The 112,122-nt window shown below is 60.6% G+C and carries 113 protein-coding genes and 1 pseudogene (1 of these 114 only partly in view); 62 read left to right on the top strand and 52 right to left on the bottom strand.

The features are described from left to right. The 3 genes from QRN10_RS19680 to QRN10_RS19690 form a co-directional block, all read right to left on the bottom strand. On the bottom strand, window positions 1-1,468 hold a 1,468-nt coding region (locus QRN10_RS19680; protein WP_285428952.1), incomplete at its 3' end, for a DUF6531 domain-containing protein. Between the two features lie 198 nt (window positions 1,469-1,666). Further along, the gene (locus QRN10_RS19685) at window positions 1,667-3,148 is read right to left on the bottom strand and encodes a methyl-accepting chemotaxis protein (RefSeq protein WP_253511460.1); all 1,482 of its coding nucleotides are present in this window, start codon (window positions 3,146-3,148) and stop codon (window positions 1,667-1,669) included. A gap of 96 nt (window positions 3,149-3,244) precedes the next feature. Then, window positions 3,245-4,051: a TatD family hydrolase gene (locus tag QRN10_RS19690; protein ID WP_181081840.1), complete on the bottom strand. Its 807-nt coding sequence runs from the start codon at window positions 4,049-4,051 to the stop codon at window positions 3,245-3,247. A 234-nt stretch (window positions 4,052-4,285) separates the two neighbouring features. On the opposite strand from QRN10_RS19690, the gene QRN10_RS19695 reads away from it, so the two are divergent. The 3 genes from QRN10_RS19695 (at window position 4,286) to QRN10_RS19705 (ending at window position 6,813) form a co-directional block, all read left to right on the top strand. After that, the gene (locus QRN10_RS19695; protein ID WP_181081841.1) at window positions 4,286-5,707 is read left to right on the top strand and encodes an MltF family protein; all 1,422 of its coding nucleotides are present in this window, start codon (window positions 4,286-4,288) and stop codon (window positions 5,705-5,707) included. Between the two features lie 102 nt (window positions 5,708-5,809). Next, a complete protein-coding gene (locus tag QRN10_RS19700) occupies window positions 5,810-6,244 on the top strand; it encodes a DoxX family protein (protein ID WP_181081842.1) in 435 nt (144 codons plus the stop codon). Window positions 6,245-6,504: 260 nt separating this feature from the next. After that, complete coding sequence (locus tag QRN10_RS19705; RefSeq protein WP_181081843.1) at window positions 6,505-6,813, top strand: class I SAM-dependent methyltransferase; 309 nt, start codon at window positions 6,505-6,507, stop codon at window positions 6,811-6,813. Between the two features lie 4 nt (window positions 6,814-6,817). On the opposite strand, the gene QRN10_RS19710 is transcribed toward QRN10_RS19705, so the two are convergent. From QRN10_RS19710 to QRN10_RS19720, 3 genes are read right to left on the bottom strand one after another with little or no spacing between them, the layout of a single operon-like run. Then, window positions 6,818-8,545, bottom strand: coding sequence for a Gldg family protein (locus QRN10_RS19710; protein WP_285428954.1), 1,728 nt, complete (start codon window positions 8,543-8,545; stop codon window positions 6,818-6,820). 14 nt (window positions 8,546-8,559) lie between these two features. After that, window positions 8,560-9,285: an ABC-2 transporter permease gene (locus tag QRN10_RS19715; protein WP_253511467.1), complete on the bottom strand. Its 726-nt coding sequence runs from the start codon at window positions 9,283-9,285 to the stop codon at window positions 8,560-8,562. Further along, window positions 9,282-10,208 (bottom strand): ATP-binding cassette domain-containing protein, encoded by a 927-nt coding sequence (locus QRN10_RS19720; RefSeq protein ID WP_285428955.1) that lies wholly within the window; start codon window positions 10,206-10,208, stop codon window positions 9,282-9,284. Before QRN10_RS19720 ends, QRN10_RS19715 begins: the two co-directional genes overlap by 4 nt. Window positions 10,209-10,419: 211 nt before the next feature. Here QRN10_RS19720 and QRN10_RS19725 point away from each other — a divergent pair, with 211 nt between their 5' ends. Together QRN10_RS19725 and greB are read left to right on the top strand one after the other, a co-directional pair. Next, window positions 10,420-11,421, top strand: a complete 1,002-nt coding sequence (locus tag QRN10_RS19725) for a hypothetical protein (protein ID WP_253511473.1) — start codon at window positions 10,420-10,422, stop codon at window positions 11,419-11,421. Window positions 11,422-11,538: 117 nt separating this feature from the next. Beyond that, on the top strand, window positions 11,539-12,012 hold the full coding sequence (greB, locus tag QRN10_RS19730) for a transcription elongation factor GreB (RefSeq protein ID WP_181081848.1): 474 nt from the start codon (window positions 11,539-11,541) through the stop codon (window positions 12,010-12,012). A gap of 45 nt (window positions 12,013-12,057) precedes the next feature. Here the strand turns inward: greB and QRN10_RS19735 are convergent, their stop codons facing one another. Beyond that, complete coding sequence (locus QRN10_RS19735) at window positions 12,058-14,568, bottom strand: ABC transporter permease (RefSeq protein ID WP_285428956.1); 2,511 nt, start codon at window positions 14,566-14,568, stop codon at window positions 12,058-12,060. Next, a complete protein-coding gene (locus QRN10_RS19740; RefSeq protein ID WP_285428957.1) occupies window positions 14,568-15,251 on the bottom strand; it encodes an ABC transporter ATP-binding protein in 684 nt (227 codons plus the stop codon). The genes QRN10_RS19735 and QRN10_RS19740 overlap by 1 nt, the downstream gene beginning before the upstream one ends. A gap of 10 nt (window positions 15,252-15,261) precedes the next feature. On the opposite strand from QRN10_RS19740, the gene QRN10_RS19745 reads away from it, so the two are divergent. The 3 genes from QRN10_RS19745 to QRN10_RS19755 all read left to right on the top strand — a co-directional run bounded on the left by QRN10_RS19745 (window position 15,262) and on the right by QRN10_RS19755 (window position 17,271). Continuing rightward, window positions 15,262-15,867, top strand: coding sequence for an arylesterase (locus tag QRN10_RS19745; RefSeq protein WP_181081851.1), 606 nt, complete (start codon window positions 15,262-15,264; stop codon window positions 15,865-15,867). A 58-nt stretch (window positions 15,868-15,925) separates the two neighbouring features. Then, window positions 15,926-16,219, top strand: coding sequence for a hypothetical protein (locus QRN10_RS19750; protein ID WP_003172705.1), 294 nt, complete (start codon window positions 15,926-15,928; stop codon window positions 16,217-16,219). A gap of 83 nt (window positions 16,220-16,302) precedes the next feature. Further along, complete coding sequence (locus QRN10_RS19755; RefSeq protein ID WP_181081852.1) at window positions 16,303-17,271, top strand: L,D-transpeptidase family protein; 969 nt, start codon at window positions 16,303-16,305, stop codon at window positions 17,269-17,271. 132 nt (window positions 17,272-17,403) lie between these two features. Here QRN10_RS19755 and oprI read toward each other — a convergent pair whose 3' ends face one another. Next, window positions 17,404-17,655, bottom strand: coding sequence for an outer membrane lipoprotei OprI (oprI, locus tag QRN10_RS19760; RefSeq protein ID WP_003172710.1), 252 nt, complete (start codon window positions 17,653-17,655; stop codon window positions 17,404-17,406). Between the two features lie 610 nt (window positions 17,656-18,265). On the opposite strand from oprI, the gene QRN10_RS19765 reads away from it, so the two are divergent. Continuing rightward, the gene (locus tag QRN10_RS19765; RefSeq protein WP_253511481.1) at window positions 18,266-18,547 is read left to right on the top strand and encodes a GNAT family N-acetyltransferase; all 282 of its coding nucleotides are present in this window, start codon (window positions 18,266-18,268) and stop codon (window positions 18,545-18,547) included. A gap of 70 nt (window positions 18,548-18,617) precedes the next feature. On the opposite strand, the gene QRN10_RS19770 is transcribed toward QRN10_RS19765, so the two are convergent. Then, complete coding sequence (locus QRN10_RS19770; RefSeq protein WP_181081854.1) at window positions 18,618-19,694, bottom strand: 3-deoxy-7-phosphoheptulonate synthase; 1,077 nt, start codon at window positions 19,692-19,694, stop codon at window positions 18,618-18,620. Window positions 19,695-19,824: 130 nt separating this feature from the next. Beyond that, window positions 19,825-20,259 carry a PilZ domain-containing protein gene (locus QRN10_RS19775; RefSeq protein WP_181081855.1) on the bottom strand — a complete coding sequence of 145 codons (435 nt, stop codon included), beginning with the start codon at window positions 20,257-20,259 and terminating at the stop codon, window positions 19,825-19,827. Between QRN10_RS19775 and QRN10_RS19780 the strand changes: the two genes are divergently transcribed. From QRN10_RS19780 to cysB, 5 genes are all read left to right on the top strand, one after another. After that, window positions 20,258-20,644, top strand: coding sequence for a YbbN family protein (locus QRN10_RS19780; RefSeq protein ID WP_285428958.1), 387 nt, complete (start codon window positions 20,258-20,260; stop codon window positions 20,642-20,644). The two genes, QRN10_RS19775 and QRN10_RS19780, sit on opposite strands and share 2 nt — an antisense overlap. Then, window positions 20,641-21,603 carry a putative 2-dehydropantoate 2-reductase gene (locus QRN10_RS19785; protein ID WP_181081857.1) on the top strand — a complete coding sequence of 321 codons (963 nt, stop codon included), beginning with the start codon at window positions 20,641-20,643 and terminating at the stop codon, window positions 21,601-21,603. Before QRN10_RS19780 ends, QRN10_RS19785 begins: the two co-directional genes overlap by 4 nt. Window positions 21,604-21,618: 15 nt before the next feature. After that, on the top strand, window positions 21,619-22,530 hold the full coding sequence (locus QRN10_RS19790) for a 5'-nucleotidase (RefSeq protein WP_181081858.1): 912 nt from the start codon (window positions 21,619-21,621) through the stop codon (window positions 22,528-22,530). A 71-nt stretch (window positions 22,531-22,601) separates the two neighbouring features. Next, a complete protein-coding gene (locus tag QRN10_RS19795) occupies window positions 22,602-23,102 on the top strand; it encodes a universal stress protein (RefSeq protein WP_181081859.1) in 501 nt (166 codons plus the stop codon). Window positions 23,103-23,205: 103 nt separating this feature from the next. Further along, window positions 23,206-24,180, top strand: coding sequence for an HTH-type transcriptional regulator CysB (gene cysB / locus QRN10_RS19800; protein ID WP_017849520.1), 975 nt, complete (start codon window positions 23,206-23,208; stop codon window positions 24,178-24,180). Window positions 24,181-24,266: 86 nt separating this feature from the next. On the opposite strand, the gene QRN10_RS19805 is transcribed toward cysB, so the two are convergent. Both QRN10_RS19805 and QRN10_RS19810 read right to left on the bottom strand, forming a co-directional pair. After that, window positions 24,267-24,749, bottom strand: a complete 483-nt coding sequence (locus QRN10_RS19805; RefSeq protein ID WP_181081860.1) for a GreA/GreB family elongation factor — start codon at window positions 24,747-24,749, stop codon at window positions 24,267-24,269. Window positions 24,750-24,754: 5 nt separating this feature from the next. Beyond that, window positions 24,755-25,123 (bottom strand): hypothetical protein, encoded by a 369-nt coding sequence (locus QRN10_RS19810; protein ID WP_285428959.1) that lies wholly within the window; start codon window positions 25,121-25,123, stop codon window positions 24,755-24,757. 132 nt (window positions 25,124-25,255) lie between these two features. On the opposite strand from QRN10_RS19810, the gene earP reads away from it, so the two are divergent. After that, complete coding sequence (earP, locus tag QRN10_RS19815) at window positions 25,256-26,389, top strand: elongation factor P maturation arginine rhamnosyltransferase EarP (RefSeq protein WP_285428960.1); 1,134 nt, start codon at window positions 25,256-25,258, stop codon at window positions 26,387-26,389. Window positions 26,390-26,438: 49 nt separating this feature from the next. After that, on the top strand, window positions 26,439-27,011 hold the full coding sequence (locus tag QRN10_RS19820; RefSeq protein WP_003172723.1) for an elongation factor P: 573 nt from the start codon (window positions 26,439-26,441) through the stop codon (window positions 27,009-27,011). A gap of 66 nt (window positions 27,012-27,077) precedes the next feature. Here the strand turns inward: QRN10_RS19820 and QRN10_RS19825 are convergent, their stop codons facing one another. From QRN10_RS19825 to QRN10_RS19840, 4 genes are all read right to left on the bottom strand, one after another. Beyond that, on the bottom strand, window positions 27,078-28,094 hold the full coding sequence (locus QRN10_RS19825; protein ID WP_285428961.1) for an alpha/beta hydrolase: 1,017 nt from the start codon (window positions 28,092-28,094) through the stop codon (window positions 27,078-27,080). Window positions 28,095-28,121: 27 nt separating this feature from the next. Continuing rightward, on the bottom strand, window positions 28,122-28,541 hold the full coding sequence (locus QRN10_RS19830; protein WP_181081564.1) for an organic hydroperoxide resistance protein: 420 nt from the start codon (window positions 28,539-28,541) through the stop codon (window positions 28,122-28,124). Window positions 28,542-28,776: 235 nt separating this feature from the next. After that, window positions 28,777-29,229, bottom strand: a complete 453-nt coding sequence (locus QRN10_RS19835; protein ID WP_253511496.1) for a MarR family winged helix-turn-helix transcriptional regulator — start codon at window positions 29,227-29,229, stop codon at window positions 28,777-28,779. 80 nt (window positions 29,230-29,309) lie between these two features. Further along, a complete protein-coding gene (locus QRN10_RS19840; protein ID WP_181081566.1) occupies window positions 29,310-30,260 on the bottom strand; it encodes a LysR family transcriptional regulator in 951 nt (316 codons plus the stop codon). Between the two features lie 109 nt (window positions 30,261-30,369). Between QRN10_RS19840 and QRN10_RS19845 the strand changes: the two genes are divergently transcribed. Beyond that, window positions 30,370-31,119 (top strand): sulfite exporter TauE/SafE family protein, encoded by a 750-nt coding sequence (locus QRN10_RS19845; RefSeq protein ID WP_285428963.1) that lies wholly within the window; start codon window positions 30,370-30,372, stop codon window positions 31,117-31,119. Here QRN10_RS19845 and QRN10_RS19850 read toward each other — a convergent pair. Continuing rightward, complete coding sequence (locus QRN10_RS19850) at window positions 31,109-31,990, bottom strand: LysR family transcriptional regulator (RefSeq protein WP_285428964.1); 882 nt, start codon at window positions 31,988-31,990, stop codon at window positions 31,109-31,111. The two genes, QRN10_RS19845 and QRN10_RS19850, sit on opposite strands and share 11 nt — an antisense overlap. Before the next feature lie 70 nt (window positions 31,991-32,060). Between QRN10_RS19850 and QRN10_RS19855 the strand changes: the two genes are divergently transcribed. Both QRN10_RS19855 and QRN10_RS19860 read left to right on the top strand, forming a co-directional pair. Then, the gene (locus tag QRN10_RS19855; protein ID WP_181081569.1) at window positions 32,061-32,267 is read left to right on the top strand and encodes a DUF1127 domain-containing protein; all 207 of its coding nucleotides are present in this window, start codon (window positions 32,061-32,063) and stop codon (window positions 32,265-32,267) included. 45 nt (window positions 32,268-32,312) lie between these two features. After that, the gene (locus QRN10_RS19860; protein ID WP_285428965.1) at window positions 32,313-33,542 is read left to right on the top strand and encodes a winged helix-turn-helix domain-containing protein; all 1,230 of its coding nucleotides are present in this window, start codon (window positions 32,313-32,315) and stop codon (window positions 33,540-33,542) included. Between the two features lie 101 nt (window positions 33,543-33,643). Here QRN10_RS19860 and QRN10_RS19865 read toward each other — a convergent pair whose 3' ends face one another. Beyond that, a complete protein-coding gene (locus QRN10_RS19865) occupies window positions 33,644-34,990 on the bottom strand; it encodes a class II 3-deoxy-7-phosphoheptulonate synthase (protein WP_253511505.1) in 1,347 nt (448 codons plus the stop codon). A gap of 124 nt (window positions 34,991-35,114) precedes the next feature. Between QRN10_RS19865 and QRN10_RS19870 the strand changes: the two genes are divergently transcribed. Continuing rightward, complete coding sequence (locus QRN10_RS19870; RefSeq protein ID WP_181081572.1) at window positions 35,115-35,870, top strand: spermidine synthase; 756 nt, start codon at window positions 35,115-35,117, stop codon at window positions 35,868-35,870. Window positions 35,871-36,319: 449 nt separating this feature from the next. After that, on the top strand, window positions 36,320-37,993 hold the full coding sequence (locus QRN10_RS19875) for a DEAD/DEAH box helicase (RefSeq protein WP_181081573.1): 1,674 nt from the start codon (window positions 36,320-36,322) through the stop codon (window positions 37,991-37,993). Between the two features lie 77 nt (window positions 37,994-38,070). Here QRN10_RS19875 and QRN10_RS19880 read toward each other — a convergent pair whose 3' ends face one another. After that, window positions 38,071-38,838 carry a DODA-type extradiol aromatic ring-opening family dioxygenase gene (locus tag QRN10_RS19880; protein ID WP_253511508.1) on the bottom strand — a complete coding sequence of 256 codons (768 nt, stop codon included), beginning with the start codon at window positions 38,836-38,838 and terminating at the stop codon, window positions 38,071-38,073. Window positions 38,839-38,941: 103 nt separating this feature from the next. On the opposite strand from QRN10_RS19880, the gene QRN10_RS19885 reads away from it, so the two are divergent. After that, a complete protein-coding gene (locus tag QRN10_RS19885; RefSeq protein ID WP_285428966.1) occupies window positions 38,942-39,598 on the top strand; it encodes a thiopurine S-methyltransferase in 657 nt (218 codons plus the stop codon). A gap of 58 nt (window positions 39,599-39,656) precedes the next feature. Here QRN10_RS19885 and htpX read toward each other — a convergent pair whose 3' ends face one another. Next, complete coding sequence (gene htpX, locus QRN10_RS19890) at window positions 39,657-40,544, bottom strand: protease HtpX (protein WP_181081576.1); 888 nt, start codon at window positions 40,542-40,544, stop codon at window positions 39,657-39,659. Between the two features lie 304 nt (window positions 40,545-40,848). Next, window positions 40,849-42,060, bottom strand: coding sequence for a pyridoxal phosphate-dependent aminotransferase (locus QRN10_RS19895; protein ID WP_253511514.1), 1,212 nt, complete (start codon window positions 42,058-42,060; stop codon window positions 40,849-40,851). A gap of 202 nt (window positions 42,061-42,262) precedes the next feature. On the opposite strand from QRN10_RS19895, the gene msrB reads away from it, so the two are divergent. From msrB to QRN10_RS19910, 3 genes are all read left to right on the top strand, one after another. Next, window positions 42,263-42,655 carry a peptide-methionine (R)-S-oxide reductase MsrB gene (gene msrB, locus QRN10_RS19900; protein ID WP_181081578.1) on the top strand — a complete coding sequence of 131 codons (393 nt, stop codon included), beginning with the start codon at window positions 42,263-42,265 and terminating at the stop codon, window positions 42,653-42,655. A gap of 132 nt (window positions 42,656-42,787) precedes the next feature. Then, on the top strand, window positions 42,788-43,273 hold the full coding sequence (locus tag QRN10_RS19905; protein WP_285428967.1) for a glutathione peroxidase: 486 nt from the start codon (window positions 42,788-42,790) through the stop codon (window positions 43,271-43,273). After that, on the top strand, window positions 43,270-43,761 hold the full coding sequence (locus QRN10_RS19910) for a MarR family winged helix-turn-helix transcriptional regulator (protein WP_285428968.1): 492 nt from the start codon (window positions 43,270-43,272) through the stop codon (window positions 43,759-43,761). Before QRN10_RS19905 ends, QRN10_RS19910 begins: the two co-directional genes overlap by 4 nt. Here the strand turns inward: QRN10_RS19910 and QRN10_RS19915 are convergent. Next, on the bottom strand, window positions 43,715-46,024 hold the full coding sequence (locus tag QRN10_RS19915) for a hybrid sensor histidine kinase/response regulator (RefSeq protein WP_285428969.1): 2,310 nt from the start codon (window positions 46,022-46,024) through the stop codon (window positions 43,715-43,717). The genes QRN10_RS19910 and QRN10_RS19915 overlap by 47 nt on opposite strands. A gap of 163 nt (window positions 46,025-46,187) precedes the next feature. Between QRN10_RS19915 and QRN10_RS19920 the strand changes: the two genes are divergently transcribed. Next, entirely contained in the window at window positions 46,188-47,078 is an 891-nt protein-coding gene (locus QRN10_RS19920) for an ATP-binding protein (RefSeq protein ID WP_181081582.1), read from the top strand. Then, entirely contained in the window at window positions 47,075-47,557 is a 483-nt protein-coding gene (msrC, locus tag QRN10_RS19925) for a free L-methionine (R)-S-oxide reductase MsrC (protein WP_181081583.1), read from the top strand. Before QRN10_RS19920 ends, msrC begins: the two co-directional genes overlap by 4 nt. Before the next feature lie 21 nt (window positions 47,558-47,578). Here msrC and QRN10_RS19930 read toward each other — a convergent pair whose 3' ends face one another. From QRN10_RS19930 to QRN10_RS19965, 8 genes are all read right to left on the bottom strand, one after another. Continuing rightward, window positions 47,579-51,214, bottom strand: coding sequence for a transporter substrate-binding domain-containing protein (locus QRN10_RS19930; RefSeq protein ID WP_285428970.1), 3,636 nt, complete (start codon window positions 51,212-51,214; stop codon window positions 47,579-47,581). 8 nt (window positions 51,215-51,222) lie between these two features. After that, window positions 51,223-51,849 carry a response regulator transcription factor gene (locus QRN10_RS19935; RefSeq protein WP_181081585.1) on the bottom strand — a complete coding sequence of 209 codons (627 nt, stop codon included), beginning with the start codon at window positions 51,847-51,849 and terminating at the stop codon, window positions 51,223-51,225. Between the two features lie 257 nt (window positions 51,850-52,106). Further along, entirely contained in the window at window positions 52,107-52,502 is a 396-nt protein-coding gene (locus QRN10_RS19940) for a response regulator (protein WP_285428971.1), read from the bottom strand. A gap of 173 nt (window positions 52,503-52,675) precedes the next feature. Continuing rightward, complete coding sequence (locus tag QRN10_RS19945; protein WP_181081587.1) at window positions 52,676-54,007, bottom strand: deoxyguanosinetriphosphate triphosphohydrolase; 1,332 nt, start codon at window positions 54,005-54,007, stop codon at window positions 52,676-52,678. Between the two features lie 71 nt (window positions 54,008-54,078). After that, entirely contained in the window at window positions 54,079-55,242 is a 1,164-nt protein-coding gene (locus QRN10_RS19950; protein WP_181081588.1) for an EAL domain-containing protein, read from the bottom strand. 102 nt (window positions 55,243-55,344) lie between these two features. Continuing rightward, window positions 55,345-55,686 carry a hypothetical protein gene (locus QRN10_RS19955; RefSeq protein ID WP_181081589.1) on the bottom strand — a complete coding sequence of 114 codons (342 nt, stop codon included), beginning with the start codon at window positions 55,684-55,686 and terminating at the stop codon, window positions 55,345-55,347. Continuing rightward, window positions 55,683-56,072: a phage holin family protein gene (locus QRN10_RS19960; RefSeq protein ID WP_181081590.1), complete on the bottom strand. Its 390-nt coding sequence runs from the start codon at window positions 56,070-56,072 to the stop codon at window positions 55,683-55,685. The genes QRN10_RS19955 and QRN10_RS19960 overlap by 4 nt, the downstream gene beginning before the upstream one ends. A 3-nt stretch (window positions 56,073-56,075) precedes the next feature. Further along, on the bottom strand, window positions 56,076-56,390 hold the full coding sequence (locus tag QRN10_RS19965; RefSeq protein WP_034096616.1) for an ElaB/YgaM/YqjD family protein: 315 nt from the start codon (window positions 56,388-56,390) through the stop codon (window positions 56,076-56,078). 345 nt (window positions 56,391-56,735) lie between these two features. On the opposite strand from QRN10_RS19965, the gene QRN10_RS19970 reads away from it, so the two are divergent. Then, window positions 56,736-57,944, top strand: a complete 1,209-nt coding sequence (locus QRN10_RS19970) for an ammonium transporter (protein WP_181081591.1) — start codon at window positions 56,736-56,738, stop codon at window positions 57,942-57,944. Here QRN10_RS19970 and QRN10_RS19975 read toward each other — a convergent pair. After that, the gene (locus QRN10_RS19975; protein WP_285428973.1) at window positions 57,931-59,661 is read right to left on the bottom strand and encodes a cation:proton antiporter; all 1,731 of its coding nucleotides are present in this window, start codon (window positions 59,659-59,661) and stop codon (window positions 57,931-57,933) included. The genes QRN10_RS19970 and QRN10_RS19975 overlap by 14 nt on opposite strands. A gap of 219 nt (window positions 59,662-59,880) precedes the next feature. Here QRN10_RS19975 and QRN10_RS19980 point away from each other — a divergent pair, with 219 nt between their 5' ends. The 3 genes from QRN10_RS19980 to QRN10_RS19990 all read left to right on the top strand — a co-directional run bounded on the left by QRN10_RS19980 (window position 59,881) and on the right by QRN10_RS19990 (window position 61,490). Then, the gene (locus tag QRN10_RS19980) at window positions 59,881-60,117 is read left to right on the top strand and encodes a glutaredoxin family protein (protein WP_253512096.1); all 237 of its coding nucleotides are present in this window, start codon (window positions 59,881-59,883) and stop codon (window positions 60,115-60,117) included. 74 nt (window positions 60,118-60,191) lie between these two features. Further along, entirely contained in the window at window positions 60,192-60,527 is a 336-nt protein-coding gene (locus QRN10_RS19985; RefSeq protein WP_034096620.1) for a hypothetical protein, read from the top strand. 72 nt (window positions 60,528-60,599) lie between these two features. Next, window positions 60,600-61,490, top strand: coding sequence for a pseudouridine synthase (locus QRN10_RS19990; RefSeq protein WP_253511537.1), 891 nt, complete (start codon window positions 60,600-60,602; stop codon window positions 61,488-61,490). A gap of 56 nt (window positions 61,491-61,546) precedes the next feature. Here QRN10_RS19990 and QRN10_RS19995 read toward each other — a convergent pair whose 3' ends face one another. Beyond that, on the bottom strand, window positions 61,547-61,768 hold the full coding sequence (locus QRN10_RS19995; RefSeq protein WP_034096622.1) for a YgdI/YgdR family lipoprotein: 222 nt from the start codon (window positions 61,766-61,768) through the stop codon (window positions 61,547-61,549). Window positions 61,769-61,848: 80 nt separating this feature from the next. Next, complete coding sequence (mobA, locus tag QRN10_RS20000) at window positions 61,849-62,451, bottom strand: molybdenum cofactor guanylyltransferase MobA (protein WP_266248626.1); 603 nt, start codon at window positions 62,449-62,451, stop codon at window positions 61,849-61,851. Window positions 62,452-62,527: 76 nt separating this feature from the next. Between mobA and moaB the strand changes: the two genes are divergently transcribed. Continuing rightward, window positions 62,528-63,067 carry a molybdenum cofactor biosynthesis protein B gene (gene moaB, locus QRN10_RS20005; protein ID WP_181081595.1) on the top strand — a complete coding sequence of 180 codons (540 nt, stop codon included), beginning with the start codon at window positions 62,528-62,530 and terminating at the stop codon, window positions 63,065-63,067. Beyond that, the gene (locus QRN10_RS20010) at window positions 63,051-64,277 is read left to right on the top strand and encodes a molybdopterin molybdotransferase MoeA (RefSeq protein WP_253511544.1); all 1,227 of its coding nucleotides are present in this window, start codon (window positions 63,051-63,053) and stop codon (window positions 64,275-64,277) included. The genes moaB and QRN10_RS20010 overlap by 17 nt, the downstream gene beginning before the upstream one ends. A 105-nt stretch (window positions 64,278-64,382) precedes the next feature. Here QRN10_RS20010 and QRN10_RS20015 read toward each other — a convergent pair whose 3' ends face one another. Together QRN10_RS20015 and fliK are read right to left on the bottom strand one after the other, a co-directional pair. Further along, entirely contained in the window at window positions 64,383-64,712 is a 330-nt protein-coding gene (locus tag QRN10_RS20015) for an EscU/YscU/HrcU family type III secretion system export apparatus switch protein (RefSeq protein WP_253511547.1), read from the bottom strand. Continuing rightward, window positions 64,709-66,286, bottom strand: coding sequence for a flagellar hook-length control protein FliK (gene fliK, locus QRN10_RS20020; protein ID WP_285428976.1), 1,578 nt, complete (start codon window positions 66,284-66,286; stop codon window positions 64,709-64,711). Before fliK ends, QRN10_RS20015 begins: the two co-directional genes overlap by 4 nt. Before the next feature lie 201 nt (window positions 66,287-66,487). On the opposite strand from fliK, the gene ccmA reads away from it, so the two are divergent. From ccmA to QRN10_RS20070, 10 genes are all read left to right on the top strand, one after another. Next, a complete protein-coding gene (gene ccmA / locus QRN10_RS20025) occupies window positions 66,488-67,123 on the top strand; it encodes a cytochrome c biogenesis heme-transporting ATPase CcmA (RefSeq protein ID WP_181081600.1) in 636 nt (211 codons plus the stop codon). Next, window positions 67,120-67,788, top strand: a complete 669-nt coding sequence (gene ccmB, locus QRN10_RS20030) for a heme exporter protein CcmB (protein ID WP_253511556.1) — start codon at window positions 67,120-67,122, stop codon at window positions 67,786-67,788. Before ccmA ends, ccmB begins: the two co-directional genes overlap by 4 nt. A gap of 70 nt (window positions 67,789-67,858) precedes the next feature. Continuing rightward, a complete protein-coding gene (locus QRN10_RS20035; protein WP_181081601.1) occupies window positions 67,859-68,614 on the top strand; it encodes a heme ABC transporter permease in 756 nt (251 codons plus the stop codon). After that, the gene (ccmD, locus tag QRN10_RS20040; RefSeq protein ID WP_181081602.1) at window positions 68,611-68,787 is read left to right on the top strand and encodes a heme exporter protein CcmD; all 177 of its coding nucleotides are present in this window, start codon (window positions 68,611-68,613) and stop codon (window positions 68,785-68,787) included. Before QRN10_RS20035 ends, ccmD begins: the two co-directional genes overlap by 4 nt. Next, window positions 68,784-69,239, top strand: coding sequence for a cytochrome c maturation protein CcmE (gene ccmE / locus QRN10_RS20045; RefSeq protein ID WP_034096632.1), 456 nt, complete (start codon window positions 68,784-68,786; stop codon window positions 69,237-69,239). Before ccmD ends, ccmE begins: the two co-directional genes overlap by 4 nt. 3 nt (window positions 69,240-69,242) lie before the next feature. Continuing rightward, window positions 69,243-71,231, top strand: a complete 1,989-nt coding sequence (locus QRN10_RS20050; protein WP_181081603.1) for a heme lyase CcmF/NrfE family subunit — start codon at window positions 69,243-69,245, stop codon at window positions 71,229-71,231. Continuing rightward, window positions 71,228-71,764 (top strand): DsbE family thiol:disulfide interchange protein, encoded by a 537-nt coding sequence (locus tag QRN10_RS20055; RefSeq protein WP_253511565.1) that lies wholly within the window; start codon window positions 71,228-71,230, stop codon window positions 71,762-71,764. Before QRN10_RS20050 ends, QRN10_RS20055 begins: the two co-directional genes overlap by 4 nt. Next, the gene (locus tag QRN10_RS20060) at window positions 71,761-72,234 is read left to right on the top strand and encodes a cytochrome c-type biogenesis protein (RefSeq protein WP_253511569.1); all 474 of its coding nucleotides are present in this window, start codon (window positions 71,761-71,763) and stop codon (window positions 72,232-72,234) included. Before QRN10_RS20055 ends, QRN10_RS20060 begins: the two co-directional genes overlap by 4 nt. Further along, window positions 72,227-73,438, top strand: coding sequence for a c-type cytochrome biogenesis protein CcmI (ccmI, locus tag QRN10_RS20065; RefSeq protein WP_253511572.1), 1,212 nt, complete (start codon window positions 72,227-72,229; stop codon window positions 73,436-73,438). Before QRN10_RS20060 ends, ccmI begins: the two co-directional genes overlap by 8 nt. Next, window positions 73,435-73,830, top strand: a complete 396-nt coding sequence (locus QRN10_RS20070) for a hypothetical protein (RefSeq protein ID WP_253511575.1) — start codon at window positions 73,435-73,437, stop codon at window positions 73,828-73,830. Before ccmI ends, QRN10_RS20070 begins: the two co-directional genes overlap by 4 nt. 114 nt (window positions 73,831-73,944) lie before the next feature. Here the strand turns inward: QRN10_RS20070 and QRN10_RS20075 are convergent. Continuing rightward, a pseudogene (locus QRN10_RS20075) lies at window positions 73,945-74,163 on the bottom strand (transposase); the annotation flags it as partial. Between the two features lie 210 nt (window positions 74,164-74,373). Then, a complete protein-coding gene (locus QRN10_RS25380; protein WP_502941454.1) occupies window positions 74,374-74,526 on the bottom strand; it encodes a DUF6124 family protein in 153 nt (50 codons plus the stop codon). Between the two features lie 572 nt (window positions 74,527-75,098). Here QRN10_RS25380 and QRN10_RS20080 point away from each other — a divergent pair. The 5 genes from QRN10_RS20080 to phnN all read left to right on the top strand — a co-directional run bounded on the left by QRN10_RS20080 (window position 75,099) and on the right by phnN (window position 79,492). After that, window positions 75,099-76,049, top strand: a complete 951-nt coding sequence (locus QRN10_RS20080; protein WP_285428978.1) for a cysteine synthase family protein — start codon at window positions 75,099-75,101, stop codon at window positions 76,047-76,049. Beyond that, the gene (locus QRN10_RS20085; protein ID WP_285428979.1) at window positions 76,049-76,621 is read left to right on the top strand and encodes a phosphoribosyltransferase family protein; all 573 of its coding nucleotides are present in this window, start codon (window positions 76,049-76,051) and stop codon (window positions 76,619-76,621) included. The genes QRN10_RS20080 and QRN10_RS20085 overlap by 1 nt, the downstream gene beginning before the upstream one ends. 20 nt (window positions 76,622-76,641) lie before the next feature. Beyond that, window positions 76,642-77,553 (top strand): EamA family transporter, encoded by a 912-nt coding sequence (locus QRN10_RS20090; protein ID WP_285428980.1) that lies wholly within the window; start codon window positions 76,642-76,644, stop codon window positions 77,551-77,553. Continuing rightward, entirely contained in the window at window positions 77,550-78,800 is a 1,251-nt protein-coding gene (locus QRN10_RS20095) for an ATP-grasp domain-containing protein (RefSeq protein WP_285428981.1), read from the top strand. The genes QRN10_RS20090 and QRN10_RS20095 overlap by 4 nt, the downstream gene beginning before the upstream one ends. Window positions 78,801-78,904: 104 nt before the next feature. After that, on the top strand, window positions 78,905-79,492 hold the full coding sequence (gene phnN, locus QRN10_RS20100; protein WP_285428982.1) for a phosphonate metabolism protein/1,5-bisphosphokinase (PRPP-forming) PhnN: 588 nt from the start codon (window positions 78,905-78,907) through the stop codon (window positions 79,490-79,492). On the opposite strand, the gene QRN10_RS20105 is transcribed toward phnN, so the two are convergent. The 9 genes from QRN10_RS20105 to gcl form a co-directional block, all read right to left on the bottom strand. After that, a complete protein-coding gene (locus QRN10_RS20105) occupies window positions 79,463-80,659 on the bottom strand; it encodes an MFS transporter (protein WP_253511588.1) in 1,197 nt (398 codons plus the stop codon). The two genes, phnN and QRN10_RS20105, sit on opposite strands and share 30 nt — an antisense overlap. 252 nt (window positions 80,660-80,911) lie before the next feature. Next, complete coding sequence (locus tag QRN10_RS20110) at window positions 80,912-81,916, bottom strand: sulfate ABC transporter substrate-binding protein (protein ID WP_285428983.1); 1,005 nt, start codon at window positions 81,914-81,916, stop codon at window positions 80,912-80,914. A 96-nt stretch (window positions 81,917-82,012) separates the two neighbouring features. Beyond that, complete coding sequence (locus QRN10_RS20115; RefSeq protein WP_181081898.1) at window positions 82,013-82,837, bottom strand: ion transporter; 825 nt, start codon at window positions 82,835-82,837, stop codon at window positions 82,013-82,015. Between the two features lie 31 nt (window positions 82,838-82,868). Beyond that, complete coding sequence (locus QRN10_RS20120) at window positions 82,869-83,744, bottom strand: urea transporter (protein WP_181081897.1); 876 nt, start codon at window positions 83,742-83,744, stop codon at window positions 82,869-82,871. A 138-nt stretch (window positions 83,745-83,882) separates the two neighbouring features. Then, a complete protein-coding gene (pyk, locus tag QRN10_RS20125; protein WP_253511594.1) occupies window positions 83,883-85,298 on the bottom strand; it encodes a pyruvate kinase in 1,416 nt (471 codons plus the stop codon). Next, complete coding sequence (locus QRN10_RS20130) at window positions 85,288-86,568, bottom strand: glycerate kinase type-2 family protein (RefSeq protein WP_266248648.1); 1,281 nt, start codon at window positions 86,566-86,568, stop codon at window positions 85,288-85,290. Before QRN10_RS20130 ends, pyk begins: the two co-directional genes overlap by 11 nt. Before the next feature lie 111 nt (window positions 86,569-86,679). Further along, on the bottom strand, window positions 86,680-87,570 hold the full coding sequence (locus QRN10_RS20135; RefSeq protein WP_181081894.1) for a 2-hydroxy-3-oxopropionate reductase: 891 nt from the start codon (window positions 87,568-87,570) through the stop codon (window positions 86,680-86,682). Between the two features lie 41 nt (window positions 87,571-87,611). After that, window positions 87,612-88,385 carry a hydroxypyruvate isomerase gene (hyi, locus tag QRN10_RS20140; protein ID WP_181081893.1) on the bottom strand — a complete coding sequence of 258 codons (774 nt, stop codon included), beginning with the start codon at window positions 88,383-88,385 and terminating at the stop codon, window positions 87,612-87,614. A gap of 10 nt (window positions 88,386-88,395) precedes the next feature. Further along, entirely contained in the window at window positions 88,396-90,171 is a 1,776-nt protein-coding gene (gcl, locus tag QRN10_RS20145; protein WP_253511601.1) for a glyoxylate carboligase, read from the bottom strand. Window positions 90,172-90,427: 256 nt separating this feature from the next. On the opposite strand from gcl, the gene QRN10_RS20150 reads away from it, so the two are divergent. After that, on the top strand, window positions 90,428-90,868 hold the full coding sequence (locus QRN10_RS20150) for a GlcG/HbpS family heme-binding protein (protein WP_181081891.1): 441 nt from the start codon (window positions 90,428-90,430) through the stop codon (window positions 90,866-90,868). 100 nt (window positions 90,869-90,968) lie between these two features. Here QRN10_RS20150 and QRN10_RS20155 read toward each other — a convergent pair whose 3' ends face one another. Next, the gene (locus tag QRN10_RS20155) at window positions 90,969-91,574 is read right to left on the bottom strand and encodes a TetR/AcrR family transcriptional regulator (protein WP_181081890.1); all 606 of its coding nucleotides are present in this window, start codon (window positions 91,572-91,574) and stop codon (window positions 90,969-90,971) included. 135 nt (window positions 91,575-91,709) lie between these two features. Between QRN10_RS20155 and QRN10_RS20160 the strand changes: the two genes are divergently transcribed. Then, window positions 91,710-92,624: a DUF808 domain-containing protein gene (locus QRN10_RS20160; protein WP_285428985.1), complete on the top strand. Its 915-nt coding sequence runs from the start codon at window positions 91,710-91,712 to the stop codon at window positions 92,622-92,624. Between the two features lie 52 nt (window positions 92,625-92,676). Here QRN10_RS20160 and QRN10_RS20165 read toward each other — a convergent pair whose 3' ends face one another. Continuing rightward, window positions 92,677-93,465 carry an MlaA family lipoprotein gene (locus tag QRN10_RS20165; protein ID WP_181079981.1) on the bottom strand — a complete coding sequence of 263 codons (789 nt, stop codon included), beginning with the start codon at window positions 93,463-93,465 and terminating at the stop codon, window positions 92,677-92,679. Next, complete coding sequence (gene mlaY, locus QRN10_RS20170) at window positions 93,458-94,756, bottom strand: lipid asymmetry maintenance lipase MlaY (protein ID WP_181079980.1); 1,299 nt, start codon at window positions 94,754-94,756, stop codon at window positions 93,458-93,460. The genes QRN10_RS20165 and mlaY overlap by 8 nt, the downstream gene beginning before the upstream one ends. 236 nt (window positions 94,757-94,992) lie before the next feature. On the opposite strand from mlaY, the gene QRN10_RS20175 reads away from it, so the two are divergent. After that, window positions 94,993-95,361 carry a hypothetical protein gene (locus QRN10_RS20175; protein ID WP_034096657.1) on the top strand — a complete coding sequence of 123 codons (369 nt, stop codon included), beginning with the start codon at window positions 94,993-94,995 and terminating at the stop codon, window positions 95,359-95,361. A 101-nt stretch (window positions 95,362-95,462) separates the two neighbouring features. Here QRN10_RS20175 and QRN10_RS20180 read toward each other — a convergent pair whose 3' ends face one another. Further along, window positions 95,463-97,016, bottom strand: a complete 1,554-nt coding sequence (locus QRN10_RS20180) for a glycoside hydrolase family 17 protein (protein ID WP_285428986.1) — start codon at window positions 97,014-97,016, stop codon at window positions 95,463-95,465. Between the two features lie 331 nt (window positions 97,017-97,347). Between QRN10_RS20180 and QRN10_RS20185 the strand changes: the two genes are divergently transcribed. From QRN10_RS20185 to QRN10_RS20195, 3 genes are all read left to right on the top strand, one after another. After that, window positions 97,348-98,199: a glycine betaine ABC transporter substrate-binding protein gene (locus QRN10_RS20185; protein WP_181079977.1), complete on the top strand. Its 852-nt coding sequence runs from the start codon at window positions 97,348-97,350 to the stop codon at window positions 98,197-98,199. Window positions 98,200-98,462: 263 nt separating this feature from the next. Continuing rightward, a complete protein-coding gene (locus QRN10_RS20190) occupies window positions 98,463-98,774 on the top strand; it encodes a DUF485 domain-containing protein (RefSeq protein WP_181079976.1) in 312 nt (103 codons plus the stop codon). Beyond that, window positions 98,771-100,429, top strand: coding sequence for a cation acetate symporter (locus tag QRN10_RS20195; protein ID WP_181079975.1), 1,659 nt, complete (start codon window positions 98,771-98,773; stop codon window positions 100,427-100,429). The genes QRN10_RS20190 and QRN10_RS20195 overlap by 4 nt, the downstream gene beginning before the upstream one ends. Window positions 100,430-100,608: 179 nt before the next feature. Here the strand turns inward: QRN10_RS20195 and gltA are convergent, their stop codons facing one another. Beyond that, window positions 100,609-101,898, bottom strand: coding sequence for a citrate synthase (gltA, locus tag QRN10_RS20200; RefSeq protein ID WP_034137560.1), 1,290 nt, complete (start codon window positions 101,896-101,898; stop codon window positions 100,609-100,611). Window positions 101,899-102,262: 364 nt separating this feature from the next. Here gltA and sdhC point away from each other — a divergent pair, with 364 nt between their 5' ends. The 8 genes from sdhC to sucC all read left to right on the top strand — a co-directional run. Next, on the top strand, window positions 102,263-102,640 hold the full coding sequence (gene sdhC / locus QRN10_RS20205) for a succinate dehydrogenase, cytochrome b556 subunit (RefSeq protein WP_181079974.1): 378 nt from the start codon (window positions 102,263-102,265) through the stop codon (window positions 102,638-102,640). Continuing rightward, complete coding sequence (gene sdhD / locus QRN10_RS20210; RefSeq protein WP_003233245.1) at window positions 102,634-103,002, top strand: succinate dehydrogenase, hydrophobic membrane anchor protein; 369 nt, start codon at window positions 102,634-102,636, stop codon at window positions 103,000-103,002. Before sdhC ends, sdhD begins: the two co-directional genes overlap by 7 nt. A 3-nt stretch (window positions 103,003-103,005) precedes the next feature. Beyond that, window positions 103,006-104,778: a succinate dehydrogenase flavoprotein subunit gene (gene sdhA, locus QRN10_RS20215; protein ID WP_181079973.1), complete on the top strand. Its 1,773-nt coding sequence runs from the start codon at window positions 103,006-103,008 to the stop codon at window positions 104,776-104,778. Between the two features lie 11 nt (window positions 104,779-104,789). After that, entirely contained in the window at window positions 104,790-105,494 is a 705-nt protein-coding gene (locus QRN10_RS20220) for a succinate dehydrogenase iron-sulfur subunit (RefSeq protein WP_034096664.1), read from the top strand. A gap of 262 nt (window positions 105,495-105,756) precedes the next feature. After that, window positions 105,757-108,588, top strand: a complete 2,832-nt coding sequence (locus QRN10_RS20225; RefSeq protein WP_181079972.1) for a 2-oxoglutarate dehydrogenase E1 component — start codon at window positions 105,757-105,759, stop codon at window positions 108,586-108,588. 44 nt (window positions 108,589-108,632) lie between these two features. Next, window positions 108,633-109,856, top strand: a complete 1,224-nt coding sequence (gene odhB, locus QRN10_RS20230) for a 2-oxoglutarate dehydrogenase complex dihydrolipoyllysine-residue succinyltransferase (RefSeq protein ID WP_181079971.1) — start codon at window positions 108,633-108,635, stop codon at window positions 109,854-109,856. A 103-nt stretch (window positions 109,857-109,959) separates the two neighbouring features. Continuing rightward, window positions 109,960-111,396 (top strand): dihydrolipoyl dehydrogenase, encoded by a 1,437-nt coding sequence (lpdA, locus tag QRN10_RS20235; RefSeq protein ID WP_181079970.1) that lies wholly within the window; start codon window positions 109,960-109,962, stop codon window positions 111,394-111,396. Between the two features lie 204 nt (window positions 111,397-111,600). Then, on the top strand, window positions 111,601-112,122 hold the 5' end (the start) of the coding sequence (sucC, locus tag QRN10_RS20240; protein WP_060754516.1) for an ADP-forming succinate--CoA ligase subunit beta. 645 nt of this gene lie beyond the right edge of the window; the window shows 522 of its 1,167 coding nt (coding positions 1-522); it begins with the start codon at window positions 111,601-111,603; the stop codon falls past the right edge of the window.

Consider the following 112,122-nt stretch of genomic DNA (forward strand, 5'->3'; position numbering starts at 1 on the left):
AGTCGCCGTCGACCACCAGCCGCTGCGCCAGCGAATGACTCCACCCAACCCCCAACCCAACATCCACTTCCACCGCACTGGTGCGATACAGCCGTGTCCATTCAAACGGCAAAATCCCGTCCAACGTGCCATCGGTCAGGGTCAGCAGTTCCTCCCCGGTGACCATCGACACCGGGCAGCCGTTGGTGACGGTTTTACCCGCAGAAGCCGCCGCATCGCCCTTAGGATTGGTCGCCACGAGCGGCGTGTCGTCTACAGGCTCCTGCCGCACCAACACCGTCCTCTGCGTCTTGTCGCGCGCCGCTATCACCGGGTTGGAAACCCATTGGTCCCCAACCTTCAGCGGCCCCACCGGTGGCGTGTTGATCGCTGTGGCCTGACTGCCGAGCAACACCGGCCTGGCCACCTCGGCGTGCCCCTCGACGCGCACCTTGCCAAACTGCTCGGCCAAATGTTCCAACCACTCGCGCGCGCGTCGCGACTTGATCCCACCCAGCACCTGCGCGCCCAGGCGAACCACCACGCCCATACCCGCCGTGGCCCAGATCAGCAGCAGGTTGATCAGCACCTCGCCGGTGATTTCACCGAGCAGCTCGTTCATATACGGCGGTGGCAGCAGGCGCATCCAACTGACCATCGCCGCCAGGTAAATGAACAACAACGGCTCATCGCTGAGCATCAGCAAGCCCGTCGCAATAGCGTCGGCACCGAGCGCCAGCAACTGGTCAAACTCGGCCTGGGACAGATACCGCAGCCATTGCTCGGCATGGGCCACCGGGTCCGACAGCCACTGGAACAGTTGCTTGAGGTTGTCCCACAGCGAGTACAGCGCTTCGCCGAATCCGCGCGCGTAGGCGGCGTGGAGCGAGAGGTAGCGCTTAAGGAAGTTCGCCTCGGAGTAGCCCTGCCACAGCGGTTCGAAAGTGTCGGACCATTCGCTGCGCAGCCACGCCTCCAGCGGCGTGATGACCGCCTGATAAGAGGCGTACAGCGCCTTGAAATGCGCGGCGGATACATTCGGGTAGAAGTGGATGCGGTAGCGCTGGTTGCGTTCGCATTCCTTGACTTCAAGAATGCCGCTGGACCCGATGGTTTTATGAATCGGCTCGCCCAGCAGCGTGCCGTCTGCATCGACGCGCTGGAGGATCACCGGTGTATTGCCGATGGGTACGAACCGTGAACTCTGGAACCGATGCACCAAGGTCAAGGTGCCGTCGGCCCGGCATGCTGCAACGGTGCTGCTGGGGAACAGCGAGCGGTTGATCGGCGCGACCCGCTCCGCTTCATCTCCGGCCTTGAACACCTGCTCGATATTCAGCGCCGAAAAGCTGAGGACAGTCTCGGCCCAGGCGTCGTAACTATTGAGGCATCCGCGAAAATCCCTGAGCACGGACTCGACGTCGCGGGTCTTTACATCCAGGGCGGCGAGTACCAGAAAGCCAATGGTCTGGCTGGTCGCGCCCATCATGAGGCGGCCCCGTCGACCGGAGCTTTTATCGGAAGAACCATCTGCAATCCCTCGCACTGTGTGATCAGGCGAGAGACTTTGGAGGGATTGTCAGAGCAAGAAAGTCGGCGTTATTCGCCGGAAGAGCGAGGATATTTCGCCAAAAATGCGGGCAAATTGTGGTGTTGTTGTAGGTAGAGGATTACAGCTTGAATACTCCTACAGCTTCAGTTGCCCAATCGCCTTGCTCAACTCCCCAGCGAGGGTGGCCAGGTCATTGCTGGTGGTGGCGGAGTCCACGGTCTGTTGCACGGTGTTTTCGGTCACATCGCGGATGCTCACCACGGCGCGGTTCATCTCTTCGGCGACATGACTTTGCTGTTCGGCCGCGACGGCGATCTGGGTGTTGCTCTCGCGCATCTGCGCCACGGCGTCGGTGATGTCGGCGAGGGCGGCACCGGCGTCCTGGGCCTGTTGCACGCAGTCGTCGGCCTTGAATGAGCTTTCCTGCATAAAGTCCACCGCGTCGCGGGTGCCGGCTTGCAGGGCCGAGACCATGCGGGTGATTTCGTCGGTAGAGCTTTGCACGCGTTTGGCCAGATTGCGCACTTCGTCGGCGACCACGGCGAAACCGCGGCCCATTTCGCCGGCGCGTGCGGCTTCGATGGCGGCGTTGAGGGCCAGCAGGTTGGTCTGTTCGGCAATGCTGTGAATCACGCTGACCACGCCGTTGATTTTTTGACTGTCTTCGGCGAGTTTCTGGATCATTTCGGCGGTCTGCTGCACACCGGTGGACAGCCCGGCAATCGAGCGTTGCACACGGGTCACTACCTCGCGGCCGCTGCCCGCCAGGGTGTCGGCGGTTTTAGACAGGTCGCGGGTAGCGCCGGCATGCTGGGCGATATGGTGCACGGTGGCGGTCATTTCATTGATTGCAGTGGCGGCCTGGTCGGTTTCGCTTTGCTGGCCGAGCATGCCGTGCTGCACGTCGTTCATGCTGCTGGCCAGGCGCGCGGCACCCTCGTCGAGCTGCCGGGCGGTGCGCGCCACGGTGTTGACCACGCGTTGGTAGCCGGCCTGCATGGCGTTGAATGCGCTGGCCATCTGGCCGACTTCATCCTTGCCGACCAATGGCACGCGGGCCGAGAGATCGCCGGTTTTCTCCACATGCAGCATGACGTCCTTGAGGGTGTTGAGCTGGCTGAGCAGGAAGCGGATCAACAACTGGGAGGCGCAGAGCATCGCCAGCATCAGGATCAATACCGCCACGGCGTAATGGGTGAAGCGTTCGCTGAACACCTGGCTCAGGCTGGGCGCATAGGCGAGCGCGGCGAGTTGTTGGCCGTCCGCGCGGGCCACGACTTGCGCGCCGATCAGAACATTTTCACCGAACAACGGCAGGTGGTTGAGCTCGACCCAGCCGCTGGCGTCGTTCAGGGCTGACAGATCCTGATCAGCCAGCTGTGGGGCTTTGCCGCGCGGGAACGTCAGCCATAGTTCACCTTTCGGCACCGCCTTATCGGCCGGCCAGGCGCTGAGCAATTGCGCCTGGGCTTGCGCGGACGCGTAGGATTGCGCGCTACGGGCCTGCTGTTCGAGGTGCACGGCATATAGCACCAGCAGCAGAGTGGTGACAAAAGCGACCGCGTTGACGGCCCAGAATTTGTATTTCAACGAGATATTGCTAAGCCAGGCACCCATGGAAGGTTTTCTCTGATAGCGAAAGCAGCATTGGCAAGGTGCCAGTATTGTGCCGCTATTCAGGAAACCGGTTTTGACATGGGTCAATGCGCCGCATCAATCCAGCGTAGGCAACCCGAAAAACCTACGGGCGCTGGCGGTGCTGTGTTGGGCCAGGTCTTCCACGCTTTCCTGGCGGTGCAGGGCGACTTCGCGCAGCACTTCCCCTAGATACGCGGGCTCGTTGCGGCCGTTTTTCGGTTTGGGTCGCAGCGTGCGTGGCAACAGGTAAGGCGCGTCGCTCTCCAGCATCAGACGGCCTCGGGGGATTTCTCTGACAAGCGGATGCAAATGGGTCCCACGGCGTTCATCGCAGATCCAGCCGGTGATACCAATGTGCAAATCCAGATCGAGATAGCTGAACAGCGCCTGCCGTTCGCCGGTGAAGCAATGCACCACGGCGGCGGTAAGGTGGTCGCGGTAGTCCTTGAGGATCTCCAGCAGGCGCTGGTTGGCGTCACGCTCGTGCAGGAACACTGGCAATTTCAGTTCGACGGCCAGGGCCAGGTGCGCCTCCAGGACCTTTTCCTGTTGCGGGCGTGGGGAGAAATCCCGATTGAAATCCAAGCCGCACTCACCCACCGCACGCACTCGCGGCTCGCTGAGCAGACCGCGTAGACGCTGAGCGCTGTCGCCGTTCCAATCGCTGGCAGAGTGAGGGTGTATGCCGGCCGTGCTGAACAGGCGTTGGCCGTCTGGATCGAGTTTTACGCACAGTTCCAGGGCTTGCTCGCTGCCGTCGACGCTGGTGCCGGTGAGGATCAATTGCTGCACGCCGGCGGCATAGGCACGGTCGAGAACCGCCTGGTGTTTATCGTCGAAACTGGCGTTGGTCAGGTTGACGCCGATATCAATGAGTTGCATGGTGCTATCTCCGCCTGCGGCCGGAAAGCATATCAGAGCTGTAGATTTATAAGAAAAACCAAGAACTACAACGGTTTAAAGCTGTCTTTGAACGTTGCGACCGACATGGTTGATGGCTAAGTGCCTTGCCCGTGCTCGCGTTGCACGCGAAGCCTGCGCTGAAAGCGCTCTGTTTCTGACCCCCAGCCCCTCGTTTTCCCAAGTGCGCTGGGCAGTATTCTTTCCGGAGAGCGGATGATCCGACCCTCAGCATTGTTGATGTTATGCCTCGCGCTGCTGCTGCCCATGGCGGCGGTCGCGCGTCTGGACGGCCCGCTGGAGGTGACTAAACCCGGCAAAGTCCGCGATCTGGCCGAGATCCGCTCAAGCCGTACTTTGCGCGTGCTGGTCAACCAGAGTCGCAACAGCTCCGGCGAAGTACAGGGCCAGGCGATCGGCGTGGAATATCACCGCCTGCGCGCGTTCGAGCAGTACCTCAATGGCCATGCCCGCGATGGTCAGGCAATCAACCTCAAAATCATTCCCAAGGCCAAGGACCAGTTGCTCGGCGCGCTGGCCCGTGGTGAAGGCGACCTGGTCGCGCCCGGTGAGCTGCTGGATATAAAGGCGGCGCATAAGATCAGCCCCAGCGACCCGATCGCCAGCGATGTGCCGCTGTGGCTGGTGGGGGTCAAAGGTGAGCGGCGCTTTACCAAGCTGGAGCAATTGTCCGGTCGGACGTTGGCATTGACCACCGGCAGCGCAGCGGCGGATGCCATCAGCCAGGTCAACCAGAAACTGGCGCTGCATAAGCAGCCCCCTATCAAAGTGGAGTGGGTTGACCCGACCCTCGCTGTGGAAGACGTGCTGGAGATGGTGCAGGCTGGGATCTTCCACCTGACCATTGTCGAAAAACCGATTGCCGAGCGTTGGTCGAAGATCCTGCCCAAGTTGCGTTTCGACAAGCAGGTGGCCATCAGTGAGTCCGGCGACGAGTACTGGTTTGTGCGCCAGGACGCGTCAATGCTGCGGGCCAGTATCGATCGATTCCTTAAGACGTATCGCACGCCGGCTGACCAGGACGTGGCGTTTCAGCGCATTTACCGGCGTCTCTACCAGGTGCGCAACCCTTTGGCCCGCGTCGACCGACAGCGCCTGGAAAAACTGCGCCCGATCCTGCAAAAGCATGCAGGTGAGCAGGGCATGGACTGGCTGAACCTGGCGGCGTTGGCGTTCAAGGAGTCCGCTCTGGACCCCAGCGCGCGCAACAGCGGCGGCCCTACCGGGCTGATGCAAATCACGCCTTCGGCGGCGCAGCGGGTGGGCGTCAATAATATCGAGAACCTTGATGGTAACGTGCAGGCCGGCGCGCGTTACCTGGCGATGATCCGCCGAAAATTCTTTGCCAGCCCCAAGCTTAACGAGCGCGAGCGCATGGCATTTGTGCTGGCGGCCTACAACATGGGGCCGGAGCGCGTTCAAGGGATGCGCACCGAGGCCAGGCGCCGTGGGCTCAACCCCAACCAGTGGTTCTTCCAGGTCGAGCGCATCGCCATGGAGCAGGTCGGCATGGGGGCTGTCAGCTATGTCAACAGCGTCAATAAGTACTACCTGGCGTTTGATCGGGAGCGGGAGTCCCTGGAGCCGACCGCAACGAAAGTCGCCTCACGCAAATAATCGATTTTATCGATATCAATGGCGCACTTTTTCGGCTTTTATCATTGCCTAAACTGATTAATATGGCGGCCAACCAACCCTACTTTCCGAAGGATGCGTACCATGAGCCCACTGATTAAAAGCCTGTTGTCCACCCGCGCCGGTTATGGCCTGACTGTCCTGCGTATTGTTGTCGGCATCATTTTCGCGGCCCATGGTTCGCAAAAACTCTTTGGCTGGTTTGGCGGCTACGGCCTGGCAGGCACCGCCCAGTGGATGGAAAGCATCGGCCTGGCGCCGGGCACCCTGATGGCATTGCTCTCGGGTGGCACCGAGTTCTTCGCCGGCCTGGCCTTGATCATCGGCCTGCTGGTGCGCCCGGCGGCGCTGGGCTTGACCATCCTGACGCTGGTGGCGATCTTCTCGGTGCATATTCATAACGGCCTGTTTATGGCCAACAACGGTTATGAGTTTGCACTGGCCTTGCTGGGCGGCACGCTGGCGGTATTGCTGGAAGGTGCCGGCAGGCTCTCCGCCGACCGCGCCATCGCCCACTGACCTACCTGCAAGTCTCTGAAAAGGCCCACGCTCGCGTGGGCCTTTTCGTTGCTCGGGATTCTTGACACTGCCCCTCCGGCTTCTCTAGGATGCCGTTCATGCGCCGATTTAAACAGCTAATTGCGGGGCGCCACCGGGACTCAATGCAGCCCGACAGAAGTGTGTTCTCCCTCGTGAGGTACCTTCGAAATACCGCTAAAGCGCTGGTTCGGTGTTGCCTCTCACCTGCCCGCAGACTTTTGAGGCAGAGACACGACACGATGAATGCACTACGCCCCCTTATACGCCTGGCCCCGATCACCGCGGACCTCACTCAACGTAATCCGAAAATTCTCCTTGGCGGCAAGCACCAGCCGACGCTCCTGCGTTATCTGGATGGCTGGCCGCGTCGCAGCGGGCGCCCGTCTGCGTTCCTGATCCAGTTTGTCGAAGATGGCGACTCGCTGGCTCGGTTTGCCAGTGACAGCTTCGACCTTGCAGTCATCCAGGCGCCCAACGCCGACGACGCCGAAGAAGTGATCCGCCAACTGACTCGCATTGCCCGGCAGGGCCTGATCGCACGGCGCTGAGCCCTCAGCGGACCTGGTTGTCAAACGCCACGCGACGGCGACGCTGCACGCCGTGGAGCAGCCAGGCCACCAGGCACAGCATCAAGGGCACAGCGAGTATCACTACCAGCTTGATCGTTCGTTCCAGGTGGCGCACCTGCGCATAGGCGTCGGCTCTCAAGGCGTGCAGCTCTATCGGCAGGCGCAGCCGTTCCTTGTTGAGGGCTTGCAGTTGGGTGCTGGTGTCCACGGCCTGGGAGCCAAGCGTGAGCGTCGCCGGGTTCAGTCGCCGCCATTGCTGTTCCGTTTCCTGCAGGCGGCGCTCCCGTTCAATCGCTTTGGCGCGATAGGCGTGTTCGGCGTCTTCGCGCATCTTGCCGAGCAGGTTCGCCGATGGGGGCGCACGTGGACGCAGGCTTGCAAGCGGCTCCAGGGCGGACAGGTTATCCAACGTGTTCAAGATAAACAGTGCGTTGTCAGTTGGCGCCGCGCCGGCGTCCTGGTCCATCAGCAGATCAGTGTCGGCGACTACTACGACCTGTATCTGCGCGGCTTTCTGCACACCCGGCGGCTGGCCCTTGAGGCCATCGGGAAATATCGAATACGCCGGCCCTTCGATGCGGGCGGCGATCACAGGGGAGGCCACTCTGTCCGTTGATGAAGCCATCGGGGTGATGGGCTCCAAGAGCGCAACCTCCGGCAACACGGCCTGCCAGGAGCCTTGCAATAACGGCGTGAAGGTTGCAGCGCTGCCGTTGAGCGGCGAGAGGACGCCGCTGCTGGAAACCGCAACGGTGTTCAATCGCCAGGTGCTGACGTCGTTTTTGTTCATGGCCTGGCGTGGCAAGTTGAGTCGCGCCAGCGCAGGTATGCCGGGCTTCATGAGCCCAGGTGCCGGCGTGGACCCGTAAAGACTGTCGATCAGCACCTTTCTTTCGGGCATGTGCAGGCCCCAGGCAGCCAGCAACTCACCGACCTTGGGATTATCGGGTGCTGCTTGCGTACGCTGTTCGCTCAACGGGTCGATGAACATCAGCAATTTCCCGCCTTTCAACACAAACTGTTCGATCTCATACAAGGCGCGTTCCGGCAGCAGGCTTGGCTGCACGACCATCAGTGCCTTGAGCTGTTCGGGCACGCGTTGGCCGGTCGGTTGCAGGTCGATAAACGTGAGATGACGCCGCAGCTCACCCATCAATCGACCCGCGGGTTCGCCCAGCGGTATCCCGGACAGCAGCCCCACGCTGGGGCGTTCTGGATGCTGCAACTTATAGATCAGGTGGCTGATTTCGTAGTCAAGCAACGGTTCGTGGTCGAGGCGCAATGATTCGATACGCTGTACGCCCACTCCCGCGCGCGTACCGATCAGGCCGAGAAAACCCATATCTTCGCTCAGGCCGTACAGACTGGCCTTATAGGCATCTTCCGAAAAAGGCAGTGGATCAATCACGTGCAGATTGATCATACCCTTGGCCCGTTTTTCATAGTCTTTGAGCCGCTGTTCAATGCGCTTGCCGTGTCGGTTCAGCGCCTGAGTTCGATTTGGGGCGTTGTGCGCGTTGAAGTAGTACAGGTCCACTGGATGTTCCAACGTATTCAACCAGCGTTTTATCGGGGCCGGTGGGGAATGAATGCCCTGTTGGGAAAAGTCCCACTGGGGATTGGGAAGTTTTCCAAGCCAGACCAGGTTGAACGCCAGGAACGTCAGTGCGATGACAATCAGTGTCATGCCGGTGCGCAGCAGGGATCCCATGTTGAGCTTCCTTCTCAGCGGTACTTCGAATTGAGAGTGACTGTGGTAGCAGTCAGGAAGGCGAAAATCACGCTGATGAAATACAGGCTGTCATGGAGCAGATACTGACCATTGTCGATCAGCGCGAATCTTGAAAATGGGCTAAGCGCACTCAAACTTTCCAGCACTTGAATAGGCAATTGATGTTCCAACGCATCTACGACATAAGAAAGCCCACTGGCAATCAGTAATAAGCCCAGTGTGAGTACGAAAATAACTATGCGGTGACGTGTTAACGTGCAAATAAAACCGCCGATCGAAAGATAACTGCCTGCCAGCAGCCAGCTTGCGGTCAGTTGCGAGGCGATAACACCGTTGTCTGCGTTGCCGAGGTAGTTGATGGCGATAACCACCGGAAACATAAGGCTCAAGGCCATGCCTGCCACGCACCAGGCTGCGAGGAACTTGCCGATGGAAAGTTCGGCCGTGGTGATGGGAAGTGTGGGTAGAAGTTCGATAAAGCCGGCGTTGGACTCGTCCGACCATAGTTGCGTGGCCAAGGCGGGTATCAGCAATAAGTGCAACCACGGATGTAACTGAACGAATGCCCCCAGATCGACAATCTCCTGTCCGGGCCACTGGTTGATGTGGACGCCTCCGGCCATGGACAGTGCTAGAAACAGGGCGACACTCAAGTAGGTGGCGGGTGTCGAGAGGTAGCAGCCCAACTGTCGTTTGAAAATCACCGGGATCAACTTCACAGGGACCCCAACTGGCTCGGGTTTTGCCGTGGATCGCTCAGGCGGCCGGGTTCCAGGCGCCATGTGTTTATTTTCCAGCGACGGTTGGCGATCAGCGTATTGATATGCGGGTAGATCGCGTGCCCAGGCATGGCCAGTACGGTCACTGTACCGGGAGCATGACGGTGTTCTTCGATGCCGGCGACACCGGGCAATACGGCCAGGGACAATAAATCCAGTGGTGTGTCGGCGCTGAGCGTCACCGCCTGGCAGTGCCGGGAGTTGCGCTGCAGGTCGAGCAAAGGGGCGTCAGCCACCAGTTGCCCATCGGTAATGATGAGCGCGCGCGTGCACAGTTCACTCAGGTGCTCGGCATTGCGCGACGCGATGATGACCGTCATCTCTTGCGTCAACGCCTGCACGGTCTCTTTGAACGCGTATATCTGGTCGGGGGCCAGCCCTTGCGTGGGTTGATCGAGCAGCAACACGGTGGGGGTATGCAGGACGGCCTGCGCAATTGCGACTTTGCGTTTCAGGTCTATGGGCAATGCGTCGAGCGGCGTATTCAGCACCGCCAGCAATTCCAGGCGCGCAACGGCTTCGGCTACCCGCCAGCGTTTTTCATTGCCGCTGAAGCCGCGAATGGCGGCCATGTAATGAAGCACTTTATTAACGGTTATGGTGGGGTGGCTCAGCCCTTGTTCGACTTGATAGCCGATTAGCTTTCTAGCCTTGATGGAATGGGTACGTGTATCCAGCGTGTCGATTTTAATATGTCCGCTGCACGGTGGGATCGCCCCTGCTATCAATTTCAATAGCGTGGTCTTGGCGCTGTCGTCATCTCCGAATAAACCCAGGCATTCCTTTTGAATGGAACTGAATGACAAGTCATTAATTATCTTTCTGTTGCCTAGGGTTTTATTGAGCTTGCTTATTTCAATCATTTTTATTGTCGAATAAGTGTGGCGGAGAGTGAGGGGGCAAGGCGAAAAAAGGTTACGGTGATTATCTGGTTTTGGGAACGGTGCTCAGGACTAATAAGACAAGTCCTACGTTCCTTCTTGGGGCTTCGCTGAAACAATTGATGTGTATCTAGATATCCATGTGTCAGATGTTTATATAAACCTTCGTCCTTTGAAATCAGGCCTGATTACTATGATGCTTCTACGTACTCTTGTTCTTGAGCGTAACGGCCAGGATGCTCCGGTCAACGGTGCCTTGCTCTGTGGGTTTGCGGTGACTCAGATCGCTTCCAATTTTCTTGTCTACAGCCTGGACGAAGAAGTCGAGCCCGGCAGCTCCAGGGTCTACATCGCGGCGTTGCACAAAAAGACCGAACGGTATTTTCTGGATCGCATCGAGTCCAGGGAGCACCTGCAAATCGCGATGCAAGCGTTCAAGCAGATCCTGATGCTGGCCGCTGCATCGAACAATAAGCTGGAGGAGGGGACCGAACCCCAGGTGCCCTACCATTTTGTCGACCTCAAAGGTTGTAAGTTGCCGCCTGCCAGGCCTGAAGATCATCACTCGGTAATCATCAAAAAAGCGCTGGTGATGAAAGTGATTACCCTGGGGATATCGGCCCCTGCGCTGGCGGCGATTGAAAGCGCGTCGCTGATTGTTCCATCCATTCGTTTTTCATCGCAGATGGTCTCGCCGCCCCGGGTCGCGAGCCCGCCGGATCGTGCGCGGCAACCGGTTGTGCAGGATCCGGTTGAGGCGGGACCTGCGGCGCCGGATGGCCCGCCGGCGGCGGTTGAGGCGCAGGCCGAGCTTTGCAGCCCGCAGCTGCTGGAGGCGCCCGACGCGGTGCCCCAGGCGGCTCCCTCCGTTCCCATGGAGCGCCATACCTTGGCGCAAGTGGACAGTACGCTGACAAACCTGGCTCGGGTGGCCCAGGATTTGACCCAGCAAAAGCTCGCTGTCGTCGAGCGGGAGGCGGAACTCGAGCGCTGGCAGGCGCGGTTGCAGCAGGAGCAGCAGCAAATGGATGAGAAGAGGCGGGAGTTGGAGCTGGTCGAGACGCAGCAGCAGGTGCAGGCGCATGCCATGGAACAGAAGGCTGAGGCGCTGAACCTGACTAAATCCCACCTATCGATTTTGCGTCAAAATCTGCAAAGAGCACTGCAGGAGATGGACCAGGGGCTGGCGGGTTGAGGATTGGCGACGCTGGCTACTTTGCGCGGTTCATTTATCATCCACCTCAGTCAGTCGACACCAGGGCCGAGACTCTGGAGCATCGGCGTTCATGGACATTGCCGGGGATGCAAGCGTTTGAGTACCAAGCTGATTACCAAAGAAGGTCATGAGGCGCTGAAGAAAGAGCTGGATTACCTGTGGCGCGAAAAGCGCCCGGACACCACGCGTAAAGTCACCTGGGCGGCCTCGCTGGGAGACCGCAGCGAGAACGCCGATTACCAGTACAACAAGAAACTGCTGCGCGAGATCGACCGCCGGGTGCGTTACCTGCGCAAACGCCTGGAAGACATGCGTGTGGTGGAGTACTCCCCTGAGCAGGAAGGCAAGGTGTTCTTTGGCGCGTGGGTCGACATTGAAAACGAGCAGGGAGAAACCAAACGGTTTCGCATCGTCGGCTATGACGAGATTTACGACCGTATGGATTACATCTCCATCGATTCACCGATGGCCCGCGCACTGCTGCGCAAGGAAGTGGACGACGAGGCGATTGTGCAGACGCCAACCGGCGAGGTGTGCTGGTGGATTACCGCTATTGAGTATCAAAAGTGAACGCTGCAGGCCCGCCGCCCTTGAACGGGGCGGGCCTGTGGCGAATCAACCTTCGCGCAGCACGGTAAGCGGGCTGGCATTGAGCGCACGGCGCGTGCCGAATACGCCGGCCCCTCCGATCAACACAGCACCTATCACCGGCAGCAGCAATAGCCACGGGTGAGGGTGCCAGGCCAGGTCGAACGCATAGCGGTACAGCACCCAGGTCACCAGCTCGGTGCCCAGCGCCGCCAGCAACCCGCTGACGGCACCCAGCAGGCCGAACTCGATGCGCCTGGCCGTCACCAGCAATGTGCGCTCGGCACCCAGCGCCCGCAACAGCGCGCCCTGGCGGATGCGTTCATCCAGTGTCGCTTGCAGGCCGGAAAACAGCACCGCCATGCCTGCGGCCAATACGAACAACAGCACGTATTCCACGGCCAGGGTCACCTGGGCAAGGATGCTGCGCAACTGCTCCAGCAGCGCCTCCACCTGCAGGATGGTCACGGCTGGAAACGCGCGGGACAGGTCCACGATCTGCTGATCATGACCCGGTGCCAGGTAAAAACTGGTCAGGTACGTGGTGGGCAGGTTCTTCAAGGTGCCGGGTTGGAAAATCATGAAGAAGTTGGGCTGGAAGTTGTCCCAGTTGATGGTGCGTAGGCTGGTGACCCGCGCCTCGCGATTTTCCCCGCCTATAGTGAAGATCAGATGGTCGCCGAGCTTGAGTTTGAGGCTTTGCGCTACCTTGGCCTCGACCGAAACGCCGGGAATATCGTCTGAAGGTTGCGGCGGCCACCATGTGCCTTCCGTCAGGGCATTGCCCGGTGGCAGGTCGGCGGCCCAGGTCAGGCTGAGATCGCGCTGCACGGCGCGATCACCGCTGGAGTCCTTGCTGACGATTTCCTGCACCGGTTCACCATTGATGCTGATCAGCCGTCCGGGCACTACCGGGTACAGGGGAGCCGATTGCGCCTGGACTTCCAGCAGGCGTGCGCCGAAAGCCTCCTTGTCGGCCGGCAGGATGTTCAGGGCGAAATAATTGGGCGCGTCCTTGGGCAACTGGTTCTGCCAGGTGTCGAGCAGTTCGCCGCGCAACAGAGCGATCAAGCCCATGGACAGCAGGATCAGGCCGAACGCCAACGCTTGGCCAGCCGCAGCCAAGGGGTGGCGCAGCAGTTGGCCCAGGCCCAGGCGCCAGGGCAGGGTTGCACCGGCCAGCAGTCGACGCAGGCTTTGCAACAGCAGCAGAAGCAGGCCACCCAGCACCAAAGCGGCCACCACGCCACCGCCGAGCAGGGCGAAGGTCAGCACCAGGTCGAGGCTCAGACGCCACATGATCAGGCCCAGGGCGAATAATGCGGCGCCGTAGACCACCCAGGTGCTGGACGGGATCGGCAGCAGGTCGCGGCGCAACACCCGCAGCGGCGGTACGCGACCGAGTGCAGCCAAGGGTGGCAAGGCAAAGCCGGCAAGGGCGACCAGGCCGGTGCCGATCCCCGCCACGGCCGGTAACAGACCGCCCGGCGGCACATCCGCCGGCAACAGATCATGCAGAAAATAGAACAGGCCAAACTGCGCCAGCCAGCCGAGCAGGGCCCCGGTGAGGCTGGCCAGCAGGCCCAGTACGCTCAGTTGCAGACTGAACAGCAGCATGGCCTCGCTGCGTGACAACCCCAGGCAGCGCAACAGCGCACTCGCGTCAAAACGGCGCGTGGCGAAGCGGTTGGCCGACAGGGCGACCGCCACCCCCGCCAACAGCACGGCCACCAGGCTGGCCATGTTCAGGTAACGCTCGGCCTTGCCCAGGGCTCCGCCGATCTGTTGGTTGCCGTCCCGTGAGTCCTGCAGTCGCTGGTTGGCGGCAAGGCCGGGTTTGATCAGGTCGCGATAGGTTTGCAGCGCGGTGCTGCCCTGCGGTCCGCGCCACAGTTCGCGGTAGCTGACACGGCTGCCAGGCTGTACCACGCCGGTGGCCTCCAGGTCGGCGAGGTTGATCATCACCCTGGGCGTGAGGCTGTAGAAATTACCGGCGCGGTCCGGCTCATAAGTGAGCACGCGCGCCAGGCGCAGGGTTTTCATACCCACATCGATGCTGTCGCCGACGTTGAGGTCAAGCGCCGTCAACAGGCGCGCCTCCACCCAGGCTTCACCGGGTTTCGGACCGCCGCCCGGCGTTTCTTCGGCAAAGGGCGCGGCTGCGCTTTTGAGCGCACCGCGCAGCGGGTACTGTTCGTTGACGGCCTTGATGCTGGACAGCTGGATGCCATTGTCGGTGGCAATCACGCTGGAGAATTCCACCACGCGCGCATGATCCAGGCCCAGTTCGGTGCCGGACCGGACCTGTTCGGGTCGCGCCGGGGAGCTGCCTTCGAGAACCAGGTCGGCGCCGAGAAACTCGGTGGCACGCAGCAGCATGGCGCCGTTAAGGCGCGCGCCGAAGTAACCGATGGCGGTGCTGGCCGCCACGGCCACCAGCAGGGCGAAGAACAATACGCGCAATTCACCGGCACGGGCATCGCGCAATAGTTGGCGCATGGCAAGGCTTAACAGACGCAACAGCGGCAAACGTGCCATCAAGGCTCCAGGGGCGCGACCATCAGGCCGGCTTCAAGGCGGATCAGGCGTCGGCAACGGTGGGCCAGGCGCTCGTCGTGGGTGACCAGCACCAGGGTCGTGCCGCTCTCTTTATTGAGTTCGAACAGCAGGTCGCTGATGCGCTCGCCGGTGTGGCTGTCGAGGTTGCCGGTGGGTTCATCGGCGAACAGCACGTCCGGCTCGGCGGCGAACGCGCGGGCAATCGCCACGCGTTGCTGCTCGCCACCGGATAACTGACGTGGCGAGTGGGTCAGGCGCTGGCCCAGGCCCACGCGCTCCAGCAGGTGCCTGGCGCGTTCGCGGGCGTCTTTACGGCCGTCCAGTTCCAGCGGCAGCATGACGTTTTCGAGGGCGTTGAGGCTGTCGAGCAGTTGAAAGGATTGGAAAACGAAGCCCACATGCTCGGCGCGGATGCGCGCCCTTTGGTCTTCGTCGAGGCTGCTTAAGGCACGCCCGGCGAGGGTGACTTCGCCACCGCTGGGCAGGTCGAGGCCGGCCAGCAGGCCCAGGAGCGTGGATTTGCCGGAACCTGAACTGCCGACGATAGCCAGGCTGTCGCCCTTGTTCAGTTCCAGGCTCAGTTCGTGCAGGATAGTCAGTTCACCTTCCGCGCTGGGAACCACTTGGCTAAGGTTCCGCGCGGTGAGAATGCTTGCGCCCATGGAGAATCCGATGCGAATGTGGTTTTTGAGTGCTGGCCTGGCCTTGATGTGCATGGCGCAGAACGCAGCGGCGGGTACAGTCCTGATCGTTGGCGATAGTATCAGTGCCGGTTTCGGCCTGGATACCCGCAAAGGGTGGGTGGCATTGCTGGAGCAACGCCTCAAGAAGGAAGGTTTCGACGATAAAGTCGTCAACGCTTCCATCAGCGGCGACACCAGTGCCGGCGGCCTCGCGCGGCTGCCGGCGGCGCTTGCGGCGCATAAGCCGCAGGTGGTGGTTATCGAGTTGGGCGGCAATGACGGCCTGCGCGGCCAGCCACCTGCGCAATTGCAACAAAATCTTGCTTCGATGATTCAGCAGTCTCAGGACAGCGGAGCGAAGGTGCTCCTGCTGGGCATGCAGATTCCACCCAATTATGGAAAGCGCTACGTCGAGGCTTTCAACAAAGTCTTCGGCGATGTGGCGCAGCAAAAAAAGGTGCCGCTGGTGCCGTTTTTCCTGGAGGGGGTCGGCGGTCATCCCGAGCTGATGCAGGCCGATGGCCTGCACCCGGCGGTGGGTGCCCAGGACAAGTTGCTGGAAAATGTCTGGCCATCGCTCAAACCGCTGTTATGACGCTTTTCTACCGGCAGGCTTTCGGCTAAGGTGGCGCCCCCCTGATTTGGAGCCCTCGATGTCGCGTCCTGCCTGGTCCCTGTTTAATTACCAACTGATCGAGCCGGACGAGCAGCTGGATCTGTTCGCCTGCCAGGAAGTGCGGGTGCATCTGGTGACGCGTCAATTGGAACTGGGCGGCTCCATCGACCGTACGCTGTGCGGCACTTTATTGCCGGCCCAGCCACGCTGGTCGCTGGTGGATCGTTCGATCTTCCAGGATCAGCGCCTGTGCCCCCTGTGCCGGGCTATCCTTGAATCCCAAAAGCGCGGCACCCCGCCGATCTGGCCGGAACTGCGGTTTGAGCTTTAGAAGCAGCTGCAGGCGTGGGGCTATAAGTTGTAAGCTAGCGATTCGTCTTTAACCTACCCGTCGTTCTGCGAAGGATTTTTCGGATGTTCTCGCGCCTTTCCGTCGTTACCTGCTGCCTGTCTCTTGCTGCCCTGTGTGCGGCCGGCCCGGCGGCGGCCCTGCAGTTGCCCTTGCCCCCTCCGGGCGAAGACATCGTCGGCCAGGTCCAAGTGATCAAGGCCAAGTACGAAGACACCTTTGCCGACCTGGGCACCACCTATGATCTGGGCTATTCGGAGATGGTTGCCGCCAACCCTGGCGTGGATGCCTGGTTGCCGGGCGCGGGTACGGAGATTGTGCTGCCGACGCGCTTCATCCTGCCGCCGGGGCCGCGCGAGGGTATTGTGATCAACCTCGCGGAATACCGGCTTTATTACTACCCCAAGGGGCAGGACGTGGTGTACACGTTCCCGCTGGGGATCGGTCGTGAAGGATGGGGCTCGCCGATTGCCCACACCAGTATCATCGCCAAGACGCCGAACCCGACCTGGACGCCGCCGGCCTCGATCAAGGCCGAGCATGCCGCCAATGGCGACCCGCTGCCCAACGTGGTGCCCGCCGGGCCGGACAACCCGTTGGGCCCGTTCAAATTCACCCTGGGCACGCCGGGTTACCTGATCCACGGCTCCAACATGAAGTTCGGTATCGGCACGCGTACCAGCCATGGCTGCTTCCGTATGTTCAACAACAACGTGCTGGAGATGGCCGGCATGGTGCCGGTGGGCACATCGGTGCGCATCATCAACGATGCCTACAAGTTCGGCAGCAGTGGCGGCAAGGTGTACCTGGAGGCGCACACGCCCTTGAACGATGACGGTACGCCGTCGGTGGTCGACAAGCACACCGCTGTGATCAACGCCCTGCTCAAGCGTGAAGACCTGGCCAATAACCTGCGGGTGAACTGGGATCAGGTGCGTGATGTAGTGGCGGCGGAAGACGGCTTGCCCACCGAAATCGGCGTGCCTGGCGCGGCGCCCATGGTTTCCAGTGCGCCGATCGATCTGCAGCAGTAAGCCTGCGTCCTTCTGAACCCGCCACGGCCTCGCGCCGCGGCGGGTTTTTTATTGGCCGGGTTCATGGGGAACTCCAGGCAATAAAAAGCCGATCCAAAAATGGATCGGCTTGGTAACAACCCCGAGGGACTATTACTTGCGGCTAGCTTTTTCAAGCATGCGCAGAGCGCGCTCGTTAGCTTCGTCAGCAGTCTGTTGTGCTTTTTGAGCAGCAGCCAGAGCTTCATCAGCTTTACGGTAGGCTTCGTCTGCACGAGCCTGGGAGCGAGCTGCTGCGTCTTCAGTTGCAGTCAGACGAGCTTCGGTTTCTTTGGAGACGCTGCTGCAACCGGTAGCCAGAACTGCGGCCAGAGCCAGAGCAGAGAATTTCAGAACGTTGTTCATCGTGTTCCCCTTCAAGGACTTTCTGTTAAATGGCTACTTCTCAGATTGAGCTTATAGCCGGCGTACATACTACCCATTACTTGTAGTAAGTAAACTGACGTTGCGCAAGAAGCAAAAAAAATTCTCGCAGCGAATCTGTTTTGGCTAACCTTTCGTAGGGTTGTATAAAAACTGTTCAATTTTTTGCCCGTGCACACCGCTGAAGGTCAGCTGAGAGGGCCGGCCGGCATGCGTTGCGCCTTGTACACAGATGAAAAATTATATAACTACCCAGGCACTTTCGTTGCGCCTGATGGCGTCTGGACAGGCATCTTTTTAAGCATGTAGAGGTGACTTTAAGAGCGCCTGTTCGTCTCAAGGTTCAACTGCCGGCAATGTTCAGGCTTTCGATCTTCCAGAGGTCGAAGCCCTTTCTATATCCGCCAGCGGCGGGGGATGGTGCATGCGCCTTGAGCAATTGCAGGATTGGTGCCTACTATTCCCTACGGGCTGGTTGTGAGCGCTATAGGTTTCTCGTTGTCGAAACCGGCACGGGTTGGCGTAGATGTTCCTTCGCCGGAAAAACATCGGTAAGGTAAGGGGCACACACCAAGACCCGCGAGGAGTAGTGATGAGCGAGGCGTTGTCCATCCACCATGACCAGACAGGTCATCAGTTCGAGACCACTGTGGACGGTCATCGTGCCTACCTGACCTACATGGATCTCGGCAAGCAGACCCTGGATATCTATCGCACCTTCGTGCCCAACGCGCTAAGAGGCCGTGGCATTGCGGCGGCGTTGACCGAGGAGGCGTTGCAGTTCGCAGAAAAGGCGGGCTATACGGTGATCCCGTCCTGCTCCTACGTGGAGCGCTACATGGAGCGCCATCAGCGCCATGCTGCAAAGCTGTAAGTTTTAGACAACTGCACACAAAAACGCCGGGTTCAGCCCGGCGTTTTTGTGTGCGCGATACGAGGCGGGTTCAGCCGCGTGTGCGCTTGGGCAATACGTCCCTGAGCTTGGCGTGCATGCTGCGCAAGGTGTTTTCGGTGGCGGCCCAATCGATGCAGGCATCGGTGATCGATACACCGTACTGCAAATCGGCCAAGTCCTTTGGAATGGCCTGGCAGCCCCAGTTCAAGTGGCTCTCGACCATCAGGCCGATGATCGACTGGTTACCTTCCAGGATCTGATTGGCGACGTTTTCCATTACCAGCGGCTGCAGGGCCGGGTCCTTGTTGGAGTTGGCGTGGCTGCAGTCAACCATGATGTTCGGCTTGATCTTGGCTTTGTTAAGCGCCTGTTCGCACAGCGCGACACTGACCGAGTCGTAGTTGGGCTTACCGTTGCCGCCCCGCAGCACCACATGACCGTAGGCGTTGCCCTTGGTGGTGACGATGGAGACGCCGCCTTCCTGGTTGATACCCAGGAAACGGTGAGGGCTGGACACCGACTGCAGCGCGTTGATCGCCACGGTCAGGCCGCCGTCGGTGCCATTCTTGAAGCCCACGGCCGACGACAGGCCGGACGCCATTTCGCGGTGGGTCTGGGATTCGGTGGTGCGCGCACCGATGGCCGACCAACTGATCAGGTCCTGCAGGTACTGCGGGGAAATCGGGTCCAGCGCTTCGGTGGCGGTGGGCAGGCCCATTTCTGCCAGGTCCAGCAGCAATTGACGGCCGATGTGCAGACCGTCCTGGATCTTGAACGAGTCGTCCAGGTACGGGTCGTTGATCAAACCCTTCCAGCCAACGGTGGTGCGCGGTTTCTCGAAGTAGACGCGCATGACCAGGTACAAGGTGTCGGACACTTCCGCTGCCAGCACTTTGAGACGTTCGGCGTATTCGTGGGCGGCCTTGAGGTCGTGGATCGAGCAAGGGCCGATTACCACAAACAGGCGGTGGTCGGTGCCGTCAAGAATGTTTCGAATGACTTCGCGGCCCTTGGTGACGGTCTGCAGGGCAGACTCGCTCAACGGGATTTCGCGCTTGAGCTGATCTGGGGTGATCAGGGTCTCGTTGGATTCGACGTTTAGGTCATTGATCGGTAAATCAGCCATCGTGTTACTCGTCAGGGTCACGGGTGCTGGCCGCCAGCCATTCCCGTGCGGCGGTGCACAGCATGATTTGGATGCAGGGGGGAGGAACCTTAGCGCGTAATACGGGCCCGCGACAATGGGCTGGGCGGGTTTAATCCCGCGCCGGCTGCACAAACGCTTCGTGGGAGAACTCCAGAGCATGACGCGCCACCCACTCTCGGGCCAGGGCCTCGAACTGCAGCGGTGTCGGCTGTGCATCATCGTGCTGGCGGCAGTAGCGTTCTATCCGGCATGCTTGTTCCCCCATTCGCGCGCCGAACAAGGCATGTTCGTCGGTAAACGAAATGCCCACGCGATAGCCGCTTTCCACCTTGCGGCACCAGGCCACGTACCCTGGATAGCGCGCACTGGCGCCCAGTGAGGGAATATGCAAGTCAACTGCGCTGCCCTGGCGCCAGGCGCGGGGCGACTGGCAGGCGACACCGCCCAGGCCGACGGCGTGCAGGCGTTGGCGGGGAATGGCAGGGGAGGGACGTTGGATTAACTCGACAGCGACATCATCAGGGTGAGGTAAAAAACGACCCATGTACACGGACTCCGAGCACCGTCCCGTTGACGGCGGTGGCAGCAGTATAGTGAAGGAACTGGAATTGACCGACCTGGATATTGACCAGCAATTGCTGGGATTGCCAGGGGTTTCGCTGCTGGTATTCGTCAGCGCCGGTTGTGCCAGTTGCCGCTGGGCACGCCAGCAATTGCCGGGCTGGCGCTTGGCGGTGGACCGTGTGTGCTGGGTGGATGCGGGGAATAATGGCGGCGCGGTGGAGCGATACCAGATCTTTCATTTGCCGGCGCTGTTTGTGGTGTGCGAGGGTCGATTCCTTGGGCAATTGCAGACACGTCTTACACCCGCGGCCATTACCGAGGCCGTAAATGAAGCGCTAACCCGTCTACCTGAGGAATTGCCATGACAGCAGTTGCACCCCACTCGCCGCGTATCGGCATCATCGGCACCGGCGCCATCGGTGGCTTCTACGGCTTGATGCTGGCGCGCGCCGGGTTCGATGTGCACTTCCTGCTGCGCAGTGAATATGCCGCAGTGAGCGCCCATGGCCTGCGGGTGAACAGTAAGGTGCATGGCACTTTGCACCTGCAGCCGGTGCAGGCCTATGCCCGTGCGGCCGATATGCCACCCTGCGATTGGTTGCTGGTGGGCACCAAGTCGACCGGGAATCTGGAGCTGGCTCCGACCCTGGCCCAGGTGGCGGCCCCGGACGCCAAGGTGGTGTTGCTGCAAAACGGCCTCGACGTCGAAGACAGCCTGCGCGAACACCTGCCCCCGTCGCTGCACTTGCTGGGTGGCTTGTGCTACATCGGCGTACACCGCTCCGGCCCCGGCGTTGTCGAGCATGAGGCGTTGGGGCGGGTTAATCTGGGCTACCACAGCGGCGCGGCAGCCAATGATGAGGGGCGTCGGACAGCAATAGTCGAAGCCGGTGCCGCGTTGTTTCACCAGGCCGGGATCGAATCCCAGGCCATGGCCAATGTGCATCAGGCGCGCTGGCATAAGTTAGTGTGGAACGTGCCGTTCAACGGGCTCTCTGTGCTCTTGAAAACCGGCACCACCGCCATGATGGCCGACGAATCGAGCCGCGAGCTGATCCAGGCGCTGATGGCCGAAGTGGTGCAGGCTGCCCACGCCTGCGGCCATGACATCCCGGCAAGCTACGCGGGGCAGATGTTCGCCATGACCGAAACCATGGACGATTACCTGCCCAGCATGTATCACGACTATATGCACAAACGCCCGTTGGAACTGGCGGCGATCTATGCGCGCCCGCTATCGGCCGCCAGGGCCGCCGGGTGCGAGTTGCCGCGCATGCGGGCGCTCTATCAGGCCTTGAGCTTTATTGATCGGCACAACCGCTGATTCGGGGGGACGCACATGGCAAAGGGATTGGGCGACAAGCTGGTGCTGGCGATTTCATCGCGGGCGCTGTTCGACCTCGGCGAAAGCCACAGGATTTACCTGGCCGAAGGTGTGGAGACCTACCGTAAATATCAGATCGACCACGAAGAAGAGATTCTCGAGCCCGGCGATGCCTTCCCGCTGGTCAGGAAACTGCTGAACCTCAACGCCAGCCTGGGCCGCGCCCGGGTCGAGGTGGTGCTGGTGTCGCGCAACAGTGCCGACACCGGACTGCGGGTATTCAACTCGATCCAGCATTACGGCCTGGATATTTCCCGCGCCGCTTTCGCCGGAGGGCGTAGTCCATATCCTTATTTGGCAGCGTTCGGTTGTCATCTGTTTCTTTCCACCCATGCTGAAGATGTGCGCAGTGCCCTGGATGCCGGCTTCGCGGCGGCGACGATTTTGTCGGGCGGCCCACGGCGGGCGTGCAGCGAGGAGCTGCGGATCGCCTTTGACGGTGACGCGGTGCTGTTCTCCGATGAGTCCGAGCGCGTGTACCAGGCCGGTGGGCTGGCGGCGTTCCAGGCCAGCGAGCGCGAGTCGGCGCGCCAGCCGTTGCACGGCGGGCCGTTCAAGGGATTCCTCGCGGCGTTGAATTTGCTGCAGCGTGAGTTTCCCGATGAGGCGTGCCCGATCCGTACGGCCCTGGTTACCGCGCGTTCGGCGCCTTCCCATGAGCGGGTGATTCGCACCTTGCGGGAATGGGACATCCGGCTGGACGAATCGCTGTTTCTCGGTGGCCTGGAGAAGGCCGCGTTCCTTGAGGCGTTTGCCGCCGATGTGTTTTTCGATGACCAGGCCGGTCATTGTGAGAAAGCCAGGGAGGTGGTAGCCACCGGGCATGTGCCCCATGGCATCAGCAACGAAGTCGGAACCCAGGTCTGAAGCAGTCGAAATCAATGCGGCGCTGCTAAGCTGATTTGATCTGCGCCATCCTGGCCGTCCAGGAGGTTTTTATGATTGGTTCGATGCTGTACGCCACGGACCTTGGTCTGTACGCGCCGTACGTGATGCAACATGCATTGGCGCTTGCGCGAACGTTCAAGGCGGATCTGTATGTGATTCACGTGGTGGAGCCGATCGGGCTGTTTGCCGAATCGGTGCTGCACAGTTATCTCGATGAACAGAGCCTGAATGAGTGGCGCAGTGAGGGCCTGCGCACAATGATTGCCACCATCGAACAGCGGGTACTGGACAGTTTTCGTGAGGAGTTGGGGGAGGGGGGGCAGGATTTGCAATTGATCCGCTCGGTGCGCGTGATCCAGGGCGATCCTTGCGAGGTGATACTCGACCAACTGCGTAAACTTTCCGTGGACCTGTTGATCGTAGGAAGTCACAGCTGCGCCAGCGCGGCGGCCACGCCACTGGGGCGCACGGCTTCGCGGGTGGTGCAGCTGTCCACGGTACCGGTTTATCTGGTGCCGTCGCTGCAACGTCGACGAAGTGATGACGTGTGAGTGGAGTAAAGGATAAAAAGTTCTAGATTTATCCTCCAAACCTTTAATATAGTTATATACCGTCGCTGATACCCGTGGCGTCTATCTGCTTTGAGGGATTGATATGAAGCTTCAACAACTGCGCTACATCTGGGAAGTGGCGCACCACGACCTCAACGTTTCCGCTACTGCTCAAAGCCTTTACACCTCGCAACCCGGTATCAGCAAGCAGATCCGCCTGCTCGAAGACGAGTTGGGCGTCGAAGTGTTCGCGCGCAGCGGCAAGCATCTCACCCGCGTTACGCCGGCCGGTGAGCGCATTATCACCACCGCCGGCGAAATCCTGCGAAAAGTCGAAAGCATCAAGCAGATCGCCCAGGAATTTTCCAACGAGAAAAAGGGCACCCTGTCGATCGCCACCACCCACACCCAGGCGCGCTATGCGCTGCCTCCGGTGATCCGCGATTTCATCAAACAGTACCCGGACGTGGCGCTGCACATGCATCAAGGCTCGCCGATGCAGATCGCCGAGATGGCCGCTGACGGCACCGTCGATTTCGCCATCGCCACCGAGGCGCTGGAGCTGTTCGGCGATCTGGTCATGATGCCCTGCTACCGCTGGAACCGTTGCGTGGTGGTGCCTCAGGGCCACCCGTTGGCCAAGCTGCCGAAGCTGACCCTCGAAGCCCTCGCGGAATACCCGATCGTGACCTATGTGTTCGGGTTCACGGGGCGTTCCAAGCTCGATGAGGCCTTCAGCCATCGCGGCCTCACGCCCAAAGTGGTGTTTACCGCCGCCGATGCCGACGTGATCAAGACTTACGTGCGCCTGGGCCTGGGCGTGGGCATCGTCGCCAAGATGGCGGTGGACACCCAGCTCGATAAAGACCTGGTGGTGCTGGATGCCAGTGAGTTGTTCGAGTCCAGCGTGACCAAGATCGGCTTCCGTCGCGGAACCTTCCTGCGCGGGTTCATGTGCGATTTCATCGAAAAATTCGCCCCGCACCTCACCCGCGAAGTCATGGCCAAGGCTATCCAGTGCCACAACAAGCAGGAACTGGAAGAGCTGTTCGACGGTGTGGAGCTGCCGGTTCACTGATTGGCCCGGCTCGTGGCGGCCGTTTTGCGATAGCGCGCCGTTCGAATCACCTTTGCGTCCTTAGGTGATTCGAGCGCGCGCTCAAGTTATTTGGCCTCGGTAACCGTGAAGTGTTGCCGAGCGCCTGCCACCAGAATCTCCACGTCATCGCCTTCGAATTTGCCCAGCAGGTTTTTGCCCAGAGGCGAGCGCGGGGTAATGACGGTGACCGGCTGGCCCACCACGTCCACTTTCAACCCCGCCCCATCGGGTGCCAGGAACAGCCACTGCTGGCGCCCGTTGTCATCTTCCAGGCCCAATAGCGCGCCGACTTCTATGCCGCGCTGGTCATCGTATGCCCGCAGTTGCAGGTTCTGGCACAGCGTCAGCGCCTGTTTGATTTCCTCAACCCGTTTAGCCTGCCCGGCTGCCAGGTAAGAGGCCTCCAGCCCCAGCGTGTCGTATTTGTTCTCGGCGATGTTTTCTTCGTGGGTCGCGGTTTCGTACGCGGTCTGCGCGGCCCGTTGGGCGATGTCGAGATCATCGCCGAGCTTTTCCAGAATGAGTGTGTGGACAGCGTGTTTATTCATGGTCATCAATCGCAGAATTGCAGGACATTGGCCCGGGACTTCTCGTTCGGTGCGTTCTGGTCCTGTTGCAGCCAGAACTGGCATTTGGGGTTGGACAGATTGCGCGCGTTATTACGCGCCTGATCGAGCGCCTGCTGTTGTTCCTGTTTCTGCAGGTTCTGCTGATACTGCTCGAACATTGGGTTGGGCGGCTGCGGCGCGGCGGCGGCGGGCTTGCCCACCTCTTGCACCGCCTGGGCGATGGGCGCCAACGCTTGAGGGAACAGGTAGCGTGAAGCCAGCCAGGTGGTCAGCGCAATGGCGACGAACCCCAGCCAAAGGCCGAGGGCAATGGCGAGTATCAGCTTGAACGGCGATAACGGACGGTCAGACATGGCGGCCTCCTGGCAGGCATTGACGGCGTGACGGCGATTGTCGCACAGCCACTGTGCAGAATAATCGCGATCAAGCCTTCTGCATCCGCGCATTTATGCGGACAATCGAGCCTTTGATCGATGGAGCCCGGAATGAAAGCCCGCTGGGATATTTTTTGCAGCGTTGTCGATAACTACGGCGACATCGGCGTGACCTGGCGCCTGGCCCGGCAATTGGTGGTTGAGCACCGTTGTGACGTGCGCTTGTGGGTCGATGACCTGCGCGCCTTCGAGCGCATGTGCCCGGACATTGATGTGCGGCAAGGCATGCAATGGCAGGAAGGCGTCGAAGTGCGTCATTGGCCGGCCGAGTGGGTGGACGCGCCTGCGGCGGATGTGGTGATCGCCGCGTTCGCGTGCCAGTTGCCGCCTGACTACATGGAAGGTATGGCCGCACGTGAACGCACGCCATTGTGGATGAACCTGGATTACCTCAGTGCCGAAGAGTGGGTGGTAGGGTGTCACAAGCTGCCGTCGGTGAAGTTCAAGGGCGTGCAGAAGTACTTCTTCTTTCCCGGGTTCCGGCCCGGCACGGGCGGTCTGTTGCGTGAGGCGGGATTGCTGGAGCGACGTACGGCGTTTCAGCAGGATGTCAGTGCGCAGCAATATTTCCTACAGTCCCTCGGCGTGTATCCCGCAGTCGGTGCGCGGCTGATCTCTCTGTTTGCCTACGAAAACGCCGGACTGGCCAGTTGGCTGGAAGTGTTATCGACGGACGGGCGTGCTACTCATCTGTTGGTTCCCGAGGGGCGCATTCTTGGCGATGTGCAGCGCTGGCTGGGCCTGGACCGTCTGACAGCGGGCGACATCCAGCAGCGCGGATCACTGACCGTGCAGGTCATTGCGTTCGTGCGCCAGGAGCAATATGACCGCCTGTTGTGGTGCTGCGACTTCAACGCCGTACGCGGCGAAGACTCGTTCGTGCGCGCCCAATGGGCCGGGCGCCCGCTGCTGTGGCACATCTACCGTCAGGACGAAGACATTCACCTCGATAAGCTCGATGCCTTCCTTGAGCTGTACACCGCCGCCTTATCGGCGGCGGCAAGGGCGGCGTTGATCGGGCTTTGGCAAGCCTGGAACACGGAGGCCGATATGGCTCAAGCGTGGAAAATGCTGCTGGAACATTGGCCGGAGGTGAGCCAACACGCCCAAACATGGTGTCTGGAACAGGGGTTGCAGACCGATCTTGCGACGGCGCTGGTACAGTTTTATGAAAGTTGGATATGATACGCGACCTTGATTTTTGTAAATCCCATCCAAATTTCGGATATACGTAATGAAAACTGGTAAAGAACTGAAACCCGGTACAGTGATCCGTCTCGAAAACGACCCTTGGCTGGTTCAGAAAGCTGAGTTCACCAAGTCTGGTCGTAACAGCGCAATCATGAAGACCAAGCTGAAGAACCTGCTGACCGGTTACAAGACCGAGATCGTCTACAGCGCCGACGACAAACTGGACGACGTGATCCTCGACCGCAAAGAAGCGACCCTGTCCTTCATCAGCGGCGACACCTACACGTTCATGGACACCACCGACTACACCATGTACGAGCTGAACGCTGAAGATATCGAAGCCGTTCTGCCGTTCATCGAAGAAGGCATGGAAGACGTCTGCGAAGCGATTTTCTTCGAAGAGCGCCTGGTTTCCGTAGAGCTGCCGACCACTATCGTGCGTAAGGTTGCCTACACCGAAGGTTCCGCCCGTGGCGACACTTCCGGCAAGGTGATGAAGCCTGCCAAACTGAGCAACGGCACCGAACTGCAAGTGGCCGATTTCATCGAAATCGACGACCTGATCGAAATCGACACCCGCGAAGGTGGTTCGTACAAAGGTCGCGCCAAGAAGTAATTCTGGCTGTGCCGATACGAAAAAAAGCCCGACCTAGCGTCGGGCTTTTTCGTGGGCGCTGCTTGATTACTTCAGGTGTTGCTTAAGCTCATCCGACGCCTGCAGCAGTGCCGAACGCACCGCCGGCACCTGGCTGACTACGTTGAGCAACCCGTAATCGTGGATCATGCCGTTGTAGCGCACAGCCGTCACCGGTACGCCGGCTTCATCCAACTTACGGGCATAGGCCTCGCCCTCGTCGCGCAGCACGTCGGCGCTGGCGGTCTGCACCATGGCCGGCGGCAGGCCTTTAAGTTGTGCGGTGGTGGCGCGCAGCGGTGAGGCGTAGATCTCGGCGCGCTGTTTAGGGTCGGTGGTGTAGTTGTCCCAGAACCACTTCATCATGTTCCTGGTGAGAAAGTACCCTTCGGCGTATTGGTTGTACGAAGCCGTCTCGAAGTTGGCATCCGTCACCGGCCACAACAGCAGTTGGAACTTGATCGCCGGCGTGCCCTTGTCTTTGGCCATCAGGCTGACCACTGCAGCCATGTTGCCGCCGACACTGTTGCCCGCCACTGCCAGGCGCTTGCCGTCGACATTAATTTCCTTGCCGTGCTCGGCCACCCACTTCGTGGCCCCGTAGGCCTGATTGATCGCCACCGGGTAATGCGCTTCGGGTGACGGTGTGTAGTTGACGAACACCGCCGCGGCTCCCGAACCTGCCACCAGGTCGCGTACCAGGCGCTCATGGGTCGGATAATCCCCCAGCACCCAGCCGCCACCGTGGAAGAACATAAACACCGGCAATGTGCCCTTGACCCCGGCCGGACGCACGATGGTCAGGTCCAGCGGCTGGCCGTCGACCTGGATGGTTTTGTGGCTCACGTCCGCCTCGGGCAGCGTCAGCTTAACCCCGGCCTGAGCTCCGGTCAGCACCGCGCGGGCTTCCTTGGGCGTCAGTTGTTCGATCGGCTTGCCGGTGCCGCTGTTCAACGCATCCAGAAAGGCCTGGGTGCTGTGTTCCACATCGCCGGTTGCGGCAAATGCGTTGCCGATGGACAGGGCGAGCAGGGTGCCGGTGAGCGCTTTACCAATGTTGTTCATGTGCTTCTCCTTGGGCGGCAGAGGTGATCAGACGGTTACGTGCAGACGTACATCAACGTTGCCACGGGTGGCGTTGGAGTACGGGCAGACCTGGTGAGCCGCGTCGACCAGGCTTTGCGCGTCATCCTGGGCCAGGCCGGGCAGGCTGATATGCAGATCGATGTCCAGGCCGAAACCGCCGGGGATCTGGCCGATGCCCACGTGGGCAGTGATTGCCGCGTTGTCCGGGACCTTGCGCTTGGTCTGGCCGGCGACGAACTTCAACGCGCCGATGAAGCAAGCCGAATAACCGGCGGCAAACAATTGTTCAGGGTTAGTGGCCTGGCCACCGGCACCGCCCAATTCTTTGGGGGTAGAAAGTTTGACATCGAGAATGTTGTCGCTGGAAACAGCACGACCATCACGGCCGCCGGTGGCGGTGGCTACTGCGGTATAGAGTGTTTGCATGGTAAAGCCCTTGATTTGTTTAGCGCTAAAAGTTTGTGCGCTAAGTAGTTGGTGTGAGCAAATGTATAGCGCTAATGTTTAGTGCGCAAGATAAATTCACAACTATTTTTTGAGGCACTGCAAACCGGGGGTAGGAGAGGGCTTATGCCCGATGACGGTGTGTCAGTGACAGGCGGGCTGGCGGACCCCAGGCTAACGGGGTCGCAAGCCCACGCTCACCTGGGTGTGGCGGTGTTCAGATCGCGTTCTGCAGGTTGCCGCGTAATGCCAGCAAGTCAGCCTGTAGCTTGCGCAATTGCTCAAGCTCCAGACCACTGGCGCCAAGAATGCACTGAGGAATGCCCATGGCCTTATCCTGCAAGGCGCGGCCGGCGTCGGTAAGCTCCACCACCACTACGCGTTCATCTTCACGACTGCGGGTACGGCTGAGCAGGCCTTCTACTTCCAGGCGTTTGAGCAGGGGGGTCAGAGACCCCGGATCGGTCAGCAGACGGCTGCTGATTTCGCCGACGGTCAACCCATCTTCTTCCCACAACACCATCATGGCCAGGTACTGCGGATAGGTCAGGCCAAGCGCTTGCAGCAACGGTTTGTAGACCTTGGTCATCAGCAGCGAGGTGGAGTGCAGCGCGAAGCACAACTGGTTGTCCAGCATCAAGGATTCGCAGGGTGCGGGATTTTTGCTCATGGGTGGTGCCTTAAAAAATAGGTCTGATTTTGAATCTAGCGGGCAAATCTTTAATGCGCCAGGTAATTCTGACCCGCCGTTCAGATCAGCCCGCTTTGCAGCGCCAGGTCCCAGGGCGGCACCGGGCTGAAACGTGACTTGAGGTATTCAAGCAACAAACGACTGCGCGCATTGGGCTGCTGTTCCAGGCGCAGCGCGTAGATCCCGGTGGTTTCCGGGTTGGGCAGGCCTTCCTGGCAGAACAAGGGCAACAGTTCGCCGCGCACCAGATATTCACTGGCCAGCCAGGTCGGCAGGTGAGCGATACCTAATCCGGCCAACGCGCCGCAAAGCAGAGCCTCTGCGTTGTTGGCACTCATGCGGATACGCTGCGGGCGGTAAGTGGCACGGCGCCCGTCGAGTTCGAAGCGCCAGGCGAACATCGGTGCCAGGCCATCCCAGTCCAGGCCGTCGTGGTCGCTCAATTCACGAGGGTGGGTCGGCGTGCCGCGACTTTTCAGGTACGCCGGGCTGGCGCAGGCGATGCGCACGATACTGGCCAAAGGAGTGGCGATCAGCCGCGTATCGACGATATGGCCGGCGCGCAGCACCAGGTCGACTTTGCCCAGATGTGCGCCCTGCATGTCCACGAAGCTGTCGATCAGATGCAGGTGCACATCCAGTCCGGGGTACACGTTGAGAAAGTCGGCGATCACCGGCGCCAGGTGACGTCGACCGAAGGCTGCCGGCGCGTCCACCCGAATCAGGCCTTCCGGCGCGTGACTCAGGGACACCGCTTCGGCTCTCGCCAGTTGCAGCTCGCTGACAATCCGCCGCGCGCGCTCGGCAAACGCCATGCCCGCCGGGGTCGGCACCACCGCGTGGGTGCTGCGTTGGAACAGGCGACTGCCAACCGAATTTTCCAGGCTGTCGATACGTCGGGCCACTGCCGACGGCGTGATCGGATGGCGACGCGCGGCGGCGGAAAAACTGCCGGTCTCCAGCACATCCAGGAAAAGACTCAGTTGATCGGTCAGGGTATTGGGATTCATGGCGGCTGCTTGTGCGAGATCGGCATAGCCATTGTGCGTTGCTGTGCGTTTCCGCGCCAGGCACGACTGCGTAGCATGCAAGGTCTTGGGGTATGCGGAGTCACACACGGTGTTGGATGTAGCGATTTACCTGGTATTGGGCGCGGCCCTCGGCACGGTCGGCGGGCTGTTTGGCATTGGTGGTGGGCTGATTGCTATCCCGGTGCTGGGCGTGCTGTTCGGCCTGGATCAACAGATTGCCCAGGGCACGGCGCTGGTCATGGTGGTGCCCAACGTGATGCTGGCGCTGTGGCGCTATCATCAACGCAACCGTATCGAATTGCGCCACGCCTTACCGTTGGGCGTGATGGGGTTTATCTTCGCCTGGCTGGGATCGATCTGGGCGGTTGGTCTGGATGCCGGGGCGATGCGCATTGGCTTTATCGCGTTTTTGCTGGTGCTGTCGGCTTACAACGTGCTGCGCATGTTCACACGCAACGCGCCGCCTACGGCGCACATGCGCTACAGCTGGCCGTGGCTGGGCGTGTTGGGTGCGGCGTCCGGTTCCATGGGTGGTTTGTTCGGGGTCGGCGGCGCGGTCGTCGCCACACCCGTATTGACCAGCGTGTTCGGCACGACCCAGGTAGTCGCGCAAGGCTTGTCGCTCGCGCTCGCGCTGCCCAGCACCAGCGTGACCCTGGTGACCTATGCCTGGCATCACGAAGTGGATTGGATGATCGGTATGCCGCTGGCCATCGGCGGGTTGCTCAGCATCAGCTGGGGCGTGAAAGTCGCCCATGCGATGCCGGAACGGCTGCTGCGCGGCTTGTTCTGCGGCTTTCTGGTGGCGTGTGCGGTGATGTTGATGTTCAAAGTCTGAAGCCTTCACGGATGTAATCGGCCAGGCACTCGGTGATCGGCGAGGTCATCGTTGCGTTGCGCAACAAATGCAGGTTCATCGACGGCAGCGGCGGGAAGCCTTCGTCGCTGCCGAGCACGCGCAACTCCTCGGTCACCAGGCTTTCCATGCAGATCATCACCGCCAGCCCGGCGTTGACCACCGCCTGGATCGCCGCGACGTTGGTGCTGTGATAGGCCAGGCGATAGTCCCGTCCGGCCGCCTCCAGCGCGGTGCGGGTCCATTGGGTATAGACGCAATCGTTGCCGGACACCGCCAGTGGCAGCGCGTCGTGTTCGTCCGCGCAAAAGCACGGGGACGCGGCCCACACCATGCGCTCGGTACGCAGCAGCTCGCCGAGTTCGTTGCCCGGCTCGCGGCTGACCACGGTTAACGCCAGATCCCGTCGCTGCATCAGCACCGCTGACGACTCACAATGCATCTCGATCTGGATCAACGGATACGCCTTGGAAAATGGCTTGAGAATACCCGGCAGGAAGCGCATCACGTAGTCGTCAGGCGTGCCGATGCGCACCAGCCCGACCATATGCGGCTCACGCAAGGTGTTGAACACTTCGCTGTGCAGCTTGAGGATACGCCGCGCATACCCCAGCAACACCTGGCCCTCCGGCGTCAATCGCACCTGGCGACCCTCGCGCTCAAACAGCTTGCGCTGCAGCACATCTTCCTCCAGGCGCTTCATCTGCATGCTTACCGCCGACTGAGTGCGGTTGACCGACTCACCGGCGCGGGTAAAACCGCCATGATCGGCAATGGCCACGAAGGTGCGCAGTACGTCTGTATCGATACTTGGGTAGCCGGACAATTGATCAATCTCGGAGATGTGTTGCATAAGAAACATTCGTTGGATTGATCATAGCCCCGCGCACACACTGGCGTCATCCCCAAGGGAGGGTGACAGGATGAAAGGTCAGAAAGGTTTTGTGCTGTTGGCGAAGCGCCCGTTTGCCGGGCTGTTTCAGGTCGTGAGCCGGTGGCAGGCATTGCATCAGGAGCGTCAGTTGCTGGCCACTTTGAGCGACGACGCATTGAAGGACCTTGGTCTCAACCGCGCTGACGTTGAGCGCGAGCGTCATCAGCATTTTTGGCAGGACCCGCTGCGAAAATAGCCATGGATGCAGTAGGGTAGGCGGCGAGGCCCGATGGAGACTGACATGCCCGCCGACCCGTGTTTTTCACTCAAGCAAGCGCGCCGCCTGGTGTTGGCGGCCCAAGGCTTCGCCGGGCGGCAGCCGCCGGCGCTGATCAAGGCCGCTCATGTAAACCGCTTGATCGAGCGTCTGGGGGTACTGCAGATCGACTCGGTCAACGCGTTGGTGCGTGCCCATTACCTGCCGCTGTTTTCGCGCCTGGGCAGCTATTCCCCGTCGATTCTCGAACAAGCGGCCTGGAGTCAGGGGCGGCGGCGTTCGTTGTTCGAGTACTGGGGGCATGAAGCCTCGTTGCTGCCGATGGCGCTGTACCCATTGATGCGCTGGCGCATGGCGCGGGCGCAGCAGGGGCAGGGCATTTATGCGCAGATGGCGCGTTTCGGTCGTGAACAACAGGCGGTGATCCAGCGCGTGCTGAAGACCGTGGAGCAACAGGGCGCGCTTGGCGCGGGCAGCCTGTCGACCCGAGCAGAGCGCGCCGGGCCGTGGTGGGACTGGAGTGACGAGAAGCACGCGCTGGAATGGCTGTTCGCGGCAGGCCTGGTCACTGTGGCCGGTCGACGTGGCTTCGAGCGTCTGTACGATTTGCCGGAGCGGGTCATCCCCAGCGATATCCTGCGCATCCGCGTAAGCGAAGCCGAGGCTCAGCGCGCGCTGTTGTTGCACAGCGCCACCGCTTTGGGCGTGGGCACCGAAAAAGACCTGCGCGATTACTTTCGACTGGATCCCGCCGACAGCCGCACTCGCCTCGCCGAGCTGGTGGAGGCGGGCCAGTTGCTCAGTTGTCGGGTGCATGGCTGGAAGCAACCGGCGTACTGCCTGCCAACCCCAACCGTGCCGCGCAAAGTGCTGGCCAGTGCCTTGCTGTCGCCGTTCGATTCACTGATCTGGGAGCGCAGCCGCACTGAGCGTCTATTTGATTTCCGCTACCGGCTGGAGATCTACACCCCGGAACACAAGCGGGTGTACGGCTATTACGTGCTGCCGTTCCTGCACAATGAACGCATCGCCGCGCGGGTTGACCTGCGCGCCGAACGCACCCACTCGCGCCTGGCGGTGCATGCGGTGCATGAAGAAGAGCCGGGCCTGGACGAGGAAGGGATGCAAGCGTTGGCCGTGAATTTGCGCCAGATGGCCGACTGGCTGGGGTTGCAGCAGATACAGCTCAATTGCCAAAGGCCCAGTGCCGATCGATTGCGCGGCGCGATGATCGGCTTGGATGTTGGCCGTTAGGGCCTTATCGCGGGCAAGCCCGGCTCCCACAGGGAATGCTTTGCATCGAACCCTGCATTCCCTGTGGGAGTGGGCTTGCCCACGAGGGCGTCGGCCCAGTCTCAGCGTTTGACCTGCTTCAACGTCTCGGCAATCAGGAACGCCAGTTCCAGCGATTGATCGGCATTCATCCGTGGGTCGCAGTGGGTGTGGTAGCGGTCTGACAAGCCATCCTCGGTGATCGGCCGGGCGCCGCCGATGCATTCGGTGACGTTCTGCCCGGTCATCTCGATATGGATCCCGCCGGCATAGGTGCCCTCGGCCTGATGCACCTGGAAGAACGCTTTCACCTCCGCCAGGATCTGCGCAAAATCCCGAGTCTTGTAGCCGCTGCTGGCCTTGATCGTATTGCCGTGCATCGGGTCGGAACTCCACAGCACCTGCTTGCCCTCGCGCTGCACGGCGCGGATCAGGTTGGGGAGGTGGTCGCCGACCTTGCCGGCGCCCATGCGGGCGATGAGGTTGAGGCGGCCGGGGTCGTTGTCCGGGTTGAGGATGTCGATCAGGCGGATCAGATCGTCCGGGTCCATGCTTGGGCCGACCTTGACCCCGATCGGGTTGTTCACCCCGCGCAGGAATTCGACATGGGCGCCGTCCAATTGGCGGGTGCGGTCGCCGATCCACAGCATATGGGCCGAGCAGTCGTAATAGTCGTTGGTCAGGCTGTCCCGGCGTACGAAGGCCTGTTCATAATTGAGCAGCAACGCTTCGTGGGCGGTGAAGAAGCTGGTTTCGCGCAGTTGCGGCGAACTGTCCATGCCGCAGGCACGCATGAAAGCCAGGGTTTCGTCGATGCGGTCGGCCAGTTGGCTGTATTTGTCGGCCAGCGCCGAGTTGGCAATGAAGTCCAGGTTCCATTTATGCACCTGGTGCAAATCGGCAAAGCCGCCCTGGGCGAACGCGCGCAGCAGGTTGAGGGTGGCGGTGGACTGGTGGTAGGACTGCAGCAGGCGGTCCGGATCGGGCACGCGGCTTTTTTCGTCGAAGCCGATGCCGTTGACGATGTCGCCGCGGTAGGCGGGCAGGGTGATGCCGTCGATGGTTTCATCATTGGCGGAGCGTGGCTTGGCGAATTGGCCGGCCATGCGTCCGACTTTCACCACCGGGCACCCGGCGGCAAAGGTCATCACGATGGCCATCTGCAGCAGCACCTTGAAGGTGTCGCGGATTTTTGCGGCGGAGAACTCGGCGAAACTTTCGGCGCAGTCGCCACCCTGCAGCAGAAAAGCCCGGCCCTGGGTCACTTCGGCAAACTGGCGGCGCAACTCGCGGGCTTCCCCGGCAAACACCAGCGGCGGGTAGCTGGCCAGGCTCTGCTCCACCTGCAACAGGTGCGCGGCGTCCGGGTAGTGGGGTTGTTGCTGGATCGGCAGGGCGCGCCAGCTCTCGGGGCTCCACGGTTGGCTCATCTTGAACTCGATTGGCTGATTGACGGTCGGGCGCCAATGTTATCAGCAATTAGTGCGTGACCTGCTGCCGCCGGTTGGCCGACAATCGCGCCTTTGCCTTACGGTAAACCCTTTAGGAGCAGTGATGACAGAGGAGCGTGTCGAGCGCGTGCTGGCCGAGGTCCATGATGACTTCGGCATGATCCGTGTGCTCGAAGTGGCCGATTACCGGTTTCTCGAATTCGGCGAGGCCATTGAGCAGAGCTGTGTGTTCACTGCCGACCCAAGCTGGCTGGAATACGACTACACCCGCGCCATGCTGATTGGCGCTTTGTGCCACGAGCAGCCGGAGAGCGCGCTGTTCCTCGGCCTGGGTGCCGGTACGCTGACCCAGGCGTGCCTCAAGTTCCTGCCGCTGGAAGACGTGGAGGCCATCGAACTGCGCCCGGATGTACCACGGCTGGCCATCGAGTACATGGGGCTGGACGACGATCCGCGTCTGTATATTCGCATCGGCGATGCCCTGCAGTTGCTGGAAAGCGCGGAAACGGCCGATCTGATTTTCGTCGACCTGTACACGGATGTCGGCCCCGGCGTTGGGCACTTGGCCTGGGCGTTCCTGGAAAACTGCCAGAAGAAGCTCAACCCCGGCGGCTGGCTGGTCATCAACCAATGGGCCACCGACGATGGCAAGCCATTGGGCGCGGCGTTGCTGCGCGGCTTGTACCACCGCCACTACTGGGAATTGCCGGTGAAGGAGGGCAACGTGATCCTGTTGGTGCCATCGGATCTGGATCAAACGTTGGACATGCAGGCGCTCGCGGGCCGCGCCGAAGCGCTGGCGCCGCGACTGGGTTACTCGTTGCAGCCGTTGATCAAGGCGATTCGCCCGGCCACCTGAGCGTGCCTTAAAGCCGACAGGCCCGATGACTTAACGGTGCGGTGCGCGAGCAGGTTTCGGACCTAACGAACGTGCAGGATAGGTGAACCGTTTAAGCGCCTTGACCAGCGGGGCCGGGCCTTTGAAAAACCAAGCCCCTGGCCTGGCGTTGAAAAAGCTCTGGCGCAACGCGCTTTATCGGCGCCCGGCGATAAAAAAAGCTCCCTTTTTCAGGTATTTCCGGTATAGTGCGCGCCGGCCTTTAAGCAGGCCGCGTTTAGGTAGCGCAATTCCCCGAAGTCAGCTTCGGCTGCACGTCCGCACAGCGGACTCTTCCTTGACGAATCTTTTTCATTCATTCGTTTTCGCAAATCCCCGCCGACAAAGCAGCCAGGGCGACTCTTGAGTCTCAACACGGCATGCGCAGCTTTGGAGCATGGGTCTTTGCGGATGCACTCAGAGGCAGACCCATGACCCAGGAAACCGGCGGCTTCGCCGCTTTTAATCTTAACCCGAACATTCTTGCAGCCGTCGCAGCGACCGGCTACGAAGAACCTTCGGCTATCCAGCAGCAATCGATCCCGATCATCATGGCCGGCAAGGACATGATCGGCCAGGCGCAAACCGGTACCGGTAAAACCGCCGCGTTCGCCCTGCCTATCCTGCACTGCATCGATCCTGCCAAGCGCGAACCGCAAGCCCTGATCCTGGCGCCAACCCGCGAGTTGGCGCTGCAAGTAGCAACCGCTTTTGAAACCTACGCCAAGCAAATGCCGGGCGTTACTGTCGTGGCCGTCTACGGCGGTGCGCCGATGGGCCCGCAGCTCAAGGCCATCCGCAACGGCGCGCAGATTGTTGTCGCCACTCCAGGCCGTCTGTGCGACCACCTGCGTCGCGACGAGAAAGTCCTGTCGACCGTAAACCACCTGGTGCTCGACGAAGCTGACGAAATGTTGAAGCTGGGCTTCATGGATGACCTGGAAGTCATCTTCAAGTCCTTGCCGGCGACCCGTCAGACCGTACTGTTCTCGGCCACCCTGCCACAGTCGATCCGTGCCATTGCCGAACGCCACCTGCGCGATCCGGAGCACGTGAAGATCCAGACCAAGACTCAGACCGTGACCGCGATCGAACAGGCTCACCTGTTGGTTCACGCTGACCAGAAGACCTCGGCGGTATTGAGCCTGCTGGAAGTCGAAGACTTCGATGCCCTGATCATGTTCGTGCGCACCAAGCAAGCGACCCTGGACCTGGCCAGCGCCCTGGAAGCCAAAGGCTACAAGGCCGCTGCGCTGAACGGCGACATTGCCCAGAACCAGCGTGAGCGCGTGATCGACTCCCTCAAGGATGGCCGTCTGGACATCGTTGTGGCGACTGACGTTGCCGCCCGTGGCCTCGACGTTCCACGTATCACCCACGTGTTCAACGTTGACATGCCTTACGACCCCGAGTCCTACGTTCACCGTATCGGCCGTACCGGCCGCGCCGGTCGCGAAGGTCGCGCACTGCTGCTGGTGACGCCACGTGAGCGCCGCATGCTGCAGGTGATCGAACGCGTCACCGGTCAGAAAGTTGCAGAAGTCCGCCTGCCGGATGCCCAGGCCGTTCTCGATGCCCGCATCAAGAAACTGACCAACAGCCTGGCCCCCCTGGTGGCTGACGCTGAATCGACCCACGGCGACCTGCTGGATCGCCTGACCGCCGATATCGGTTGCACTCCACGTGCCCTGGCCGCTGCGCTGCTGCGCAAAGCGACCAACGGTCAGGCCCTGACCCTGGCAGCCATCGAGAAAGAACGTCCACTGGTACCGAACAGCGCGCCACGCGGTGATCGTCCAGAGCGTTCCGGCGACCGTCCAGACCGTGGTGATCGTGAGCGTCGCGCTCCGGTTCCATTGGCTGAAGGTCGTGCCCGTTGCCGTACCGCCCTGGGCGCGCGCGATGGTATCGCTGCCAAGAACCTGCTGGGCGCTATCCTCAACGAGGGTGGTCTGGCACGTGAAGCCATCGGTCGTATCCAGGTCCGCGACAGCTTCTCCCTGGTGGAGCTGCCGGAAGACGGTCTGGAAAAACTGCTGACCAAGCTCAAAGACACACGCGTTGCCGGTAAGCAGCTGAAGCTGCGTCGCTACCGCGAAGATTGATCCGCCCCCTGGGTTGATTGATCGCACAAAAAAAATCCCCGACCGGTTCGGGGATTTTTTTTGCCTGGGTTTTGCGCTCAGTCGAAGCGGTAGATGTCCATGCCCAGCGCGCCCATCGTAAAGCCCTGGTGGGCCACACTGAACGCGCCGCCGGCCCCGCGTGCGAAGTACAAGGGCAGCAGGTGCTCATCGCTGGGATGGTTGCGTACGGCGTGCGGTGCCCGCAGGCGATAATCGTGCAGCGCGGCTTCGTCATCTGCCACGAGCTTTTCCACGATCCAGTCGCGGAACGCGCGAGCCCAGGGCTCTATGCTTTCCGGCCCGGCGTGCCAGTCCAGCTCACCCAGGTTGTGGGTGATGCTGCCGGAGCCGATCAGCAGCACGTGCTGTTTTCGCAGGTCGGCAAGGGCACGGCCCACGCGGGTTTGCAGGGCGGGGCCCATGCGACTGGGCAGCGACACCTGCACCACCGGAATATCCGCCGCCGGGTACATCAGCGACAGCGGCACCCAGGTACCGTGGTCGAACGGGCGCTGGTTGTCGATGCGCGCGCTCAGGCCGTCGGCCTGGAGCAAGTCGACGATGGCGTGGGCCAACTCCGGGGCGCCGGGGGCGGGATACTGCACGGCGAACAGTTCGCGAGGGAAGCCGCCGAAATCGTGCCAGGTTTCGGGAGCTGCATTGCCACTGACCAGCAATTCCTGGCTTTCCCAATGCGCCGACACCACCACAATCGCTGTTGGCCTTGGCAGGTGCGCCGCCAATTGCCGCAGCGCCGGCCCGGAGGCGCCGGGCTGCAGGGCCAGCATGGGCGAACCGTGGGAGATAAACAGGCTGGGGAGCATAAAAGGGGTCCTGAGCGTTAACATGGGCCCATCTTTAATCAGATCATTGATCTAAATCTAATATAAGTTTTAGCTCCATTTGATCGACTTTTCGGGGGGAGTCATGGAACCTGAATTCTGGCTTGACCGTTGGGCGCGCAATCAGATCGGCTTTCACCTGGCCGAGGTCAACCCTTACTTGCAGCGGCACTGGCCCTCACTGGGTCTGGCTCACGGTGCGCAGGTGTTGGTGCCGCTGTGCGGCAAAAGCCTGGACCTGATATGGCTGGCCAGCCTGGGTCATCGTGTGCTTGGGGTGGAGCTGTCGGAGCAGGCCGTGCAGGCCTTCTTCGGTGAGCAGGGCCTGCAGCCGCGAATGGCACGGCACGGTGAGTTCACGGTTTATCGGGCCAGCTCGATCGAGGTGTGGTGCGGGGATTTCTTTGCGTTGGACGCCGAGGCATTGGCCGATTGCACAGCGCTGTACGACCGTGCCGCGTTGATCGCTTTACCGCCGTTGCTACGGGCGCGCTATACCGAGCACTTGAACCAGGTGCTGCGCCCTGGCTGTGAGGGCCTGTTGATCACCCTGGATTACGATCAGGCACTCAAGGCCGGGCCGCCGTTTGCCGTGGCCCATGACGAGGTGCAGGTGTTGCTGGGCTCGCATTGGACGGTGGATGTGCTGGAAGAGCGCGACATCCTCGACGAGAGCTGGAAGTTCGTGCAGGACGGTGTCACGCGCCTGGACGAACGTGCCTACCGGCTGACCAGGATATAAATCGCGCCCGCAAAAAAGGGGCGATCAGATCGCCCCTTGTACGTGTCGCCCGTTGACCTCAGCCGCGACGGCGCAGTGCGTCGATACGCTCCTCCAACGGTGGGTGGCTCATGAACATGCGAGCCAGGCCCTGCTTGATGCCGCCATTGATACCAAAGGCGGTCAGGCTGTCCGGCATATGCACCGGCAGGCCCTGCTCGGAGCGCAGGTGTTGCAGCGCCGCGATCATCGCCCCCGTACCGGCAAGGCGCGCACCGGCTTCGTCCGCGCGGAACTCGCGTTTGCGCGAGAACCACATCACGATCGCGCTGGCCAGGAAGCCCAGCACCACTTCAGCGAAAATGGTCGCCACGAAGTAGGCGATGCCGCGGCCCTCTTCGTTTTTGAAGATCACCTTGTCGACAAAGTTGCCGATGATCCGCGCAAAGAACATCACGAAGGTGTTCACCACGCCCTGTACCAGCGCCAGGGTGACCATGTCGCCGTTGGCCACGTGGCCAATCTCATGCGCCAGCACGGCCTTCACTTCATCGTACGAGAAGCGTTCGAGCATGCCCTGGCTGACGGCCACGAGCGCGTCGTTCTTGTTCCAGCCGGTCGCAAAGGCATTGGCCTCATACGCCGGGAAAATCCCGACTTCGGGCATCTTGATGCCCGCCTCGCGGGACAACTGCTCGACGGTCTGCAGCAACCATTGCTCGTGCCGGGTGCGGGGCTGGGTGATGATCTGGGTGCTGGTGCTCATCTTCGCCATCCATTTGGAGATGAACAGCGAGAACAGCGAGCCGGCAAAACCAAAGACCGCACAGAAAACCAGCAGCTGATTGAGGTTCAGGTCAACCCCATTGGCCGCCATGAACCCGTTGAAGCCGAAAAGGCTCAGGGTGACGCTGGCAATCAGTACGACCGCCAGGTTAGTGGCCAAGAACAGCAGGATGCGCATCATGGTTGTAGAGTTCTCCTCATGCTTAATATGTTGCGTACTGCGGGGTATATAAGGTGCGGCATAGGGTGATTCAACCGAGCGACTATTTCAAACTGTGTCCTACAGCCTGAATGTAGACCCTTGAAGGGAATTTCCCACATGGAACATCGCCCGATATCGACCTTCTTTTGCCTTGCGGCCCTGTAATTGTAGGGGGATAGCGGCAAGCGCGAGGCTGGGGCAGTGCGCAGCAGGGCAATCGATATAGAAGTGTTGCCAGATGCTCGCCGTACGACTGAATGGAAGTCGCACGGCGGCATATTCGTTACTGGCGATAGGACTTCAGGAAGCTGCCGATACGACCAATGGCCATTTCCAGGTCATCCACGCGCGGCAAGGTCACCACGCGAAAGTGATCCGGCCACGGCCAGTTGAACGCCGTGCCCTGCACCACCAGCAGCTTTTCCGACAGCAACAGGTCGAGCACGAACTTCTCGTCGTTAAGGATCGGGCAGACCTTTGGATCGATACGAGGGAAGGCGTACAACGCGCCCATCGGCTTGACGCAGCTCACGCCCGGAATGTCGTTGAGCAACTCCCAGGTACGGTTGCGTTGCTCCAGCAGACGGCCTTGCGGCAACACCAGGTCGTTGATGCTCTGGTAGCCCCCCAGGGCGGTCTGGATCGCATGCTGGCTTGGCACGTTGGCACACAGACGCATATTGGCCAGCATGTCGATGCCTTCGATATAGCTCTGGGCGTTGTGCTTGGGGCCGGAAATGGCAATCCACCCGGAACGGAAACCCGCCACGCGGTAGGACTTGGACAGGCCGTTGAAGGTCAGGCACAGCAGGTCCGGCGCCAGGGACGCGGTGCACACATGCACGGCGTCGTCGTACAGGATCTTGTCGTAGATTTCGTCGGAGAACACCACCAGGTTGTGCTGGCGCGCCAGTTCGAGCATGCCCAGCAGCACTTCCTTCGAATACACGGCGCCGGTGGGGTTGTTCGGGTTGATGATCACCAGCGCCTTGGTGTTCGGCGTGATCCTGGCCTTGATGTCCGCCAGGTCAGGAAACCAATCGGCGCCTTCGTCGCACAGGTAATGCACCGGGTTGCCGCCGGCCAGGGTTACTGCGGCGGTCCACAGCGGGTAGTCAGGCGCCGGCACCAGTACTTCGTCGCCATTGTTGAGCAGGGCCTGCATGGACATCACGATCAGTTCGGACACACCGTTGCCCAGGTAGATGTCTTCGATGCCGACGCCTTCCACCTGCTTTTGCTGGTAGTACTGCATCACCGCCTTGCGTGCGCTGAACAGGCCCTTGGAGTCGCTGTAGCCTTGGGCGGTGGGCAGGTTGCGGATCACGTCCTGGAGGATTTCGTCCGGCGCTTCGAAACCAAACGGCGCCGGGTTGCCGATGTTCAGCTTGAGGATGCGATGACCTTCCTCTTCCAGGCGCTTGGCGTGCTTGAGCACTGGGCCGCGAATGTCATAGCAGACGTTGGCGAGCTTGTTCGATTTGCTGACCTGCATGGCGATGTGATCCTGAAAATGAACGATCCAGACGGCGCGGGCACTACCGTACTGTGAAGGCTGCGAGGTCCGCACCCGGAAATACGTTTGAATGCCGGTAGCGCGGGTGCCAGACTGGCGTTTTGAAGAGGCGCAATCATACGTGCCGCCTGATCCACGGAAAAGACACAGATCAGGGTTTTTCAGTTACCGAGGTGTACCGATGGAAAAGTTGCAGAAAACCGTTGAAGAATGGAAAGCGATGCTGGATCCGGAGCAGTACAACGTATGCCGGCTCAAGGGTACCGAGCGACCTTTCAGCGGCAAGTACAACGGCACCAAAACGGACGGCGTGTACCACTGCATTTGCTGCAATGCACCGCTGTTCGATTCCAAGGCCAAGTTTGACTCCGGCTGTGGCTGGCCCAGCTTCTATGAGCCGATCGCCGACAGCGCGATGGTCGAGATCCGTGACGTCAGCCACGGCATGATCCGCACCGAAGTCACCTGCGCCAAGTGCGACGCGCACCTGGGCCATGTGTTCCCGGACGGCCCGCCGCCGACAGGCTTGCGTTATTGCATCAACTCGGTGTGCCTGGACCTGGTGCCCCGTTGAAGTGAGCGGGCGCGTTGTTCGCGCCCCATGATCCGGCCTGATGGGACATGATCAGTGCGCTCAATTAAATTGTGTGCAATTGAATTGCTCGCTACTTTAAAACCTTCAACTTTAATAATCCGAGGCACTGCCATGAGCGACAACCTGCTGAGCATCCCCTGCACGACTATCAAGGGTGAGCAAAAGACCTTGGCCGATTTCGCCGGCAAGGCCGTGCTGGTGGTCAATACCGCCAGCAAATGCGGCTTCACGCCTCAGTACAAGGGGCTTGAGCAACTGTGGCAGCAGTACAAGGACCAGGGGCTGGTGGTGCTGGGCTTCCCTTGCAACCAGTTCGGCAAGCAGGAGCCGGGCGATGAAGGCGCGATTTCCGAATTCTGCGAGTTGAATTACGGCGTCAGCTTCCCGCTGTTCAAAAAAATCGATGTCAACGGTAGCGATGCCCACCCGTTATTCGTGCAGTTGAAAAACCAGGCGCCGGGACTGCTCGGTTCCAAGGGCATCAAGTGGAATTTCACCAAGTTCCTGATCGGTCGCGAGGGTCAGGTCGTCAAGCGCTTCGGCCCGACGACCAAGCCGCAGGACCTGGCCCCGGAGATCGAAGCCTTGCTCAAATGACCGAGCTGCCGGCCGTATCACTGGCCCTGGACAACCAGCTGTGTTTCAAACTGTATGCCGCCTCGCGGGCGGTGACCCGTGCCTATAAACCGATGCTCGATTCATTGGGCCTCACCTACCCGCAGTACCTGGTGATGCTGGTGTTGTGGGAGTGGCACGCCCTCCCGCCGGCGCATCCCACGGTCAAGAGCCTGGGCGAACGCCTGATGCTCGACTCCGGCACGCTCACGCCCTTGCTCAAGCGCCTTGAACAACGGGCCTGGGTGCAGCGTCGGCGCAGCGTCGGGGATGAGCGCGAAGTGCACCTGAGTTTGAGCGAAGCCGGCGTGCAACTGCGCGACCATACGCACCGCCTCAAAGCACGCCTGTTGTGTGACAGCGGCATCGACCTGAACCAGGCGGATGCCCTGCGCGATGGCCTGGACCAGTTGATTGGGCAGCTCAGAGAGGGTTCGTCATCGGCACCCATAGGTCCAGCAGCGCGTTGAGCTCTTCGCGACGGAACGGCTTTGCCAGGTAGTCGCTCATCCCGGCGGCCCGACAACGCTCACGCTCTTCGGACATGGCATTGGCCGTCAGGGCAACAATCGGCAGGTCCGGCCAGCGCCCGCTGCTACGAATCTGTCGGCTGGCTTCGTAGCCATTCATCACCGGCATATTGCAGTCCATCAACACCATGTCGAAGGTCTGCTGCTCCAGGCATTTAAGCGCTTCGCCCCCATGGGCGGCCACGATCACCTCGCATCCCAGTTTGCTGAGCATCCCCTTGGCCACCAATTGGTTGACCGGGTTGTCCTCCACCAACAGGATGCGCGCCCGGTGGGCCAGCGGGGGTGACTCCAGTTGGACCGGATCAAGGATCAACTGGCCATCGCTGCGCAAAGTACGTTGCAGGATCTGATACAGCGCGTTGCGGCTCAACGGGCGCGCCTGTTGCTGCAGGGGGGCGAGGGCTGCCACTTCTTCGCCGGGCATGAAATTGCCGTAGGCCGTCACCACCAGGATCGGCGCGGTAATCCCCGGCCGCAGACGGAACAGGCACTCCGGGCAGTCGGTGATCAGCAGGTCGGGGGTTTGCCCGGTCAGATCCTGGTCCTGAGGGTAGCAGCGCGGGGTCAGGCCCCAGTGGGGCAACAGGGTGTTCAGTAACTCTGTCAGGCCACTGCTGGCGTTAGTGATGGCGATGACTTCGCCGCTCAATGGCGGTGGCTGCACGGCGGGCGAATGGGGCGGCAGAGGCAGTTCGGCGCAGAATTGGCTGCCAAAGCCGACTTCCGAACTGATGCTCAAGCGGCCGTGCATGGCTTCGCACAGGTTGCGCGTGAGGGCCAGGCCCAGGCCCGTGCCACCGAACTGACGGGTAATGCCGGCGCCGGCCTGGGTGAACGGTTGGAAAATTTTTACCTGCGCTTCCTGTGCGATACCGATACCGGTGTCGCAGACTTCGATGCGCACCTTGGCGTCGCAGCTGCTCAGCCGCACATCCACGCGACCAAAGCGCGTGAACTTGAGCGCGTTGGACAGCAGGTTGCTGACGATTTGCCGCACACGCGTCGGGTCGCCCAGCACTTGGGACGGAAACAGAGGGTCGATCAGGCAGGTCAGCTCCACGCTCGGCGCGGCGTTCTGCGATAACAGGTTGGCGGTGTCCTCCACCAGCGCGCCCAGGTCGAACGGGATGCGCTCCAATTCCAGCTGGCCGGCATCGAACTTGGACAGGTCGAGGATATCGTTGAGCAACTCCACCAGCACTTTGCCCGAGTCATGGGCGATGGAGAGCTGCTGGCGCTGCTCGGCGTTCAGGGTGCTGTCCAGAGACAGCGCGATCATCCCCAGCAGACCGTTGAGCGGGGTACGGATTTCATGGCTCATGTTCGCCAGGAAGGCCGCACGGGCCTGGGCCATGCCCAGTGCATTCATCTTGGCCGCCTCCAACTCGTCGTTGGACTGGCTCAAGCGCTGGTTACTGGCTTTGAGCTCAAGGGTGCGGGCGGAAACGATGTCTTCCAACTGACCCAGATATTCCGTCAGGCGGTCTTCGGCGTGGCGGCGCTGCTGGATCTCGGTCTGCATGGTTTCAAATTGTTGGTTGGCCACGCTGACCAGAACGCCGATCTCGTCGTTTTCGTGCCCGGGCGGGCAGTCCACGCGGGTATGCCTGCGCTCGCTCAACTCGCGAATGATCCGAACCAACGGCTGGGTCAGCATCACGTAGAACAGGCCCAGCAGGATCCCGGTCAGCAGCAGGCTGCGTACAAAGCCGTTGAGCAGGGTGATCTCGGCCCGTCGCAGGAAACGGCTGCCGAAGGCGTAGGTGTCCACGTCCAGGCGCAGCACCCCCAGGGCATCGTTGGGCATGTGGCTTAAGTACAGGCGGTCTTCGAACTGGCGGTTGGCGCCAAACAGCAGGTCGCTCACGGTGCGGTACGTGCTTTCGCTGCGTGGCCGGCCGACGTCCGCCAGCACCAGGCCATTGTTGTCGATCAACTGCGCACGGATGATGGCGGGGGAGTGCAGCAGGCCCAGGGTCAATTCCTGCGCCAGCTCGGCGTCAATGTTGTAGGCAATGCGTGAGGCCGGGTTATGGCTGATTTCGATCAGCGAACGTATTTCACGGTTGATGGATGCGTCTTCACTGGCATAATCAATGCCGATTTGGATCAGACTGAGCAAGGTTCCCAAGACGAAACCGACCAGCACAGTCAATCGGGCTTGTTTATAAGACAAGCGGTGGGCGAACTTGATATCCATCGAGTGTTGAACCACTTCACGTTTCCCTTCGCCCGGCAAGCATAGCTGAACATCCACAGGCTCTGGCCTGCCCGGCATGAATCGTTTTATACGCAGCCTTTTGCGGACCGTCGCAGGGTTGCCAATACGCCATCTTTTGCAAAAACTTGCCAGAGGAATAATCGTGGATTCTCGATTGAACGCCTTTCTTGAGCGGGCCGACGCCGTACTTGCCCGCCTCGAACCCCTGTTGCCAGCGCCTCGCCAGCCTATCGACTGGACGCACTGCCTGGCCGCGCGCTGGCAGCGCGAAGGCCGCGCGGGGTTCCTGTTGCCGCTGGAGGTCAGCCTGGACATGCGTTTGTCCGACCTGATCGGCGTCGACAAGCAACGTGAGCAACTGGCCCGCAACACTCAGCAGTTTCTCGATGGCCTGCCCGCCAACCATGCGCTGTTGTGGGGTTCGCGCGGCACCGGCAAGTCGTCCATGGTGCGCGCCTTGCTGGCCCAGCATGCCGCGGCCGGTTTGCGCCTGATCGAAATCGAACGTGACCACCTGGCCGACCTGCCCCGCGTGGTCGAGCAACTGCTCAAGCTGCCGCAGCGCTTTATCCTGTTTTGTGATGATCTGTCGTTCGAGGCCGGTGAAAGCGACTACCGCGTGCTCAAGAGTGTGCTGGATGGCTCCCTGGAACAGGCGCCGGAAAATGTGCTGCTGTATGCCACCTCCAACCGCCGCCACCTGGTGCCGGAGAACCAGAGCGACAACGACAATTGGGCGCGGGTCGACGGCGAACTGCACCCCAGCGAAGCCGTGGAAGACAAGATTGCCTTGTCCGACCGGTTTGGCTTGTGGCTGTCGTTCTATCCGTTCACCCAGGAACACTTCCTGGACGTGGTGGAACACTGGATCGGCGAGCTGGCGGGCAAGGCCGGGTTGCAATGGCAGCGGGATGAAGCACTCGATATTCTCGCCGTGCGCTGGGCTACCGGGCGCGGCAACCGCAACGGACGTTGCGCGTATCAATTCGCCCGTTATTGGGTGGGCCTCAAATTGCTGGAGCGTCAATCATGATCGATTTGCAAAATGCCGGAACCGGCCTCGATGGCTACGCCATGCTCTGCGCGCAGCTGGAGTCGCTGTTGGCCGATGAACGCGACTTCATCGCCAACAGCGCTCAGTTCTCTGCGTTCCTGTTTCACCAACTGGACGACTTGAACTGGGCCGGCTTTTACCTGAACCGTGATGAAGAACTGGTGCTGGGCCCCTTCCAGGGGCAGATCGCCTGTGTGCGTATCCCGTTTGGCCGGGGGGTGTGCGGTGCGGCCGCCGCGTCGCGGCAAACCCAGCGCGTCGACGATGTGCATGCCTTCCCTGGGCATATTGCCTGTGACAGTGCTTCCAATAGCGAGCTGGTGGTGCCGCTGGTCAAGAACGGCCAGTTGATCGGCGTCCTCGACCTCGACAGCCCCAGGCTGGCCCGCTTTACCGAGCAGGACCAGCAGGGCATCGAGCAACTGGCGGCGATCTTTCTGCGCTTGACCGACTGCTGATTCGTTGGGAGCGTCCGCCCGTTAAGGGTTGTCCAACTCGTGGAGCTGCACCTGCAGCATTCTTTCCAGCTCCAGCATCAGCTTTTCCAGGGCTTTTGCGCCCGCGTCAACCAACGGCCGGTCATCGCCCCGGCCGCAGGCCTGTTCGAGGGCTTCGCACTGTGCCGCCAAGGCGCGGGCTTGGACAATGCGCGCGGCGCCCTTGATTTTGTGGGCCTGTTCGATGATGTCTTTGTAGGGGGCCTGCGCGCTCGTCAGGGCAAGCAGTTCCTGGCGATCCTGACGACTGCTGTTGAGCAGCTCTTCCAGCAGGCGGCGGCTCAGGAGCGGGTCGCCGCCGGTCAGGGCGTCGAAATTGCCCAAGTCGATGAGCTGCTCGGCATGACGGGGGCGGATCTTCGCCAGTTGCCGTTCCAGCGCCGTCAGGCTGATGGGCTTGAACAGGCAGTCGTTCATGCCGGCCTGGGTGCAGCGTTGCTTCTCTTCGGGCTGGGCGTTGGCGGTAAAGCCCAGTACCACGCAGGGAGGCAGTTGTTCGCGCTGCTCGTATTCGCGGATGGAACGACTGAGTTCATAACCATTCATGATCGGCATGTTGCAGTCGGCGATCACCAGGTCGAAATGCTCCTGGCGCCAGGCCTGGAAGCCGGCTGCGCCGTTCTGCGCAGCGCTGAACTGATGCCCCAGGTAGCCCAGTTGCTGGCACATCAACAGGCGGTTCGCCGGGTGATCGTCCACTACCAGCACATTGAGTACCGGCGCGGTCGAGGGCCTCTGTGGCTTGTGCTCTTCCACCGCCAGTTCCGGCTGCAGGCGCGTCATCTTCAGGTTTATATGCACCTGGGTGCCCACCATCGGCACACTGCTCAGGCTCAGTTGCCCACCCATCATGGCGCACAGGCTGCGGCAGATCACCAGCCCCAGGCCTGCGCCGCTCCTGGCCAGTTGCCCGGAGTTGTCCGCCTGGGCAAAGGGCTCGAAGAGGCGCAACTGATCTTCGCGACTGATTCCGATGCCGGTGTCTTCCACCACCAGTTTCATCTCGACCTGCTGTGCCAGGTCGGTCGGCAGTACCTCCACCTTGATCTTGACCTGGCCACGCTCGGTGAACTTGATTGCGTTGCTGATCAGGTTCGACAGCACCTGCTTGAAGCGCAGCGGGTCGATCAGCACTTCGGTGTTATCCAGGTCAGGCTTGAATTCCAGCAGCAGACTCAGGGTTTTCTGACGCGCCAGGCCATCGAAGACGCGCACCACCGACTCGATGACGTCCCGCAGGTTCACGCGCTCCGGGGCCAGGCTCAGGCGACCGGATTCAATTCGTGCAATGTCGAGAATATCGCCGATCAGTTCCAGCAGGTCCTTGGCCGAGTTGTAGGCCACTTCGATGGCCGGGCGATCCAGGTGGCCCTGGTCCGCGCGCTTGAGTGTGAGCTCGAGCATACCGATCACGGCGTTCATCGGGGTGCGGATTTCATGGCTCATGGTGGCCAGGAATGTGCTCTTGGCGCGGTTGGCTTCATCGGCGCGCTCCTTGGCGGCGCGCAGCTCATCGAATAATTGGCGTCGCTCGCTGATGTCGATCCAGCCGCCGATGATGCCCTGGACTTCGCCGTCGGAGTCGCGATAGGGCAGGATCCAGTGATAAATCGTGAGTTTTTTACCGCGGATGTGCAGGGTGCGATCCAGGATCAGCGGGTTGCCTTCGGCCACGACGCGCTGGTAGTCGGCATGGTATTGCGCCGCTTCCTGCGCTAGAGCGGTACTGATCTGCACCGCGCTCTTGCCGATCACGTCCTCGCGCTTGACGTCGAATACCTGCAGGTAGCTGTCGTTGCATGTCTGCAACAAGCCCTTGCGGTCACGTACGTAGATCGGATGCGGCGTTTCGTTAACCAGCGCGCGCATGAATTCGAACTGGTCATTAAGCGCACGCTCGGCCATTTTGCGATGCCTGATCTGGCGCCGCATGTAGGCGTTCCAGGTCAGCGAAATCAACAGCAGCAGGCCGGTGCCGATAATGATGCGGGCGATCAGTTCATGGTAGTTGCGCCAGTAGCTGTCGGACGCGGCGGTATAGCCTCGCCAGCGGCTGTTGATCACGCCCAGCTCATCAGGAGCGATGCTCAGCAGGGCCTTGTCGAGAATCGAACTGAGTTCGGTGGCGCCGCGTGAGGTCGCCAGGGCAAACGCTGCGGGCGTCGTGCCTATGCTGAAGCTGGTTTGAACCTTGTCCTGGAACATGGACGAGGAGAGGGAATAGTTGGCGACCACCAGCGTATTCACGGCGCCATCGACGTGTCCTTGAACCAGCAACTCAGTGGCCTTGAAGGTATCCCCGGTTTCAACCAATCGAATCTGCGGAAAGTGCTCGCGCAGGAATTTTATCGGCGGGCTGCCTTGGGTCACCGCCACCCGCTTGCCCGACATTTCCTCCAGTCCCATAGGGGCGTTCTCCTCCTTGCGCGTCAACATAACGTAGGAGTTTTCCAGATAGGGGCGGCTGAAGTTCAGTTGGTCCTCGCGTTCGGCGCTGGGGGCGATAGCGCCGATGATGTCGGCGTTACCGGATTCGACCTGCTCGATCATCTCGTTAACGTCACGCCCGCGCTGGACCTCGAAGCGCAGCCCGGTGCGCAGGCGAATCAGTTCCAGCAGGTCGGCGGTGATACCGCGAAAATTACCCTCGGCATCGAAGAATGTCAGGGGCGCGAAGGTTTCGTTCACGATCACCTTGACCACCGGGTTTTCCTGCAGCCAGCGTTCTTCGCGCGAGGTCAGTTGCAACTTCTTGTCGGTCAGCAGGATATCGCTGCCGGCGCTCCAGCGCTTGGCGATGGTTTCTCGTTCGCTGGTGGGCACCGCCATCAGCGCAGCGTCGACGATGCTCAGCAGAATGTGCTGGTGCTGGGCAATGGCAAAGCTGAAACCGTAGGCTTCGTGTTTGCCGAAATTGGCCATGTGGACGTTTTTCAGGTAGCCCTTGTTGATCATGTAATGGGTGGAGATAGTGTCGCCGAGGAACACGTCGGCCTGTTCGAATGCCACGGCATTCAAGGCGTTCTGGTAGGACGGGTAGGCGCGGATGATTGCGTTGGGGTACAGCTTCTCGACTTCGCCCAGGGGCAGGTAGTGATACACCAGGGCCAGGCGCATTCCCGCCAGGCCGTCGCTGAGGCTGCGGGTTTCGCCCTCGCGGGTCACCAGTACGGGCTGATCCACGGCGTAGGGTTCCGACAGACTGAGATTGGGATTTGCAGCTTCGAAACCGTTGGAAGAGCCCAGGAGGTCGACGTCGCCGGTTTCAAGGGCGCGGATGGCCGCCTCTCGAGTGGGGTAGCGCACCACTTTGATCGGCAGGCCCAGTGCCTTGGCCAGCAGCCCGGCGTAATCGGCGGTGAGGCCTTCATAGTCGCGTCCGCTGGAGGTGAGATCAAAGGGCGGGTAGTCAGGGGCCGATGTGCCCAGCACCAGTTCGCGTTTGTTCTGCAGCCACTGGCGCTGGGCCTTGTCCAGGTGGGTTTCCAGTTGTACCGAGCCTGCACGACTCAGTAAGTTGAAGTATTCCGGGCCGGTTGGAGGGGCAGCAGGCACGGCAATGCTGAAGCACAGACCGGCACTCAATATAATCAGATAGTCCTTTATACGCCTGGGCATCCGTCTTCTCACACTAACGCGTTTCGTTTTGCCATCTCGATAAGTTCTACCAAGGACTTGGCTTGAAGTTTCTGCATCAGCCTTTTCTTATAAGTGCTTACTGTTTTATTGCTGAGGAACATGCCTTTGGCAATTTCCTTGTTGGTGCGGCCTTGTGCAAAAAGTTGCAATACCATCAGCTCCCGATCATTTACCGCTTTGAACAGTTCAAGTTCCTTGGATACTTCGGCATCCGCGCCATTGCCGTTCAAGGCTTGACTGGGGAAGTAGTTGTAGCCCGACAATACGGCGCGGATGGCACTGAGCAATTCGCTCAGGTCGCCTTCCTTGCAGACATACCCATCGGCGCCGGAGCGCATGCAGCGGGTAGCGAACAGTGTGGGCGACTGGGCCGTGAGTACCAGGGTCTTCATCGAGGTATTCATGGCGTTGAAACGGCACAGCACTTCAAGGCCATCGAGCTTCGGAATGCTGATATCCAGGATGATAAGGTCCGGCAAGCATTCGCGGACCATTTGTATGGCATCGCATCCGTTGTCCGTTTCGCCCACTACTTTGTAGCCCTCATGTTCCAACAACATTCGGATGGCAAGCCTTATAACCGGATGGTCATCAATAATAAAAACTGTGTTCATGATTACATTTCCATGCAGGTGCAAATAAAGCGGGCACATTAGCTCAGAAGCGGAGCGAGGAGCATGAAGCCTGGGGTGGCTAGATATAAAACAGGAAAATTCCTACATTAAAAAAGGTAAAGGCCTACCGGTTGCTCAGGCTTGGTGAAGGGAGATAAGCGGATTTCGTAGATCGCCAGGCGAAATCTTGGCGCCAGGTGTTTCAAGGCTGCGCTGCGGAAAATTTTCCACGGGTTTATATGTTTTTAGTCCTACATTTATAACTTTGGCAGGGCCTTGATTAAATGTGTAAGTTCGTCCTTGTTCAACGGTTTTGGCAAGTAGCCCAGTAACGGCAGGCCGCGCTGTCGAGCCTGGTCGTACAACGTTGCCAGTTCTGTTGCGGGCAGTCCGCTGAGCAGGATCGCGGCGCTGATCAGGCGCTGCTGGCTGGCGATTTCAATCAGCTCGAGGCCCGGCAGGTCAGGCAGGCATTGGTCGCACAGCAAAATATCGAAGGGCTTTTCGGCCAGCGTCATCAAATGGATCGCCTGGGCGGCGTTTTCGGCCGGGGTCAGCCGTTCGAAGCCGAAACTGCGCAGCAAACACTGGGCGGCGATCAATTGAAAGGGATGGTCCTCCACCAACAGGATGCTAAGAGAGTGACTGGGCATAAAAAGTACACGATGAGTCGAGCGTCGAAGGGGGGCATGTAGGAACAGTTGGTAACAATATGCCCGAAGCGTGAGCGATTATTCTTCGAGGGGCTGTGCGAATTCGATCAGGCCGCTCTGTTCCCGTCGTAGGCAGATTCTGGTCGGGGAGCAGGCGGCTTGGTGGGGCATGATTATTGAGGGCTCGAACGCCCGGTCATTTCTCGCGCCATCTCGGTGGCATAGCTGTCGGTCATGCCGGCAATAAAGTCGATCATGCGCAGGAACGAAGTGTGCAGCGACCACGCCGGATTCGGGGCGTTATTGCCCAGCAGGTCGAGAATGCGCCGGTTCTTGAACGACGGCGTGCGCCCGCCATGTTGCTCGAGTGCCGCGCCGCAGAACGCATTCAGGAGAATTTCCAGAGTGGTGTAGGCGCCGATCTCGTGCAATGTCTTGCGCTTGTCCTGGAAGATCTTCTTGCGCGCCATGTCTTTGGCATCCAGCACGCAGCGTTTGGCCGGACCGTGCATATGTTCGACCAGATCGCCGGGCAGGGTGCCGGCCAGCAACGCATCCTGCTGTTCGACAAATGCTCGCGCCGCGGCGTTGGTCAGGTGCTCAATGGCCTTGCCGCGCAGGATCGCCAGTTTGCGCCGGCGAGAGTCCAGCGGCCCCAATTGACGATAAGTCTGAGGCAGGTCGTCGCCCACCAGATCGAGCAGCAGCGACTCGACTTCGGCGTACTCCAGCAAATCCATTTCCAGGCCGTCTTCAAGGTCGATCAAGGCGTAGCAGATGTCGTCCGCAGCCTCCATCAGATAGACCAGCGGGTGACGCGCCCACCGTTGCTCTTCCAATTGCGGCAGGCCAAGTTTGTGGGCGATTTGCTCCAGAATCGGCAGTTCGCTCTGGTAGCAGCCGAACTTGTGTTTCTTGTAGCCCAGGGAATCGGCGTGGCGGGCGGTCCAGGGGTATTTGAGGTAAGTGCCCAAGGTGGCATATGTCAGGCGCGTGCCGCCGTCGAACTGGTGATATTCCAATTGAGTGAGCACGCGAAAGCCTTGGGCGTTGCCTTCAAAATTGAGGAAGTCATTGCGCTCGGCGCTGCTCATGTCATCCAGCCAGCCGCGTCCGGCGGCCTGCTGGAACCAGTGGCGAATCGCATCTTCGCCGGAATGCCCGAACGGCGGGTTGCCGATGTCATGGGCCAGGCAGGCCGACTGCACCACCATGCCCAGATCGCTGGGGTCGCACCAGTCGGGCAGGGCGCTGCGCAAGGTTTCGCCGACGCGCATGCCCAGGGAGCGGCCGACGCAGCTGACTTCCAGTGAGTGCGTCAGCCGGGTGTGGATGTGATCGTTGCTCGATACGGGGTGTACTTGGGTCTTGCGGCCCAGGCGGCGAAACGCGCCGGAGAAAATAATGCGGTCGTGGTCTTTGTGAAACGGGCTGCGGCCCAACTCTTCCGGGCTGTGCAGTGGTTTTCCAAGACGTTCGCGGGTCAGCAGGGTAGGCCAATCCAAGGCGGGTACTCTCCGTGCGGTGAATGACCCCCCCAGCTTCCCGGTTCCTCTGTGGCGGGGCAAGCGAAAATCTACAGGCCGGCGGCGTCGATATCGATTAACAGCAAGCGCTGACCGTTATCGAAGAATTGTCCGGCGGTGAGGCAGTACTGGTTGGTGGTGGCATCGCGGTAGGTCGAAGACAGCGTCAGGCGGCGCTCCTCCCAGCCCTCGGCGAGCAAATGGTAAAAGTACGGGCGCCACGACCAGTTGTGGCCCAGGTAGCGGCTGTCGGCCTGCCAGGCGTCCTGGCGCCACTCGAAGTTGGGCGTCAGCTGGGTGCCATGAGGATCGCACTGATAAAAGCGCAGCAACCACGGGAACGCCGGCAATTGCGGTAATTGACTCAGCGGCGCCTCGGCCAGGGCCCAGTGCTGCAGAATATTCATCAACTCGGCCATTTGCTGGCGCAACTGCATGATGCGCGCGCGCTCCGCCAGTTTCTGCTTGACGTAGGCGCCGCGCAGTTGCGCAAAACGTGGCACGAAAGCGTCGGCGGCAAACCAGTCCAGCTGCGCCTGGGCGAACAGGTAACCCTGTACGTAACGGGCACCGCACTCCAGGGCAAAGCTCAACTGCGCTTCGGTCTCCACACCTTCGGCGATGATCCAGCAACCGGTCTTTTCCGCCATTTGCGCCAGTGCCCGTACCACCTCGCTGCTCGGTCCGCCGCGTGCGGCTTCCTGGAACAGGCGCATGTCCAGCTTGAGAATGTCCGGCTGCAACGCCAGTACCCGGTCGAGCTGGGAATAGCCGGCGCCGAAGTCATCGATGGCAATGCGCGCGCCCGCCTCGCGATAACGCGCCACCACCTCCGTCAGGCGCTGAATGTCGCCACCCAGTTCGGTGATCTCGAACACGATGCGTTGTGGGTCGACGCCGTGGCTGTGGATCTGTTTCAAGCTCGGCAGCGGCTGGCCGGCACGCAGGCGATTGATCCAGCGCGGCGAGATATTCAGGCTCAGGAACCAGTCCTCAGGCGCTTCATGCAGGCGGCTCAGGGCGTTGTCGCGCAGTTGTCGGTCAAGGCGCCGCAAGGCCACACCCGGCGTGCGCGGATCGGCGAACAGCGGGCCCACCGACTGCAGGCGACCATCCGCCAGGCGCAGGCGGCCGAGGGCTTCCACGCCGGCGATGCGGCCGGTGGCGGTGTCGATGAAAGGCTGGAAACAGGCGAGCGGTTGCCCGTCGATCACGGGGCCTCCTTAGAAGCGTCGGCGAAAAAAGGCCCGGCCCTCTAAAACGAGGGCCGGGCCGATTCTGTTAGCAAGAATGCAGCCAGCACGGGCGGGTGCGGCTCAGGGTTTGCGCGAGCGGCCCTGCATGGCCAATTTGATCAGAGGGATTAACCCGGCCCCCAATCGCACCAGGCGTGTCACGCTGCTGATACTGCCGCCCTTGGCGCCCTTGCCGGTGAAGAAACCCATCAGCGTCACCGCCGCCATGCCCCACAGCGGCGCGTGCTTGATGCCCAGGTTGTCCTGCCAGTTATGCCGCATGTCGCGCATCTTGTGCAGCGGCGCCAGGAGTTGATGGGACTCGTGGCGGATTTCCTGGCGGTGCATCTCCATGCGCAGGCGAATCAACGCCTTGCGCATTTCCCGCCGTGTGGTGGATTGCGGAACTTCAGTCAGGCTCATGGCAGCAGGCGCTCCCGGTCATTGGCCAACTCTTCGAGGGTGGCATGGAACGGCGTGGACTCATCGAACACCGCCGCTTTCAGGCGCACGCCACAGAAGGCTGCGGCCAGGCTGTAGAACACGCAGAGGCAGATGATACCGGTCAGACGATAGCCGGTGTCCCACACCAGAATCATCACAAGGGTCGACAACCCCACCAGCAGCAACAGCGCAAACACCAGGGCCAGGCCCGCAAACAACAGCAGGCTGACGGTGCGGGCTTTCTGCTCCTGCAACTCGATGCCGAACAGTTCGACGTGGCTGTGCAGCAAGCCCAGAACGGCCGCGCCCAGGCGTCGTGAGGTAGAACTTGCGCCCGTAGACGAGCCGTTTTCGCCGATAGACATAATTTAGCGCCTTGTAGCCAGCAGGCCGATCAGAAAGCCTACACCTGCAGCGATGCCGATCGACTGCCAGGGGTTGGCCTGTACGTAATCTTCAGTCGCCGTCACCGCCGCCTGGCCGCGCTCGCGTAGGGAGTCTTCGGTCAGTTGCAGGGTTTCGCGGGCCTTGAGCAGGCTCTCATGAATCTTGCTGCGCAGTTCATCGGCCTGGTCGCCGGCGAGGATTGCGGTGTCGTCCAGCAACTTCTCGGTGTCGCTGACCAGGGTTTGAAAATCCGCCATCAGTATTTCTTGAGCAGTCTTTGCAGTGGTTCTGGCCATGGGTATCTCCGTGATTGGCTGAGCGGTGCGTGTGGTTTCGAGTCACCGGCGTCGGTGAAGGTTCAGTGCAATTGTCTGGTACAGCTTTTGCTTTGCCTTGGTGCGCAGGCTCCGGGCCCGCACTGAAGACGGGCGGGCGAGGCGCAAACCTCGAAAAACCTTACCCTAAAACACTCTAACTCGCGGAAAAACCCTGTCGGCAATGGCCTGCTGTGCTGTTCGCTGCGCTAAAGCGGTTCACGCTCCCTTCAGAGGGGTGGTGCCGGTGGTGCCAATTTAGTGCGCGAACCTCTGGCTTGAACCGCTTTGGTGCTTTTTGCCCTGACTACAGGCCTGCCAATTTCCATGGACAATCTGCAACGTGCGGTGGACACCCTGGTCCATAGCTCCAACACCCTGTTTATCCTGATCGGCGCGGTCATGGTCCTGGCCATGCACGCCGGCTTCGCCTTCCTGGAAGTCGGTACGGTGCGGCAGAAAAACCAGGTCAACGCGCTGTCGAAAATCCTCAGCGATTTCGCCATCTCGACCCTGGCGTATTTCTTTATAGGCTATTGGATCTCCTACGGTGTGAGCTTCCTGCAACCGGCGGCGGTGATCAGTGCCGATCATGGCTACGGCCTGGTGAAGTTCTTTTTTCTGCTGACGTTTGCCGCGGCGATTCCGGCGATCATCTCCGGGGGCATTGCCGAGCGGGCCAGGTTCGCGCCGCAGTTGTGCGCCACCGCGTTGATCGTGGCTTTTATCTATCCGTTTTTCGAGGGGCTTGTCTGGAACGGCAATTTCGGCCTGCAGGCCTGGTTGCTGGCCTCTTTCGGTGCCAGTTTCCACGACTTCGCCGGCTCGGTGGTGGTGCACGCCACGGGCGGCTGGCTGGCGCTTGCGGCGGTGTTGCTGCTGGGGCCGCGCAACGGTCGCTACCGCGAGGGGCGGCTGGTGGCGTTCGCGCCGTCGAGCATTCCGTTCCTGGCATTGGGTTCGTGGATCCTGATCGTCGGCTGGTTCGGCTTCAACGTGATGAGCGCCCAGACCCTGGACGGCGTCAGCGGCCTGGTGGCGGTCAACTCGCTGATGGCTATGGTGGGCGGCACCGTCGCCGCGCTGGTGATCGGTCGCAACGACCCCGGTTTTTTGCATAACGGGCCACTGGCCGGTTTGGTGGCGATCTGCGCCGGTTCCGACCTGATGCACCCGGTAGGCGCATTGGTCACCGGCGTGGTGGCCGGTGGTTTGTTCGTGTGGTGCTTTATCGCCGCCCAGGATCGCTGGAAGATCGACGATGTGCTGGGCGTGTGGCCGCTGCACGGCCTGTGCGGCGTATGGGGCGGCATTGCCTGCGGGCTCTTTGGTCAGACGGTTCTTGGCGGATTGGGCGGCGTGAGCCTGATCAGCCAGTTGATCGGCACCGCCCTCGGTGTGGCCGTGGCGTTCGGCGGCGGGCTGGTGGTGTATGGCACGATCAAGCGCGTGCACGGGTTGCGGCTGAGCCAGGAGCAGGAGTACTACGGCGCGGACTTGTCGATCCACAAGATCGGCGCGGTCAGTCAGGATTGATCGGCGCCTCATCGTTGTCGCTGGGCGGCGCGTGAAAACCGTGCAGCAGGCGATAGCGGTTCTGTCGGACTTCGTCGACCCGCGCCTGCACTTGTTGGTCCGGCAGGCCCAGCAGGAGCAAGGCGTGGGCGGCCAGCATCAGGCTCGACTCCAATAGCTCGGGCACCACTTCAGTGGCGCCCGCGGCCTTCAGTTCGGCCCACTGGCTATCGTCGCGGGTGCGCACCAGGATCGGCACCTGGGCGTTGATGCGGCGCGCCTCTTTGAGTACTACCAGCGCGACATCACTGTTATCCACGGCTATCACCACCAATCGCGCGCGCTCCACGCCCACGGCGCTGAGCAGGGCACCGCGCCGGCAGTCGCCGTAGTGCACGCTGCTGTCTTCGGTCGCCACTTCCTGCACCCGTTCCGGGTCGTCATCCAGCGCGATGAATGCCTGTTGCTCGCGCCGCAGAAAGCGCCCGATGGATTGGCCGACACGGCCGTAACCGCAGATCACGGCATGGTTGCGCAGCTGCGCATTGAGCGCGGTGATGGTCTCCAGTTGCACCTGTTGATTGGGTTTGCGGTGCAGGCGCAGGGCTATCGCCGGGGCGGCGCGCAGCAGCAAAGGGGTCAGGAGCATCGAGCAGAATGTCGCGGCGAGCAGCAGGCCGTTGAATTGCTGCGGGATCAATTGGCTCTGTTGCATCTGCGCCATCAGGGCGAAGCAGAATTCACCGCCCTGGGCCAGGGCCAGGCCGCTGCGCCAGGCGGTTTCCACATCGCTGCCGCGCAGTTTGACCAGCACGGCCACCACACAGCCCTTGATCAGCATCAGCGTAAGGGTCATGCCGAGGATCAGCAGGCTGTGGCTGACGAACAGCTGCAGGTCGATGAGCATGCCGATGCTGACAAAAAACAAGCCCAGCAGGATGTCGCGAAACGGTCGAATATCCGCTTCGATCTGATGGCGGTAATGGCTTTCGCCCAACAGCATCCCGGCCAGGAACGCACCGAGGGCAGGGGAGAGGCCGAGCAGGTGAGTCAGCCAGGCGGTCAGCAGCACGATCACCAAGGCCAGCAATACGAACAGCTCCGCCGAGTGCGACGCGGCCACTTCATGGAACAGACGCGGCAGCAGCCAACGGCTGGCGAGCAGCAGGCCGAAGAACAACACCACGGTCTTGCCCAGGGTCAACGGCAACGCCACGTACCAGGCCTGGTCACTGCTGCCGGCGAACACCGGCACCAGGGTCAGCAGCAGTACCGCGACCACGTCCTGAAACAGCAGCACACCAATCGCATTCTGGCCATGACTGCTGAAAATTTCGCCAAGACTGCTCAGCTCCTTACTGACAATGGCCGTGGACGACAGCGCCAGCCCCGCGCCGAGCAACAGCGCAATGCCCGGCGCTACCCCCAGCGCCATCAAGGTCGCCCCCAGCAGCACGCCGCAACCCAGTACCTGCAGGCTGCCCAGGCCGAACACTACATGGCGAAGGGCAAGCATTTTGGTCAGGGAAAATTCCAGGCCCAGGGAAAACAGCAGAAACACCACGCCCAGCTCAGCGAGGTCCGGCAGCTCTTCGCTGTCGTTGACCCAATCGAGCGCGGTGGGCCCCACGGCCAGGCCCACGCACAGATAGCCCAGCACGGGCGGCAGCCGCAGCCGGCGAAACAGGGCAATCACCACCAGGGATGACGCCAGAATGATCAGCAGGTTGGCGAACACAAACCTCTCCGTTGCAGGGTAAGCGGACAAAAAGCCGCGAGAATGGCTGAATCAGTTATAGGCCATGGTGACGTGGGTCAGCTTTTTAATGATATGCAGCGTTTTTTTGTGGTGAGCGGGCTCATCACAAACGCTCGCTCACCGCCAACAATGCGCAACTCGCCACCGTCGGCAGGCGGGCTTAGAATGACCCACCTTATTCTGATCAGGCCTTCCGTCATGCGTCCTGAATGCCAGCTGTTCGGCACCCTGGGTTGCCACCTGTGTGAGATTGCCGAAGCCGAAATCATGCCGCTCGTCGAACATGGGTTGCAGGTTGAATTAGTGGATATCACCGATCCCGATGACCTCACCGAGGTCTACGGCCCGCGGATTCCGGTGCTTCGAAGGGTGGATACGGGGGCGGAGCTGGACTGGCCCTTCGACACCGGACAGGTGGTCGCCTTCCTTCTCTGACGTTCAGGCGATGGCGAGTTTCCAAATATTAAGTTACTGTATGTTTGTACAGCGATTGAATAGAGGGAACGCCCGTGGTGAATGTTGAACAACTGAAAAGCAGCGTCAATCGCATGTCCGCCGACATCGTGCGTGATGCGGTGAACGAGCTGCGCCTGGACGGCCTGGTCACGGAAGGCAAGACGCCGTTCAACAAAGTGCATTTCAATACCTGCTTTGCCGAAATCGAAGCGTTGTTCCAGCGCGCCGGCTATCACAAGCAGTTGGATGTGGTGGGTTATCAGGGCCTGCTCTACGCACTCTACGATCCGGGGCGCTGGGAGGCGGTGGACGTCCTGCGTTGGCTCAAGGAATTCACCGAGGCCGCCAGCGCCTCGCCGATCCTGCGCGCCGAATTGGCCAAGGCCTGAGATCCGCCCTAGGCTCGATCCCGCTCCATGCGGGATAATGCCCGCCGGTTTTCCCAGGCTTCGAGCGTCGTCATGTCCACTTCCGGTTTTTCCGCGTCCCAGCACCAGGCCAGCACCTTGTATCTGCCACCCGGCCCTTGGGCCACGGTGCTTGACTGCCTGTGCGCGCACTTCCCCGCGATCAGCCGCGACCACTGGCTGGACCGCATCGCTCGCGGTCGCGTGCTGGACATCGATGGCAGCCCCATCGACCAGGGCCTGCCCTACAAGGAAGGCTTGTGCATCTACTACTTCCGCGAGGTGCCGAATGAAAAGGTCATCCCTGTGGAGGAAACCATTCTGTATGCCGACGAACACTTGGTGGTGGCCGACAAACCGCATTTCCTGCCCGTGACTCCGGCCGGTGAATACGTCGAACAAACGCTGCTGCGCCGTCTGATTCGTCGCCTGGATAACCCGTCGCTGGTGCCCCTGCACCGCATCGACCGGCACACGGCGGGGCTGGTGCTGTTTTCGGCCAATCCCCACAGCCGCGCGGCGTATCAGCAGCTGTTTCCTACGCGCAGGATCGATAAGTTTTACGAAGCCATCGCGCCCGCGCTGCCGGATCTCACCTTTCCCTTGGTGCACAAAAGTCGTTTGGTGGACGGTGAACCGTTCTTTCGCATGCAGGAAGGTCCCGGTGTCAGCAACACCGAAACCGCGGTGGAGGTTCGTGAAAAAAACGGCGAGCTATGGCGTTACGGCCTGTTCCCGGTCACCGGCAAGAAGCACCAGTTGCGCGTGCACATGACCGCGCTGGGGGCGAGTATCTGCAATGACCCGTTCTACCCCGACGTACTCAAGGACGCCGTGGACGACTACGCCAACCCGCTCAAATTGCTGGCCCAGGGCGTGCGGTTTGCCGATCCGGTCACCGGCCAGACGCGTGATTTTCGCAGCCGCATCACCCTCGATTGGTAAACGGCGAAAACGACAAGGCCCGCGCGAGGCGGGCCTTGTAGGCAAACGTTTAAGACTTACAGGTCTTTAACGGTGCGAACCTGATCTTTGTTGATCCGGGTGTGCTTGCCGTCCAGCTGTTCGAATTCGTAGAAGCCCGAGTCTTCATCGTATTTCGGGGTGTCGACGGCCTGGATTTCACGACCGTCATTCAGGGTGATCACGGTAGGCGAGGCGCAACCGGCGAGGGTAGCGAGGCCCAGTGCGAGCATGAAAGCGGCGATGGTCCGTTGAGTCATGGGTGTGTCTCCGAGAGAATTCTTTGAAATTGCTGACCTTGTGACGCGTAAGGCGTCGCCAAAGTTCCTTGTACGAAAGTTCATTCTGACACGTCAGACTTCTGGTGCAACAGTTCGGGTGTGTTCAAGTTGGCCAGGCGTGGATCATTGGCCGGGCATTCCAGGCCCACGCCGCCCAGCTGCAGCAGAATTTTGCGCGGGCTGCGCTCGCCGGCCTGCCAGGCCTGTTCTACCGCGTTCTTGAGGTGAGTCGGGATGATGCAGATCAACGGCTCCCAGAATTCCCCATGGCGCACCATCACCGGCGACTGCGGGGTGCGTCGTGCCGTGTCACGCAGATCGGTCAGCAGGCGCGCGTCGAGGTGCGGCACATCGCAGGGCAACACCAGCAGGTGCCCGTGGCGCGCAGCGGCGAGCCCGGCGCGGATACCGGCGAGCGGGCCGGGGAAGTCCGCGCTGTCGTCGTTCACCAGTCGATCGGCATAGGCCGCATAACGGTCCTGGTTGCGATTGCAGGAGATGATCAAGTCATCGGTCAGCCCGCGCACCAGCCCGTGCACATGCGCGATCAGCGGCTGGCCGCGCCAGGTCAGCAGGCCTTTGTCCTGGCCGCCCATGCGCTGGCCGCGGCCACCGGCCAACAACAGAATCGAACAGGGCAATGGGCAGCAATCAAGGGACATGGTGGTTCCACAGCGGCAGGCAAAGGAGGGCCTGTGATATAACACTGGGCTGTTTCTTCGACAACCGGACCGTGCCATGAAAGCCAAGGTTGATGCGCCTTTTGTACCCCTGAATATCGCTGTATTGACCGTCAGCGACACCCGCACCCTGGACACCGATACCTCGGGCCAGGTCTTCGTCGACCGCCTGACCGCCGCCGGCCATCGCCTGGCCGAGCGTGTGCTGCTCAAGGACGACCTTTACAAGATCCGCGCCCAGGTTGCCCACTGGATCGCCGAAGACGTGGTGCAAGTGGTGTTGATCACCGGCGGCACCGGCTTTACCGGCCGCGACAGCACGCCAGAAGCGGTGAGCTGCCTGCTGGACAAGCAGGTCGACGGGTTCGGTGAACTGTTCCGCCAGATATCCGTGGCCGATATCGGTACTTCTACCGTGCAGTCCCGCGCCCTGGCTGGCCTGGCCAACGGCACCCTGGTGTGCTGCCTGCCGGGCTCCACCAACGCGGTGCGCACCGGGTGGGACGGCATCCTCGGCGAGCAGTTGGACAACCGTCATCGCCCGTGCAATTTCGTTGCGCATCTCAAGCAGGCTGAACCTTGTGAATCCCGTGGGTAAGCCCGGCAAGACCGGCGCCCTGATGCCGGTAGAGCAGGCCCTGCAACAGTTGCTGGACATGGCCGACGCCACGCCGATCCGCGCGCAGGAGACGTTGCCCCTGGGCGAATGCGACGCCCGCGTGCTCGCGCAGCCGCTGATCTCCACCCTCGACCTGCCGCCCTGGCCCAACAGTGCCATGGACGGCTATGCCGTGCGCCTGTCGGACTGGACCGGCGAGCCGCTGGTGGTGAGCCAGCGCATCTTCGCCGGTCAGGCGCCGCAGCCGCTGGCGGCCGGCACCTGCGCGCGGATTTTCACCGGTGCGCCAGTGCCGGCCGGCGCCGACTGTGTGGAGATGCAGGAAAATGCGTTGGTCCACGCCGATGAGCGCGTGAGTTTCAGCGAGCCCTTGCACCTGGGCCAGAACATCCGCCCTCAAGGCCAGGAAACCACGGTCGGCGAAACCGTGCTCGACGCGGGTACGCGCCTGGGCCCGATCGAGCTGGGCCTGGCCGCGTCCCTGGGCTGCGACCGTCTGGCCGTGGTGCGGCGTCCACGGGTGGCGGTGCTGTCCACCGGCGACGAACTGATCGAGCCGGGCCTGCCCCTGGGACCGGGGCAGATCTACAACAGCAACCGCCGCGTGCTCTGCAGTTGGCTGGCGCGGATGGGCTGTGAAGTGATCGATGCCGGGATTCTTCCCGACGATCTGGAGCAGACCCGAGGACGCCTCGCCGGGCTGGGCAGCGTAGACCTGATCCTGTCTACCGGCGGCGTGTCGGTGGGGGAGGCTGACTTCCTGGGCATCGCCCTGCGTGAAGAGGGCGAACTGGCGCTGTGGAAGCTGGCGATCAAGCCAGGCAAGCCGCTGACGTTCGGGCATTTTCGCGGCGTTCCGGTGATTGGGTTGCCAGGCAATCCAGCCTCGACCCTGGTGACGTTTGCACTCCTGGCGCGACCGTACATCCTGCGGCGTCAAGGCGTGGTCGACGTGGAGCCGTTGCGCGTCGAAGTGCCGGTGGGTTTCGAATGGCCCAAGCCGGGCAACCGCCGCGAGTACCTGCGCGGGCGCATTGAGCAGGGCCGCGCGGTCATCTATCGCAACCAGAGTTCCGGTGTGCTGCGCAGCGCGGCGTGGGCCGAGGGATTTGTGGAGGTAGTGGAAGGTACGACGCTTAACGTGGGGGATCGAGTCAACTTCATCCCCCTGAGCGAAGTCCTCAACTGAATAAAAAGGCAGATGTGGGAAGGGGGCCTCAGATAGAGGAGCATCAGTGACTTATGGGTGGCTGAATCATTGCCATCGGGCAAGCCCCCGATGACGGCTTGCTATTCAGTAATCGTCGCCACGCTCGGTCACATCCCGCTCCACCGGCCCCGCATGCGGGTCAAATCCCACCGGGAACTTGCCTTTCAATGTCCAGGCAAACGCAATGATCTCGGCAATCGTGCGGTACAACTCCTCGGGGATGCTGTCGCCCAGTTCCATGCGCGCCAGCAGTTTTACCAGCTCGGCGTTTTCATAGATCGGCACTTCGTTTTCCCGCGCCAGCTTGAGGATGGCTTCGGCCAGCGCATCGTCGCCTTTGGCGGTGAGCGTTGGCGCCTGCTGGCCATCGTACTTGAGGGCAATCGCCTGGCGTGATGATTCGGTGTTTTTCATGCGGTTTCATCCACCCAGCGTTGCTCCAGTCCGGTTTTCGGCCCCCGTGGTGGCGTGCCCAGGTGGCAATCGAGGTCGCCGACGTTAAGACCCGAGCTCACCAGACGCTCGCGCAAACTGCCCAAATGGCTTTCGATCAAACTCGCCGTGAATGGCCGTGTTGCCCAGAGTTGGCTGGACAGCTTGCCCTGGGTCAGTTGCGCCTGCACCTGCAACGGTCCCAGTGGTTCCATATCGAAGGCCAGCTCGACGCGCCAGAGCATCTGCTTGGCATCTTTAGTCGTCTTGCGTTCCGGTTGGTCCTTGTCCGGCGCCGGTTCCTCGCGCTGGAACTTGACCTGCAACGGCACGATGTCCTGCAGAGTGCGCATGGGGATCTCCAACTGCCAGGTGGTTTGCAGGCGGCCATCGGCGGTGGTGCCGGTTTGCTCCAGGCTCGACAGCTGGTGGCTCTGCAAGCGGGAAATGGCCCCGGCGGCCAAGCGCAGCAGGTTTTCCAGGTCGCCTTCGCCTTCCAGTTTGCCCATCAGACGCTCGGGCAGCGGGAAGCTCACCGGTGCCTGCCGTGCGCTGAGCTGACCCAGCGTGTTCAGCGGGCTGCGCACAAAGTTCGGCAGCACCTGGGCCAGGGTGTTGGCTGCCAGGATGGCATTCAGGTTGGTGCTGGCGGGCAGGGCGGGGACCAGGTCGGCGACCAACCGCAGCAGCGCACCTTTCATATCCAGAGGCGGTACCTGCGGGTTCTGCCCGGCCAGCAGTTTGGCCTCCAGGAAGGCGCCGCTGTTCTGAATCACCTGGGCCAGCACCTTGGGATTGCTCACCTGCGCCAGGTCCGGCAGGGCGGCCAACAGGCGGTCGGCGGCGGCGCGCAGGTCGGCGGAGGTGCTGTCGCCGCGCGGCAGGCTCTGCAATGCCGTGAACAGCACATCCAGCGAGCCTTGGCGATTTTGCTGGACCGACAGCTGCTGCGTGACGGCCAGTTGATCCTTGAACTCGCTCAAGGGCACGAAGTTAAGGGTTTGCGCGTTCTGCACCACCGCGCTGAGCAGGCTGCCCACTCGCAATGGTTGTGGACTTTCCACCGTCAGCGTCGCACCGGCCATGGCGCTGCTGAGCACCGTGACCAGCGAGCGGTAGATCGCAGGCTGCGTGGTGCCCTGCGGCAACGCCTGGGTGGTCAGTACTTTGGCCTGCAGCAGGGTGCCTTCGGGAATTTTGCTGGTATCGATGCGCGTCAGCGCCGCAACGTTGGCGCTCAACGCTTGCTGCAGACTCAAGGCCAGGTTGCCGGCAGAGGTCTGGCTGACCGCCACATTGCTGCCCAGCGGCAACGGTTGCGGACTGCTGGCCTGTACCAGGGTCTGGCGACCGCCGTCGAGGGTCAGCTTGAGCAGCAATTGAAAAGCCTCGCCGCCTTGCTTGAGGGCGATCACCTCGGCGTTCGCGGTCTTGCCCGGATCGATCAAGCCGATCTGCGGCTCCAGCAGTTTCAGCAATGCCCCGGCGGCCGGCGGCGATGCCGGGCCGGTCGCCGTGGCAGGAGGTAGCGTAGGAAGGTTGATCTCGCCGGTCATTGCACGCATCGTCTCTAAGGGTAATTGCCCTCTTTAGCCTAGGGCATCGCATGTATAATGCCGCCCGTCTTCAAAGAGAGCGGTAAAAACCTCACAACTATTTGATCCAGCTCTCTAAAATCGGTCGCCAAAGCCGCTATTGTGCATTCCTCTTTAACGGCCGCAGCACCGCCGACTTGAACCGTAAAGGCCCGCGATCTCTTGACCAGCCCTCTTCTTGAAACCGTAGCGCTTGCCTGTGAGCGCGACCTGCGCCTGCTGTTTGAACGCCTCGAGCTGCGGCTGGCGGCCGGCGATATGGTGCAGGTCAGTGGCCCCAACGGCAGTGGCAAGACCAGCCTGCTGCGCCTGCTGGCCGGGTTGATGCAACCCACGGCCGGTGAAGTGCGCCTCAACGGCAAGCCTCTTAACGCGCAGCGCGGCGAATTGGCGCGCAATCTGATCTGGATCGGCCATGCCGCCGGTATCAAAGATGTGCTCACCCCTGAAGAAAACCTCAGTTGGCTCAGCGCGCTGCATCACCCCGCGTCCCGCGAGGCCATCTGGCAAGCGTTGGCCGCCGTCGGCCTCAAGGGTTTCGAAGACGTGCCATGTCACACCTTGTCCGCCGGCCAGCAGCGCCGTGTCGCGTTGGCGCGCCTGTTTTTGCCGGGCCCGCCGCTGTGGATTCTCGATGAGCCCTTCACTGCCCTGGATAAACAAGGCGTGGCCCAGTTGGAAGAACACCTGGCCCGGCATTGCGAGCAGGGCGGCCTGGTGCTGCTGACCACGCACCACAGCTTGACGCGGGTGCCTGCCGGTTACCGCGAGCTGGACCTCGGGCGGTGGTCGCTATGAGCGTGTTCGCCCTGCTGGTCGCGCGCGAAGCGCGTCTGTTATGCCGTCGCCCGGCCGAACTGGCCAACCCGCTGGTGTTCTTTGCCATCGTGATTGCGTTATTCCCTTTGGCGGTCGGTCCGGAGACTAAACTGTTGCAAACCTTGTCTCCGGGACTGGTGTGGGTAGCGGCGCTGTTGTCCGTCCTGCTCTCGCTGGACGGGCTGTTTCGCAGTGATTTCGAAGACGGCTCGCTGGAGCAGTGGGTCCTTTCGTCGCACCCGTTGCCACTTCTGGTGCTGGCCAAGGTACTGGCACACTGGGCTTTTTCCGGCTTGGCGCTAGTCTTGCTCTCGCCGCTGCTGGCGATGATGCTGGGCTTGCCCGTCGAATGCCTGCCGATCCTGCTGCTGAGCCTGTTGCTCGGTACACCGGTCCTCAGCCTGCTGGGGGCGGTGGGCGCGGCGCTGACGGTGGGATTGAAGCGCGGCGGGCTGTTACTGGCGCTGCTGATTCTGCCGTTGTACATCCCGGTATTGATCCTCGGCAGCGGCTCCTTGCAAGCCGCGCTGATGGGCATGCCGGCGACCGGTTACCTGCTGTGGCTTGGCAGCCTGACCGCCCTGGCGGTAACCCTGACACCTTTTGCGATAGCCGCCGGCCTGAAGATCAGCGTCGGTGAATAATGAGGTCTGGCTCAGCCAGTAAAGACCCTACGCTTCTTGCAACGACAAGAAGCAACCGTGAGAAACAGCAATGAACTGGACCTGGTTTCACAAGCTCGGCTCGCCCAAATGGTTTTACGGCATCAGCGGCAAGCTGCTGCCGTGGTTGAGCCTCTTCGCCGCCGTGCTGATCGGCATCGGCCTGGTCTGGGGCCTGGCCTTCGCGCCGCCGGATTATCAGCAGGGCAACAGTTTTCGCATCATCTATATCCACGTACCTGCCGCGATGCTGGCCCAATCCTGCTACGTGATGCTGGCGGTGTGCGGCATCGTCGGGCTGGTGTGGAAAATGAAACTGGCCGACGTGGCCCTGCAATGCGCCGCGCCCATCGGTGCGTGGATGACCGCCGTGGCGCTGGTCACCGGGGCGATCTGGGGCAAACCCACCTGGGGTTCGTGGTGGGTGTGGGATGCACGCCTGACGTCTATGTTGATCCTGCTGTTCCTGTACTTCGGTCTGATTGCACTGGGCAACGCGATCAGCAATCGTGACAGCGCTGCCAAGGCCTGCGCGGTGCTGGCAATCGTCGGCGTGATCAATATCCCGATCATCAAATACTCGGTGGAGTGGTGGAACACCCTGCACCAGGGCGCCACTTTCACCCTCACTGAAAAACCGGCGATGCCGGTGGAAATGTGGGCGCCGCTGCTGTTGATGGTGCTGGGGTTCTACTGTTTCTTCGGCGCGGTGTTGCTGATGCGCATGCGCCTTGAAGTACTCAAGCGCGAGGCCCGCGCCAGTTGGGTCAAGGCCGAAGTACAAAGCTGCCTGGGGGCGCGGGGATGAGTTTCAGTTCTTTCGGCGATTTTCTCGCCATGGGCCATCACGGCCTGTATGTCTGGACGGCCTATGGCATCTGCCTGGCGGTGCTGGCCCTCAACGTCGTCGCGCCGATCCTGGCGCGCAAGCGTTACCTGCAACAAGAGGCGCGTCGTCTGCGCCGGGAGACCGAAAAGTGAATCCGCTGCGTAGAAAGCGTCTGTTAATCATCCTTGCCATCCTGGTCGGCGTCGGCATTGCCGTCGGCCTGGCTTTGAGCGCCCTGCAGCAGAACATCAACCTGTTTTACACGCCGACCCAGATCGCCAATGGCGAAGCGCCGCTGGACACGCGCATCCGCGCCGGCGGCATGGTGGAGAAGGGCTCGCTGAAACGCTCCGGCGATTCCCTGGACGTCACCTTCGTGGTCACCGACTTCAACAAGGCCGTGACCATCACCTACCGCGGCATCCTGCCGGACCTGTTCCGCGAAGGCCAGGGCATCGTCGCCCTGGGCAAACTCAACGCCGACGGTGTGGTAGTGGCCGACGAAGTGCTGGCCAAGCACGACGAAAAGTACATGCCGCCGGAAGTCACCAAAGCCTTGAAAGACAGCGGCCAGTCCGCCCCTGCACCCGCAAAGGAGGGCTGAACCATGACGTCCGCATTGTTTATTCCGGAGCTTGGCCAATTGGCGATGATCCTTGCGCTGTGCCTGGCTATGGTCCAGGCCGTGGTGCCGTTGCTCGGCGCCTGGCGCGGTGATCGCCTGTGGATGAGCCTGGCGCAGCCGGCTGCGTGGGGGCAATTTGCATTCCTGCTGTTTGCATTCGGCTGCTTGACCTACGCCTTTATGACCGACGATTTTTCCGTCGCGTATGTGGCGAATAACTCCAACAGCGCGCTGCCCTGGTACTACAAGTTCAGCGCCGTGTGGGGCGCCCACGAAGGATCGTTGCTGCTGTGGGCGCTGATCCTCGGCGGCTGGACCTTCGCCGTGTCGGTGTTTTCGCGCCAGTTGCCGCAAATCATGCTGGCCAGGGTGCTGGCGGTGATGGGCATGATCAGCATCGGTTTCCTGCTGTTCCTGATCATGACCTCCAACCCGTTCAGCCGCATCCTGCCGCAGGTGCCGGTGGATGGCCGCGACCTCAACCCGCTGCTGCAGGACATCGGCCTGATCGTGCACCCACCGATGCTGTACATGGGCTACGTGGGCTTCTCGGTGGCCTTCGCCTTCGCCATCGCCGCCTTGCTCGGTGGGCGCTTGGACGCGGCCTGGGCGCGTTGGTCGCGGCCGTGGACCATCGTCGCCTGGGCCTTCCTGGGCATTGGTATCACCCTCGGTTCGTGGTGGGCCTACTACGAACTCGGCTGGGGTGGCTGGTGGTTCTGGGACCCGGTGGAAAACGCCTCGTTCATGCCCTGGCTGGTGGGCACCGCGCTGATTCACTCGCTGGCGGTCACCGAAAAACGCGGTGTGTTCAAGAGCTGGACCGTGCTGTTGGCCATTGCCGCGTTTTCTCTCAGCCTGCTGGGCACCTTCCTCGTGCGTTCGGGCGTGTTGACTTCGGTGCACGCGTTTGCGTCCGACCCGGCGCGCGGCATTTTCATCCTGATCTTCCTGCTGTTCGTGGTCGGTGGTTCGCTGACCCTGTTCGCCCTGCGCGCGCCGGTGGTCAAGAGCCAGGTGGGCTTCAACCTGTGGTCGCGGGAGACCCTGCTGCTGGGCAATAACCTGGTGCTGGTGGTGGCCGCGTCGATGATCCTGCTCGGCACGTTGTACCCGCTGGTGCTGGATGCCTTGAGCGGCGCCAAGCTGTCCGTGGGACCGCCGTACTTCAACGCCTTGTTTATCCCATTGATGGGCCTGTTGATGGTGGTGATGGCGGTCGGCGTACTGGTGCGCTGGAAAGACACCCCGGTGAAATGGCTGCTCGGCATGTTGATGCCGGTGCTGCTGGGCAGCGTGGCTTTGGCGGTGATCGCCGGCATCGCCTACGGCGACTTCAACTGGGCGGTGCTCGCCACGTTCCTGCTCGCGGCCTGGGTGCTGCTGGCCGGCGTGCGCGACATCGTCGACAAGACCCGCCACAAAGGCCTGATCAAAGGCTTGCCGGCGTTGACCCGCAGCTACTGGGGCATGCAGGTCGCGCACCTGGGCATTGCCGTGTGCGCCCTCGGCGTGGTGCTTTCCAGCCAGAACAGCGCCGAGCGCGACCTGCGCCTGGCGCCGGGCGAGTCCATGGACCTGGCCGGTTACCACTTTATCTTCGAAGGCGCCAAACACTTCGAAGGCCCGAACTTCACGTCAGACAAAGGCACCGTGCGCGTCGTCCGTAATGGCAAGGAAGTCGCCGTGCTGCATCCGGAAAAACGCCTCTACACCGTGCAGAGCTCAATGATGACCGAGGCCGGTATCGACGCCGGTTTCACCCGCGACCTCTATGTGGCGCTGGGCGAACCTTTGGGTGACGGCGCCTGGGCGGTGCGGGTGCATGTCAAACCGTTCGTGCGCTGGATCTGGTTCGGCGGCCTGCTCACCGGTTTCGGTGGGTTGCTGGCCGCGCTGGACCGGCGTTATCGGGTCAAGGTCAAGAGCCGCGTGCGTGAAGCGCTCGGCCTGCAAGGAGCGGCGGTATGAAGCGCTGGTTGATGGTGTTGCCGCTGGCGGCGTTTCTGGTGGTGGCGGTGTTCCTCTACCGCGGCTTGTACCTCGACCCGGCCGAACTGCCGTCAGCGATGATCGGCAAGCCGTTCCCGGAATTTTCCCTGCCCACCGTGCAGGGCGATAAAACCCTGACCCGTGCCGACCTGCTGGGCAAGCCCGCGCTGGTCAACGTGTGGGGCACCTGGTGCATCTCATGCCGCGTGGAGCATCCGGTGCTGAACAAATTGGCCGAGCGCGGTGTGGTGATCTACGGCATCAACTATAAGGACGACAACGCGGCGGCGCTCAAATGGCTGGCCGAGTTTCACAACCCCTATCAGTTGGATATCCGTGATGAAGACGGCAACCTCGGTTTGAACCTGGGCGTTTACGGCGCCCCGGAAACCTTCTTTATCGACGCCAAGGGCGTGATCCGCGACAAATACGTCGGCGTGATCGACGACGTGGTATGGCGCGAGCAACTGGCCGCCAAGTACCAGGCCCTGGTCGATGAGGCCAAGCCATGAAGCGCCTGTTAGCCGCTGCCGTATTGGCACTGGGGTTGGCCGGCGTCGCCCACGCCGCCATCGACACCTATGAGTTTGCCAATGATGCCGACCGCGAGCGTTTTCGCGACTTGACCAAGGAACTGCGCTGCCCCAAGTGCCAGAATCAGGACATCGCCGACTCCAATGCGCCCATCGCCGCCGATCTGCGCAAAGAGATCTTCCGCATGCTGGGGGAGGGCAAGGACAACCAGCAGATCATCGACTTCATGGTCGACCGCTACGGTGATTTCGTGCGTTACAAACCGGCGCTGACCGGCAAGACGGCGCTGCTCTGGTTTGGCCCCGCCGCGCTGTTGCTGAGCGGTGTGGTGGTGATGGCCGTGATCGTCCGCCGCCGCCGCGCCGCACCTACCGATGGCTCCGACGCGCTATCCCCGCAAGAGCGCCAACGCCTCGACCACCTGCTGGACAAAACCACTGATGATTGATTTCTGGCTCGCAGCAGGCTTGCTGCTTCTGGTTGCCCTGAGTTTCCTGTTGATCCCTGTACTGCGCGGCCGTCGTGCCCAGCGCGAGGAGGATCGCACCGCACTGAATGTGGCGCTCTACCAAGAGCGCGTTGCCGAACTGCAGACCCAGCAGGCCGAAGGCGTGCTCGACGCCGCACAACTGGACACCGGCCGCGCCGAAGCCGCCCGCGAATTGCTGGCCGACACCGAAGGCGTGGAAACCCCCCGCGAATCGCGTCTGGGCAAACCGCTGCCGTTGTTGGCCGCGTTTCTGGTGCCGGTGCTGGGCCTGGGCTTGTACCTGCACTTCGGTGCCAGCGACAAGGTGGAACTGACGCGCGAATTTGCCCAGCCGCCGGTGTCCCTGCAAGACATGACCCAGCGCCTGGAACGCGCCGCCGCCGCCCAGCCGGATTCGGCCGAAGGCCTGTACTTCCTCGGTCGGGCCTACATGGCCCAGGACCGCTCCGCCGATGCGGCCAAGGTCTTCGAGCGTGCCGTCGCCCTGGCCGGTCGCCAGCCGGAACTGCTCGGCCAGTGGGCTCAGGCCCAGTATTTTGCCGACAACAAACAATGGTCGCCGAAGGTCCAGGCGTTGACGGACGAGGCGTTGAAGCTCGACCCGAAAGAAGTCACCAGCCTCGGCCTGCTGGGTATTGCCGCGTTTGAAGGCCAGCGCTATCAGGAAGCTATCGACTACTGGAGCCGTCTGCTGGCGCAACTGCCGCCCGAAGACAATTCCCGCGCTGCGCTGCAAGGCGGTATCGACCGCGCCGCGCAAAAACTCAAGGAAAGTGGCGGCACCGTCGCCCAGGCGAAGCAGGCAGCGACGTTGAAAGTGCGCGTGGCTGTGTCCGCCGAGGTGAAGGCCAAGGCCCTGCCAGGTGACAGCGTATTTATCTTCGCCCGTGCCGTGAGTGGCCCGCCGGCGCCGTTGGCGGCCAAGCGTGTCACCGTAGCGGAGTTGCCGATCACCGTCGAACTGGGCGATGCCGATGCGATGATGCCGCAGTTGAAACTGTCCAACTTCCCCGAAGTCCAACTGGTTGCGCGCATATCCCGGGCCGGTCAACCGACCGCCGGCGAATGGATCGGCCGCAGCCAACCCCTGGCCAGCTCCACCACTGCACTGCAGCAGCTGACCATCGACAGTCCGGACAAGTCATTCGAGGAAACGCCATGACCGCATTCGCACGTATCACCTTGCTCAGCCTGGTATTGGGCCTGAGCGCCTGTGCGGTCCACCGGCCACCGCCTGGGCCGACCGGGCCGACCATCCCACCGTCGGGCCCGTCGACCCAGCCAAGCACCAAACCGTCCGGCCCGGTCACCCCTCCGCCGAAACCGCTGCCGACCAAGTCGCCGACCTTCGCCCCACCACCGGGCGCCGCCAGCCATTGGGACGGCAAGATGCAGGTGTATGTGCTGGACGAACAACCCGACACCTTCTACCGCCAGCGCACCTACTACCGCTGGAGCAATGGCTGGAGCCGCTCCATCAGCCCCAACGGGCCGTGGGAAGAAACCAATGTACAAGGCGTGCCGCCGGGGTTGAGTAAGCAGTACGCGCAGTGACAAAAGGCGACCTTCGCAGACTGTGTGAAAACGCACTGATGGTGGTTCCAAGCAAACGCCCCGACTTGTTCGAGGCGTTTGCTTTTATGCAGACAGCAAGCGAAAAAAGGCCTTTCAGCCCATCAACGCCATCAATTGGCGCGCGCCGAGCACGTTAATTGCTCGTTTCAGGTTGTAGGCGTTCACTGCCAAGGCCATTTCGGCTCTTGTACCCTCAAGCTGTCGTAGTAGGAAGCGAGCATTGCCAAACAACCACTGCTTAAGTTTGCCGAACGGATGCTCAACGATGGATCTTCGAGCGATCGCCATTTCTGGATGCGCCAGCATTCGCTCTCCTTGGATGTCGGCCATAACGAAAAATGCTCCGTACCTTTCGATACGGAACATTTTCTTTGAGCGCCGCGCAGATTGCTAATTGTTCACACTGTCTGTTCGGGTTGCCTTTTTCATCCTGAAATCCATTCCTCGAAACATGGAGAGCATGTGGGCGAGGGGCGGTGCGAAGATTCAACTTGCCCCTACCACTGGAGGTTTTCTCAGCCATCAAGTCACAGGATATTCCCGCTCCAGTGTTTCATTCACCAACAACAACTGTGCGCTCTCAATCATCTGCACTAACGCCAGCACCCACTTGCGGCTTGCGCCATCTAGGTGCTCGGCACAATCGTAAGCACAGGCGGTCGCGGATTCCCGCATCTCGCTGGCGTTGCTCAATGCCGCTTAGGTGCTGAGGCCGAGGCGGAGGGTGAAGATCATATTCGGCGTGGATTGTGGAATCCCCTTCGAAGCGGATGGCGGGGGGATTGGGGGTGACCTTTTTCATGCAGTACATCTCCATTCAGTTGGAGCTCACCGCGTCAGCGACCAAGCAGAAGAGTGGCGAGCAGTACTCTGGTTGGTCGACCAGGGAATGGAAGCCTCCGCAGGGCGTGAGCCCTCCCAAGCACAGCTCGCCATAACACGAACATGATAATGCCGCATGCGCGGCACCGTGCGCCATTCTAATCCAGGCGACCAAGCCTGATCGCTGATGAGCTGCGATTGCTAAGGGCTAGCGATGCCTTATAGCAACTGTAAGCCAACAAGTTTGTAAGAAAAGTCGTGAGAGTTTGCCTTTGATTTTTAAAGTGGTTCATTGATATTTGGTCTGACAGACCATTCCTATACATGGGGTAGTGGAATCACCTGGGTACCTATCTGTTTGGCTAGCTATTTTTTTTGTGAGTAATCAGTTAGCTTCAAGATATTCAAATACCTTGGGGTTTCAGATGAATCTGCTAGATATTGGTAATACTCCGTTTGTCGAGTTGTCGACTATTTCTCTGAACGGAAATAGAGTTTTTTCAAAATGTGAGTTTCTAAGTCCTTCAGGAAGCCATAAAGATAGAACGTACCTAAATATTGTTAGCGAATTGGAGCGAAGCGGTGAAATTGTACCGGGTATGATCCTTGTAGACTGCTCTACGGGGAATGGCGGTGCGGCACTTGCTTGGATAGGTAGAGCTAAAGGTTACGGTGTAAAAATATTTATGCCTGAGGGGATGACTGAAGAAAGAAAAACGCAAATTCGCTCGTTTGGGGCGCAAATAATTGAAACCCCAAAAGAGGAGTTTTTGTCCGGAGCGGTCGCAAGAGCTAAAAGGTATCTCGCCAAAAATCTCTCAAGTGGTATCTACTTTCTGGATCAGTCCGAGAATATCTTAAATAGACAGGCTTGGAATATTTGTGGAAAGGAAATAGTGGCAGCGCTGAAGGGGCTTGATGTGGTGCCTGATTTTTTCGTATGTTCTATAGGGACTGGAGGCACATTCTCTGGTATTGCTGAAATATTAAAGCACGAATACAGGAATATAAAAACTATTGGGATTGAGGTTGACAGTTCTGCGCCTTTGTATGCAAAAAGAAATGATCTGGTTTTTAAACACTGCTCTCATAATCTCATGGGGCTTGGAGCTGGAGTTCTATCGGCGAATACTGTGTCCGCGCTTATTGATGAAATAAGAGTAGTTGATGGTCCTGCCTCTTGGGCTCGAATGAAGAGATTTATAACAGAAGAACGACTTGCAGTCGGTCCGACTTGCGGAGCGAATCTACTTATTTGTGAAGAAATCGCTGCTGCATTTAGTAATAAGAATATTGTTACTTTGTTTTTTGATAGCTCTTGGAAATACAAAAGTCGATGGGATGGGAACTATCCGGAATACAGCGGGGTGCAGTGATGTTGCTCGAAGAGATTTATAGAAACGCAAAAGTTGTGAACTCTGGAAAATCTTTGACGACAGTGAATGAGTTTACTGATCAAATACCTGCGTTACGGCCTGCGGTTCTAATGGAAGTGGCTCATGGAATTATAAAGTTAATGGATTTAAGTGTCACAAAAATTGTAACGGAGGAAGATAAAGGAGCTGCATTGGCTACTACTATCTCCTTGTTGACAGGCATTCCGTTGGCTATGGCAAGGTGGTATTCGTATAATCTTGGAGATGCTAATGAGCAAGTGGTTGATATTAGCTCTGAGTACTTTCAAGGAAAGATGTATCTCAATGGAATCAAGGCGGGCGATAGGGTAACTATTATTGACGATACATTAAGTACTGGTGGGGCTGTAATTGCATTGGTAGAGGCTGTAAGGGCCTGCGGGGCGGAGCTGGTTGACGCTTTATGTGCTGTTGAAAAAGTTGGGAATCATGGCTTTGATAATGTTCATAGAAGTACGGGTGTCTCTGTAAAGACGCTTATGAAGATATCCGTTCATGAGAAGGGTGTGAGTATAATTAGAGAGGGTTTTTAAATTGCTTGGTGGTGTAAACTATGCTGGGTAAAGGTTTTTTAATTGGGCTTTTATTTTGTCTGATTAGTGCAGCGTTCGATGTGTATGTTGCTTTCGTGACACAAGCTGTTAGTACGATTTCAGTCGTTTTTTATTGTTTTATTGTATCGACAGCTTTTTTTGTTGTGTGCGCGCTTTGGAGTAACTCGAGATCATTTTTTACGAAATTGCGCGAACAGTGGGGAATGGTCGTTGTTATTAATCTTGCTGTGCTGTTCAATTGGGGTGGTTTGTTTTATGCCCTGCGGTATCTTGAGCCAGCAGTGGTGGGAGTGGCAGCTGTAGCCTGCGGCCCAGCGCTAACTTTACTTATCTCTTTCTTTGACAGGCGCAGCGCTAGGGTTGCTTTCGCAGATGCACTTGTATCCTGCCTGGTGCTAATTTCGGTCGGAATCATGCTTTTCAATTCCTTTTCCGGGAACAGTGGTATCGCTACGACAACATCTGCACAACGGTTGTTGGGCATAGCCAGTGTGGTGCTGTGCGCGCTCGGAACGGTCATATACACAGTTTTTTCAAAGCAAATGTTTGCTCGGCACTGGTCTATTTTTGAAATTCTTGCCGTTAGGAATATCGCGATGGTTGGTTTTTGCGTTCTCGTTGTTTCAATAACAGGGGGGAGTTTTACATTGGATCGAGACCTTTTAATCCCCATGATAATTCTAGTGGGGGTGGGTCATTTACTACCGATATACCTGATCCAAAAAACTATCTATTACCTCACCCCCATCCATGTGTCGCTTGTGCTATTGACTCTCCCGGTATTTGTTCTTTTGCTTCAGTACTTTGATGCTCGCATAGAGTTTTCCGTTGCCAGTGTCTTGGCCGTAGGTATCATCGTTTTTTTGCTTTTGGGGCGGACCTTATATGAATTGAGGAGAGAGAGACTATGATCAGAATCGCCGTCGTTGATGGGTTCTCATCCGGGAAATTTGTCGTGAAGCGATTGAAAGAGGAAGGGTGTGTGTTGATGCACGTGGCCTCCTCGGGCAGTCTGGACAGTTATTATTACAGAGGTTTCGATCCAACACTGTATGACCAAACGATCACAAATACCCATATTGAGGTAACGCTCGCCAGCGTTGAGCTTTTCGCGCCCCAGTTCATCATCGCCGGTGCCGAAACCGGTGTGCTGCTCGCCGATCAGTTGAACGAGCGCCTTCAGTTACCGTATCGCAATGACTTCGACAACACCCATGCCCGTCGAAACAAGTTCGCCATGATCGAAACGGTTGCCCAGGCGCACTTGCCCGTAGCACGACAGTGCGTTGCCGACAGTTGGGCGCTTGCACGTGCTTGGATCAACGCCCACGGGCGTTTTCCTGTGGTGGTCAAGCCGCTCGACAGCGCGGGGGCCGATGGGGTGTTTATCTGTGAGGATTTGCCGGCCTGCGAGGCGGCGGTACAAACGCTGCTGGGCACGGTGAACCGGTTGAACGGCCGCAATACCCAGGTGTTGATTCAGGAGTATCTGGCCGGCCTGGAGTATGTGGTGAACATGGTGTGCGTCGATGGCCAGCAACTGGTCACCGAGGTGGTGCGCTATCAAAAACAGCGGGCCCCGGGCGGCGGCATTCTTTATGACATCGATGAATTGATCGGGCCAGACTCGCCACTCTACTTGCCGTTGGTGGAATACACCCGCGCCGTGGTGCAGTGCCTGGGCATCCGCAACGGCCCCAGCCACGCGGAAGTCATGTTCACCGACGAAGGGCCGAAACTGGTGGAAATCGCCGCGCGTACCGATGGCATTCTTCGTCCTGGCGTATCCCGCCAGACCACCGGGCTGGGGCAGATCGAGGCGGTGGTGTTGTCCATCACCAAACCCCACGCATTCGCGCAGTTGTTGGCCAGGGACTTCGATTATCAGCGCCTGCAGCGCACCTACAATGTGTGCCTGATCAATCGCACCGACGGCTACTTCCACAAGGCGCGGTTTGTGGAGGAACTGCTCAAGCTGGCGTCATTCTTTGAGGCGGTGTTCTACGTTGAGGAGGGACAACCCCTGGGCGTGACGCAAGATGTATTCAGCCAGCCAGGGACGGTTTACCTGGTGCATGCTGATCCAGCGGTGATCGCTGCGGATTATCAGCGGATCCGATTGCTGGAGGCCCAAGGTATCTACCTCACCGCACATTGATGCGTTGCTTTGAGCCTCTGCGCACCCTCTATACTGTCCCGCGACAATTTCCCAGGTGCTGCCAGCCGCTCAATACGGCTGGAGATAAACGCAGAGGCTGTTCAATGGCAGGCAGGTTGATCTATCTCATCGGCCCATCGGGCTCGGGCAAGGACAGCCTGTTGGACGCAGCGCGTGCGCGTCTGGCCGAGCGTGGCTGCCGCATTGTGCGTCGCGTGATTACCCGCTCGGCGGAAGCAGTGGGCGAGGCCGCGCAGGGGGTGAGCCCCGAGCAGTTCGCCGCGATGGAGGTGCAAGGGGCATTTGCGCTGCGCTGGCAGGCCAATGGGTTGTGGTATGGCATTCCAAAAGTGATCGACGACTGGCTGGCGGCGGGAGAGGACGTGCTGGTCAATGGTTCGCGCGCGCACCTGGCGGTGACCCGCGAGCGTTATCCTTCTTCGCTGGTACTGCTACTGACGGTTGATCAGGCGGTGCTGCGGCAGCGTTTGAGCGCGCGCGGGCGTGAGTCTCTGGTTGAGATTGAAGAGCGGCTGGCGCGCAATGCACGGTTTACCGAAGAATTGATCACCGGCAACAGCGCGCCGTTATTCGTGCTGGATAACTCAGGGCCGCTCGAGCATACGGTCGAGCGTTTACTGTGCTGCCTGGCGCATGGCTATTCAGGCTGTTGCGACGGCTCCTCGGCGTGAGGCGCTCAGAAACCGCAACAACGCCACCAGTGGAAACGCGCTGCCCACCAGCATCACCCCCAGCCAGCCGCCGTGTTCGTACACGCTGCTGGCAATCGCCGAGCCGAAGGCGCCACCGATAAAGATGCTGGTCATATATAGCGCGTTCAAGCGACTGCGGCTGTTGGCGTCCAGGGCGTAAATGGCGCGCTGGCCGAGGACCATATTCATCTGCACGCAGAAGTCCAAAACCACGCCGGTGACCGCCAGGCCAATCACGCTGTACAGCGGATGTACGAAGGCCGGCAGGAAGCTCAGCGCTGCGAACAGCATGGCCAGCAATGACGCGCGATGGGTGTGACCGGCATCGGCGAGGCGCCCGGCGATCGGCGCGGCGATGGCGCCGATGGCACCGACCAGCGCGAAGATCGCGATCTGGGTCTGGCTCAGGCCGTGGTTGCGCACCAGCTCCAGCGGGGCCGCGGTCCAGAACAAGCTGAAGGTGGCGAACAGGCAGCCCTGGTAAAACGCGCGTTGACGCAGCAGCGGTTGTTCACGCAATAAGGTGCCCAGCGAGCGCAGCAGTTGGCCGTAGCTGGCGCTGTGATCGGGCTGACGCTTGGGGATGGTGAGCATCAGCACCACGCTGATAAACGCCATCAACGCCGCTGCGGCCATAAACATCGCGCGCCAGCCGAAGTGGTCCGCCACGACGCTGGACACCGGCCGCGCCAGCAGAATGCCCAACAGCAGTCCGCCCATGATGCTGCCGACCACCCGGCCGCGGGACTCGGCGGGCGCCAGGTGCGCGGCCAGGGGAATCAGGATCTGCACCGACACCGAGCTGAAGCCGATCAACAACGACACCAGCAGGAACAGGTTCGGTTGCTCGGTAAACGCCGCGCCCAGCAGGCTGGCAATGGCCACCACCGTGGTGGTGATCATCAGTTTGCGGTTTTCCAGTAAGTCACCCAGGGGCACCAGGAAAAACAGGCCCAAGGCATAGCCGATTTGCGTGAGCGACACGATCAGGCTGGCCATCGCAGGCGTGAGGCCAATGTCCGGCGCGATCAGTTCGATGATCGGCTGCGCATAGTAGATATTGGCGACGATGGCGCCGCAGCAAAACGCAAACAGCATCACCATGCCTCGGGTCATGGTGCTCGTTGGGTGTGGGGTAGCGTTCATGGTGTTCTCATAAAGCGAAGGAAGATGGCCTGCGAGGGTATATGCAAGGCTTAGCGACGAGTAGGCCGCTTGGGATGATAGTACTTATGTCGGCTGATGATACATTCAGAAACATCTACCCAGCCCCCCCGCGCAAAACCAATGTGGGAGGGGGCTACACAAGTCTCAAAGGCTGAAATAACTCTGCGGGAGGGGGGGCAAGCCCGTTCACCACAGCAAGCCCCCTCCCACAGGTTTACTGCATGTGTTCAGTTATTGACCGGAGTAGATCTGGTCAAACACACCACCATCATTGAAGTGGGTTTTCTGCACGGTGCGCCAGTCACCGAAGGTCTTTTCCACCGACAGGAAGTCGACTTTAGGGAAACGGTCGGTGTACTTGGCCAGCACCGCCGGATCACGTGGGCGCAGGTAGTTGCTGGCGGCGATTTCCTGGCCTTGCGGCGACCACAGGTACTTCAGATAGTCCTCGGCGGCGGCACGGGTGCCTTTTTTCTCGACCACTTTGTCCACCACCGACACCGGCGGCTCGGCTTCGGCGGACACGCTTGGGTAGATCACTTCGAACTGATCGCGGCCGAATTCACGGGCGATCATTTCCGCTTCGTTTTCAAAGGTCACCAGCACGTCGCCGATCTGGTTGGTCATGAATGTGGTGGTGGCGGCGCGGCCGCCGGTGTCCAGCACAGGCGCCTGTTTGAACAGTTTGCCGACGAATGTCTTGGCTTTCTCTTCATCGCCGCCGTTCTTGAGCACATAGCCCCAGGCCGACAGGTAGGTGTAGCGGCCGTTACCCGAGGTTTTCGGGTTGGGCACGATCACCTGCACGCCGTCCTTGAGCAGGTCCGGCCAGTCTTTGAGGGCTTTGGGGTTGCCTTTGCGCACGATAAACACCGTGGCCGAGGTGAACGGCGCGCTGCTGTTGGGCAAGCGTGTGACCCAGTTGTCCGGCACCAGTTTGCCATTGTCGGCCAGGGCGTTGATGTCGGTGGCCATGTTCATGGTGATCACGTCGGCCGGCAGGCCATCGATCACCGAGCGTGCCTGTTTGCTCGAACCGCCGAAGGACATCTGCAAGGTCAGCTTGTCGTCCGGGTGCTCGGCCTCCCAGTGCTTCTGGAACGCCGTGTTGTAGTCCTTGTAGAAATCGCGCATCACGTCGTAGGACACATTAAGCAGCGTGACGGGGGCGGCCTGCACGGCGCCCGCCAGGGCAAGGCCGGCGGCCAGGAGAGAGGCGCTAAGGAGTTTTTTCACTGCTCATTCCTTGTTGTTCGAGAAGAGGGGACAGGCACAATGCCAGCGACTATAGCCGGGGCCGCATAGTCGCTTAAAGATTAAAAAGAACTTTGCTTATTCCACTTTCTTAAAAAGATTGCTGCCACAGCGCGAGCAGAATGCTGCGTTGGGTTCGTGGGTGTCTTTGTGGCACACCGGGCAGTCGGTGTGCAGTTGCTCGCCGCGCATGGCACTGGCCAGTTCGGCGGTAAAAATCCCGGTGGGCACCGCAATGATCGAATAACCGGTGATCATCACCAGCGACGAAATCACCTGGCCCAGCGGGGTCTTGGGCACGATATCGCCAAAGCCGACGGTGGTCAGGGTCACAATGGCCCAGTAGATACCCTTGGGGATGCTGGTAAACCCGTGTTCCGGGCCTTCGATCACATACATCAAGGTGCCGAACACGGTCACCAGGGTGCACACGCTGACCAGGAATACCACGATCTTCTGCTTGCTGCCGCGCAGTGCCGACATCAGGTAATTGGCTTGCTTGAGGTAGGGGCTCAGCTTGAGCACGCGGAAGATCCGCAGCATGCGAATGATGCGGATGATCAGCAGGTACTGCGCATCGCTGTAATACAAGGCGAGGATGCCGGGCACGATGGCCAGCAAATCCACCAACCCATAAAAGCTGAACGCATAGCGCAGCGGTTTGGGCGAACAGTACAGGCGCAGGCCGTACTCGATGGCGAAGATCAGCGTGAAGCCCCATTCGATATAGGCCAGCACGTCGGCGTAGTTCTGGTGCACCTGGTCGATGCTGTCGAGCATCACGATCACCAGGCTGGCCAGAATGATCAGCAGCAGGATGCCGTCAAACCGCCGCCCGGCCACCGTGTCGCTTTGGAAAACCATGACGTAGAGCCGCTGACGCCAATCGTTGTTGCTGTCCATAAATCCCGCCTGACTCGATTTTCGAGCAAGCCTAGGGGGATTCGAAGGGGCTGTCCATGCGCGGTTTCCGAAGCATCCTGCGGCTGGCGCGCACCAGCCAGCACGCGAGGATGAACGGCGCGGTGAGTGCCGGCAGGTGCAGGGCGGCAAAGCCCGGCGTCAGCAGGATCGCCAGCAGGATACCGGCCAGCGGCAGCCAGGTGCGACGACTGATCTGGCTCAATGCCAGGGCCGCCAGCGCCGGGTTGTAACTGTGCAGGCCGAGCAGGGCGTGAGGGGTTTCGCCCAACCCCAGGGCGAGCAATGCGCCGCTGCCGGCGCCGGCCAAGGCCCACAGCGCGGCGCGGCGACTGGCCAGCCACAGGCCCAGCGCAATCAGGCCGCCGGCCAGCGGCTGGTCCAGCAGCATGACCTGTGCCAGACCGGTGAAGGGCGCGCTGAGCAAACCCAGGACGTCGGCGCCGATCCTATCCACCTCGCCGGGCGGCGCGCTGCCGAGCAGCAGCCAGCCCAGGCCGACAAAAGGCGCGGTATAGGCGGGCAAATCATCGGGCTGGCTGGCATGTTTCAACCACTGCCGCGTGAGCATCGCGCTGACGCCGCCGCCCGCCAGGATCAGCGGTGGCAACAACGCCGACCATGGGAAGGACTGGCTGATCAGCAACCCCAGCAGCACAGCGTTGTAGCTATACAGCCCGGCCTGGCGCTCAGCCTTTGGATACCCTCGGCGCTGGGCCGTGAGCAAGCCGGCGACGCCACCCAGCAACGCACCGCCGAGCAACGCCGGGGCGCTGATCAGGATCGCCAGCAGGCACAGCAGGCCGCACAGCGGGTGGCGCTGCAGGAAAATCTGGCTGAAACCGTTGAGCAGGGCTTCGGCCCAGTCGGGGCAGGTTGGGTTGTGCATGGTGGGTATTCAGTTGGACCGGGGTGAAACCCATCGGGGGCAAGCCCCCTCTCACACTTGATTGGGTTCACAGAGTCATAGCTGTGAATGCAGTCCAATGTGGGAAGGGGCTTGCCCCGGATGGGGCCGCTACAGACGCTAGATCAACACCTCTATGCGCAGTGAGTTGGTCGACCCCGGCTGCCCGAACGGCACCCCGGCAGTAATCACCAACGTATCCCCGCGCTCTGCCATCCCCTGGGCCTGGGCAATCTCCAGCGCCGTCGAACACACCTCGTCCACCTGGCGCAGTCGATCGTTGACCACCGAATGCACGCCCCACGCCACACTCAACCGCCGTGCGGTGGACAGGTTTGGCGTCAGGTTGAGGATCGGCGCCACCGGCCGCTCCCGTGCCGCGCGCAGGCTGGAGCTGCCGGACTCGCTGTAGTTCACCAGCACCGCCACCGGCAGGATGCTGCTGATACGACGAATCGCACAGCTGATGGCGTCGGAAACCGTGGCTTCCGCTTTAGGCCGGTTGACCTCCAGTTGAGTCTGGTAGTCCGGGCCGTTTTCCACCTGGCGGATGATCTTGCTCATCATCTGCACGGCTTCCAGTGGGTATTCGCCCGACGCGGTTTCCGCCGACAGCATCACCGCATCCGCGCCTTCGGCCACGGCGTTGGCCACGTCGGTGACTTCGGCGCGGGTCGGCGCCGGGGAAAAGCGCATGGATTCGAGCATTTGCGTAGCCACCACCACGGGTTTACCCAGTTCGCGGCAGGTACGGATGATGCGCTTCTGGATCTGCGGCACGCTCTCGGCCGGCACCTCCACCCCCAAGTCACCGCGAGCCACCATGATTGCATCGCTCAGTTGCGCGATTTCCCGCAGGTGCTGCACGGCCGAGGGCTTCTCGATCTTGGCCATCAGGAACGCCCGGTCGCCGATCAGCTCGCGGGCCTCGCGGATATCTTCCGGACGCTGCACAAACGACAGCGCCACCCAGTCCACGCCCAACTCCAGGCCGAAGCTCAGGTCGCGGCGGTCCTTGGCGGTAAGGGGACTCAGGTCCAACAACGCTTGTGGGACGTTCACCCCTTTGCGGTCGGATAATTCGCCGCCGTTCAGCACCGTGGTGTCGATGGCATCGTTGTGCCTGGTGACCACCCGCAGGCGCAGCTTGCCGTCGTCAAGCAACAGGTCCATGCCTGGTTCCAGGGCCGCGATGATTTCCGGGTGGGGCAGATTGACCCGGCGCTCATCCCCCGGGGTTTCATCCAGATCCAGGCGCAGCGCCTGGCCGCGCACCAGTTGCACGCAGCCGTCGGCAAAACGCCCGACCCGCAGTTTCGGCCCTTGCAGGTCCATCAGAATGCCCAACGGGTAGTTGAGCTGACGCTCCACCTGACGGATCCACTGGTAGCGCTGGGCGTGGTCGGCATGCTCACCGTGGCTGAAATTGAGACGGAAGATATTCACCCCCGCTTCAACCAGCTCACGGATGTCATCGATCCCGTCGATGGCCGGGCCCAGGGTGGCGAGGATTTTGACCTTTTTGTCAGGCGTCATGGTGGGCAGTCTCGAGGATCAGGATGGCGCGGAAGTCGTTGACGTTGGTGCGCGTCGGCTCGGTGACGATCAAATCGTTGAGGGCGGCGAAATAGCCGTAGCCATTGTTGTTATCCAGCTCATCGCTGGCCGACAGGCCGAGGGCTTCGGCGCGCGCGTAGCTGCTCGGGGTCATCAGCGCGCCGGCGTTATCTTCGGAGCCGTCGATGCCGTCGGTGTCACCGGCCAGTGCGTAAACGCCGGGCAGGCCTTTGAGGCTGTCGGTGAGGCTCAGCAGGAATTCGGCGTTGCGACCGCCACGGCCGTCGCCGCGTACGGTCACGGTGGTTTCGCCGCCGGACAGAATCACGCACGGCGCCGCCAGCGGCTGGCCATGCTGCACGATCTGCCGGGCGATACCGGCATGCACCTTGGCCACGTCCCGCGCTTCGCCTTCCAGGTCGCCGAGGATCAGCGGGCTGAAACCGGCCTGGCGCACTTTCACCGCCACTGCTTCAAGGGATTGCTGCGGGCGGGCAATCAATTGGAAATGGCTGCGGGCCAGCACCGGGTCGCCGGGCTTGACGGTTTCCGACGCCGGGTTCTGCAACCAATGGTGCACCGAGGCGGGCACGTCGATGCGATAACGTTTGAGGATCGCCAGTGCCTGTTGCGAGGTGCTCGGGTCGCCCACGGTGGGTCCGGAAGCGATCACCGTGGCCTGGTCGCCCGGCACATCGGAAATCGCGTAGGTGTACACCGTGGCCGGCCAGGCGGCCTTGGCCAAGCGCCCGCCCTTGATCGCCGAGAGGTGCTTGCGCACGCAATTCATCTCGCCGATGGTCGCGCCGGACTTGAGCAGGGCTTTGTTGATGGCCTGCTTGTCGGCCAGGGTAATGCCTTCGGCGGGCAAGGCCAGTAAGGCTGAGCCGCCGCCGGAGAGCAGGAAGATCACGCGGTCGTCTTCGCCCAGATTACTGATCAACGCCAGCACGCGCTGCGCCACGGCCTGGCCGGCGGCGTCGGGCACCGGGTGAGCCGCTTCGATGACTTCGATTTTCTTGCATGGCGCGCCATGCCCGTAGCGGGTGACCACCAGGCCGGTGACTTCGCCTTGCCAGCAGTTTTCCACCACCAGCGCCATGGCTGCGGCGGCCTTGCCGGCACCGATCACAATCACGCGGCCGCTGCGGTCGACGGGCAGAAAAGGTTCGAGAACTTGGCGCGGGTGGGCAGCGTCGATGGCTGTGGCGAACAGCTCGCGAAGCAGGTGTTGCGGATCGACCGACATAAGCGGGCTCCCGGATATTTTTGTTATTAGACGTGCAGCTATTTCAGCCTTGGCCTTGGAAAAGGCCAACTGTGGGAGGGGACAAGCCCCTTCCCACATTCGATCACGGCGTTACTGATCGCGAATCGAGAAATTCGCCATATGCTCCAGGCCCTTGATCAGCGCCGAATGGTCCCAATTCCCGCCACCCAGGGCATTGCACGTGCTGAACACCTGCTGAGTACCGGCAGTGTTCGGCAGGTTGATCCCCAATTCCTTGGCACCGGCCAACGCCAGGTTTAAATCCTTCTGGTGCAGGTTGATGCGGAAGCCCGGATCGAACGTGCCCTTGATCATGCGTTCGCCGTGCACTTCAAGGATTTTCGACGAGGCAAAGCCGCCCATCAGCGCTTCGCGCACCTTGGCCGGGTCGGCACCGTTTTTGGCGGCGAACAGCAATGCTTCGGCCACCGCCTGGATGTTCAGCGCCACGATGATCTGATTGGCGACTTTGGCGGTCTGGCCATCGCCATTGCCACCTACCCGCGTGATGTTCTTGCCCATGGCCTGGAACAGCGGCAGGGCGCGCTCGAAGGTCTGTGGCTCGCCACCGATCATGATGCTCAGGGTGCCGGCCTTGGCGCCGACTTCACCGCCGGACACCGGCGCGTCGAGGTACTGCGCGCCGTGCTCGTTGATCCTGGCGGCGAAGGCCTTGGTGGCGGTGGGCGAGATCGAACTCATGTCGATCACCACCTTGTTCGGCGACAGCCCGGCGGCCACGCCGTCGGCACGGAACAGCACGTCCTCGACCTGTGGGGTGTCCGGCACCATGACGATAATGAACTCGGCTTCCTGAGCCACTTGCTGCGGGTTGGCCAGGGCCACGGCGCCGGCATCGATCAGCGCGTGCGGGGCCTTGCCGTGGTGCTCGGAGAGGAACAGTTGATGACCTGCTTTCTGCAGGTTCGCGGCCATGGGTTGGCCCATGATGCCGGTGCCGATAAAGCCGATTTTAGCCATGATGAATGCCTCTTCTTATTGTGGGAGGGGGGTGGCCCCTCTCACAGGGTTTTGAGCCAGCCAAGGCCCGCTTCGGTGGTGGTCAGCGGCTTGTATTCACAGCCGACCCAACCCGTGTATCCGATCCGGTCCAGATGCTCGAACAGGAAGCGATAGTTGATCTCCCCGGTCCCCGGCTCGTTGCGCCCCGGGTTATCCGCCAGTTGGATGTGATTGATCTCACCCAGGTGCGCGGCCATGGTGCGGGCCAGGTCACCTTCCATGATTTGCATGTGGTAGATGTCGTATTGCAGGAACAGATTGTCACTGCCCACCCGCTCGCGGATCGCCAGGGCCTGGGCGGTGTTGTTCAGGTAGAAGCCTGGGATGTCGCGGGTGTTGATCGCCTCCATGACCAGCTTGATGCCTGCCGCTTGCAGCTTGTCGGCGGCGTACTTGAGGTTGGCGACGAAGGTCTCTTCCAGCAGCTTTTCGTCCACGCCGGCCGGACGAATACCCGCCAGGCAGTTGATCTGCGTATTGCCCAGCACCTGGGCGTAAGCGATAGCCAATGTGACCCCGGCGCGGAATTCCTCGACGCGGTCCGGATGGCACGCCAGGCCGCGCTCGCCCTTGGCCCAGTCACCGGCCGGCAGGTTGAACAGCACTTGGGTCAGGCCATGGGTGTCGAGTTGCGCCTTGATCTCGGCAGAGCTGAATTCGTAGGGGAACAGGTACTCGACCCCTTGAAAACCGGCATCGGCGGCCGCTTTGAAGCGGGCGAGAAAGTCCTGTTCGGTGAACAGCATGGACAGGTTGGCGGCAAAGCGCGGCATAGGGTTCTCCTTAATCGAGCAGGGAAATGGCAGTCGGCGCGTCGTTGCCGACCAGGGCCAGGTCTTCGAATTCATTGACGGCGTTGATCTCGGTGCCCATGGAAATATTGGTCACCCGTTCCAGAATAATCTCAACGATCACCGGCACCTTGAATTCTTCGATCATTGCCTCGGCCTGGCGTAATGCCGGCGCGATCTGGCCTGGTTCGAACACGCGCAGGGCCTTGCACCCCAGGCCTTCGGCGACGGCCACGTGGTCCACGCCATAGCCATTGAGCTCCGGGGCGTTGAGGTTGTCGAAAGACAGCTGCACGCAGTAGTCCATTTCAAAACCGCGCTGGGCCTGGCGGATCAGACCCAGGTAGGAATTGTTCACCACCACATGGATGTACGGCAGCTTGAACTGCGCGCCTACCGCCAGTTCTTCGATCATGAACTGGAAGTCGTAGTCGCCGGACAACGCCACCACTTTGCGGCTCGGATCGGCCTTGACCACCCCCAGCGCCGCCGGAATCGTCCAGCCCAGCGGGCCGGCCTGGCCGCAATTGATCCAATGGCGTGGCTTGTACACATGCAGGAACTGCGCGCCGGCAATCTGCGACAGGCCGATGGTGCTGACGTAGCAGGTGTCTTTGCCGAACACCTGGTTCATCTCTTCGTACACCCGTTGCGGCTTGACCGGCACCGCATCGAAGTGCGTCTTGCGCTGCAGGGTGGCTTTGCGTTGCTGGCAATCATGCAGCCAGGCGCTGCGGTCTTTGAGCTTGCCGGCGGCTTTCCATTCGCGGGCTACTTCAATGAACATCGTCAGGGCCGAGCCGGCGTCGGAAACGATGCCCAGGTCCGGTGTGAAGACGCGGCCGATCTGCGTCGGCTCGATGTCCACGTGGATGAATTTACGGCCTTCGGTGTACACCTCGACCGACCCGGTGTGGCGGTTGGCCCAGCGGTTGCCGATGCCCAGCACTACGTCCGACTTGAGCATCGTTGCGTTGCCGTAACGGTGCGAGGTCTGCAGACCGACCATGCCCACCATCAGCGGGTGATCGTCGGGGATCGTGCCCCAGCCCATCAGGGTCGGGATCACCGGAATGCCGGTCAGTTCGGCGAACTCCACCAGCAGCTCGCTGGCGTCGGCGTTGATCACGCCGCCACCGCTCACCAGCAGCGGGCGCTCCGCCTGGTCGAGCAGGGCTAGGGCTTTCTCCACCTGCACGCGGGTGGCCAGCGGCTTGGCCAGGGGCAGGGGTTGATAAGCGTCGATGTCGAACTCGATCTCGGCCATCTGCACGTCGAACGGCAGGTCGATCAACACCGGACCGGGGCGGCCCGAACGCATTTCGTAGAAGGCTTTCTGAAACGCGTAGGGCACCTGGCCCGGCTCGAGCACCGTGGTGGCCCACTTAGTCACCGGTTTGACGATGCTGGTGATGTCCACCGCCTGAAAGTCTTCCTTGTGCATGCGAGCACGCGGCGCCTGGCCGGTGATGCACAGGATCGGAATCGAGTCGGCCGAGGCGCTGTAGAGGCCGGTGACCATGTCGGTGCCGGCCGGGCCCGAGGTGCCGATGCACACGCCGATATTGCCGGCCTTGGTGCGGGTGTAACCCTCGGCCATGTGCGAGGCGCCTTCAACGTGGCGAGCAAGGACGTGATCGATGCCACCCACTTTCTGCAAGGCCGAGTACAGCGGGTTGATCGCGGCGCCGGGGATACCGAAGGCGGTGTCCACGCCTTCACGGCGCATTACCAGGACAGCGGCTTCGATTGCTCTCATTTTGCTCATTGTTTTGGTGCCTCTTGCGTTTTGTAATTGTATACAAGTGGTGTTTGGTCAAAGTGTATTCACGGGGAGCTTCGCAGGTCAACGCATTTTATTCGTGACTGATCGAGCTCGCCGGAACGCCTTTTTTCGACGTATGGTGGGTTTGTGGAGAAATATTGTATACAAAATAATAAATCATTGTGTTCTATTTGTGTGATCGAGCATCTGATCAATCAGACCACCATCGCTTTCCCAATAACAAAAGAAGGACGGCACCATGAGCGCTTTAACCTTGAAAACCGCCACCCAACTCGCCAGCCAGGCCCTTACCGCCGGCCGCACGATTTGCGCTGCGCCACTGACCATCGCGGTGCTCGACAGCGGCGGCCACTTGATCACTCTGCAACGTGAAGACGGCGCCAGCCTGCTGCGCCCGCAGATCGCCATCGGCAAGGCCTGGGGCGCGATAGCGCTGGGCAAGGGTTCGCGCCTGTTGGCGCTGGATGCGCAACAACGCCCGGCGTTTATCGCCGCGCTGAACAGCCTGGGGCAGGGCAGCGTGGTGCCGGCACCGGGCGGGGTGTTGATTCGCGATCAGGACGGTGTGGTGCTGGGGGCGATTGGGATCAGTGGGGATACGTCGGATATTGACGAGCAGTGTGCGATCACGGCGATCGAGGGGGTGGGGTTAATGGCGGATGCGGGTGTGTCGGCTTAAACAGTGTGTGACTTTCAGGGCCTCATCGGGGGCAAGCCCCCTCCCACAATGTTGATTGTGGGAGGGGGCTTGCCCCGATGGGCACCGGCTCTGCGGTGTATCAGTCCGGCTCACAGCCCTTGAGCACCAACCGAATGATGGTCTGCGCCGCCGCTTCATAATCGGCCTCATCCAGCTTGGCTTTTCCGGTCACCGCGGAAATCTGCCAGTCGAAGTCGGCATAGGTCTGGGTCGCGGCCCAGATGCTGAACATCAAGTGATTGGGGTCGATAGCCGCGATCAATCCGCGATCCACCCAGCTTTGGATGCAGTTGATATTGTGCTTGGCCTGGGCGTTGAGTTGCTCGACCTGCTCGGCGCTCAGGTGCGGGGCGCCATGCATGATTTCGCTGGCAAACACCTTGGAGGCGAAGGGCAGGTCGCGGGAGATACGGATTTTCGAGCGGATGTAATTGCTCAGCACCACCGCCGGTTCACCTTCGGGGTTGAACGGCGTGGACGCGGCCAGGATCGGCTCGATGATGCTTTCGAGCACCTCGCGGTAGAGGTTGTCCTTGGACTTGAAGTAGTAGTAGACGTTGGGCTTGGGCAGCCCGGCCTTGGCGGCGATGTCGCTGGTTTTGGTCGCGGCGAAGCCCTTGTCGGCAAACTCCTCGCTGGCCGCCCGCAGGATTTTTTCTTTATTGCGCTCGCGAATGGTGCTCATAAACCAGGGTTTTCCTTGCCAGGACAGGCGGTCTGGCATGGTAGCACCGGCTATCCGCGAGTCTCAACAAGGCTCCCGCAAAGCGTTGTGCCGCGCTATGCTCGCGCCAACTTTTCTTTTACGGATGCGCGTTTCATGGCAGGAAGCAGTTTACTGGTATTGATCGACGATATCGCCGCAGTCCTCGACGATGTGGCTTTGATGACCAAAGTCGCCGCGAAAAAGACCGCCGGTGTGCTCGGCGATGATCTGGCGCTCAACGCCCAGCAGGTGTCCGGGGTGCGTGCCGAGCGGGAAATTCCGGTGGTGTGGGCGGTGGCCAAGGGTTCGTTTATCAACAAATTGATCCTGGTGCCTACCGCGCTGTTGATCAGCGCCTTCGCGCCCTGGGCGGTTACGCCGTTGCTGATGCTGGGCGGCGCCTACTTGTGCTTCGAGGGGTTCGAGAAGCTTGCGCACACGTTCCTGCACAGCAAGGCCGAAGACCAGGTCGAGCATGCGCAGTTGACCCAGGCCGTGGCTGACCCGGCCACCGACCTGGTGGCCTTTGAAAAGGACAAGATCAAAGGCGCGGTGCGCACCGACTTCATTCTCTCGGCCGAGATCATCGCGATCACCCTGGGCACTGTGACCGATGCGCCGCTGATGCAGCAGGTGGTGGTGCTGTCGGGTATTGCCATCGTCATGACCATCGGCGTTTATGGGTTGGTGGCGGGCATCGTCAAGCTGGACGACCTGGGCCTGTGGCTGAGCCAGAAACCCCGCCAGGTCGCGCGTGGCATTGGAGGTGTCATCCTGCGCGCGGCGCCGTACATGATGAAAAGCCTGTCGGTGATCGGCACGGCGGCGATGTTTCTGGTCGGTGGCGGCATCCTCACTCATGGCGTGCCGGTGGTGCATCACTGGATCGAGGCGGTCAGCCAGAGTGCGGGCGCGATGGCGTGGCTGATGCCGACGCTGCTCAATGCGCTGGCGGGAATCATTGCGGGGGCTGTGGTCTTGGCGCTGGTCAGTGGAATCGGCAAGGCTTGGAAAGCCCTCAAGGCTTAAATCGCAGGCACAAAAAAGGCCATTCATGAATGGCCTTTTTTGTGAGCGTTATTTATTCCGCGATCTGCAACTTGCGCGATTCGGTATAGATATAGCGCACCTTTTCATATTCGAAGGGTGAGTTCATCTGACCGTAGCGGAAGCTGGTCTGGTAGCGCTTATCCACCGCGCGCAGGGCCCAGATCTCCGGGTGGTTGGAGCTGACCTCGGAGACATTGAGGAAGTTGATCTGCGACTCGGCGGTGTAGTCCACCAGCAAGCCGGTGGTGTCGCGCAGGTTCGACGGGCCGAAGATCGGCAGCACCAGGTAGGCGCCGCCCGGCACGCCGTAGAAGCCCAGGGTCTGGCCGAAGTCTTCGCTCTGGCGCGGCAGGCCCATGGCGGTGGCCGGGTCCCACAAGCCGGCGATACCGATGGTGGTGTTGACCAGCAGGCGCCCGGTGGTCTCCAGCGAGCGATGCCCCTTGAGTTGCAACAGGCTGTTCATCAGGTTGGGCACATCGCCCAGGTTGTTGAAGAAGTTACTCACACCAGTGCGCAGGAAGCTTGGGGTGACGTAGGTGTAGCCGTTGACCACCGGCAGGAACACCCACTGGTCGAAGCGGTAGTTGAAGTGGTAAACGCGGCGGTTCCACGACTCCAGCGGGTCATACACGTTAAGTGCGGTGAGCGAGGAGCGTTCGAACTCGCGCTGGTCCAGGCCCGGATTGAACTTGAGCTTGGTCAGCGGTTGTTTGAAACCGTCATCGCCCAATTGCGTCGGCTCGTGAGCCTTGCTGTTGTCGGCATTGGCCACACCTGCGCACATCAGGGCGGCGAGCAGCAGAAGATATTTAGCCACGGAAGAACTCCAGCATGGCGTCGGCGTTGACGCGGTAATTGAGGTTGCCGCAGTGGCCGCCCAGTGGGTAGACGGTCAAGCGATCGCCGAAGGTTTTACGCAGGAAGCCCAGGTCGCCCGGGCCCAGGATCACGTCGTCGGCGTTGTGCATGACGGCGATTTTCGGGCTGGCGTGCAGATAATCCTTGAGCGCATACAGGCTGACCTGATCGACCAGCTGCAGCAGGCTGCCGCCGTCGGAGCGCGCGCGCCACATCGGGATCACTTGTTCGGTGAGGTAGCAGTCGAAATCGCATTGCAGTGCGCGCTTGAGGAACGGCGTAAGGCTGGTGCCTTCGGTGATCGGGTACTTCGGCGGGATGATCAGGCCGCGGCGGTTGATCAGGTCCGAGGTGAAGGCGATATCGGCCGCGGAGAAGCGGAACGAGGTGCCGATCAGCATGGCCATTTGTTCATTGGTCAGGTGCTGCTTGGATTGCTGGAAGTCGTAGAGCAGGGCGTCGTTCAGGTCGATATAGCCCTTTTGCTGGAAGTAACGAGTCAGCTTGTTCAGCACCAGCTCATAGAACGTCGTGGTGTTGTTGATGCCCTTGACCTCGGTCTGGACCAGCTTGTCGAGGTTGGTGATCGAGGTGTACAGGTTGACCGGCGGGTTGAGCAGCAGCACTTTCTTGAAGTTGAAGCTGCGACGGGTCTCGTCCAGTTTGCTGACGAAGGCCGCATCCAGGGCACCGAGGCTGTAGCCGGTGAGGTAGAAGTCGGTGACCGGCAACGAAGCGTTCTGCGCGCGCACCGCCTGCATTACGCGGTACATGTCCTCGGCGTCTTCCTGGGTGATGCCCGGGGTGGCGAAGCGCGAGGCGGCGCTGATGAAGTCGAAACTGGTGGGCGACGACAATTGCACCACGTGGTAGCCGGCCTGGTAATACAGCTTTTTCAAGTACTCGTTGAGGCTGCTGTCATAGCGCGCGCCGGTGCCCGCGATCAGGAAGATCAGCGGCGCGGCGCGGTCTTGCTTGGCGATGCGATACGTGAGTTTCTTCACCGCCCAGAAGTTGTCCGGCAGGCTGAACTCGCGCTCGGGGCGCATGTTCAGGGTGTAGTCGGATTGGTTGATCTGGTCGTCGGTCGGCAGCGTAGGCCGAAGGTCCGGCGGCGTCGTGGCAATGGTCGCTTCGAACGGGTTGGTCAAAGGGTAGCCATAGCTGGCTTGGTCGATGTCGACGGCCAGTGCTGACGCACTCAAAAAAAGGCTGCCCAGTAAGGCAGCACAGCGCAAGGAACGGAGCATGACTTAATCCCTAAGAGGAAACGTGCTGAATGAAGTTCGCAGGCTATGACCACCGCCGTACCACCGAAGTGCCAGCACTCAGTGCGAAAAGTCGGAAAAAAACGTCGGAATCGGGGTAATAGTCGCCAGAAGATACACTCTGCAACGTCCCGGTGAATACTAATTGTGTGTATGTACCTTGCTAACGGCCGTCGGCGCATTAAGCTGAGCGCCGTTTTTGCCTATCGGAGTCCTCCATGTCCCGTCGTTTGCCATTGATTTTGCTGCTTATTGCCTTGCCACTTTGGCTGGCTGCCAGCTATGCCGCGCGTTACGGGTTTATGGAGGATGGCCGGTGGGTCGGTATTTGCGTTGACGAGGCCAGTCGCTGGGAATGCCAGCTGCGCTCGAACCTGGGCTTGATGATCCATTTCAAAGTGCTGGGCTGGGCGGCGCTGGTGACCTCGGTGCTCGCATTTTTCGTAGCGGGCCGCACTGGCTGGGGCCTGGCGGTAGCGGGGCTGGTGTTCGGGCTGCCGGCGCTCGCGTTGTACAACACCACCTTTGCGGTGTTTGCGGTGGTGATTGCGGGGTTGCGGTTGGTCAGGCAGCCTCGGGGCGTTTGATCGGGCCAATCGGCGGCAAGCCCCCTCCCACATTTGCCGGTATTCACAATTGGAAATGTGTAAACCCGATCAACTGTGGGGGCTTGCCCCCGATAGCAGTCTTAAACCCTGCGCATCCGCAGGCAGCGCCACAACGCAACCACCATCAACCCGCTGACCACTGCCCAACCCCACGCCTGCTGGTTCAGCAAACCTTCACGGTACAACTGCGGCGCAATGCCGGCGCCGATAATGAAGGTGAGCAGCGCAATCTCCCGACGCGGGCCGGTGACCGGGCGCACCAGGTACACCAGCGCCGGCAACACCAGTGCGGCGCTGGGAAAACTGCGGTAGCGCGGGTCGAATACCAGCGCCAGCATCATCACTGCGCCAGCAAAGCCGGCGAGCGCCACCCACCAGCCCGCGCGGTGTTCCAGCCAGTTGAACGCGCGCTCGCGCCACCCCTCGCGAGGGCTCAGGGCCAATGCGGCATGGGCCAGTACCAGCAGATTGAGCGCTATCAGCAGGCCGGCCCATACCCATTCATCGTTGAAGCGTGCAGTCAGGCGGGTCAGCTCGGCCCAGCTGCCTATCGAGCACGCCGCCACGGCCCCCAGCAACGGCAGGGCCAGCGCAGCGCGGGTGCTGCGAACACGTCCGCCGAGTACCAACGTACCCAGCAGGATCACACCGCCTACGCCCAGCCACAGTGGCCAGTACGGCACATTACTGACCGGGCCGGCAAGGATGCCCTTGTCCTGGCGATCGGCATCGAACAGGCCCCAATACCCGCCCACGGCGCCCTCGCTGGCGCGTTTCCAGGGTTGGTCGAACGCTTCGATCAGGTTGTAATGCCAGCCGTTGGCTTCGGCCATGGCCACGAAACCGCGCATGAACTTGGCCTCGTTGACCCGGCTCGGCAGCGCTGTTTCGCGCTGGCGGCCTTCGCTCGGCCAGCCGGTTTCACCGATCAGCACGTCTTTGGGCGCAAATTTGTTGCCGAACGTCTGCCGTACGTCGCCCACATGCTGGAGTGCCTGGTCGATGCCGGACGGGTCGTCTTCCCAATAGGGCAGCAGGTGAATGGTCAGGAAATCCACGGCCGGGGCGATTTCCGGGTGTTGCAGCCAGAATTCCCAGACGTCGGCGTAGGTGACCGGCTGCCGGATCTGGCTTTTGACTTTCTGGATCAGCTTCACCAGTTGCCCGGCGGTGACTTCCTTGCGCAGCAGCGCCTCGTTGCCGACGATCACGGCGCTGACCACATCCGGGTTGGCGTTCGCCGACGCGATCAGCAGGTCGATTTCCTTTGCGGTGGCCAGCGGGTCGCTGCTGACCCAGGCGCCGATCATCAGCTTCAGGCCGTGTTTGCGCGCCAGGGCCGGCAAGCCTTCCAGGCCGGTCATGGAGTAGGTGCGAATGCATTCGAAGCGCGTGGCCAGCAAGGCCAGGTCGGCGTCCATGCGCGCCGGGCGCAGTGTGAACGGCTGGTCGAAGGGGGATTGGTCCTTGTCGAATGGCGTGTAGGACGCACATTGCAACTTGTGACTGGCACTGGCGACATCCGGCAACACCACGGGGCGGCCGAGGCCGTACCAATAGCCGATAAGAGCCAGCAGGCCGAAAAACAGGGCGAACACATAGGGCAGGGCAGGGAAGCGGGCAGTCGCGGGCATGGTCGGCTTATCTGGGAGAGCAAAGGCGCGCATCTTACCTGCAAATGTGCGGCTCAAGGGGAGCCGCACGATTTTGACATGCAAAGTTCGGGCGGGTTTTTGAACGAGCGTTCAGTAAAGCGTCCTACTGGCTATGTGATGTCGTTTCCTGCTTGTACGAGGTCGCTGACAGAGCAGGTCGATGGATGCTGCAGGCCGATGATCCAAGTGTCAGCACTCCACTGATGGATCAGCAGCCGGATTCAGCGCGTGAAGGGGGCGCGGTGCACCACATAACAACAGGTTGACGTCGCTCGGCATTCGCCGGGCGCAGCACTTTCGGGGAAGTACGATGAAGATGCGACGACTCTTGGGCGCAGCTGCCACTCTGGTAGTTGCGATGAGCTCCACACTGGCCAGCGCCGACAGCAAAACCCTGAGCATCGGCTACGTGGACGGTTGGTCCGACAGCGTTGCCACCACCCATGTGGCGGCTGAGGTGATCAAAGAGAAGCTCGGTTATGACGTGAAACTGCAGGCGGTCGCCACCGGGATCATGTGGCAGGGCGTGGCCACCGGCAAGCTCGACGCGATGCTCTCGGCCTGGTTGCCGGTGACCCACGGCGAGTACTGGGCCAAGAACAAGGACAAAGTGGTCGATTACGGCCCCAACTTCAAGGACGCCAAGATCGGCTTGATTGTGCCGGAGTACGTCAAGGCCAAGTCCATTGAGGACCTCAAGACCGATACCACCTTCAAGAACAAGATCGTCGGCATCGATGCCGGTTCAGGCGTGATGCTCAAGACTGACGAAGCCATCAAGCAGTACGGCCTCGATTACAAACTGCAGGCCAGCTCGGGCGCGGCGATGATCGCCGAGTTGACTCGTGCCGAAGACAAGCAGGAATCCATTGCCGTTACCGGTTGGGTGCCGCACTGGATGTTCGCCAAGTGGAAACTGCGCTTCCTGGACGATCCAAAAGGCGTCTATGGCGCGGCTGAAACCGTCAACAGCATCGGTAGCAAAGGCCTGGAGGCTAAAGCGCCGGAAGTTGCGGCCTTCCTGAAAAAATTCCAATGGGCGTCCAAGGATGAAATCGGCGAAGTCATGCTCGCCATCCAGGAGGGCGCCAAGCCTGACGCCGCGGCCAAGGATTGGGTCGCCAAGCACCCTGAGCGCGTTGCCGAGTGGACCGGTAAATAACCCCCCGATGTTTTGATACAACCCCTGTGGGAGAGAGCTTGCCACCGATAGCGGAGTGTCAGTTGTCAGTGATCTGACTGACTCAACGCCATCGGGGGCAAGCCCTCTCCCACATTAATTTCTGTTTCCTGCAAATCTTCATTCGCGCCGCCAATCCCTCGCTACACTCGATCTACTACTAAGGTCGTCTGGAACCTGTTCCAGAGCCGCATACAGTGGCTACGTTCCAATAATAAAAAAGCTGTGCTGCGAGGATAAAAACAATGAACGACAGCATTTACCTATCGATTCAAAACAGCCCGCGCTTCAAGGAGCTGGTGAGGAAAAGGGAGCGATTCGCCTGGATTCTCTCGGCCATCATGCTAGGGCTCTACTCCGGTTTCATCCTGTTGATCGCCTACGGGCCTCAAGTGCTGGGGGCCAAACTCAGCCCTGGTTCGTCGATTACCTGGGGGATTCCCCTGGGTGTCGGGTTGATCGTCTCCGCCTTCGTCCTCACCGCCATCTATGTGCGTCGGGCCAATGGCGAGTTTGACGACCTGAACAATGCGATTCTCAAGGAGGCTGCGCAATGATCCGTCGTCTACTGGCAGTATTCGGCGCTTCGCTTTTTGCTCCCGCCCTGTGGGCGGCCGACGCATTGACCGGTGAAGTGCACAAGCAACCGCTGAACGTCTCGGCCATCGTGATGTTTGTGGTCTTCGTCGGTGCAACCCTATGCATTACCTACTGGGCCTCCAAGCGCAACAAGTCGGCGGCCGACTACTACGCGGCCGGCGGCAAGATCACCGGTTTCCAGAACGGCCTGGCGATCGCCGGTGACTACATGTCGGCGGCCTCGTTCCTGGGGATCTCCGCGCTGGTGTTCACGTCTGGCTACGACGGGCTGATCTACTCGATCGGCTTCCTGGTGGGCTGGCCGATCATTTTGTTCCTGATCGCCGAGCGCCTGCGTAACCTGGGCAAATACACCTTTGCTGACGTGGCGTCCTACCGCCTGGGCCAGACCCAGATCCGCAGCCTGTCGGCCTGTGGTTCGCTGGTGGTGGTGGCGTTCTACCTGATCGCACAGATGGTGGGGGCGGGCAAGCTGATCCAGCTGCTGTTCGGCCTGGACTACCATGTGGCGGTGATCCTGGTGGGTATCCTGATGTGCCTGTACGTGCTGTTCGGCGGCATGCTCGCGACCACTTGGGTGCAGATCATCAAGGCGGTGCTGTTGCTGTCGGGTGCCTCGTTCATGGCGCTGATGGTAATGAAGCACGTCAACTTCGATTTCAACACGCTGTTCTCCGAGGCGATCAAGGTTCACCCTAAAGGTGAGGCGATCATGAGCCCCGGCGGCCTGGTGAAAGACCCTGTCTCCGCATTCTCCCTGGGCCTGGCGCTGATGTTCGGTACCGCCGGCCTGCCGCATATCCTGATGCGCTTCTTCACGGTGAGCGATGCCAAGGAAGCGCGCAAGAGCGTGCTGTATGCCACGGGCTTTATCGGCTACTTCTATATCCTGACCTTTATCATCGGCTTCGGCGCGATCCTGCTGGTCAGCACCAATCCGGCATTCAAGGATGCTGCAGGCGCCTTGCTGGGCGGTAACAACATGGCGGCGGTGCACCTGGCCAACGCGGTGGGTGGCAGTATCTTCCTGGGCTTCATCTCGGCCGTGGCATTTGCCACTATCCTGGCGGTGGTGGCCGGTTTGACCCTGGCGGGCGCATCGGCGGTGTCTCACGACCTGTATGCCAGCGTGATCAAGAAAGGCAAGGCCAACGAGAAAGATGAGATTCGTGTGTCGAAGATCACCACCGTGGCCCTGGGTGTGTTGGCGATCGGCCTGGGTATCCTGTTCGAAAGTCAGAACATTGCGTTCATGGTGGGCCTGGCGTTCTCCATAGCCGCCAGCTGTAACTTCCCGGTGCTGCTGCTTTCCATGTACTGGAAAAACCTCACCACCCGTGGCGCCATGATCGGCGGTTGGCTGGGCCTGGTCAGTGCCGTGGGCCTGATGGTCCTGGGGCCGACCATCTGGGTCTCGATCCTGCATCATGAAAAGGCCATCTTCCCGTACGAGTACCCGGCGCTGTTCTCGATGATCATCGCGTTCATCGGCATCTGGTTCTTCTCCATCACCGATAAGTCGGCGGCGGCAGAGAAAGAGCGTGCGCTGTACTTCCCGCAGTTTGTGCGTTCACAGACGGGTCTGGGGGCGAGTGGGGCAGTGAATCATTGATGCAGCCGCAAGTGGCAAGCCTCAAGCTGTAAGTTAGAAGCGGTGGTGTATAGAGAGATACCCCTGTGGAGATACAGGGGTATTTTTTTGCTTGCGGCTTATAGCTGGAAGCTTTCAGCTCACTAAATTCCAGCCAAAAAAAACGGCCTCATCAGGAGGCCGTTTTTTCTGGCTGGGGTTTAGTGCCGATCTTCCAGCTTGGTGATGTCACGCGACTCGTAGCCGGTGTACAGCTGGCGCGGGCGGCCAATCTTGTACGGGCTGGAGAGCATTTCTTTCCAGTGGGAGATCCAGCCCACGGTCCGCGCCAGGGCGAAGATCACGGTGAACATGCTGGTTGGAATGCCGATCGCCTTGAGGATGATCCCCGAGTAGAAGTCGACGTTCGGGTACAGCGAGCGTTCGATGAAGTACGGGTCGGTCAGGGCGATCTCTTCCAGGCGCATGGCCAGTTCGAGTTGCGGGTCGTTCTTGATGCCCAGTTCCTTCAACACTTCGTCGCAGGTCTGCTTCATCACGGTGGCACGCGGGTCGCGGTTCTTGTAGACCCGGTGACCGAAGCCCATCAGCTTGAACGGATCGTTCTTGTCCTTGGCCTTGGCGATGAAGGTGTCGATGTTCGAGACATCGCCGATTTCATCGAGCATGGTCAACACGGCTTCGTTCGCACCGCCGTGGGCAGGGCCCCAGAGCGCGGCGATACCGGCGGCGATACAGGCGAACGGGTTGGCACCCGAAGAGCCGGCCAGACGCACGGTGGAGGTGGAGGCGTTCTGCTCGTGGTCGGCGTGGAGGATGAAGATCCGGTCCATGGCCTTGGCGAGTACCGGGCTGATCGGTTTGATCTCGCACGGGGTGTTGAACATCATGTGCAGGAAGTTTTCCGCGTACGTCAGGTCGTTGCGCGGGTACATCATGGGTTGGCCCATGGAGTACTTGTAAACCATTGCGGCCAGGGTCGGCATCTTGGCAACCAGGCGGATCGCGGAGATTTCGCGATGCTGCGGGTTATTGATGTCGAGGGAGTCGTGATAGAAGGCCGACAGGGCGCCGACCACGCCGCACATGACGGCCATCGGGTGGGCGTCGCGACGGAAGCCGTTGAAGAAGGTCTTCAACTGCTCGTGAACCATGGTGTGGTTCTTCACGGTGCTGACAAACTGGGCTTTCTGCTCGGCTGTTGGCAATTCGCCATTGAGCAGCAGGTAGCAGGTTTCCAGGTAGTCCGATTTTTCAGCCAGTTGCTCGATCGGGTAGCCCCGGTGCAGCAGGATGCCATTGTCGCCGTCGATATAGGTGATCTTCGACTCGCAAGAGGCGGTCGACATGAAGCCTGGGTCGAACGTGAAACGGCCCGTGGCCGTCAGGCCCCGTACGTCGATAACATCGGGACCAACGGTGCCGGTTAAAATGGGCAGCTCGACGGGGGCTGCGCCCTCGATGATCAACTGCGCTTTTTTGTCAGCCATGTGGCCTCCTATTTATGCTTCAAATCATCAGACAGACCCCCCACGCAGGGCCCGCACCACTATAGTGAGATAAATTCAGATGTCAATTTGCCTAAAGTCTTGCTCCAGAAGGCTTTAACCATACTTTTTCGTCGAAATTAACTGCCATTTACGCCTTTTATCCCGTCAGCGCAATCCGCTATTAGGGTGAGGAGCGCGCGTTGTCATTAGTAACCTAACTGTCTATACTCGGCCACCGACCGCCAAGGGCTTTTGGGCTTGCTTTCATTGGGGGTCGCACTCCCTGGGTGGTGCTTACCTGACCAGTGCACTCCCCTACAACTTTGCCCTGATTGTTAGGGGCTCTTCAGTGTGAAAAAAAGCCGTGAAGAATAGCCAACGACCTGTAAACCTAGACCTAAGGACCATCAAACTCCCCATCACCGGCGTTACGTCGTTCCTGCACCGTGTTTCCGGCATCATCCTGTTCCTGGGCTTGGGCATCATGCTTTACGCATTGAGCAAATCCCTGGGTTCCGAGGAAGGTTACGCCGAGGTGAAGGCATACTTGACCAGCCCGCTGGCCAAGTTCGTAGCATGGGGCCTCCTGTCCGCTCTGCTGTATCACCTGGTAGCCGGTGTGCGCCACTTGATCATGGACATGGGCATCGGTGAGACGCTGGAAGGCGGCCGCCTGGGCTCGAAAATCATCATCGCCATTTCCGTGGTGCTGATCGTTCTGGCAGGAGTTTGGATATGGTAACCAGCGTTACGAACCTATCGCGTTCGGGCCTCTACGACTGGATGGCGCAGCGCGTGTCTGCGGTTGTTCTCGCGGCTTATTTCATTTTCCTGATCGGATACCTCGTCGCAAACCCGGGCATCGGCTATGAGCAATGGCACGGCCTGTTTGCCCATAATGCGATGCGAATCTTCAGTCTGCTGGCACTTGTGGCCCTCGGCGCTCACGCCTGGGTCGGCATGTGGACCATCGCGACCGACTACCTCACGCCAATGGCGCTGGGCAAGTCCGCGACTGCAGTACGTTTCCTCTTCCAGGCAGTATGCGGCATCGCGATGTTCGCTTACTTCGTCTGGGGTGTGCAGATTCTTTGGGGTATCTGAGTCATGGCTAACATTCCAACTATTTCCTTCGACGCCATCATTATTGGTGGCGGCGGTGCCGGCATGCGCGCTGCGCTGCAGCTGGCCCAGGGCGGTCACAAGACTGCCGTGATCACCAAGGTGTTCCCGACGCGCTCTCACACCGTGTCGGCTCAGGGTGGCATCACCTGCGCCATCGCGTCCGCCGACCCGAACGATGACTGGCGCTGGCACATGTACGATACCGTCAAGGGTTCCGACTACATCGGTGACCAGGACGCGATCGAGTACATGTGTCAGGAAGGCCCTGCGGCGGTGTTCGAGCTGGATCACATGGGTCTGCCGTTTTCCCGTACCGAGCAAGGCCGTATCTACCAGCGTCCGTTCGGCGGCCAGTCGAAGGATTACGGTAAAGGCGGGCAGGCTGCCCGTACCTGCGCCGCGTCCGACCGTACCGGCCACGCGCTGCTGCACACCCTTTATCAGGGCAACCTGAAAGCCGGTACCACGTTCCTGAACGAGTACTACGCGGTTGACCTGGTCAAGAACTCCCAAGGCGAGTTCGTCGGTGTGATCGCCATCTGCATCGAAACCGGCGAAACCACCTACATCCGCGCCAAGGCTACCGTTCTGGCCACCGGCGGTGCGGGTCGTATCTATGCATCCACCACCAACGCCCTGATCAACACCGGCGACGGTGTAGGCATGGCCCTGCGTGCCGGCGTGCCGGTGCAGGACATTGAAATGTGGCAGTTCCACCCGACCGGTATTGCCGGCGCCGGCGTACTGGTGACCGAAGGTTGCCGTGGTGAAGGTGGTTACCTGATCAACAAGCATGGCGAGCGTTTCATGGAGCGCTATGCGCCGAACGCCAAGGACCTTGCCGGTCGTGACGTTGTTGCCCGTTCGATGGTTAAAGAGATCATCGCCGGCAACGGTTGCGGTCCGAATGGCGACCACGTGATGCTCAAGCTCGATCACCTGGGCGAAGAAGTGCTGCACAGCCGTCTGCCAGGCATCTGCGAACTGTCCAAGACTTTTGCGCACGTTGACCCGGTAGTTGCTCCGGTTCCGGTTGTTCCGACTTGCCACTATATGATGGGCGGCGTGCCGACCAACATCCATGGCCAGGCGATCACTCAGGACGCCGATGGCGTTGACACCATCATCCCTGGTCTGTTCGCAGTGGGTGAAGTGGCATGCGTATCGGTTCACGGTGCCAACCGCCTGGGCGGTAACTCGTTGCTCGACCTGGTGGTATTCGGTCGTGCGGCAGGCCTGCACCTCGAGAAGGCGCTGACCGACGGTATCGAGTACGACGACGCCACCGACGCCAACATCGAGGCCGCCCTGGCGCGCCTGTCCGCTCTGAACGAGCGCACCGATGGCGAAGACGTGGCAACCCTGCGTCGCGAGCTGCAAAGCTGCATGCAGAACTACTTCGGTGTATTCCGTACCGGCGAATACATGCAGAAAGGTATCGCCCAACTGGCCGACCTGCGTACGCGCATCGCCAACGTCAAGATCAACGATAAGAGCCAGGCGTTCAACACCGCTCGTATCGAAGCCCTTGAACTGCAAAACCTGCTGGAAGTGGCCGAAGCGACCGCGATTGCCGCCGAGGTTCGTAAGGAATCCCGTGGTGCGCACGCGCGTGAAGACTACGAAGACCGCGACGACGAGAACTGGCTGTGCCACACCCTGTACTTCCCGGGTGAAAAGCGCGTTGCCAAGCGTGCCGTGAACTTCTCGCCGAAAACGGTTCCGACCTTTGAACCGAAGATTCGGACTTACTAAGGGTGGCTGCCATGTTGAAAGTCAGTGTTTATCGCTACAACCCTGATCAGGACGCTGCGCCGTTCATGCAGGAATTCCAGGTCGATACCGGTGGTAAAGACCTGATGGTGCTGGACGTGCTGGCCCTGATCAAAGAGCAGGACGAGGGTTTCTCCTACCGTCGCTCCTGCCGTGAAGGTGTCTGCGGCTCCGACGGCATGAACATCAATGGCAAGAACGGCCTGGCGTGCATCACGCCGCTGTCCGCCGTGGTGAAAGGCAACAAGCTGATCGTTCGTCCACTTCCAGGTTTGCCGGTTATCCGTGACCTGGTTGTCGATATGAGCATCTTCTACAAGCAATACGAGAAAGTTAAGCCGTTCCTGCAGAACGACACGCCGGCCCCGGCCATCGAGCGTCTGCAGTCCCCGGAAGAGCGCGACAAGCTCGACGGTCTGTACGAGTGCATTCTGTGCGCCTGCTGCTCGACCTCCTGCCCGTCCTTCTGGTGGAACCCGGACAAGTTCCTGGGTCCTGCTGCCCTGCTGCAAGCGTACCGCTTCCTGGCAGACAGCCGTGACACCAAGACGTCCGAGCGTCTGGCTTCGCTGGATGACCCGTTCAGCGTATTCCGCTGCCGCGGGATCATGAACTGCGTCAACGTATGTCCCAAGGGCCTGAACCCGACTAAGGCCATTGGTCACATCCGTAACATGCTGCTGCAGAGCGGCGTGTAACTGACGTTGCAGTAAAAGCAGGACCGTTGTGCCCGTAAATGCTGCGGCGCAGGCTTCAACCGGCGCCGTAGTTTTAACTTGAGCAGCGACTTACAAAGCCGCAGCTCTTATTTTGAAGAAATGAGACAAGCAGGGGCATTCGGGTTGGTACCCGAACTATCAGCGTGATCCTAAGTGGCTTGTTTTGGTCGCTGCACTTGGCCTTTTGCAAGCAAACTCGGTGTTTTCGCCGGTGGTGTCCCCAAATCGAGGGTGACCAAGCATGCAAGAAAGCGTGATGCAGCGCATGTGGAACAGCGGCTATCTTTCAGGTGGTAACGCTGCCTATGTGGAAGAGCTTTATGAGCTCTACCTGCACGACCCTAACGCTGTGCCAGAAGAATGGCGCACCAAATTTCAGACGTTGTCTTCAGACGGCAACGCTGCCACCGATGTATCGCATGCAACAATTCGCGATCAGTTCGTGCTGCTGGCAAAGAACCAGCGCCGCGCCCAGCCGGTTTCCGCCGGCAGCGTGAGCAGTGAGCATGAGAAGAAGCAAGTTGAAGTACTGCGACTGATCCAGGCCTACCGGATGCGTGGCCACCAGGCGGCCCAGCTTGACCCGCTGGGGCTCTGGCAGCGTCCTGCACCGGCTGACCTGTCGATCAATCATTACGGCTTGACCAATGCCGATCTTGATACGACCTTCCGTGCCGGCGACCTGTTCATCGGCAAAGAGGAAGCGAGCCTACGCGAAATTCACGAAGCGTTGCAGCAGACATATTGCCGCACCATCGGCGCTGAATTCACGCACATCACCGATTCCGAGCAGCGCCAGTGGTTCCAGCATCGCCTGGAAGGCGTGCGCGGCCGCCCGGCGTTGTCCGCTGATGTTCGCAGCCACCTGCTCGAGCGCGTGACTGCTGCTGAAGGCCTGGAGAAGTACCTGGGGACCAAATACCCGGGCACCAAGCGTTTCGGCCTGGAAGGCGGCGAAAGCCTGATCCCGATGCTTGATGAGCTGATCCAGCGTTCCGGTTCCTACGGTACCAAGGAAGTCGTGATCGGCATGGCCCACCGTGGTCGCCTGAACGTGTTGGTCAACACCTTCGGCAAGAACCCGCGTGAGCTGTTCGACGAGTTCGAAGGCAAGAAGAAGGTCGAGCTGGGTTCCGGTGACGTTAAATACCACCAGGGCTTCTCGTCCAACGTGATGACCACCGGCGGTGAAGTTCACCTGGCCATGGCATTCAACCCATCCCACCTGGAAATCGTTTCGCCAGTGGTCGAGGGGTCGGTGCGTGCTCGCCAGGACCGTCGTAACGACACCACCGGTGAAAAGGTTCTGCCGATTTCCATCCACGGTGACGCGGCATTCGCCGGTCAGGGCGTGGTTCTGGAAACCTTCCAGATGTCGCAGACTCGCGGCTTCAAGACCGGCGGTACCGTTCACATCGTCATCAACAACCAGGTGGGCTTCACCATCAGCAACCCGCTGGACGCGCGTTCCACCGAGTACGCCACCGACGTTGCCAAGATGATCCAGGCGCCGATCCTCCATGTGAATGGCGATGATCCGGAAGCCGTGCTGTTCGTGACCCAACTGGCTGTCGACTACCGCATGCAGTTCAAGCGTGACGTGGTGATCGACCTGGTCTGCTACCGTCGTCGCGGTCACAACGAAGCGGACGAGCCAAGCGGCACCCAGCCGTTGATGTACCAGCAGATCGCCAAGCAGCGCACTACCCGCGAGCTGTATGCCGAAAGCCTGACCAAGGCCGGCGTGGTGGACGAAGCGCGTGTTCAGGCGAAAGTCGACGAATACCGCAACGCGCTGGACAACGGTCTGCACGTAGTGAAAAGCCTGGTCAAAGAGCCGAACAAAGAGCTGTTCGTTGACTGGCGCCCTTACCTGGGACACACCTGGACCGCGCGTCACGACACCTCGTTCGACCTCAAGACCCTGCAGGAACTGTCCGCCAAGCTGCTGGAAATTCCGGAAGGCTTTGTGGTTCAGCGTCAGGTCTCGAAGATCTACGAAGACCGTCAGAAGATGCAAGCCGGCGGCCTGCCGATCAACTGGGGTTACGCCGAAACCATGGCGTACGCGACCCTGGCGTTCGAAGGTCACCCGATCCGCATGACCGGCCAGGACATCGGCCGCGGTACGTTCTCGCACCGTCACGCGGTATTGCACAACCAGAAAGACGCCAGCACCTATGTGCCGCTGCAGAACCTGTACGAAGGCCAGCCACGTTTCGACCTGTACGATTCGTTCCTGTCCGAGGAAGCCGTACTGGCATTCGAATACGGTTACTCGACCACCACGCCAAACGCGCTGGTGATCTGGGAAGCCCAGTTCGGCGACTTCGCCAACGGTGCCCAGGTGGTGATCGACCAGTTCATCACCAGCGGCGAGCACAAGTGGGGCCGCCTGTGCGGTCTGACCATGTTGCTGCCACACGGTTATGAAGGTCAGGGCCCTGAGCACTCCTCGGCGCGTCTGGAGCGTTACCTGCAGCTGTGCGCCGAGCACAACATTCAGGTCTGCGTACCGACCACCCCGGCCCAGATCTACCACTTGCTGCGTCGCCAGGTGATTCGTCCTCTGCGCAAGCCGCTGGTTGTGCTGACGCCGAAGTCGCTGCTGCGTCATAAATTGGCCATCTCGACTCTGGAAGATCTGGCGGACGGTTCGTTCCAGACCGTGATTCCGGAAATCGACACGCTGGACGCGGCCAAGGTGACTCGCCTGATCCTGTGCAGCGGCAAGGTCTACTATGACTTGCTGGAAAAGCGCCGTGCCGAAGGCCGCGAAGACATCGCCATCGTGCGTATCGAGCAGCTTTACCCGTTCCCGGAAGACGACCTGATGGAGGTCATCGCGCCTTACACCAACCTCACGAATGTGGTCTGGTGCCAGGAAGAACCGATGAACCAGGGCGCGTGGTACAGCAGCCAGCATCACCTGCGTCGCAGCATCGGCAACCATAACAAGGCCCTGGGCCTGGAATACGCCGGCCGTGATGCGTCTGCCGCACCTGCGTGTGGTTATGCCTCGATGCACGCCGAGCAGCAGGAAAAACTGCTGCAAGATGCTTTCACTGTTTAACGCCTTCGCGCTGACTGAAACCGAATTTTAAGGACCCACAGATAATGGCTATCGAAATCAAAGCCCCGTCATTCCCGGAATCGGTTGCCGATGGCACCGTTGCCACCTGGCACAAGAAACCAGGCGAGGCCGTCAAGCGTGACGACCTGATCGTCGACATCGAGACCGACAAAGTCGTGTTGGAAGTGTTGGCTGAAGCTGACGGCGTGCTGGGTGCAATCGTTGCCGAAGAAGGCGCTACCGTTCTGTCGAACCAGGTACTGGGCTCGATCGAAGAGGGCGGCGCTGCTGCTGCCGCTCCAGCAGCGTCCGCTGCTCCGGCTGCCGCCCCGGCCGCTGCTGCCGCCGACGCGGGCGAAGATGATCCTGTCGCCGCCCCGGCCGCTCGCAAGCTGGCTGAAGAGAACGGCATCAACATCGCTTCCGTCGCCGGTACCGGCAAAGGCGGTCGTGTGACCAAGGAAGACGTGGTTGCCGCCATCGCCGCCAAAAAAGCTGCGCCGGCCGCCGCACCTGCCAAGGCTGCCGCTCCGGCTGCCGCTGCTCCAGTGTTCGCCGCCGGCGATCGCACCGAGAAGCGCGTACCGATGACCCGTGTACGGGCCACCGTGGCCAAGCGTCTGGTTGAAGCCCAGTCGAACATGGCAATGCTGACCACCTTCAACGAAGTCGACATGACCGAAGTCATGGCCCTGCGTTCGAAGTACAAGGACCTGTTCGAGAAGAGCCACAACGGCGTGCGCCTGGGCTTCATGTCGTTCTTCGTGAAAGCGGCCACCGAAGCGTTGAAACGCTTCCCGGCCGTCAACGCTTCCATCGACGGCAACGACATCGTCTACCATGGCTATGCAGACATCGGCGTTGCCGTGTCCAGCGACCGTGGCCTGGTGGTTCCAGTCCTGCGTAACGCCGAACTGATGAGCCTGGCTGAAATCGAAGGCGGTATCGCCACCTTCGGCAAGAAGGCCCGTGACGGCAAGCTGACCATCGACGAGATGACCGGTGGTACCTTCACCATCACCAACGGTGGTACCTTCGGTTCGATGATGTCGACGCCGATCGTCAACCCACCACAGGCCGCGATCCTGGGCATGCACAACATCATCCAGCGTCCGATGGCCGTCAACGGTCAAGTCGTGATTCGCCCGATGATGTACCTGGCACTGTCCTACGATCACCGCCTGATCGATGGTAAAGAAGCCGTGACTTTCCTGGTGACCATCAAGAACCTGCTGGAAGATCCGGCTCGTCTTCTTCTGGATATCTAAAAAGCAGCGGCAAGCTGCAAGCGACAAGCCCCAGGCTCGAGAGCGGGTGGGTTTCAAACTTGTGGCTTGCGGCTTGTAGCTTGTTGCTAAAAGGGAACCTTTTATGACACAGAAATTTGACGTTGTAGTGATTGGCGCGGGCCCTGGCGGCTACGTGGCCGCCATCAAGGCCGCACAACTGGGCCTCTCGACTGCTTGCATCGAAAAATACACTGACAAGGAAGGCAAACTGGCGCTGGGCGGTACTTGCCTGAACGTTGGCTGCATTCCTTCCAAGGCGCTGCTGGACAGCTCCTGGAAATTCCACGAAGCGCAGGACGGTTTTGCCATCCACGGCATCAACCACGCCGGCGTGACCATGGACGTCCCTGCGATGGTCGGCCGCAAGGCCAATATCGTTAAGGGCCTGACTTCCGGCGTTGCCACCTTGTTCAAGGCCAACGGCGTGACTTCCCTGCAGGGCCACGGCAAATTGCTGGCCGGCAAGAAAGTCGAAATCACCAAGCCTGACGGTTCGGTTGAAGTGATCGAAGCCGAAAACGTGATCCTGGCCCCAGGTTCCCGTCCGATCGACATTCCACCTGCCCCGGTAGACCAGAACGTGATCGTCGATTCGACCGGCGCCCTGGAATTCCAAGCCGTGCCTAAGCGCCTGGGCGTGATCGGCGCCGGCGTGATTGGTCTGGAGCTGGGTTCGGTGTGGTCCCGTCTGGGTGCTGAAGTCACCGTTCTGGAAGCATTGGATACGTTCCTGCTGGCTGCCGATACCGCAGTCTCCAAGGAAGCATTCAAGACCCTGACCAAACAGGGCCTGGACATCAAGCTGGGCGCTCGCGTAACCGGCTCGAAGGTCAACGGCGAAGAAGTGGTCGTGACCTACACCGACAAGGATGGCGAACAAACCATCACCTTCGACAAGCTGATCGTTGCAGTGGGCCGTCGCCCGGTGACCACCGATCTGCTGGCGGCCGACAGCGGCGTGAACATCGATGAACGTGGCTTCATCCACGTTGACGATCACTGCGCTACCACCGTTCCAGGCGTGTATGCCATCGGTGACGTGGTTCGCGGCATGATGCTGGCGCACAAGGCTTCCGAAGAAGGCATCATGGTGGTCGAGCGCATCAAGGGCCACAAGACCCAGATGAACTACGACCTGATCCCTTCGGTTATCTACACCCACCCGGAAATTGCATGGGTCGGCAAGAACGAACAGCAGTTGAAAGCTGAAGGCGTTGAAGTTAACGTCGGCACCTTCCCGTTTGCCGCTTCTGGCCGTGCCATGGCAGCCAACGACACCGGTGGTTTTGTCAAAGTCATCGCTGATGCCAAGACTGATCGCGTATTGGGCGTGCATGTGATTGGCCCAAGCGCAGCAGAACTGGTTCAGCAGGGCGCGATCGGTATGGAATTCGGCACCAGTGCCGAGGACCTGGGCATGATGGTCTTCTCCCATCCGACCCTGTCCGAAGCGTTGCACGAAGCAGCGTTGGCAGTGAATGGCGGCGCCATCCACATCGCCAACCGCAAGAAGCGCTAAGCGAGATAATAAGAAACCACGGCGGAGTTGCCCGTCGTGAGCCTTGCGCGCAAGACTCACCGCGGAATATCCGCTGGACGCAGCCTTGCGCAGCTTTACGGGCCATAAGCCCCGCAGGTTGCGCAAGCAGCAGTCACAGGTGGCGCGGCACTCATAATGAGCGCAGCGCCGAATGCGCAGTACCTAACGAAGACGGTAAAAAGCATGAATCTTCACGAGTATCAGGGTAAGCAGCTGTTCGCTGAATACGGCCTGCCAGTATCCAAGGGCTACGCAGTAGACACCCCGGAAGCAGCAGCAGAAGCTTGCGACAAAATCGGTGGTACCGAGTGGGTTGTCAAAGCCCAGGTCCACGCGGGTGGTCGCGGTAAAGCGGGCGGCGTTAAGCTGGTTCGCAGCAAAGAAGACGCCAAGGCCTTCGCACAGCAGTGGCTGGGCAAGCGTCTGGTGACTTACCAGACTGATGCCAATGGCCAGCCAGTCACCAAGATCCTGGTTGAATCGTGCACTGATATCGCTAAAGAGCTGTACCTGGGCGCTGTCGTTGACCGTTCGAGCCGTCGCATCGTGTTCATGGCGTCCACCGAAGGTGGCGTGGACATCGAAAAGATCGCTCACGAAACCCCAGAAAAAATTCTGAAAGCCACCATCGATCCACTGGTTGGCGCTCAGCCATTCCAGGGTCGCGAGCTGGCTTTCCAGCTGGGCCTGGAAGGCAAGCAAGTT

It is taken from the genome of Pseudomonas sp. lyk4-R2A-8 (assembly GCF_030209095.1).
Taxonomy (GTDB): domain Bacteria; phylum Pseudomonadota; class Gammaproteobacteria; order Pseudomonadales; family Pseudomonadaceae; genus Aquipseudomonas; species Aquipseudomonas quebecensis.

Coding starts and splice junctions, on each gene's coding strand:
- QRN10_RS19685 (WP_253511460.1), bottom strand. CDS start 3,148: ATGGGTGCCTGGCTTAGCAATATCTCGTTGAAATACAAATTCTGGGCC.
- QRN10_RS19690 (WP_181081840.1), bottom strand. CDS start 4,051: ATGCAACTCATTGATATCGGCGTCAACCTGACCAACGCCAGTTTCGAC.
- QRN10_RS19695 (WP_181081841.1), top strand. CDS start 4,286: ATGATCCGACCCTCAGCATTGTTGATGTTATGCCTCGCGCTGCTGCTG.
- QRN10_RS19700 (WP_181081842.1), top strand. CDS start 5,810: ATGAGCCCACTGATTAAAAGCCTGTTGTCCACCCGCGCCGGTTATGGC.
- QRN10_RS19705 (WP_181081843.1), top strand. CDS start 6,505: ATGAATGCACTACGCCCCCTTATACGCCTGGCCCCGATCACCGCGGAC.
- QRN10_RS19710 (WP_285428954.1), bottom strand. CDS start 8,545: ATGGGATCCCTGCTGCGCACCGGCATGACACTGATTGTCATCGCACTG.
- QRN10_RS19720 (WP_285428955.1), bottom strand. CDS start 10,208: ATGATTGAAATAAGCAAGCTCAATAAAACCCTAGGCAACAGAAAGATA.
- QRN10_RS19725 (WP_253511473.1), top strand. CDS start 10,420: ATGATGCTTCTACGTACTCTTGTTCTTGAGCGTAACGGCCAGGATGCT.
- QRN10_RS19735 (WP_285428956.1), bottom strand. CDS start 14,568: ATGGCACGTTTGCCGCTGTTGCGTCTGTTAAGCCTTGCCATGCGCCAA.
- QRN10_RS19740 (WP_285428957.1), bottom strand. CDS start 15,251: ATGGGCGCAAGCATTCTCACCGCGCGGAACCTTAGCCAAGTGGTTCCC.
- QRN10_RS19745 (WP_181081851.1), top strand. CDS start 15,262: ATGCGAATGTGGTTTTTGAGTGCTGGCCTGGCCTTGATGTGCATGGCG.
- QRN10_RS19750 (WP_003172705.1), top strand. CDS start 15,926: ATGTCGCGTCCTGCCTGGTCCCTGTTTAATTACCAACTGATCGAGCCG.
- QRN10_RS19755 (WP_181081852.1), top strand. CDS start 16,303: ATGTTCTCGCGCCTTTCCGTCGTTACCTGCTGCCTGTCTCTTGCTGCC.
- oprI (WP_003172710.1), bottom strand. CDS start 17,655: ATGAACAACGTTCTGAAATTCTCTGCTCTGGCTCTGGCCGCAGTTCTG.
- QRN10_RS19765 (WP_253511481.1), top strand. CDS start 18,266: ATGAGCGAGGCGTTGTCCATCCACCATGACCAGACAGGTCATCAGTTC.
- QRN10_RS19770 (WP_181081854.1), bottom strand. CDS start 19,694: ATGGCTGATTTACCGATCAATGACCTAAACGTCGAATCCAACGAGACC.
- QRN10_RS19780 (WP_285428958.1), top strand. CDS start 20,258: ATGTACACGGACTCCGAGCACCGTCCCGTTGACGGCGGTGGCAGCAGT.
- QRN10_RS19775 (WP_181081855.1), bottom strand. CDS start 20,259: ATGGGTCGTTTTTTACCTCACCCTGATGATGTCGCTGTCGAGTTAATC.
- QRN10_RS19785 (WP_181081857.1), top strand. CDS start 20,641: ATGACAGCAGTTGCACCCCACTCGCCGCGTATCGGCATCATCGGCACC.
- QRN10_RS19790 (WP_181081858.1), top strand. CDS start 21,619: ATGGCAAAGGGATTGGGCGACAAGCTGGTGCTGGCGATTTCATCGCGG.
- QRN10_RS19795 (WP_181081859.1), top strand. CDS start 22,602: ATGATTGGTTCGATGCTGTACGCCACGGACCTTGGTCTGTACGCGCCG.
- cysB (WP_017849520.1), top strand. CDS start 23,206: ATGAAGCTTCAACAACTGCGCTACATCTGGGAAGTGGCGCACCACGAC.
- QRN10_RS19805 (WP_181081860.1), bottom strand. CDS start 24,749: ATGAATAAACACGCTGTCCACACACTCATTCTGGAAAAGCTCGGCGAT.
- QRN10_RS19810 (WP_285428959.1), bottom strand. CDS start 25,123: ATGTCTGACCGTCCGTTATCGCCGTTCAAGCTGATACTCGCCATTGCC.
- earP (WP_285428960.1), top strand. CDS start 25,256: ATGAAAGCCCGCTGGGATATTTTTTGCAGCGTTGTCGATAACTACGGC.
- QRN10_RS19820 (WP_003172723.1), top strand. CDS start 26,439: ATGAAAACTGGTAAAGAACTGAAACCCGGTACAGTGATCCGTCTCGAA.
- QRN10_RS19825 (WP_285428961.1), bottom strand. CDS start 28,094: ATGAACAACATTGGTAAAGCGCTCACCGGCACCCTGCTCGCCCTGTCC.
- QRN10_RS19830 (WP_181081564.1), bottom strand. CDS start 28,541: ATGCAAACACTCTATACCGCAGTAGCCACCGCCACCGGCGGCCGTGAT.
- QRN10_RS19835 (WP_253511496.1), bottom strand. CDS start 29,229: ATGAGCAAAAATCCCGCACCCTGCGAATCCTTGATGCTGGACAACCAG.
- QRN10_RS19840 (WP_181081566.1), bottom strand. CDS start 30,260: ATGAATCCCAATACCCTGACCGATCAACTGAGTCTTTTCCTGGATGTG.
- QRN10_RS19850 (WP_285428964.1), bottom strand. CDS start 31,990: ATGCAACACATCTCCGAGATTGATCAATTGTCCGGCTACCCAAGTATC.
- QRN10_RS19855 (WP_181081569.1), top strand. CDS start 32,061: ATGAAAGGTCAGAAAGGTTTTGTGCTGTTGGCGAAGCGCCCGTTTGCC.
- QRN10_RS19860 (WP_285428965.1), top strand. CDS start 32,313: ATGCCCGCCGACCCGTGTTTTTCACTCAAGCAAGCGCGCCGCCTGGTG.
- QRN10_RS19865 (WP_253511505.1), bottom strand. CDS start 34,990: ATGAGCCAACCGTGGAGCCCCGAGAGCTGGCGCGCCCTGCCGATCCAG.
- QRN10_RS19870 (WP_181081572.1), top strand. CDS start 35,115: ATGACAGAGGAGCGTGTCGAGCGCGTGCTGGCCGAGGTCCATGATGAC.
- QRN10_RS19875 (WP_181081573.1), top strand. CDS start 36,320: ATGACCCAGGAAACCGGCGGCTTCGCCGCTTTTAATCTTAACCCGAAC.
- QRN10_RS19880 (WP_253511508.1), bottom strand. CDS start 38,838: ATGCTCCCCAGCCTGTTTATCTCCCACGGTTCGCCCATGCTGGCCCTG.
- QRN10_RS19885 (WP_285428966.1), top strand. CDS start 38,942: ATGGAACCTGAATTCTGGCTTGACCGTTGGGCGCGCAATCAGATCGGC.
- htpX (WP_181081576.1), bottom strand. CDS start 40,544: ATGATGCGCATCCTGCTGTTCTTGGCCACTAACCTGGCGGTCGTACTG.
- QRN10_RS19895 (WP_253511514.1), bottom strand. CDS start 42,060: ATGCAGGTCAGCAAATCGAACAAGCTCGCCAACGTCTGCTATGACATT.
- msrB (WP_181081578.1), top strand. CDS start 42,263: ATGGAAAAGTTGCAGAAAACCGTTGAAGAATGGAAAGCGATGCTGGAT.
- QRN10_RS19905 (WP_285428967.1), top strand. CDS start 42,788: ATGAGCGACAACCTGCTGAGCATCCCCTGCACGACTATCAAGGGTGAG.
- QRN10_RS19910 (WP_285428968.1), top strand. CDS start 43,270: ATGACCGAGCTGCCGGCCGTATCACTGGCCCTGGACAACCAGCTGTGT.
- QRN10_RS19915 (WP_285428969.1), bottom strand. CDS start 46,024: ATGGATATCAAGTTCGCCCACCGCTTGTCTTATAAACAAGCCCGATTG.
- msrC (WP_181081583.1), top strand. CDS start 47,075: ATGATCGATTTGCAAAATGCCGGAACCGGCCTCGATGGCTACGCCATG.
- QRN10_RS19930 (WP_285428970.1), bottom strand. CDS start 51,214: ATGCCCAGGCGTATAAAGGACTATCTGATTATATTGAGTGCCGGTCTG.
- QRN10_RS19935 (WP_181081585.1), bottom strand. CDS start 51,849: ATGAACACAGTTTTTATTATTGATGACCATCCGGTTATAAGGCTTGCC.
- QRN10_RS19940 (WP_285428971.1), bottom strand. CDS start 52,502: ATGCCCAGTCACTCTCTTAGCATCCTGTTGGTGGAGGACCATCCCTTT.
- QRN10_RS19955 (WP_181081589.1), bottom strand. CDS start 55,686: ATGAGCCTGACTGAAGTTCCGCAATCCACCACACGGCGGGAAATGCGC.
- QRN10_RS19960 (WP_181081590.1), bottom strand. CDS start 56,072: ATGTCTATCGGCGAAAACGGCTCGTCTACGGGCGCAAGTTCTACCTCA.
- QRN10_RS19965 (WP_034096616.1), bottom strand. CDS start 56,390: ATGGCCAGAACCACTGCAAAGACTGCTCAAGAAATACTGATGGCGGAT.
- QRN10_RS19970 (WP_181081591.1), top strand. CDS start 56,736: ATGGACAATCTGCAACGTGCGGTGGACACCCTGGTCCATAGCTCCAAC.
- QRN10_RS19980 (WP_253512096.1), top strand. CDS start 59,881: ATGCGTCCTGAATGCCAGCTGTTCGGCACCCTGGGTTGCCACCTGTGT.
- QRN10_RS19990 (WP_253511537.1), top strand. CDS start 60,600: ATGTCCACTTCCGGTTTTTCCGCGTCCCAGCACCAGGCCAGCACCTTG.
- QRN10_RS19995 (WP_034096622.1), bottom strand. CDS start 61,768: ATGACTCAACGGACCATCGCCGCTTTCATGCTCGCACTGGGCCTCGCT.
- mobA (WP_266248626.1), bottom strand. CDS start 62,451: ATGTCCCTTGATTGCTGCCCATTGCCCTGTTCGATTCTGTTGTTGGCC.
- moaB (WP_181081595.1), top strand. CDS start 62,528: ATGAAAGCCAAGGTTGATGCGCCTTTTGTACCCCTGAATATCGCTGTA.
- QRN10_RS20015 (WP_253511547.1), bottom strand. CDS start 64,712: ATGAAAAACACCGAATCATCACGCCAGGCGATTGCCCTCAAGTACGAT.
- fliK (WP_285428976.1), bottom strand. CDS start 66,286: ATGACCGGCGAGATCAACCTTCCTACGCTACCTCCTGCCACGGCGACC.
- ccmB (WP_253511556.1), top strand. CDS start 67,120: ATGAGCGTGTTCGCCCTGCTGGTCGCGCGCGAAGCGCGTCTGTTATGC.
- QRN10_RS20035 (WP_181081601.1), top strand. CDS start 67,859: ATGAACTGGACCTGGTTTCACAAGCTCGGCTCGCCCAAATGGTTTTAC.
- ccmD (WP_181081602.1), top strand. CDS start 68,611: ATGAGTTTCAGTTCTTTCGGCGATTTTCTCGCCATGGGCCATCACGGC.
- QRN10_RS20050 (WP_181081603.1), top strand. CDS start 69,243: ATGACGTCCGCATTGTTTATTCCGGAGCTTGGCCAATTGGCGATGATC.
- QRN10_RS20055 (WP_253511565.1), top strand. CDS start 71,228: ATGAAGCGCTGGTTGATGGTGTTGCCGCTGGCGGCGTTTCTGGTGGTG.
- QRN10_RS20060 (WP_253511569.1), top strand. CDS start 71,761: ATGAAGCGCCTGTTAGCCGCTGCCGTATTGGCACTGGGGTTGGCCGGC.
- ccmI (WP_253511572.1), top strand. CDS start 72,227: ATGATTGATTTCTGGCTCGCAGCAGGCTTGCTGCTTCTGGTTGCCCTG.
- QRN10_RS20070 (WP_253511575.1), top strand. CDS start 73,435: ATGACCGCATTCGCACGTATCACCTTGCTCAGCCTGGTATTGGGCCTG.
- QRN10_RS25380 (WP_502941454.1), bottom strand. CDS start 74,526: ATGCGGGAATCCGCGACCGCCTGTGCTTACGATTGTGCCGAGCACCTA.
- QRN10_RS20080 (WP_285428978.1), top strand. CDS start 75,099: ATGAATCTGCTAGATATTGGTAATACTCCGTTTGTCGAGTTGTCGACT.
- QRN10_RS20085 (WP_285428979.1), top strand. CDS start 76,049: ATGTTGCTCGAAGAGATTTATAGAAACGCAAAAGTTGTGAACTCTGGA.
- QRN10_RS20090 (WP_285428980.1), top strand. CDS start 76,642: ATGCTGGGTAAAGGTTTTTTAATTGGGCTTTTATTTTGTCTGATTAGT.
- QRN10_RS20095 (WP_285428981.1), top strand. CDS start 77,550: ATGATCAGAATCGCCGTCGTTGATGGGTTCTCATCCGGGAAATTTGTC.
- phnN (WP_285428982.1), top strand. CDS start 78,905: ATGGCAGGCAGGTTGATCTATCTCATCGGCCCATCGGGCTCGGGCAAG.
- QRN10_RS20105 (WP_253511588.1), bottom strand. CDS start 80,659: ATGAACGCTACCCCACACCCAACGAGCACCATGACCCGAGGCATGGTG.
- QRN10_RS20115 (WP_181081898.1), bottom strand. CDS start 82,837: ATGGACAGCAACAACGATTGGCGTCAGCGGCTCTACGTCATGGTTTTC.
- QRN10_RS20120 (WP_181081897.1), bottom strand. CDS start 83,744: ATGCACAACCCAACCTGCCCCGACTGGGCCGAAGCCCTGCTCAACGGT.
- pyk (WP_253511594.1), bottom strand. CDS start 85,298: ATGACGCCTGACAAAAAGGTCAAAATCCTCGCCACCCTGGGCCCGGCC.
- QRN10_RS20130 (WP_266248648.1), bottom strand. CDS start 86,568: ATGTCGGTCGATCCGCAACACCTGCTTCGCGAGCTGTTCGCCACAGCC.
- QRN10_RS20135 (WP_181081894.1), bottom strand. CDS start 87,570: ATGGCTAAAATCGGCTTTATCGGCACCGGCATCATGGGCCAACCCATG.
- hyi (WP_181081893.1), bottom strand. CDS start 88,385: ATGCCGCGCTTTGCCGCCAACCTGTCCATGCTGTTCACCGAACAGGAC.
- gcl (WP_253511601.1), bottom strand. CDS start 90,171: ATGAGCAAAATGAGAGCAATCGAAGCCGCTGTCCTGGTAATGCGCCGT.
- QRN10_RS20150 (WP_181081891.1), top strand. CDS start 90,428: ATGAGCGCTTTAACCTTGAAAACCGCCACCCAACTCGCCAGCCAGGCC.
- QRN10_RS20155 (WP_181081890.1), bottom strand. CDS start 91,574: ATGAGCACCATTCGCGAGCGCAATAAAGAAAAAATCCTGCGGGCGGCC.
- QRN10_RS20160 (WP_285428985.1), top strand. CDS start 91,710: ATGGCAGGAAGCAGTTTACTGGTATTGATCGACGATATCGCCGCAGTC.
- mlaY (WP_181079980.1), bottom strand. CDS start 94,756: ATGCTCCGTTCCTTGCGCTGTGCTGCCTTACTGGGCAGCCTTTTTTTG.
- QRN10_RS20175 (WP_034096657.1), top strand. CDS start 94,993: ATGTCCCGTCGTTTGCCATTGATTTTGCTGCTTATTGCCTTGCCACTT.
- QRN10_RS20180 (WP_285428986.1), bottom strand. CDS start 97,016: ATGCCCGCGACTGCCCGCTTCCCTGCCCTGCCCTATGTGTTCGCCCTG.
- QRN10_RS20185 (WP_181079977.1), top strand. CDS start 97,348: ATGAAGATGCGACGACTCTTGGGCGCAGCTGCCACTCTGGTAGTTGCG.
- QRN10_RS20190 (WP_181079976.1), top strand. CDS start 98,463: ATGAACGACAGCATTTACCTATCGATTCAAAACAGCCCGCGCTTCAAG.
- QRN10_RS20195 (WP_181079975.1), top strand. CDS start 98,771: ATGATCCGTCGTCTACTGGCAGTATTCGGCGCTTCGCTTTTTGCTCCC.
- gltA (WP_034137560.1), bottom strand. CDS start 101,898: ATGGCTGACAAAAAAGCGCAGTTGATCATCGAGGGCGCAGCCCCCGTC.
- sdhD (WP_003233245.1), top strand. CDS start 102,634: ATGGTAACCAGCGTTACGAACCTATCGCGTTCGGGCCTCTACGACTGG.
- sdhA (WP_181079973.1), top strand. CDS start 103,006: ATGGCTAACATTCCAACTATTTCCTTCGACGCCATCATTATTGGTGGC.
- QRN10_RS20220 (WP_034096664.1), top strand. CDS start 104,790: ATGTTGAAAGTCAGTGTTTATCGCTACAACCCTGATCAGGACGCTGCG.
- QRN10_RS20225 (WP_181079972.1), top strand. CDS start 105,757: ATGCAAGAAAGCGTGATGCAGCGCATGTGGAACAGCGGCTATCTTTCA.
- odhB (WP_181079971.1), top strand. CDS start 108,633: ATGGCTATCGAAATCAAAGCCCCGTCATTCCCGGAATCGGTTGCCGAT.
- lpdA (WP_181079970.1), top strand. CDS start 109,960: ATGACACAGAAATTTGACGTTGTAGTGATTGGCGCGGGCCCTGGCGGC.